The sequence below is a fragment of the Scytonema sp. NUACC21 genome (assembly GCF_054684315.1).
On sequence record NZ_BAAFZH010000108.1, the window covers coordinates 1 to 115,343 of the forward strand.

Genomic DNA, 115,343 nt, shown 5'->3' on the forward strand with positions numbered 1-115,343 from the left:
GCTATTCGCTCTCTTGAGGACGAACGAGATGATTTACTTCTTAACAAGGAAAAAAATAAGCAAAAAATTGAAAATCTTGAAAAGGCTATTGAATATTTGAAGAACGCATTAAAGAGAAACCAAGACTTACTATAACCAATTTCTCCATTTGTTTATGTCCGCTCTAATTAATTGGGATAATGAATTTTCAGAAGCCTCTCAAAAAATCACCGATATTCATACAAGTTTTGATAGGCTTCGTAAAGCTCAACAACAAGAGTCAGACGAACTCCTAAAATTGCAAGAAGAGGTAATTAGTTTAGCTAAAGCAATAGAAGTTTCTGAAGAATCGGTAGAAAAAATATTAAATGCTAGTAGACAAACATCTTCCCAACCGAATAAATTACAATGGGATGATGAATTTTTCTTGAAATACAATCCCTCGGTTATTGAAACTAGAGTTAAGGAAGAAGTCTTTAGAAATCCAGACACTATACCTACTTTATCTAGCTTGGATTATGCAATTGTTGGTATAGCTGGTTTAGTTGCTACTCTTCTTGATTTTTTAGTCGTAAAAATTCCTAAAGACATTAACTATTTAGGAATATACCAGCAAGAGGGAAGTAACTTTACCAAGTGGTTAAAAACATTCGGAATTGATGAAAAAGGAGAATTATCTCAATTCTTAAAGTGGTGTGAAGATACTTGCAAAGTTTCTTACGACCAAAGTCTTAATTCCAATATTAAAGGATTTAACCCTAGAAGTCATAGGCTATTAAGTCTTGGTCACGATCCGCTATTTGGTCTTATATTTGGTACTTTGGACATTCTTAATGGCACAATGACTGCTTTTGACATCAATGGTAAACTTCATATTTTCAAGACATTTGATATGCCGTTGGCAGATAAGGCTTTTGCTCCTTTCATCTGGCTAGGACATATAGTTTCCGATATGTGTACTAAAATGGGCGTTCCTATACCAGGCTGGGCATTTCTTCAGCTTATACAATTTGGCTCTTTTGGGTCGGATAAGAAAACTATTGCGGATATATCTAGATGGATGTATCTCAATGGTTATGATTTAAGGCACTTTGTTACAATGTCTCTTCCTGTAGCTGTCATCGAATTTCTTGTGAGAACTTATCATTATTTATCATCGTTAGACAAACCAGAACAGCTTCAAAGCTCTCTTTACACTTCTGTTGCAGAAAAGGAACTGGCTCAAATTAAATCAAATCTCAAACTTCGTAAAATGTTGCTTTTAGCTCATGCTACGGCAGCAAGCGGAAATGCTTTAAAAGTGTTTGCTAACTCAGGTAATCCTTTAGCAATTAATCTGAGTCAATGGATTTTTTTAATAAAAGAAAGCGTAAGAATGATACAGGCAGTTACCAGAGATACAACACCGGAAAAGATTATTCGTAACCGGGAAAAAATCAATGGGATTTGGCAGGAAATTACCAAGATTAATCTTGAGCAAATTAATATTTAACTCAGCTTTTCCAAGCTATATTGATTTTTGGGAAATAGCCAAATACTCTAGTATGCGTTCCTGTTAAATTTGTGAAATTTAATTATCGCCTAAAAACTCTACGATGTGAATTTTGCTTTTTGTATCAGTAGCATTAGCTCACCCTTGTGCTGTATCGTTGGTCACGGTCATTGGTTATTAGCTATTAGTGGTTAGTTGTTAGTTATCACTGGGAGAGGTTCCCCAGTGTTTTTACTACACAATTAGTACATTAAGCAGCTGCCTGCTGTGCTAACGACTCCTCAACCCTCCTTGCCACAGTTTGGGGCAACCATTCCAGATCCGAGGTGTCGCCCGAATCGCTGCAAAACTTGGTAATGATTGCGGGCAAGTTCTCTACAAACTTGGTTTTGGTCTTGTTATCTGCGCCTTTCGCCATTTCCCGCAAGATTTCAGCCTTTGTGCTAGGGGTATAACCTTGCAGCACAGCCCGGATTTGCGCCCAAGTCTTGAAATTGTAGAGTTCTCGTGCCGTCTCTTGGATTTTGGAGTAGGGGACATCACTGACAGGGATGACTTTCTGTACTGGTTCATCCAAACGACTTAAAATCGCTTCTACTTGCTCTTTAAGATAGGTAGGGATGCTGTAAAGGTCTTTCATGTACGCTTTACCATTCGCGTTGATGAATGTTGCAATCTGACCGGGTAACCTAGTAGCCAAGCTTTCATCTCGCCGGAGCGCTTCTACCAAAGCTTCTGGGTTTGTCAGGGCGAGCGATCTCATCTCATTCCAAGTCCGGCACTGTAGGATTTGCTCTTGTTTGTCAGTGGGGAGGATGGATGCGGGTGCTTCTGACTCAGTGATTTCCGGTTCCTCCGAACCCCACTCCTCATCCTCTACGTTCTCTACTAGATTGACCCATTGACCGACACCCACAGCTTGTACCAATGCTTGTGATACCTCATCCTCAACATCGGCATCAAATTTGGTTGCGGCTTCGCGCAGGCGTGCGATTGCCTGTACTGCTTCTTCTAACTGAGCTTCGAGGGTGCGGTAGGAGTTGAGTTGTTCGGTTAGTTGTTGGATTTGGGATTCGATGGATTGAACTTTTTGTGCAAACATTGGTTGTACTCCTTTATCAATAAATCACAGTTGGTTTTGGGGAAGAGACGCTGCTGCTGTGGTAGGTTGGCAGCGCCTTTTAAGATGACAGAAGAGAAAATTGGCTCTAGGGTTTAAAACCGTCTTACGCTGTCTTACGCTGTCTGCCACGCTTTTTGGGTGCTACTGTCTGTACTGCTGTCTGTACTTTTTTGGATTTACCTTGGCTCTTGGGTTGAAAAGCTGGTTTAGCGGGTGGCAGTAACAACAAGGTGGGTAGTGGCAGTGGTGCAATGCTATCGATTGGAGCAAACGTAGTTTCTAGCTCCCAAGGGTCAGACAAAGGTGCATAGTTGAGTCCTGCATCCCAAGGTGCATCGAAAAATTCATCCAAATCTTGCTCGCTCAATTCGTAGCTTGTATCAATAATTGGCTCTTGCTCATCTTCGGTAGCAGGAACTGTCGCAACCGCAGTGGAGGTATGGAGGGGTGCAAAAAACTCTTCTAGTTCGTCTAGTACCCGCTGTTGTTCGCTTGTGGGTGTTAACTCAGGGCGAGCCATGATTTCGCCAAGGGTGTACTTGCGTGGTGGTGCTGGTGGTACTGGTGGTGCTGGGGGCTTTGGAGTAGCTAGGGCGATTAATCCAAGAATGAAATCTGCAATCATTAGGGCAAAGAATGCGGTGGGAATGGCGATGGTAGCGATGTTGAGTAAGTCTTGCATGGAAAGAAAATCCTATGTAGTGTAGTGGGCTTGAGGCGAGCGCCCTATGTCTTACGCTTTTGTTTTACATTATAAGGTTTTGTCTTACAAAATCACAAGGGGGTTGTAAAACAGAATTTCTTATGTGCCTTCCGCTCTTGTAATACGCTTTGTTTATCTGTCTTACGTCCCTCTCTCGCCGTAAGATAATGTAGTCTTACAGTAAGACGAAAGAGGTAAGACTATGGCTAATAAACTGCTAAATTTCCGGTGTCCTGACGAGTTGCTTGCCGCCATTGATGAAGTGGGGAAACAACGATACCCCAACTCAAACAGTGATAACGGGTACGATCGCACAAAAACCATACTCGATTTACTGCAAGCGGGCATCCAAGCTTTGAGCGATGGGACAGTGTTCGTGACCATCAGTAAGACAGAGAGTAAGACGGCTGATAAGACAGTGGACTCGCAACAATTGAAAGCTGAACTGATGACAGAGGTAAGACAATTGTTGGACGACGTAAGACAAGAATTTGATGAAAAATTACTAAGAGCGTTGGGGGAGTTGCTAGCCTGAGGGAGAATCCCCAATCTCACGGGCAGCCTAGGGAGGAATTAGAGGGGACGAGCGATAAGCAATCGCTTTTTGCCGTGCGTGAGCGCGTACTCAAGAACTGGCGGGTAGCAAAGCGAGCCGAATCTAGAGAGCGTATAGCAGAAGCGCTAGACAAGTTTATTGCTGAAATTTCTACACAAGAACTATGACCTTGTTCAGTGGCTGAAACAGAATTTGCAGGAGTAATGCTTGTGGCAGTGGTTTACTCTCCCAATTTTTCAGAATTTTGAGAGAGTAACAGCCCAGGCGTTGTAAGAACCCTCTGGTAATCAGTTGCCCAAGAAGTACTTTTGCACGGCTTTGACTTGTTGGCAGTAGGCGCTATCCCTCTGCTGTTGGTAACAAGCTACTTGGGTAAAGCTGGTTGCAAGGTAAGCCAGGGTTCCAAAAAGGATGATTTGTATCACTCCCTCGCCTATAACACCGAGGTTTCGCTGTCTGCGTCGTTCGGCTAACCGGGCTTGGGCAAGCTCTTCTTTGTGCAGCTGCTCGAAGATTGCCAGGGCAGTGAGTGTGTCCTCGGTTGGTTTGCCGGACATCGCGTCCTGGTACAGTTTGGCTCTTAAACCTGCTACGCGAGCATCATTGCTAATGAACCCATTGGTTACAAGCTCGCTCTCACGCTTTAACAACAATTGTTCGTGCTCCCTCTCCTCCTTTGCCCACTGCCCACGGCTGAATTTATAAGCATCCACAAAGCCTTCAACAGCGTCACTGGTGAAGGTTCCCAGGTTGCGGAAAAGAGTTACGAGGTTAACTTTAGTGTTCTTAGACATGGTTAAATCCTAGGTAGTTGATTTTTGATTGTCTAGTCCCAGAGATTGGGGCTTTTTAAGAATTTGTGTGAACGTTGTTTGTATGAGTGCATTGAGCTTGTAAAGCAGCCAGCAGCGATTCAGTCTCCTCAACGGATATGCCTTGCAGGTTTTTTACCACCTCTTCAATCTTTAGATCTGGGCAAAAACTTTGTTCTGAATCAAAAAGGGCGTCTTCTAGGCTGTGCTCTTCTCCTACCAAGTCCTTGCCTAATAGGTAGTGGCTGAGGATTACCCGTATTTTCAACGTCTGAGAACGATTCAACTCTAACTGATTAAGATTTAATCTCATAACCTAAATTTTCGCTACCGTTCAACTTTCCACCTTCTACGAGTGAGTTCAAAGCTTCTCGCAACTGTGTAACACTCGGGTTCTTTTCCCACTTTCGGCTCTTTCTGATTGCTTCAAACTTTATAGGCTTTGAGATTGCAGAGCCTACAATCTCCACAATTTTCTCCAGGTCAGATTCATCAAGTGGTTCCTCTTTTATAGGCTCAGGCTCAGCGACTTCTTGCTTAAAAGCACTTTCAAGTTGTGAGATAACATCTTTGGGTGCAAGTTTTTCGCCCAGGGGAATGGTAGGTGTTGGGGGTGGAGGTGCAGAAGCTGTGTGATGCTTATAAAGTTCCGGGAACAGCTTAAGCAGTGTCCTAGCTGGGTCTGGCTGCCCGTTATCCGGGTTCAATTCTGTTTTTAGCCAAGTGGGTATAGCGCCTAATTCACCCCCTTTAATTGGTGTTCCAAAGTTGTCAGGATTGGCTTTGAAATATTCGCCACTAGCAACGTTAATCTTTCGCAAACCAGAAGCGTTTACTGATTGAGCAACGCATCCAATAAAACTGACTGATTGTTTAAAGGTGTCCGCCAGCCCCGCCGTGGCTTTACCCACAACCGATGTTAAGTTAGACCCGTGTAGAACAATAATGAGCGTCCCGCCACACTTGGCAAAACGAGTAAGCAAGTATTGAATTGCCCAAGTGCGCTCGCCTTCCTGAAGCAGTGACAAAAGCCGCATAGCTTCATCGATGACTAGGAGTAAGTTCTTGTGACTGTAGGGTAGTGAGCCTTCCAACCCCTTAAGAAAGTGAAGCAAATCTTCTGCCACACGCCCATCTGCCGTATCTGCATCTTTGCTTGGGAATTTTAAAGCGCTGGTGAGGTTGCTTGCAAAAGGGTAAACGTCAACGCCCGCCGTAAAGTACTGCGTGTTTAAGCTAGGGTCAAGAGCTTTAGATAGTGTTGCCAGTATAGCTGCCAAAGTGCCCTTCCCACCCCTTTGGGTACCAGATATTGCAATCACTTGTGAGCTCATCATTTCATCAATTTTGAAACCACTTGCCCGCAAAGCTTCTATTACAGCGTTAGCTCGTTCGCTCAAAGGCATTGCGGCTAATGCTTGCGGTGAGATCTCGTTAGCTGTGTTGGCTGGGTTTAGGGCAGGCTGGTTTTGTGCGTGGGGTAGGTCTACAAGGTTGGGTTTTGGCAAGTCCACAAAGCGAGGGACTACAGTCTGTTGAATTGCTCGAACCTCCTCAACTTTCACCCTACTGTCAATGGTGACGGTTTGTAGGTGGGTGTTTAGTTGGTCTTTTTTGGGGAGACTTCGCCCAGAGAATTTCTCAAACCAACCCAACAGCCAGCGATAAGCATAGAAGCGCTTTCCTGGTTCTACCTGTGTTAGGTAATCAATTACCGTCTCAAAGTAGTCACTGTAAAGAAAGACGTACTCTTGGGCACTCTGCCGTGGCAGAAATTTGATTGTTTCGGCTAAGTGGTTGATTCTGTAATCCTGTCTTGCGTCGTAATCTCCAACACGGGAGAGAGCATCCAAAAAGTTACCTCTTACAAAAGGCAGCGGTGCAATTTCTTTGGTGCGGTTGTAATGCTCCACAACAAACCACAACCATGCTGCACCTCCAATCATCCCACCAACCAGCATGAACGGATTGACGGCATAACAGACAGTACCAACACCAGCAGCAAGCAGTCCCAGCACACGAGCTGCATCCGCTTCGTTTTCTGCGGCTTGTGCCTGTTCTAATAGCTGGTCCTTCCTCTCCTGCAACCATTCTGCTACCCTTCCGGCTTCAAGATGACTCAGGGAAGGGTAAAAACTACGTAAATGTTCGGTTTCTCGTGTAGTAATTTTGGGGATATTATTTTCCATGATTTCCAAGTCTGAATTCCTTGCAGTTGAGTATCCCCTTGGGGTTGTTTCCTTGGGGTGCTGTTTTTAGTCTTTGGTCAATCGCCAGACTGCATAACCAATCTCACCAGCTAGCATTGTACCGATGTTAAATAAGATGCACAGAATAATTGTTGTTGGCTCAGTATAAGCAAAAGGGTTTCTGGCTGCAAAAGTTGTTACCATGTCGAACACCCAGACTGCCAAACTGATAAAGCCCGTGGAGTTGCGATCGCGCATACCTGCTGTTTTGTAGTCCTTCCAGAGCTCCCCCACAAGGTCAATCTTTCCACTGGGCTTGCTTTCCAAGTCATAAACCATGTGGTCTTGAAGTTCTCTCCGTGCTGAGTCTGGGTTCTTTCCCCGCAAAGCGTATGCTTCCACTACCTGCAACCCTACTGCTATCAAGAAAGCTAGGTAGAAGAAGGGATTGAATACTGCTAATGGAACATTTGTCCATGTCCAACTAGGTTCAAACCAGCGGAAAAGGGGGCGCTGTTGAAACACTGTTTGCCAGATGCTATCAGCACTGATAGCAGAACCTAAAATGAACAATAGCCCACCTACAACCGCTCGCCCAACACCACCATTGCCAACAAACTGAGCAACGATTGCAGCTGCAAACCTAATGGGCATTCCTATAATCAAGACAATCAGTTTGGCGAAAAAATCAATGATTTGCCCTATTGACCGCTTGGGGGGTTGTTTGTCGCCTTTGCTAGAACTACCTTTTGAATCCGAACTAAAAGCCATTATTTTTCTCCTTATTTGTTATTGGTCTGGTCTACTTTCACAGGCATTAGGATATTTATGCTTCCATAGCCAATAATTGCCTTCTATACGTCCGATGCAGACGCTAGCACTGTCGTACACGTAAACAACTGCATCGGCACTGTACCCGGTTGTATCTGGCTTGGGGTCTCGTTGTGGGTTGTCCAAGTATCGCCGTACTCGCAGTCTTGTAGCATTTGGGGCAATGCCTGCCTTGTACAATTCCTCAGCGGTCTTGGCACGTTGGGCGATGCGCTCTCGCTCTAACTCTTCCTGAGATTGCAGCTTCTGTGCAAGCAATTCCATCTCTGCTCTAGTTCGTTGAGCCTCTGCATATGCTCCTACTTTGGGGACTAGGGACACAATCAAAGGCATTGCACACACCCCAAGACCGACAAGTCCCAATCCTATTTGCTTTTGGTATACCATCGCTATCGCCTTTAATGTTGCAATGCCCCATAGTTGGAATGGGGCTTTGTTGTTAGAGCATATTTTTCAATTGGGACTTAAGCTGATTAGTGATTGCGTCCATCAGGGACAGCTTTTCGCCAGCCGAAAGCTCAAGACATATGCGACTCATGGCATTCTCAACCTCTTCACTAACTCCCTCTGCTTCCGCGTCGTGGAACCACAAGTGGTATCCGATCCGGTACAATAACCAACACTTTTCCGTTGGGGTCATGTTGCCGAATGTTGAACCGAAGAAATCGATCATCTCTTCAATGAGTCCGCTATCAGATGCGGCGTAGTATCCTACAGGCTTGGTCATTCGGTAAATCCTTTTTTATGCAGTCTTCATGTCTTGCTCAAGTCGTTCCTGTACTGCCTTCTCCAGTACTTTTCGCAACCAGTAAGCTGGTGTTTGACCATCCTGGTCTGCAAGCATTCTGATTGTTGGGGCTAGCTCTTTGGGTATGTCCCAGTTAAGCCGCTTGTTCAAGTTCTGCATTGGTAATCTCCTTTTGTTCGGTTACGTAAAGTCTTTTCAGTTCTGCCAAAGCAACCATTCCAGGGTCGGGAGCTTCGATTAAATGCTCTGGCGGTATGCCTTGGCGTAGCATTTGGTCACGAATCAAGTGCTGTGCGGGCTTGATGGCGAATCCTCCACCACACAAAACAACCGGATATCTACGAGCGCTCGTGCCTAGTGACTCAAGAGCGAAAGTAAGCGGACTGTCCACAATCCAGTTTTTGATAGCGGCTTCTAGTGCAAGCCCGATGTCACGTCCATCTGGGGCAATAGCCGATACTTTCCCATCCTCAAACTTGGCTGTCTCCAGTACTTCCCGTAGCTGGCTGGGCTTGATAACCTTGGCAGAATCAGTATTTGCAACTGCTTTGGCAAATTCCTTGATTAACTGCGATACTCCACCACCACCATTTGGCTCGTGGGCAACACGCTTGGGCAGTTTGCCAAGGTTGCTGTATTCACTCACACAGGCTGTTCCATAGCCAATGTCAAAAGTAAATAATGTAGGGGGTTCTAATTTGGTACTTTGTCCGTACAGTGCAGCCCCATAACCCTCTGGGTAATTAAGAGTGTCTTTAGAGAAGGAAAGCCGATACTTAATCCCGTCTACAACCATCCACTTGCATTGGCTGATTGCTTTTTTGAGCGTTAAAGGATTGGCAAGCGAGAGAGTCACCAAGCGGATGGTCAATGCTCTGTTTTTCTCGTTGGTTCCGGTGGAGTATTGGTACAGGTTGGGTAGTGATGCGATTGCACCAAGGGCAAGGATTGGGAAATAGCGTACTTTGTTGTCGTCGTCATCTGACATCGCTATCCATTCAGCACCTTGGAGTTTGGCTGAGCGACCAACCACCCAATGTTCAACCTTATCTTTTAGCTTGCCTTCTACCTCTACCTTTTCCCGACTCATGCTAAAGGCTCCCATCTCCCCAAAGGGTGGGGAATCGACCTCACACACAATCGAGTCCAGCACGATAGAAGATGCAGCTACGCCGTTAACAATGGACATAGCCTTAATACGAGAGCGCCCACAGTCCATCACAATGATGATTTCTTGTTTGGGGATGCTCATACGCGGCTTTCTGGTCTTGACTGGGTTCTCCGTGTCCTCAGTGTTTTCTGTGTCTGCTGTAATCTGTGCTGCTTCAACTGTCACATCGCTTTCTGGGGGGTCTTGTACTTCTGTGGTCGTTGGTGTCGCTGTATCGTCCTTTTTTCGTGGCATTGACTTGACTCCTTATTAAAAATTCTCGGAACTGTCACACAGGACAGGCTCAGTAGATGTGTTCTAGGCACTACATAGCTTTCTGATTGGTTTTAGCTTGTTCCTAAAATTGGTGACAATTAAAAATCTGCCCGTTCCGGAGTGTTCCAGAGTGCTGGAACAGTGATGGAACGGTTGGAACAGTGGAACTCTAACAGGTGTGGAACGGTTTCGGAACAGGGTTTGGAACAGAGTTTGTCACGGGGCAGGAACAAGTAAAAAGCGTGACTAGGAATTTTGGCTGCCCGTGTTTTGGGCTGTGGCAGTTTCGATAGATTTTTGCTTCTCAATGGTCTTCAGAAGAATGTAATTGACTACTTCGCCGTCGTCTTGGATGCCCAACTCAAGAGCAAGAGCCTTGATAAAAGGGTGCAATGGCTGTCTGATTGTTACTCGCATAATCCCTGTGAATGTAGATGAAGTAAATAAACCCCACTACCGCCCGCAGTTGTCCACGTTTGCAATGTCGTTTCTATCGTTCCGTTTACCCGTATTCTGCTGGATCAATAACGATGTGGGTGATTCAATTTTCGTGGTGAGCGTGGTGTGACAACAAAAAGTTGTCACATATAAATGCAACTAAAAAAAGTAGTGAGAAATTTAGTTTGTGGACAGACGCTTGACCGAACATTGCAATCAACTGGATAACTTTGCGTTTTATGCCTGTTGTGGTCGTTTGTGCCTGACACTTGCTAGTATAGACAACAGTGTTCTCTAGTGTCAACACCTGTGCCACGGTGATGGGAAAAATGTTTCCAGTGTCATAATATGGGGACAAAGTGGTAACAGGTGAACATGACTACTAGGCGACCGCGAGTAGCATTTATATGCGATGAAGAAGTTAAGGAAATTCTTTATGAGTGGGCAACAGACGAAAACAGAACCGTGAGCAATTTAGTTGAGTCCATTGTCTTGGATGCGATTAAGCGCACAGGACGCGATCGCAAGGGAAATAAAAAGGAGAAAAACGAATGACCAACACCCCAGAACAACCCCCATCTATCGCTGAACGCCTAGACCGCCTAGAAGCAATCTTTGCTGACATGGCTGACGTAGTCCTTTCCCAAAGTGAAATTGTTTCTCGTCACGATGCAGTGCTAACCAGACTGGAGGAACAAACTGCCAGGAATGCAGCTGCAATCGAAGCGTTAACAGCAGAAGCAGCCCAAGACAGGCAGCTTGCAGCAATTGACCGCCAAACTTTTCAAACCGAAATTAGGCGAATTTGGGAATATCTGCGCGACCGTAATGGTGACAGCAGTCCACCCCAATAAAGTGGGAGCTTTCGCTACTATTTGCTATGGCGTAAAAAATTTATTCTCTCGCTTCCACGCAAACCTTAGCAGTGATATGGTTTTGGCACATCGGCTAGTTGTGGTATTCGCGTACTACAGATGCGGACTTTTCCCACTCTTGAGCCAGAGTCTATATGCAGAAAATCAGATTTCTGTCAACAGAGCAGCATCAGAAGAACTACTTATTTTCTACGAATTTGTTCTGATTTTTTGCCAGAAAAAATAAGAAGTTTGTTAGATGTCTTTTTCTACACTAAGGGCATAGTATGGATCAACTAAAAGGTAGAAGCTTACTTAAATCAGGAGGTGAGTGTTATGAAATACCGCAAACAAAAAACCCAGCTGCGACAGCCACCTTTCACAAAAGGTGGCTCTTTGGCTGGTATGATCTTGATTACAAGTAAATCAAGAACCGGGCGTTCAATTTTCTTCTGTTACCCAATCAGTTGTGAGCCGTCCAAAGCAACTACTGTTAGGGTTTTCGACGAAGTAAGCTGAATCCCGTAATCTTGGGGCGGGTGCCCAATGAGTCGGTTGTTGACCCGAGAGCTTTGCCTTGCGGGTTACTCTTTGGGGTCGTCTATTGACTATCTTACAAGGTTCTGTCAATCTTGTTGCTTTCGGCTGCCATTTTTTTGGGAGAGAAAGGGATAAATTTTTGAGCACACCTTTTCATTTAGTTGAAAAATCGCAACTTGTGGAAGAAATGAGCGCTCGCAGGCAATCTTGCAGTAGATAAGAGTTTTTGACGCACAAACCCGCTCCAAATCCAGAAAACAAGGAATGGAGCAAAAGGATGAATTCTTTACCAGACAATTCAAGAAACTCTCCCCACTTTAAGAAGCAGCAATTCTGGCAAACACAAATAGCTGAATTGCGGATGCTGTATAAGAAGAAGTGGGTTACGGCAACTGGCTATCTGTACGGGCTCATCAAAATTTTGCGTCAAGATGGCTGGTGGTTGCGATTTGACACTAAAGAGTTTGCCCAACAGTACGGATTTACTAAAACCAGCCTTTATAGAGCTATGACTGCCCTCGCTGCTGACCCTGATATTAATTTTGAATGGTCAGCTAAAGAAATCAGGGTGCGGTTTGGCGCGACCAAGCCGTCAAATTCGACCTCAAGCGCTGAAACTATTGAAAATCCGTTAGTTTATTCTCAACAAGGCTCGCTTGTTCCACATTTGTCACAGAATTCCCAAACTTGGAACACAGGAACCAAACTTGGAACACAGGAACCAAACTTGGAACAGCCGCAGCCCGAAGCGCCCACACAGCAAGGTGTCGAGCTTTCTTCCAGATATTTAACAGATATTAAACAAACACATACAGATAGCGCCCTTGCTGACGCAACCCCGCTACCCCACCCGGAAGATGTGTGTTTTAAAAATAATGAGGAAGAAAACAGCCCGAACCAATTCCCTTGTCTTGGTTCGGGCACCAATGGAAACCAATTCCCAAATCCTGGAATCACCCCCAAAGCAAATGACCAACCCTCAGGGGCTAACAAAATTAATTCTGAAGACCAAAGTTCCGCCGCGCCGTCTGAGAATAATTCTCAATCGGGATGGGAATGCCCAAATCCGAGGATGCGGCGTGAGTTCATGGCTTGGCTAGCTCAAAGCACCCCATTTATCCAGTCCTCGGCTCACGCGGCTAACTGGTGCCATAAAAACCCAGAAGACGCCAATCTGCGCTGGGATGACTTCATGCGTGAGAAGAAAAAGACTACCGATTTACACGCTGCCTTTGCTGGTTGGGTAAGCGAGCAGCATGAGATGCTGGTTAGGCAGTACAAGTCCCTTAAAGAGGACTCCCAATGGCGGTTGGAAAATTTTATAGCTCGGAACGCTGCTTGGGTGACTTGGGTTAATAACAATCACCCTGAATGGTTGGCGGATGGCGCATAATATTTCCACTTGGCGGAACCATCGAGATTGGCTATGGTATAGTCACTACACATAGTTCTGCTCAACGGAACCATTCATGATACGAAACAAAATAAAACAGTTCGTTGACGCTCGCGGACTGACACCTTATCGATTTTGGAAAGACACCAAGCTCGGTAAAGCTACTGCATATGAGCTTTATAACGATTCAGAGCGCGTTCCTGACAACGAAACGATACGTCGTATTCGTACTGCCTACAACTGTAAAACATCAGACTTAATTGAGGTTATTGACGATGACTAGTACTGACGATTTCCAATTTTCATCTATTGACCGCTTGCCACCCCAGGCTGTTGACGTTGAAGAAGCTATTCTAGGGGGTATTCTGTTTGACCCTAACGCTTACGAGCGAGTAGCTCCCAGGTTGAAGCCCGAAATGTTTTACATCACTGCTCACAAGGACATTTACAGGGCATTCCAGGCACTTGTTGAAGATGGCTTGCCTACAGATATGTTGTCCACCATCAATTGGTTGAGCGATCGCAATTTGCTAGACCGTATCGGTGGCAGAAACAAGCTTGCGACTCTGCTAGACCGTACAGTAGCTGCTATCAATATTGATGCCTTGGCTCAATTGGTTGTTGAGAAGTACATCCGACGCGAACTGATTCGGGCAGGTAACCGAGTTGTAGAGCTTGGGTACCAAACCGAGACCGATTTAGCGACAGTGGTAGACCGGGCTGAGACTGCGGTTCTTGACCTCACAGGTGATTTATTTGGTACTCATGAGCCCGAAGCGCTAGGCTCTATTATGCCAACTATTTTTCAGAAGATAGAGGAACGCCATAATGGTGCTACGCGAACGGGCATACCTTGTGGGTTTTATGACCTGGATGCCATGTTAGGCGGTTTTAAACCGGGCAAGCTTTACGTAGTGGCTGCCCGTCCTGGATGTGGCAAGTCTGCTTTTTTAGGCAACTTGGCAGTGAACATGGCTGCTTCTCAGGATCTGCCCTCACTGATTTTTAGTTTGGAGATGGACAAGGAAGAGTGGGGTGAACGGCTTTTAGCTGGCGAAGCACTTATTGATAGCGGGTACCTGCAATCTGGCAAGATATCAAACACTCAATGGGAACCCCTAGGAAGGGCTATTGGTAGATTGACCGATATGCCCATCTATATTGATGATGACCCCTACACCACTTTTTCCAGTGTTCGGCACAAGCTTAAGCGACTCATCGCCCAGACCCAAGCAGAGTCCCGGCAAAGGTTTGGGATTGTGGGTATTGACTATTTAGGATTGATGGCTGATGTCGATCAGGAAGGTTCTGCAAACCTGGCTTACTCAATTGGCAAAGTGACTAGGGCACTAAAGCAACTGGCTCGTGAATGTCAGGTACCGATTGTTCTCCTAGCTCAACTTAACAGAGGGGTAGAAGGTAGACAGAACAAGCGCCCAGTATTGTCTGACCTACGTGACTCAGGCAGGATTGAGGAAGATGCGGACGTGGTTTTGATGCTTTACCGGGACGAGTTGTATAACCCCGACTCTACCGAAACTGGTATTGTGGAGGTAATTGTCACAAAAAACCGTGGTGGTGCCCAGGATACAGTGAAGCTACTGTTTGATGCTCAGTTTACTAAGTTTAAGAACTTGCAACGCTCCTACCTTTAATACGCAGCAGCAACGCATCGGTGTTGCTCGTGATGGTGAGCGATCTACGGTCTTTAAGGGCATTCACCCTAAACCAGTTGCAGCGAAGCGACGACTGCTCGCTTTTAAGTCGTGTGATTCTACAAAAATCGTGTAGCGAGCAGGCGGCAACTGGTGCAGCGGGGGAGTCCTGAGGGGGCGGCTTGGAGCCCCCTCGCGCCACTAGTGGGCTGACTCAAAGTCGTGTGGTAGGTCAGTATTTGGGGAAGTTCCAAGTGTGGCTGGGTGTTCCCCTATTGACCTGGGATTCCACCTTTGAGGGTGAACTGCTTTGCCCATTTCCCAAATATGGGGGATGTATCTAGTAGGTAAAGATGGCGCTCGTTCTCCCTACCCGTGCAAGTTGCACAGTAATTGTCAAGTTGAATTGCTGGAATTGATAACGTTTATCTGGAATAATAGTTTGTACATTTGTATATCTGTACAAGTACTATTTCTATATCGCCATCTCTGTAAAAGCTATGCACGTTCTTAACGAAAAGTGCATAAGCTGGTTCTGCTTGCACCTATGAGAATATAGGTTTGTACATTTGTCATTTTGTGCAAATAATATTTATATCCATTATCATGTAGCGCCAATTATCAAATCATGAAATGTGATGCGGGTGCAACATGGAAAACCGTGTAGATAACTACCTGAAGCAAAAACAAAGAGGCTTAGAGGCGATTCTAGAGGGCGTATTTCCCAAAACCTTTGTTGCTACAGATTCCTTAATGTGCGGTGGATTTAGGTAGGATGTCGTGAAAGTGAAAATGATTTGCAACCGGAATCAATCTTTCGCCTGCTGTAGAATATGGTAATTATTTTTGTGTAAGAAAGCAAATTGCTGGTCAATTGTCACTAGGTTTGAAAAATGAGCTTATCCGGACAGCAGCGCAAGGAAATACAATCCGCTTTAGTGAGTGCTTTCCCGACGAAATCATCATTAGAGCAAATGCTGTCGTATGAATTAGATAAGAACCTGGAAGAAATCGCGGGATCAGGAACTTTACAGGAAATTATCTTCAGAACAATAAAAACAGCAGAAGCAGAGGAATGGATTGAAGACTTAATCCGTGCAGCGTGTCGAACAAACCCCGAAAATCCAAAATTACAAGCTATTGCCCAAATACTTGCGTCGCCTCCGCAAGAATTATGTAATATACCATACCCACGTAAACCGCTTTTTACAAGACGTAAAACTGTTTTACCAGAAATGCGTAATGTCTTGTTAGCGAGGAAGTTAACCTCATTGAGCCGATTGGGTGATATTGGGGCTATGCTGGTTTTTAGTGTGTTGGTTACTGGTTTAGTAATGGGGGTGCGCTGGTTAGGAATCCCACAAGTAGAGCAATTGGAACTGATGTTTTTTGACCAATTAATGCGCTCGCGTCCATCGGAAGCTCCAGATTCTCGTCTACTTATTGTTAAAATTACAGATCAAGACCTTAGTAAGTATGGTCGTTATCCACTAGAAGATTCTATTGTTGCTCAACTAATTAGGCGTTTGGAACAGTACAATCCAAGAGTTATTGGTTTAGATATACATCGAAATAAGCCGAGAGGTAAAGGTCGTCAAGAATTAATTTCTCTTTTTCAAAAAAATAAGAATCTTTTTGCAGTCTGTTCTTTCGGCATTTCAAATAACAATTCAGACTATGCTCCTCCTCAAGAATTGACAGAAGAACAGAAAATTAATCAACTTGGCTTTAGTGATGTTTTCCCTGACCAAAATACCAATTTTATTCGTCGTCAGCTGTTATCTTATGAACCCAGTTTTTTCCCATCTCCTTGTAAGACGCCTTACAGTTTTAGTTTTCAATTAGCATTTCAGTTCTTATCTTTTGAAGGCATCAAACCATTAGAACTTAATCATAATTATGAATGGCAGTTTGGTAAAGTTCTTCTAAAACCAATGGGAAATCGCACTGGGGCTTATCAGAATTTGGGAGAAAGTGACCAAATATTGATTAATTACCGTTCAGACGAACTGGCACAATTTGTCACTCTAGAAAAGGTTTTAGAAGGAAAAATAGATAATAGCCTTGTCAAGGGGCGAGTAGTTTTAATTGGTTATGCGGATTCTATGTCCAAAGATTGGTTTGATACTCCTTACGGTAAACAACCAGGAGTATACATTCATGGTCATATGGTCAGTCAAATTATTAGTGCTGTAATGGATCAACGGCCTTTACTAGCGATCTTACCTCACTGGAAGGGGGTTCAATGGGGTGATGGGATCTGTGTTTTTATTTGCTCTTTTGCAGGAGGATTATTAGCTTTACTTTTACGAAAGTTATTACATCTAGTATTTGCAATTTGTATTGCATCGCTCATCTTATATCAAATTTGTCTAATTATCTTTATTCAAGGGTACTGGTTACCATTTTTACCATTGATAGTCTCTTTGTTAGTAACAGGGTTCTGCGCTCAGAAGGTAACAAAAAAAACCTTTGAACCAAAGACATGAGTTTTGAGCAATTTATTTTTGTGACGATTCTTTATATTTAGACTTATTTACAAATGGGAGCACTTTGGTATAATCGTTATTATAATATTTGAAGACGAAGTTGTTACCCCTTACGGTTTTGTGTTTTTATCACTATTCACTTTCAAGATTAACCATTAATTCAGGTTAGCATCTTCCATGAAACTTCAACGATTATTTATACCACTATTTTGCACTACTAACTTGATAGTTATTAGTGACTACATTTATCTAACATCCGTGCGATCACAAGTTACTATCGTCAGTCGGTCTTCATTAAATACTTCATCAAAACCCCCAAACGTACAACTTCATGTACGAAAAACCTCACCAAAACCACCTCCCTGGATAAAAAGCAGAGAAGGATTTACAGGAAGATCAGCGGGTGGAGGAGGAAGATAAAGGAACTTACATTATTGATATGTTCCTATACCCCCACACTCCGTAATAAGTTTCCAAGTAGCGAGGCTATACTCACTACTTAATCTGTCGTTGTTGCGATCACAAAGCTTGCGCTTTTGGCGCTCACACTCTTCTATGAGTGGTTCCATGTGATACCTCGTTTAGCAGTGTTCTATTTACTTACTACCACGCGGTCTCTGTTCTAAATTCCACAATTGAAGTAAAACTATTATAGTTATCGTTTCAACTTATAAGTAATTCAGAACGACATAAGGGCATTTTCGTGTAATGTACAGCATTGGCTTCCAGAATACCCGTAGTGTCTGCTTGCCCCTGTTAAGCCACTTGAAGCGAAGCGGTGACTGAGCGCCGTGACAATCTGGGCTGCTAACCCATGGTCTTGGTTCGGCGCGAGGTCAGCAAGTGGCACCGGGGGGAGTCCTGAGGGGGCGGCTTGGAGCCCCCTCGTGCCACTAGTGGGCTAACCCAAAGTCGTGTGGTAGGTCAGTATTTGGGGAAGTTCCAAGTGTGGCTGGGTGTTCCCCTATTGACCTGGGATTCCACCTTTTCGAGCTGTTTGACATAATATGAAGCTCCTTCTTTTAAAAGAGGAGTGTTTTCCGATACTGAGTTGTAATTCTGACGGGCGAATTCGATAGCTTTCCTGAGATGCTGTAACCCCGATTCCTTATCTGTGAGGTTCTTGGTGCGACTCCACCGCTTGAGTTGGATTTCTGCCAATCTTGTATGAGCAGTAGCAGAGTTGGGATTGATTGCCAGAATCTGCTTGTAGATGGCTTCTGCTTCAGCACGATTGCGACCATCTTTATTTCCAGCAATTCGGAGCAGTTCGCCCTCTGCCCGTGAGCGTGTCTTCTCGTTAGAGGATTGTATATTTTGCCACAGCCTTTGTTCTTGGGCAAGTTGCTCCTGTGGGGCTTCGTAGAAAGAACCCATAATCAATCCACCAATGCAAGCACCAAATAAGAGTTTGCGTATCATACTTGTAATATTGTTTCTAATGGTACAAATCTGTCGGCTAGATTTGGATAAGTCTTGGGTGTAACCGTTACTCTTGCTGGGGATGAACCATCAGCAATCACCAAATATCCCTCTAAGGGAGGAAGATTTTGCAGTTCGGATGGCAACACGGCTGCTGTCTCCCGAATCTGTTCTGATTGACTTAACCCACCGTCATCTCTGCCGTAATTCTTTGATACAGTGACATCCACCCGTTCCTGGGTACCAATCATCTTGCTGAATTGTTCTGCTGTTGCTCCATCTCGAATGTTGAGGATGAGTTTGGTAGCCACACCTTGGAGGATAATCCTGCTGCCCCTTTCCCCGTAGATTTCTTCCATCTGGGCTGTGGTCTGGGTTCCAATGAAAGCACTGCCCCCAAACTTACGGCTTTCTGATAGCAGCCGGGGCAAACTCTTCAACTGGCTCAAAGCTCCCAATTCATCAATCACCAGTGCTGTCTTGAGTCGTCGGTTCTCGTTACTGAGCAAGCCCCTCAACATCAGTTCAAAGCAAGTGGTCACTAGCGGTTTGAACATTTCTGCGTCATCTTCAAACAAAGGAAGGAATATCCACCGAGAGTCATCCTCTCTACCCCACTTGCTGAAACTGAATTCTGCTGGTGCAATTGATTTGGCTAGTGCTTGGTAGAATCTCACCTGATTTACAGATGTTGCCAGGACTGACCCTGCGGTGTTGCCCGATTCACCCTCAAAGTACCTCATGGATACGGTGCCAGCCAAAAAGTCCTTCAGCTGCTCCAAACTAAAGCGAGTGAGGACTTCCCATACTTCAGCATTGGAATAAGTGCGTTCGTATATATCGGTTATGAGGTTTTTGGCTGCATCGCTGAAGAACCGCTCCTTGGGGTCATCTGGTATCAGCCCTGCTGCAATGGTGCTGAACTGCGCTCCTTCCGAACGATGGCTCCACCCAACACTACGAGCATCCCTAGGATTGAACATGAGGTCGCCTTCTTTGTAAAGTTTCTCCATCAACTCACCATTCCTGTCAAGTACTATCACCCTCCAATCATCCCTTTGACGTAGTGTATGTAGTACTTGTAGGATTGATTGGGACTTACCCGAACCGGGAGCACCAAAGAACCCGAATGATAAGTTCTCCAAATAGTTGGGGAGAACGATTCCACCAATCTCCAATTTGGGTGTGATGGGTTCTTTCCCGTGCTGTTTGAGGAGTTTAGATTCCTTCTTGACTAGTTCCCGTTGTAGTTCCTTGGCTGTGGCTAGTGCAGTCCCTCGGAGTATCTTGCCCGTGAGGATGCTGGGTACAAGCACGAAGCCGATACCCACTATTAGGTTTAACCGCCACAATCCACCCCATCCATAGAGTAAAGCCAATAGGAGAAAGATAGCTGTTACTATACCAGCCGTTTTGATTGGGAAATTCTTACCATGCTGCAACGACCACAAGCCAAATAGTAGCAGGGGGAATAGTGGACCAAACGACTTGGCTAACCCATAAGCCATGACTCCCAAAGCCAAACCAATACCAATGGTTATCAAACCAATACTGTTAAACGATTCTGCTGACTTGTCAAACATTATCTACTCCTTTCTTGATACTGCTGCCGCTGTCTTTCTCCTGAGTTTGGTTGGGTGATGCCGTAAGTTTCGCGAATTGCCGTTAGTCGTTCAGTTAGTGATAGCTGCGACCAATCCGGCTGCTGTTGTGCTGATAGTTCTTGTCCTTGGAGCCGATAGTTGATATTGCCAGCTGCCAGTAATTTGCTGCCATCAGACTGGCGTTCGCCCAATAGGTCTACTGCCAACTTGGTGGTTGCTTCCAATCCCGCACCTACCAACTCTCTAGTGGTGTCTTTGAGGTAGTCGATTCCTCCCCTGATTGCTTCTCCAATCTCCTGCACCGTGTTGGAAAATCCTTCCTTAATGCCATCAATCCATTGGCTGAGTCGGTTCTCTCGTGGTTGTGGAACTTGTTCGAGTCGTTCTGCCTGCTGTTGCTGCATCTGTTGTAACTGCTTTTGGATGTCGGCAATCTGCTGTTGCATTTGGGAAATTGTTTCCACGAGTTGTTGATTGGTTGTTGTGGGGTCACTCGGAGTGATCGCCTGCGCTTGGATGTCGATTGCTGGTTGTTCAAGTCCTGGTGGCAGTTGTGGTAGTTCTGCTGTTCCCTCCAGTACTGGCTGTTGTATTGCCTTCTGCTGTTCATACTTGTCAGCAAAGTACTGCCAATCTAATCCCATTTGGCTCATCAGATAAACGCCATTGGGAGTGAACTGTTTCGCCCATTCCCCAAATATGGATGATGCATCCTTAAGGTAATAGTCAGTACTCAAATAACCAAAATCCTTATCCAAGTAAATTTGGTTATTGGTTTGTTGGTTGACTTCCTCGGTAATGCCAATTTCTGGTTGTGATTGTTGGTCAAGTTGCTGGTCTTGTTGTTGGGGAAGAAGTTGTGCTTCTAGTGGGTCAGTTTCTGACTCATAACTGCGTTGGTTGGCTGGTCGTTTTTTGATAGTGACATTGCCGTTCTCGTAGCGGAATACTTCTTCCTTTGCTGGTGTATAGAGCGCAATTTCTACTGTCCCTTTGGCTGATTCCAAACCGTTAACTGCTGCTTCTAATTTTTCCAATTCCTCTGGTTTGATGCGGTCAATGTTTGGTTTATCATCTATACCTTGGCGATACACAATTTTTGTACCCACTTTGACAGTCAATCCTTTCTGGTCGGGGGTTCTTTCACTATCAAAGTCATTGATGATTCGGTTGAATCGTTCTTGCTGTTCATCATTTAAATAACGTGACATAGTTTAATTCCTCGCTTGGGATAAACTGTTGGCAATTGTTGTGACAGTCACTTGTGGTAAAGGGAGTTGCACGCCACCAAGTTTGTTGAGGATAGTTTGTCCTTCCAATTCGATGTACTTACATACCCCATCTATCCACACCTGAATCACTTGGGACTGTCCCACATCAGTTGGCAAGTTAATGTACTTGACTTGGTTGTTCTCATAATAAATATGTGGGCTATCGGCTTTATCTGCATAGTAGATTTCGATGTACTGGGGGGTGTAATTTGATGGCAGTGGAGTATCATCCCAACAGTCAGCCGCATTCCATATCGCTGTGGGATATTTTTGTCGCAATTGTGCCAACTGTGGTGGTAGCTTGCTAACAATTAGCACCACTTCTTCTGGTAATAGTTCATTCATCTCTCGATTCCTCTTGACCTGCGTTTTTGTGATTGTTCAAGTTGTTGCTGTACTTGCTGTTGTTGCAGCCATCTTTCTAGCATCTGTTGGGCTAAAGTCGGATTGTTCACCAATTGTTGGATGCGTGGGTCGTCGCGTTCTGGTTCGTACTCTGTTTTTTGGGATAACGCTTTGAACGTATATCCCGCTCCCAAGTGAGTGCCACTGAACGCTTGCCCCTGCATCTGAAATGAGATTCCTTTTGACTTACCAGTACGGGTGAATCCTGCCCTTACCTCAATCCCCATTAACTGCAATCGGGCGATCGCCAACGGCATGGGTGGATGGTCTTGAGTTGCTTCATCGATGGCTTGCTGGAGTTGAGTTTTGATGGGCAGTTCTGGGGGAATCTCTCGCTTGCCCCGAGAGTACTCCCCTTGCTCTCGCCGTATGCGCCTGATTTGTCCCGTGCTGGGGGTACGAGCTTGTTTCTCACGACTGCTTTGTACTTGCACGAGTCCGTACTCTTTTTCGAGTTCTCTGAGTACTTTCTCGGAGCGTACATAATCCCAGCCGTCATGTACTACCTTCCCGGTGTCAAGCCTGATGCGACTAGCCACAATATGGATGTGGTCGTCATCCGTGTTGGTGTGCTTGTAGATGGCGAACTGGTTGCAGTCAAAGCCCAGGAGCTCTACGTACTTTTGGGCTAACTCGCACCACTGGTCGTCATCCAATTCGTCATCTTTGGCTGCTGACAAACTGACGTGGTAAACTGCCCGCTCGACTTCTGGGTTAAGTTGGCGCGACAGTTTGAATTCTCTTGCCAATTCAAGAGCATTCCTACCGCTCATATTTCCACCAATCAGCCGTGCTCCAGGACTGGATTCGAGGTAGTCCAACAATCCCCGAAATCCCTTACCCTTCTTTTGCTTCCCAATCATCCAAAAGTTCCTCCTCCTCTGAATCGTCATCACCGTCGCCGTCATCCACTTGAGCTAGTTGTCGCCTGCACTGGTGCAACAGTTCTAGAAGTTCCTCTAGTAGCTTTGGTTCTGCTGGTGGTGGATAACCCATCTTGATTGCAGTATTTGCAGCTTTGGCTAGTTGGTTGAGGTTGTTGCCGATTCTGCCCAACTCCTGGTATGTGGCAAGCTCAATCTTGCTGAGTCGTTTGGGCAGTGGACGCATGAGTGCATTACGCCTAAATAACTCTGCACAAGTTAACCCTGCATCCAGTGCTCGCAACCGAATCATTTCCAGTTCAAGTTTGTTAACTCGAACCGGGAAATTGAGCGTTCTTGTCAGGTGTTTGTTGGGCTTACCTCTTTTGCGTTTGATTGGGGAATCAGGTGTACTTTCTCTTGGACTGGGATTGGTCATACTGGGTGACTGGGATTGGTCATAGTAAGAGAGGTCATCACGCAACCGGGATGGGGGGTCGGTGCAACAGGGGGGCGGTAGCCCCTGCGTTGCCCAGCCTGCCGTCCGAACGCACCGCGTGAGGTACGACGCACGTCGTAAGGCATGGCTGGCTCTTAACCCACCACAACTGGGACGAGAAAACGGGGGGCGACTCCAACGTGGGGGCTACAGGAGGAGACGAGGACTACTCCAACGTGGGGTCAAGATGAGAGGACGGGGGGCGACTCCAACGTGGAAGCTACAGCACAAGCTGGCAGCTTCCCACGACGGGGGAGCTACACCACTTGCTGGGGATACTCCAACGTGGGGTCAAGGTGAGGGGACTGGGGCTATCCTCAACAGTGGTGGGGATGAGCCAACGGGGGGGATTGTCCGTGAGGGGGAATGGGGAGGACTGGGACTATCTCAAAAGAAAGCGAAGTAAAGAGGATTACCTCTATTAAGAACAGATGTAGATACATAGTTAGGTACTGGGGCAGTCTTCATGAAATCTTTAAGGAGAATCACTCGTACTCAGCAGCCAAATTTTTGGCACTAGTATTATTCTAAAAATAAAAGAAAATACTTAAATCGGCAAATGGTTATGAAGCGTTGGAGATGACACCACCACAAGATAGCGAACGAATCAGCAAAGACAAAATTTCAGGGGCGATAGAAGCGCTACGGGGGCTAGATGCCAAGGAACTGCCAGATGTACCAGCCAAGGTTGCCATCCGCAAGATGAGGAGGCAGATTGAGCGGGTGCTGAAGCTTGGCTATACGTATGACGAAGTGTCAGAGGTATTGGCTGGCTTGGATATCAACATCAGTGGAAACCGAATCAAGTATTTGTTGGGAGAAGTCCGTAAAGAAACTAGGTCTAGAAAAAAGAAGGCAGATAGTGAGACTGGTGGTGGTGAGGCTGTCGCTGACCTGGAGGATTCTTCTGAATCTCAAGAACCGAGTGGGAATGGGGAAAAGCCACAGTCCAAACCACAGTCACAAAGTCAATCAAAACCACAATCACAAACTCAATCCAAACCACAAACTCAATCCAAACCACAGTCACAAACTCAATCCAAACCACAGTCACAATCTTCAACTGTGGATACTGACGATTACCAACCAATGACGCTGAGAAGGAGATAGAGAAGGAGATAGAAGATATGCCGGATATTCATGGTGTAGGTGGCGAGAAGGGTGGCGTGGGAAAGTCCACCTGCTGCAAGCGCCTGTTGGAATACTTTATTGAGAATGACATACCCTTTATTGCGTTTGACACTGATAGGTCTGCCCCTGACTTGAGGAAGGCTTACTTGAAGCAGGGAATTGATATTAGGGAGGCGTATTTTTCAGAGGCAATCCACGCACAGGATGCAGCATCTGTGATTGTGGATGTGGCTGATGAAGCCAACGTGCTTTTTAACTTGTCGGCGGCATCATTTGAAGCGGTGAGCCACTGGTTGAAACAGAACGAAATACTGGAAGCGATTGAGGGGGAGAATGAGTTCTACCTTTGGTTTGTTACTGATGGGAGTGTAGAATCGGTGGCTTCGTTATATCGTTCCCTAGCCACTTATGGAAAGCAAATACACCATATCCTGGTCAAGAACGAAGGGATTAACTTATCGAAGGATTGGAGGTTGATTGATTCTGACCAACGACTGCAAACACTAATGAAGCAGTGTCGTGTACGAGAGATGGTCTTACCAGAGTTTTTTGGAATTGAAACATTCCGCATCATTCGGGATAACAGCCTGGGCTATACCGAAGCATTGGACAAAGCATCTGAATTGGGATTTGGTAAGGTCGATAAGCAGCGAATCAAAAGGTTCCTCAGAGAGAGTGGTGAGGCTATCGATGGGTTAGGAATCTTCAAGAAATTGGTTGCAAAGGAGTAAGCGCATATGGAAGTGAAAAAGGAGTACCAAAGAGCGAAACACAATCTAGCTAAAGCATTGGAGAACGAATCGGCGGAACATAGAGCTAACGTGCTGCAATTTGTGTTGGATTGGAATATCCATCCTGATGAAGAATTCTTCTTGATATTTGCAGCGATTGGGCATCTCAAGATATTGATTGAGCAAGCCCCAGAAGATATCAGACAGTTGTTTAGATCGGTGTTGCAGGAGTTGGATGAATGGAGTCGGATAACAACAGAGAAACTTCAGATAGACAGCCAACATATCAAAGTGACAGAAAGCTTAGCGACTTCCAGCAAAGCGCTTGGGACAGCCTTGAACAGTCTAGACGTGACCTCGACTCAGCTTTTGGAGCAATTGAAGAACTTGCCAGAACTCTTGAGGCTTTTGAAAGTCGTCGCCGAAAACGCTCCCAACATGAGCTTGCGGTTGGAGAAACTGAATCAATCCCTAGAACAGAGGAAGTTTCTGAAAATCGAATTGACGGAAGAACAATTACTCCAGTTAAATTCGTTGATGTCACAGGACAAAGGAGAAATCGAACTGCTAAGGACAAAAATACACACAACCCAAACGATGATAACGGGGGTGGGTCGGAAGATACAAGAGAGGATAGACTTGATGGAAGAAAAGCAGATGGAGTTGATATCCCAGATATCTCGCCTACAGAACAAGCCAAACCTACTAGGATTGTTCGCCAACAAAGGGGGCTTGAACTATAAGCTGTTGGGTGTGTTTGGGGGGATTTTGGTGAGTGCTTGTACTGCCACTGCGGTGATGACGAGGGCTGTGTTTGAGATGTCTCCTGCTCCATTGCCAGTGGCTGAAAGTGAAAAGATACAATATACTCGCGAGCAAACTGGCTACACGAATGTGAAGTTGCAACGGGTTGAGAAGAAACTGGGTACTGACCCAAGGCAAAAACAACGATAGCAGGTTTGATTTTTCGTTGCATGGTGCGGGTTTGGCAGTGTCCCCCTAAATGCCCCCAAAATATCTCAGTAGTCAAAAAAAGTATATTAAATTATACTTGACACGGGATGAGTACTTAGGGGCTACTTGCTTTTTGATTGGGATTGGGGGTGGATATGCCAAAGAGTTACTACAAGCGCTATCCGAAAAACTGGAAGGATATCGCTTTTATTGTGAAGCAATCTGTGGAGTGGAAATGTAGCAAATGTGGTTTGCAATGCATTCGCCCTGGCGAGAGTACACTCGGTCTTTCTCGCTCCCAAAGAATGGCTTTAACGCTAACCGTCCATCACCAAAATTTTGTGCCGGAAGACAATCGCTTTGAGAATTTGCGAGCCGTTTGCAGCGCTTGCCATCTTCTGTATCACACAAGAAGAAAGGGGAATGTTTCACCAGGGCAGTTGTCTTTATTTTGATGGGTTGATTGTGAGTATCAGTCTAAAAGCTTGAACTTGAGGCGACGCGGCTCACTTGTGCAGAATTGGTACTGGCACAATGTTAACCACGGCAGCGGGGTGGAATCGTGCTACAACTTCAACGAAAAATAAGCGCTGTGCGGTGTAGTGTTGGGCTACAACTGTCACAATACTTAATGTTTTGTTACGGGGTGTGGGAGTGCGATAGCTTCGCTCCTGCCCAAGGGGCAGATCGCTCAAGCAAACACTCTAAGCTAATTGCGACTCTCCCTGATTCTCAGATGATTCTGGCGGTAAACCAAGTTTGGCGCGGAATTCCTCACTGTACTTTGCTTTCTCCCAATTTTCTGCTTTCTTAACTTGCTCAGGAGTTAGGTTTTTGGCATCGCTGAGGTCGGCATCGCTGAGGTCGGCACTAATGAGTAAGGCATCGCTGAGGTTGGCATCGCTGAGGTTGGCACGGCTGAGGTTGGCTTTGTAGAAGTTGGCTTTGTAGAGGTTGGCTCCCATGGGGTAGGCACCTTCGAGGTTGGCTCCTATGAGGTAGGCACTGCTGAGGTCGGCACTGCCGAGGTAGGCACTGCTGAGGTTGGCTTTTATGAGGTTGGCTCCCATGAGGTTGACATAGCTGAGGTTGGCTTTTATGAGGTTGGCATCTTCGAGGTCGGCACCTTCGAGGTTGGCTTTTAAGAAGTCGGCTTTTATGAGGTTGGCACCTTCGAGGTTAGCTTTTAAGAGGTCGGCTTTTATGAGGTTGGCACCTTCGAGGTTGGCAGCTTTGAGGTTGGCAGCTTCGAGGTTGGCAGCTCTGAGGTTGGTGTCTATGAGAAAAGCACTGTTGAGGTCGGCACTGCCGATGTTGGCACTGCTGAGGTCGGCACTGCTGAGGTTGGCACTGCTGAGGTTGGCTCTAGAAAGGTCACTTTTACTGAGATCGAGACGATTTTCCTCACCCTGTCCATAGCTTTTTGCGCGTCTGCTGATTACGGTTAAAACTGCTTGAATATCTGTTCCAATAGGGGGAATATCCTGAAGATCATCTGTTGTGCTAGGCGAGTTGTCTTTTTTATGGATGCTTAGTACACTTTCCCAAAGTGGCTTGTTATCTGCTTTATCTCTAGGTGGGTAAGGGGATGTCTCACGCACGTAAGCAGTTAGAATTTCCATGACCTGCCAGTAATCTTTGTCAGAATCCTTAGAAATTCGTTCAAGCGCATAGATTGCTCCGAGCCGGACGTGAATATTTGCGTTGCCCAACTGTTCAATCGCCTTAGCAAACCGTTCTGTGACTTGCTTTTCTTCAGCTACAGTGACGTTACGCCGGGTCTCTCGGTAGTTAAGGAATGCGACAAAAGCTGTTAGAAAAACAAAGGAACCGCCTACACCTTGAACAATGACAGTACGAGCAGCGTTTTCAGTATCAACACGTAATTTTTCAAGTGTGGCTAGGTCTTTAAAGTCTATACTTTGAGTGCTTAAACTTCTAAGGAGATCGATTTGCTCTTTCAAAGATGCAACTTGCATCTGTGGAATCTTCCAAACAGCGACTCCTAACAATATAATAGACACAATTGCTACCAAGATGTAGCCCAAAAGGCGACGGTTAGCTTGAGTTATGAAAGAGGGCATAACAGAAAACGCTTCATATCATTAGCTATAGAGTCGATAACATCTAACAGAGAGACCAAAATTATCGAATTATCCTAAATTTTGGTCTCTCTGTTAACAGTTTAATTTATGATTGGGCAACTCCAGAATGTTTTTATGAATTAATAGGATTGGTTCGGGTGTTATGTAGAATCAGAAATAAATATATTTTGCACAGGCAATATCCCCTACAAGTGCCGTTGATTGGAGAAGTTCCACAGGATTTACTAGAAGGGATTGCAAAAATTTACAAATGCACGCTCAACAAAGGAGGAACCAAGAGGGAATAGAGAAGATTTTGTATTCTCTTTGGATTGTCTTTCTTGGTGACGAGCGGCTACATCAAAATGCTGTTACCTCTCCCGTTGGAATTATGCAAAAATAAAACTACTACTTACTGATTGCAGTAATGCAGTAATGAAAAGTATACTATTCAAAATCTTCTAAAGCCTCTTCTAGTATAGCTCTTACGATTTCTACTTTCTTCTTTCCGGCACGTAAAGCTAGTTCTGATAGCTTCCTGTGGAGGGATATAGGCATATCAACAGTAAACCGAACTGTGGCTTCTTTGGTTGACGGTTCCAATAATTCTTCGACCACTTTACTTTTAGGTTTGGGCTTGTTTTCCGCTTTTTTATTAGTGTCCTGTTTTTTATGAGTAGACTTTTGAGGTTGGGGTGTGGCAGGTGAAGCGTCCATCTCTCCACTTATAAACTTTTTCGCCATTTCGTCCATGCCTTTGCGTTTATCTGGAGTCATTTTAGTAACCTCATAATTTCCTTAAAAGCTGATTCAAATTCTTCAATAGCTTCAGAAACACCCTTGCCCTTCATATCAAAAACTGTGACGTTCTGTCCAAAGGCATCCGCCACAACTTGTTTTTGGTGGATAATAGTTTTTAAAGCTACTAAATCTGGAATTTGATTGATTAAAGCAATAGCTTCCTTTTCTAGTCGAGTTCCCCTCTTCGCATTGCTAATTAAAAAAGCAGCTTTGGGCAGTTCTCCTTCTTTCTTTCTGACTGTTCGAGCTTGTCTGACCAATCGTACTGTGTCCGCAGCCGCATCCATATCTAGGGGTGATGGTACGCAAGGTATTACGGCTAAATCAGCACAATATAAAATCGTCCGTGCTATCTCCGAAGTACTAGGTGGCGAATCAATTACCAAAAAATCAACTTGTTCTGCTAGTTCGGGGACTTGTTCGAGCAGGTCGTCAGCTGTCGTTAGCTCTGTAACGGGGAAAGGATTTTCTAGTAAATTTGTCCATTTCGTACTGGAGCGTTGCGGATCGGCATCCACAAGATGGACGGATTTCCGCTTTTTGGCTGCCAACCAGTAGGCGAGGTGGATTGCGATCGTACTCTTGGTACTGCCACCCTTCTGATTAGTAATAGCAATTATTGCCATAATGCAGTAAGTAATGCAGTAAACAAATACTACAGTAAAAGCAGATAGAATTATAGTGTATCTCCTAAGATGCACATTTTATAACCCCGGTACAGCAAGGCTTTCAGAAAATGAAAAAAATGTGCGTCTTTCATATATTAACTAGGGGCGATTTTCGCCCCTAGTCGGAGGCTCAGATCTTGCACCTCTCAGTACAAACCTAGATAATGTAAAAATATCCGCGACAAGGATACTTAATTTTTGCGAATTGATAACCCAAAAATGATGTTTACTACCAAGGTTTTGTATTGGCGTGAAACAACTTCCATATTAAAATCCATATTTACCTTTGAGTCAGCTTTGCTTTGAATTCATCTGAAGCAATATACGCCAACAGCATCCGGTGGAAAAAGACATAGCCACCCCCAATTTTTTTCATCAATAGACGCTTTGAAACAAAGTCAAGGAATTTTGCATAATTACCGGGAATACGACCTTTTTGATAAAGTATCTGACGCAAATTTAAATGTTCAATACAGACTAATCCACCGTATTTCAGTCCAAAAATCAGCCACAAACTCAGCCCAAAAACTAGCCCAGATCTCGGTTCAAAAATTAGCCCATAAATCAGTCCAGAAATCAGCCCAGAAATCAGTCCAAAAATCAGCCCTTTTTTCAGAGAACGATAAATGCCACAATTTGGAACTGGTTTCTGTGCATCAATCAGCCAAATTATCTCAAAAATCAGCCAAAAAAACAGCCTAGAAATCAGCCATATCAGTGCATTAATTAGCTTATCAATCAGCTTATCAATTAGTTCATTCAGTCCAAAAATCAGCCAAAAAATCAGCCTAAAAATCAGCCATTGACATAACAAACGGAGGTTCTTGAATAGCACTATTTCTTTTGGTGAACCAAAAATCAGCCCATAAATCAGCCCTAAAGTCACCCCCAAAATCACAGAAATCAGCCCCACAGTCACCCCAAAATTCGGCTCAAAAATCAGCGCCAAAGTCGCTCCAAAAATTAGCCCAAAAGTCAATCCAAAGATCAGCCCATCAATTAGCCCATCAATTAGCCTAGAAATTAGCTTAGAAATTAGCTTAGAAATTAGCCCAAAAATCAGCCCACAAATCAGCCCACAAATTACAAAAATTAGCACAGAAATTACAAAAACTAGCCCAGAAACTAGCCCAAAAACTAGCCCAGAACTCAGCCCAGAACTCAGTCCTGAACTCAATCCAGAACTCAGTCCAAAAGTTATCCCCAAAATCAGTATCAGACTTATTGAGTATTTTATTTTATACTCTTGGAGTTCACTTTGATTCTGTAACCAACTGGACTCAATTTTCTCAATCAAGAAGATTGTTTGCTTTTCCTGCACCATCCAGATCGCTAAACAGTTCAACCAAAACAGCACATCCTTCTTGTCATATTCTGAAGTAGTGCCTCTTTCTAGCCGCTGCTCAATATAGGTATCAAATAAATGTTGGTTTCGCGTCTTCTTTGAATAAAGTTCATCCATCAACTTTTTCACTGACCACCCCTGGTATGCCACACTCATAAAGTTCAAAATCATGGGATTTTGAGCAAATTGCTCTAATTTTGCATCTCTTTTTAAGAGTGTTTTTAAGCCTGCCAACGATCCACCAACGCTATCTAAAAACTGATACACCTGCATCGAGGACAGGGGCTGAAGACAAATGGCACTGCTGATTTGTAAGCGTTCTATCAGATCTTCATAGTCTCGTACCCGACTACACACTGCCACCTCTGTCTGGGAAAACAGACCCATAAATTTATTTAAGGCACGAACGCAATCGTTTCGATAGTATTCGTTGACTTCATCCAGCCCATCCAGCAGGAGGATAAGCCGCTGTTGAGTAATCCAGGTTTCACTCAATGATTGAAGCACTTGATATTTTTCTCGCAGTTCATCAACCAACCAATCTGCGATTGATTTTCGATTTTTTGCCCAGGAAGAAAGATTCAACACAATTGGTATTGGTAAGCTCAAATTCTTTTCACTGCGTTCTATCAGGCGTTGTGCCAGTCGCAGGAGGGCGATTGTTTTCCCTGCTCCTGGATCTCCCAAAATTAGCAGCGTCCGACCTTGCCCCATTTCCTTATAGATGCGCGTTGTACTTAATTCGTCAAATGAGTCATCTAATTCCACAGAACAAGCTTCAATCCCCTCGGAGAGATCGGAGATCGCATCAGGACGAGCTTTCATGTCAAGGCTAAGGTCAGTATCACCCTGAAAGATAGGCTCAAGAAATCCCTCGATCCAAAACGATTTCACATTACTTAATAAAATCTTGCGCTGTGCATTCTCAAATTTGGTGATAGAAGCTGCATTTTGAACCGAAAAACGCCCAAAATTGTCATAGACTGCTCTCGCTTGATCTTTGTATTCCTTCCGTTCAATTTCTTGTCGAATGACTTCTTGAAATTCCAGCAACAGATTGGGCGATGCTAATGAAGGCGGAATTTTTTGAGCTAAATTAATCTTTGTCGCCCCCTCAAGCAGCATACTCTTCTTTAACAGAACTGGCTTTAAATGTTCTGACAGATTAGGTTGTACGGGTTGTGTAACTTCTCCAGCGTATTCAGCCTTGCGATTTTGAGTAGATTGTAAATTTTTTTCACTCCAGATTAGAATCTGATTACAACCCATTTGATACGCTGTTTCGATAGTTTTTCCGGCTGCTAACCCTGTATAAAAGCCTATTGAAAACTGATGAGCAGCTTGATCGAGGATGCGCTGACTCATCCCAACCACATAATCAATATGCTCAACGATTACTTTTGCTTGGCAATCGCTATCGCAAGCATTCAGCACGATACACTTAATATCCTCTGAAAAAGTTTTAAATATTTGAGCCAGTACCTTCGTGCTAACAAATTCTTCTCGTCCATCCTCATCCTGGAAAACTAATCCTTTTTCCCCAGCTCCATGCCCGCAAAAGTGAACGAACTTTGGACTATGTTCTGCAAGTAATGCCTGTAGCTCTTGAGAACTAACAAGGAAACAATACTCCATTTCAAACTTTCCCAAACGTTGTACCAGCCCTTTCAAATCTTTAGCTTCTCTATCAAGATTCAAATCTCCTCTTGGATTAGAGGAGAGAATAAGTATCTTTGGCATTGGTTTTCGCTTTATTATAATAAAATACGGTTCAGTTAAGGCTGAATGGTAGGAATTTTAGACTTGTAGAGACGCGAAATTTGAGCCAGCGCCCTCAGGAGGGTCTCCCGACCTAGGCGACTGGCGTCGCGTCTCTACACAGGTTGACGGTTGGTAAATTCTCTTAACTGAACCGTATTGTATTATAGTAAAGTATCAATATTTATCCATTCGTGACAAGTTAAAATAACGTTGCTTTTGTCAATTAGAAATTTTGACGAGATTTTGGTAATAAATAAGGCATTAATATAAGCTTTATACTGACATTTTGGCGCGAAGATAAATCATAAGTACAAAGATTACGCAATTGATAACCCAAAAATGATGTTTACTACCAAGGTTTTTGGCATTATTTTCATTCACTAGGTATATTGACAAATGCATCACAACCTTAACTTGTCACCAATAATATTTATCTGATATCTACTAGCGTAGTAAAACTTGCTAGAGGTATCTTGGAATTGTAGAAAACTCGTTTGAGATTGTCTTCTTAACGAACACAATTAAGACTTTAATCTAGACTCTCAAGTTAGTTTTACCGTTCTAGGATATCTATGGGCTATCTGATCTCAGAATAGGCTGATTAATCAGCTCGCGCTTGATGGTGAATTGAATTTGCTTCGTCACCCATTCAGCATTGGGATCTGGTTCGTAAACCGCAGCACGAGTTAACTGTGGTGAAACATCTGCATCTTCACCGATAGCTGCTAACAACTTCCCAAACGGGCTGATATTGCGGTAAGTACCCTTTGAGGCTTTTGTTTCAAATTCCTGATCTAATGCTGGTAGTTTTAACCAACGAAAGTCAGCATATCCGCGAGTGGCAAACAGTTTGAGCATTTCTTGCACTTGCTCATATCCTTTGTCTTTTGGTATTTTAAAACGAATTGGATTGTCTTCCACCTGATTTGGTACAAGTTGAAAGAAGGGAGCATCAAGTCCCTGAATTCGATACTGGGAGATTTCCCAGGTTGATTCTAAATTCAATACTGCTATATTCAAGGGTTGAGCAGAAGTATTTTTAACCCGTAGATATGCAAGTTCGCCATTTTTAAAAACTATATTGCTTGAATCAGGGAATGGTTGTTTTTTCTGGTCTAGTAACACAAATTCAAGAGCATTAATCAGTGCAGAATCTGGATTGTCCAGTTCTTGAACAACTTGATACTTGGCTAGATGAACCAACCGTTTGACGACTTCCTGAGTCGCTTCTGAATCACCAATCATCAAAGGAGGGTTCAAGTTTTTAATCGGCATCCCGATGCAAATTTCGTATTCGCCATTTTTACCAATTGCTACTTGATAATGGGCTTCTTCATCTTCCTGTACTTCAATGATCCAGCCATTTTCTGCTAAAGCCTGCCGAACGGCATTCAGCGCATCTTTTTGTTTGTCAACTAAATTCTGAATTGGTAATTCATCTTCCGCATCACCAAGCTTTTTTTGGTCAAATAGACGGACTCGACGCACTAGATCCGGTGGTGCAGATAACATGAAAGCGGGCGCACCTTGCTCTATCTGTCCCTTAACTCCCATACCACCGTCTGCCTCTTCTAAAACTTTAGCAGATGCGCTGGATGCCTCAACCTCTGTCACCTCCACGATTGCCAGTTGATTCTGTTTATTTGTGAAGTCAGATGTATTGAGCGGATAGATAGCAAACCTTGTACCGTTGCTTAAGCCATTTGCAAAGCCTGCATTCAGCTTCACTTGTTTTTGACTGGCATCAACATCCAACACAGTTACAGTATATTGAGTGGAGACAAGATTACTACCGAATACGGAGCGATCGCCTTCGCCCAACAACATCGGTAATTGGCTGGGAAACTTGCTCTGAATTTTGGCATTAATGCGATCGTGCAGGGTTTTATAGCTGAGTGTTCCAAGAACGGTTTTCAAGGTGTCAATCATCCAATAGGTCAGCGCCCCATGCCTTTCCTTCCCATTCACGGCATACTCATAGGCATATTCTGTGGGACGACAAGCTGCTAGTAACACATAGTCTCGTGGTTCTGGCATCCAGGAAATATAATTTGTTTTTTCAGTTTGCGATCGCCAATTTCTGATTAATTCTTCCCGTGAGGCTACCAGACTCTCTCTGGAACGGATCACAGTATCCTCTTGATTTGAACCTCGAATATCACAGTCACCACGAGTTGCACCACCAGAGTGACAGCTATCCAGGATGATGGTAACAACCAATCCTTTGTCTGTCATGCGTTTGAGCAAAGTATTTAGCTCAACATCGCGCAGATATTGCCCATCCTGTTCACCGATATCTGTTGGGACAATTCCCTCATCATTCTGCCCATCCCCTTTTAGTTCTGAGTAAATTGTGATGGCGCGTCCACCATGACCAGAGTAATGGATATATACTTGGTTTCCAGTGGATGCTGTTTCAGTTATCTCTTGGAAAGCATTGACAATATTCTCATAAGTTGGCTCTTGCTCCTGAACAGATGTGACCTCTAAAAGCGCCGTATCTTTTGGATTGGGAGAGGTTAGCTTTCGGATTCGTTCTGCAGGGATATTGAGTGTTGTTTTGAGATAGGCATCTACAAGGTTAATGTCGCGGACACAACCTCGGAGGTTTTTGTAAAGCCGATTGGGTCTGTAATAATCAATGCCAATTAATAAAGCGTGTAAGTCAGAACCTTTTTCTCGTTCAGTTACTGCTGGCTCAACCCTAGCTTCTTGCATATATTTTCTTAGATACCTCTATAATCTCACTGAATTCGTTAACTATAACAGGTTTTTACAAACATCCTGGCTTAATACCAATATGAACTATTGGATGTTTTTTCACCCATAACAGATTGCTCCGCGCAATCATTTTGATTTCCAACGTTTTACTAAAACTTCTCCAGAACTCCTATCGGGACTTACGTGTAAATATTTTGAAGTTGTATCTAGGCTAGTATGCCCAAGTACAGATTTCACCAAATGCACCGGAACTCCTTCATCAAGAGCGTGTGTTGCATGGCTGTGGCGGAACCAGTGAGCTGACACATTTTCGGCATTTTCCAGTCCTGCTGCTGCCGCCGCTCTCTTCACCACCCGATCGATATGAGAAGGTGCTAGCGGTCTAAGAGTAGCAGAAGCAAACACAGGGCTATCCTTTAATGCATCACCTTTCCATTCCATTAATTCCTGCCATAGCTCCTGGGGAACGTGAACTCGGCGAGTGCGCCCACCCTTGCCGTAAACGTTAATTTGCCCACCTCCCCCACGATTCGCGATCGCATCTTTCCATCGCAGCCCGCATAACTCAGAAACCCGGATTCCACATAAATATAAGGTTTTGAGGATGAGTTTGTTCCTGCTATCGCAAGTGATATCAATCATGGCATCAACATCCTCTGGGGACAGGATGCGCTCAACCAAAGTATCTTTGGGTTTTGGCAGCTTAAATTGTTTGGGGATGGGGCTGCGTGAGATTGGCGGATTTTCCAAACTGGTGACATAAGAAAAGAACGCCTTCAAAATATTAAGGTGCTTAACTTTTGTGGTATCCGCTTCTTGCAGCGAATCCAACCATTCGCGGACATGGCGGATTTGGATGGAGGCTAGAGCATCCACAGAGGTAAAACTTAGAAACTTGTGAATGGTATTTTGGTAAGAAGCACGAGTTTTACCATGATGAACGTCCAACCACTCAGTTACCAGTTCCGCCAGTGTCTTCATATCATGCCTACAGTGTGTGATGAGTAGAAAGCTACTAATACACACCATTGTCGCCGGAAAGCACCATTTTTCGTGCAGTCAACACGACAATTAAGTTTTACTTATCATTAGCTCGCCCAAAAGTCATTATTAGGTCTCGATTGATAAGTCTTGCTTAATTCCCAGTCGGTGACAGCACTGGCTCTCTTGCTTCCCAATCTATACCCATGCTGTACATCTATCTTTACAATACTTCTATCTAGACTTGTACAGATTGGATTCTAGAAAAATGGCTGACAAGGACAAGTCTTGTTAATACCAAAAATTTATTTAGTTATGGGACGAATTCTAAATACTCGCCAAGGTCATCTCGATGTTTTTCAAAATTTAATAGGAATCAAGTCAGGACTTGCTTTAAAAAATAACGAGTCTATTGAGATTCTTGAACTAACACATAAAGCGATTGAAAAAACAGGAATAGTATTAGGTGGAGCTATTAAATGGTGGCAAGGAAATAGCCAAGAGCTAATTTCTGTTAGAGTGGAAAACTTACAAAAAAATCTAATTCATATATTACATTCTCTAGGTGCAATTAGTAATCTTGATGAGCCAAGAGACATATTGAATAAATTTTTGGACAGAGAACTAGGTAGAGATTTTAGAAAAAAAACATGGGAGTTTATAGAAATATTTAGTTTTGTTCAAATATGTTTGAACATTAGTACATTTTTCCCGGAAATGCTACCAATACCAGATGTTCCTAGTAAAATTGAAACTCTTGTAGAAAAATTTAAGAATTCGCAAGAGTTTGGAGAATATTGTCGGAGAAATTTAATGGGTCGTCACTTACCTATACGAAGAGAATGGAATGGGTTGCTTCTACTTTCCGATTTGTTTAACAGTGAAGAGCCACCTATTAATACAATAGCAGGACAATATTTTGACCAAAGATACATTGATTATTTAAATGTACAACCAGAAAAAATCCAAAACATTCAATGGCGTCAGTTCGAGTACTTAACTGCTGAGTATTTTCAACGTAATGGCTATCAAGTAGAAGTTTGTCAAGGTAGAAAAGATGGTGGTAAAGATGTAATTCTAAGAAAAGAAATAGGAACTGTAGGACCAGAGCTTATTATAGTTCAGTGTAAGCGTTATGCCGAATCTAACCCAGTTGATATTGATACTGTTAAGGCATTCTGGACAACTGTGAATGAGTCAGGGGCAACAAGAGGTTTAATTATAACTACCAGCAGGTTGACTAGTGGTGCTAAAACTTTTTGTGAAGCTCACAAATATAGACTTACACCAGCAGAAAGTGATACTGTTCGATTGTGGCTCCAAAATCTTGCTTCGCCTAAAACCTAGCAAATAAAAAAAATTCGCCGTTCCTTCTTGGCTAAATATTGTTAGATTCGGCATTCTTGTAATAGTCCCCAGTAAGCCCTTCATTTTGACGTGGGCATCCAAGATAAAATTTTCTCGCTTGGTCTACTGTTGTATGAATACTTTGAGGTTTTAACCTTCTTTATTGATACTTGACTGGGCTGCTTGATTCCTCGCTCGCAAGCATGATATTATGTCTAGTCAAAAAACGTGTGGTCAGGTGCAACCAAAGTAAAAACCCTCAGTGGCGAGTACTGGGGGTTTTGCTTTGAGAGATCTGGGCGTTGCGATGTCCTTCTGGGGGCGGGGGGAGGGTCATGCAAAAAAGCTCCTACGGGCAAGTAGGGGCAAAACTGTCAATGCATTGGTAATTGTTAGCTGTCGGTGAAGCGTGAATTCGTCCGGATCATCTTTTTCTTCCACTTCCATTACTAATATCCGCATAAATGCTGATGTATCTGTATAGAAAATATTTTATTTTATAAGTATTATATTTGGATACCCAAGTTTTAAAACAAGTACTTAATAGCAGTTGGGACTATCTATATTAGATATTATTTATTGACTTTGGGAGTATTAAGCAATGAAAGAGTTTGGATTAACTCTAGAACAAACCAGAATAATGTTTAGCTACCAGTATCATTTAGTATTAGCAGATATTGAATATGAAGTGAATTCTGCAACTAAGTCGCTAAAGAAGCAATGGTTAGCCAAGTGGAAAGAATCAACAGAGCTTTTTATAAAAGGTCAAGTTAATCAAGATAAGAATAGTCATTTTGATTTTCACTTAATTACCGATTTTGAATTGCTAAAGAAGCTGGTTGTCCCAATCAAGGATAATAAAGGTAATCAATTAACTTTATATTTAATCATTTTAGAAGTTATTCTTTTTAAACCGTATTATACCCTCGGTAATGCTAGTGATGAACAGTTCAAAAATTTGAAAATAACTGATGAAGAAAAACTGACTAGCAAACTGAAGGTCTTAGCTAGAACACTAGATATATCCCCAGATATTGTTACACGTTTTAAGTCTAACTATAACGAAGCAGTTAATGGGATTAAAGGTGGTTTGAATCCTTGGTTAGTAGGTGTCTTTGGGGCGATTGTACTAGCAGTAGCAGCTGCATTTTTCACTCCTGCTATAGCAGCTTTATTAGCACCAATACTAGCACCCGGTCTTTCCGGCGCAGCAGCAGTTTCAGCCGTTTTAGCTGCTCTTGGGGGCGGTGCGATCGCAGCAGGTGGATTAGGAATGGCTGGTGGTTTTGCAGTCATTGTTGCTGGTGGTGCGATTCTTGGCGCTGGTGCTGGTGCTGGCGTTGGTGCTTTATTTGCTCAATCTCCTGACTCGGCTCTAACCCAAGCCGCCAAACTGGAAGTAGTCATGAAAGAGATTGTACATATTCAAAAAGATATTCGTTTAGCTCAAGAAATTATTAAAGAGCAAAGACAAGCTATTCGCTCTCTTGAGGTGAACCAGAACCTTGGGTAAAAGATTTTTGGGTTTGTTTGGCACTAAGAGATTTGGGTGAAGACATTCAAATTTACTTTTGGGATAATGCCTCTCAGACTGAGAAGCAGCACCCATCTTTTGCCCCGATTGGTGCTGGAATGGTACTACAGAGAGCGGCAGCCATACATTACAAAAATAGCATTTTGGGAGATGTAACTAGATTGGGTTTTGATAGAACAGGTCGGAGTTTACAATCAGGAGGTGATTGCGACATCAACCTAACACTGCTAGGGGCAGGTTGGGGAGTGGCTTATTTTCCCCAACTCCAGCTTACACACTTTATATCTGCGAATCGTTTGACAAAAGACTACCTTGCTCGATTGAGTTTTGCTTCATCGCGTTCTTGGATTTGGGTTTTGAAGACTCACGATATTCTACCTTGGAAGGAGATTCCGCGTTGGAGTGTTTTACCTAGGAAGATAAAAGCATTTTTTAAGTACCAACCCTGGAAAAACCCTGTTTCTTACGTGCGTTGGTGGGGAGCATGTGGCACGTTTGAAGGTTTGGCTACACTCTTGGAGTAAGCAAAAACAAGTTTATTTGTATCGCAGTTTTTATTTCTGAAATAGCTCTTTATTATAATTTGAGATTTTCAATTAAGTTATTTTTCTAACAAATCAGACGGAATTATGAAGGTAGCAACACACTTAAAAAATCGTCTACAAATATTAGATCAAAAGGTAACTCAGAGCCGCTTGAAAAATCATAAATTCACCATTATATCCAACAACTGTTGGGGAGGAGAAGTTTATCGAGCTTTAAATCTCCGTTACGAAAGTCCATTTGTAGGTTTATTTATGTTTGCTCCATGCTATATCAACTTAGTTAAAGAAATAACCAAAAAAATAGATACGAGGTTAAATTTTGTTAATGTCTCACGTTATGAACTAGCTAATGACTATAGAGAGCAAGGAGTTTGGGAACTATATCCTATAGGGCTACTAAATGATGAAATAGAAATTCATTTTATGCATTATGAGAATGAAATAGAAGCAAGAGAAAAATGGTTGCGAAGAACTCAACGAATTGATTGGAATAATGAAAATAATATTTTTTTTAAATTTTGCGATAGTGGTTTATGTACAAAAGAATTAATAGAAGAATTTCATACTTTAGAAGCCAAGCATAAGATTTGCTTTACTAGTAAAAACTATCCTAATTTTGCCTCCAATATTTGGATAGAAGAGTGTCAAAAAGACGACAGTGTTATGGATGGAAGAAAATTGTACAAATTTTGTCATAAATACTTTGATTTACTGGATTGGCTAAACGGAGGAAGTGGAAAAATTAATCCCGTAAAAAAGCTCGTAAATAATTGGTTGTACAATAATTAATGAAAGATTGGATATAAATTTTAAATATGAATTTATCAATAAAACAAAGACAATTGAGATACTTAATAAAGCGGTTATCTCTGGGAATAATATTTTATCATCTGTATTACGTCCCAAAAAGATTTCTACAACAATGTTATGATAAGGGTTTAATAACTGTAGCAGCTAATTTTCAAGCACAACAGCAAATGAAAAAAGCTGCATATCGCTTGCCATCTCTACTCATAAACGAAGCGGCTACCCCTCTAGAAGTTCACTTTTTAACAGGAAAAAAATTTTGGTATCAAACTTGTTTTTGTGCCTATTCAATGTCTCAGTATACAGATGTTCCTCTGCGTCCAATAATTTATGACGATGGTTCATTATCAAAGAGATACCAAAATGAAATTCAAAGAATTTTTCCTTACGCCAAAATTTTTCTAAAACAAGAAATTGAGGAACGTCTTGATGAATTCTTACCAGCAAATAAGTTTCCTTATCTTAGAGAACGCCGCCGCTATTACCCCAATATGCGGAAATTAACTGATATTCACGTTGGGTCAAAAGGTTGGAAATTAGTCCTAGATTCCGATATGTTGTTTTTTCGGAAACCTGATTTTTTATTTGACTGGCTTAAGTCTCCACAACAGCCGTGTTATATGGTTGATGTAGAAACATCATATGGTTATTCTGAAACACTAATGGTATCTTTGGCACAAGCAGCAATACCAGAACGCTTGAATGTTGGAATTTGCGGTTTGAAAAGTGATGACATTGATTGGGAGCAGTTAGAACATTGGTGTAAAACTATGATTGAAGAGCAAGGGGTATCTTATTATCAAGAGCAAGCACTTAGTGCCATGCTAATGGCAGGTAAAACTTGTTTAGTTGCCGCAGCAAACGACTATATAGTTATGCCTAGTTGGGAGGAATCCATCAATCCTAAAGCAGTTTTACATCACTATGTGGCAGACTCCAAACCTTGGTATTTCAGTTACGGTTGGAAGCATATTGTGCAAAGAGATCTCCGAACCAATAGAACGAGGTAGGCATTATGAAACCCTTAGTTTCTATTTTAATTCCTTGTTACAACGCTGACCCTTGGTTAGCTGAAACATTGCAATCAGCTTTGGCTCAGACTTGGCAATACAAAGAGATTATTTTTGTTGACGATGGCTCGACGGATCGAAGTTTAGCGATCGCAAAAGAATTTGAAAACACAAGAATAAAGGTTATTTGTCAAAATAACCGAGGGGCTAGTGCTGCTAGAAATCGAGCATTGCAAGAGGCTCAAGGTGATTTTATCCAATATTTAGATGCAGATGATTTACTAGCTCCGGATAAAATTGAGTGTCAATTGCAACTTTATCAGCAAACCAAAAGCGAGTATTTATTATCTGGAGAATGGGCACGGTTTTACAACTCACCTACAGAGGCAAAATTTATTCCAGAACCTGTTTGGAATGATATGTCACCAGTTGACTGGTTAGTCTGTTCTTGGGAGGGTGGAGGAATGATGCATCCTGCAGCTTGGTTAGTTCCCCGTACAATTGTAGAGAAGGCGGGCTTATGGAATGAAAATTTAGATTTAAATGATGATGGAGAATATTTTAGCCGTGTAGTGCTAGCTAGTCAAAGTGTAAAGTTTTGCCTTGGAGCTAAAAGTTACTATCGTTCCGGTATTTTAGGTAGCCTTAGTGGTAGAACATCAAGGGAAAGTTGGGAATCTGGGTTTCTTGCCTTGAAACTTTGTACTAGTCAACTTCTTGCTAAGGAAGATAGCTGGCGTACTCGTCATGCCTGTGCAACAGCTTTCCAACGCTTTATTTATTCGGTTTATCCAGATGCTTTAGATCTTGTACAAAGAGCAGAAGCAGAAGTTCAATTTCTAGGTGGTTCAGATTTGAAACCATTAGGTGGTCGTTTTTTCCAAATCTTGAGCAGATTTGTGGGTTGGAAATTCACAAAACGAACCCAAAAAATTGCTCAACGTATCTTGTCTATAAAATGAGTACACTTATAACAGTGATTGATTTTCTTATAATTCTGAATTTATTTTGCTGTTATTAGAAAAAACCGAAAAAATAAAAAAGCGAATTCTTATAAAATAATTCAAGGAATATTTAAATGGCAGTAAAACCTCTTAACCTATTTTATGAAGAACCAGAAAAAGATCGCTGGCTACCGCTAGATCGATATCCCAGACAAGTTGTTCGACGAATTATTAGAGGTAAGAGACAACCTGGTGGGATGGAAAGATATTTTCTCAATCTATGTGCTGGTTTGGAAAGAATTGGAATTCCTTATCGTATAAATAACTATCGCTATATTCAGCAGCATCCAGATGAAGTCGCTTGCATTGTTGGTAAGCCTCATCTTCTAAATAAAATTCAGTGGAAAAACCCAATTCTGTTTGGACCTGCAGTTTATTCTCATCCTTGTGACGATCCATTATTACTAGAGCGATTACCTATAAGGCAGGTACTTGTATCTTGTGAATGGTTTAGAGCAATGTATGCATCTAGTTTTGGGAACAAGGTAACAGTTTGGGCTTCAGGGATTAATACTTATAAATGGGTACCAGGATCTTTTATTAATAAAGACATAGATATATTACTTTATGACAAAGTTAGATGGCATTATAATTATTATGAAAAAGAATTAATTACTCCAATTAAATCTTACTTGCAAAAACGAGGATTGAAAGTAGAAGTCATACGCTATGGATTTTATAGAGAAGAAAACTTTCAATCGCTTTTAAGTAGAAGCAAAGGTATGATATTTATCTGTGAACATGAAACACAGGGCTTTGCTTATTTGCAAACTCTCGCTGCGGGAGTTCCTATACTAGCTTGGGATCGGGGCGGTTATTGGCAAGATCCTGTATATTTTCCTGAAAAAGTTAAATTTTCTCCTGTTACTTCAGTTCCATATTGGAATGAGCAATGCGGAATCAAATTCAAAGATATTGATGATTTTTATGTGAAATTAGATGAGTTTTTAGATAAAATGGACTTGCAGCAATTTGTACCTCGTAACTATATTTTAGAAAACCTTTCTCTAGAAAAATGTGCTCGTCATTATCTAGAAATTTTGAATCAATTGTAAGAAAGGTTAAGTGAAGATGGCAAAAATTCTCATTCTGATTGGTGCTCATCTTTGTACAGCTCCTCGCCCTCAAAAAGAAGCGGAAACTCTGGCAAATAGTGGTCATGATGTTACAGTACTTGGTTTTTGGTTTGATCCAGACTTGGTAAAGCGCGATCGTCTCCTAGTGGCTAACAAAAAATGGCGGTTTGAACCAATAATTGACTTTCAACCAATTCACCGTTGCAAAAATTTAGGAATTAGGTTCCAAAACCGGATTACGAAGGAAACATTTAAACGGTTTGGCACTTTTTCGCCAGCCTTATTAGGGTACGGTGCAAAAGCTATGCTTAAAGTTGCGCGTCAAGTTGGTGCTGACTTGACAATCGTTCATTCAGAAGCAGGGCTGTGGGTAGGGAATTCTCTACTAAATGAAGGTTTCCGTCTAGGAGTAGACTTTGAAGATTGGTTTTCTGAAGACCTTTTACCGAATGCTCGTACTTTTCGACCAATCTCCCAATTGAAAGTATTTGAGAGCCGCCTTGCTCGTAGCTGCACCTACTGTTTAACAACTTCCCATGCTTTAGCTGAAGCTTTATCAGAAGCTTATCAAGCTCCAAAACCAACTGTTATTTATAATACATTTCCTTGGGCTGAGCGATCGCAAATGGATGGCACGCAGCGAGATCGTTGCAATTTCAACTTACCATCTATTCATTGGTTTTCTCAAACTATTGGACCAGGAAGAGGACTAGAAATATTATTCCAATCTTTACCTTACCTAAATGTGCCGTGTGAAATTCATTTACGTGGTCATTATCCTGAAAGTTCGCAACAATGGTTAAACCCCCTGATTCCAAAGCAGTGGTACGATCGCCTGTTCATTCACTCCACTGTCTCAAATGCTGAGTTACTATCCCGTATTGCTGAACATGACATTGGTCTAGCTTTAGAAATTCCCTATTGTTACAACAAGCAATTTACAACAAGTAACAAACTTTTTCAGTATATGCAAGCAGGTCTAGCGGTGATTGCTACTGACACTGCTGGTCAAAGAGAGGTTTTCAATCAGTACCCTGGAATGGGTAAATTAATCCCCAATAATGATTCTATAGCACTAGCTCAAGCTCTAAATGATTTTCTACAAAATCCTGAAAAACTAATTGCTGCTAAATCAGCTGCCTTGCAAGCTGCCAAAGACAAATATAACTGGGAAAGCCAAGTAGAGATTCTCTTGAGACTAACAGAACAAGCAGTCAGTAAATGAAATCAACCTATGCTTTTAAGAGTTATAAGAGCAAGCAATTCTATGACTATATAAATCTTCACACGTTTTTCCAATCATTTTTCAGAAGTTAACTATGTCTATTAAACTATCAATTCGGAAATATCTGGGAAGAAAATTGGGCTTGCCCGAAATACCTTTTGCCCTTGAAAGATTATCTGATTTAGGATTTCAACCTCAGAGCATTTTTGATATTGGAGCCTACCGAGGCGATTTTGCTTTGTCTTGTTTACATATTTGGCAAAACTCAAAAATAGCTTGTTTTGAAGCATTGGAACATAAGGTAACTCAACTTTTGCATTTGGCATCTCATAACTCATCTATTTCCGTATTTCCAACGCTTGTAGGTGCAGAGGCGTGTGATAGAGTTCCACTGTACGAAGCGGAAACAGCGTCTTCTATCTTGGCTGAACACATTTCCCAAAGCTTTCCAGTTAAATTTTATCCAATGACAACTGTGGATCGAGTTGTTCAAGAAGATTTTTATGGAAGTAGTCCAGATTTGCTTAAGCTTGATGTTCAAGGTTATGAATTAGAAGTGTTGAAGGGAGCCGAAAAATCCTTACCGCAAATGCAAGTGATTTTGGCAGAGGTAAATTTTCTGGATATTCATAAAGGTGTGGCTTTAGTAGCAGAGGTCATCACATGGCTTAATGAGAGAGATTGGGTTGCTTATGATATATGTGGTTTAACTCGCCGTCCTATAGACAAAGCTCTTTGGCAAGCAGATTTGCTTTTTGTACCACGCAACAGTCCTTTGCGAGCAGATAAGCGCTGGGCAGCTTAAATAAGTACTTACGCACTATGAAAATTCTTTTAACAGCCGATCCAGAACTACCAGTACCACCACTGCTATACGGTGGAATTGAGCGTATAGTTGACCTTATGGTTACTGAACTACAAAATCGCGGTCATACTGTGGGACTCGTTGCTCATCCTGACTCGACCTCACCTGCAAGTCAGTTTTTCCCTTGGGCAGGAAGGCGATCGCAAAATAAATTTGACGCAATCAAGAATACTATTACCTTATGGTCGGCTGTTCAAACATTTAAACCCGACCTAATTCACAGTTTTTCTCGCATCTTCTACCTAACGCCCCTGCTGCGTTCTCGGCTTCCTAAAGTGATGTCATACCAACGCTATCCCAGCCATCGTACTACAAGTTGGGGTATTCAGCTTGCAAAAGGTTCTCTTACCTTTACAGGTTGTAGCGATTATATCTGCAAAATTGGACAAGCTTCTGGAGGAATTTGGCATACCATTCACAATTGCATAGCACTAGAGAAGTATACTTTTCAGCCAACAGTTCCTACTGATGCACCATTGGTATTTTTGAGCCGAGTCGAAAGAATTAAAGGAGCTCATAAAGCGATTGCAGCAGCTTTAAAAGCTGGACGTAGTTTAATCATTGCTGGTAATCATGGAATAACTGGAGAAGAAGGACGATATTGGCAAGAAGAAATTGTTCCTTACTTAGGAAAGAATGGAATTGAGTATATTGGACCTGTAAATGATACTCAGAAAAATCAGCTACTAGGGCGAGCTGCCGCTATGATTGTGCCAGTTGAGTGGGAAGAACCGTTTGGTATTGTTTTTGCTGAAGCTCTAGCTTGCGGCACTCCTGTTATTTCCTGTTCAAGAGGAGCATTGCCAGAGATAGTACGTCACGGTATTGATGGCTATTTGGTTCAAAATGATGAAGAAGCTGTTGCAGCTATTCAGCAATTACCAAATATTAACCGTTCTAATTGTCGTCAACGCGTTGAAAAGACTTTTTCATCTTCTGTAATTGTAGATAAATACGAAAACCTCTATCAAAACCTTGTCTAGCAATTTATTTAACCTTCACAAAAAAGTTTTACTTTGCCTACTTTTAAACCCAATTTTCGCATTTTATATTTGGTCTTATGATAGCTCATACATCTATTGATATTAGTCCAATATATTCCGTAGTTATGACTGCCTGTATTAATCCTGGTGGTGAAAATGTATATCGTTCCAAACCAGAAGTACGTCTGAAAGATTACGAAAATAGCCTTAGATTTTGGTTGGAACTTAAAGAATCACGAATTAAAAATATTATATTCATAGAAAATTCTGGATATCCACTAGAAAAGTTAATAGAAATTTCTCAAAGTTATAATCCTTGGAATAGAGAATGCGAATTTATTTCTTTAAATTGTAATGAAATACCATCTGGTCTACATTATGGTTATGCTGAATTTAAACTTTTGGATGTAGGGTTACTAGAAAGTAAAATTTTTGTCAAAAGTGATTATCTAATAAAGGCAACAGGAAGATATAAATTTCCAGCAATATCTCGACTCCTTAATTGTTTGCCGAAAGAATATAAACTGGCTGCTGATACCAGAAATGTTTCTCGATTTGTTCCTTATCCACGACAAAATGTAACAGTTGCTTTAATTTTATTTTCTCGTGATTTTTATCATAATCATTTGCGTGAAATTTATAAAGAAATGCAGTTATTACCCAGAAAAAGTTTTATTGAAGATATCCTTTACGATAAGCTAATGCCTATATACGAAGAACCCGGTATCATTCTCCGCTGGCCTTGTAATTGCGAACCACAGGGTATTGGTGGAAATGGTCAATCATATACTTCTCTAAAGAAAAGAAGCATTGCAGTTTGTCGAGCAGTTGGAAGAATTATGTTACCTAATTGGTGGTTTTAAGCATGGATTTACTTAGAAAAACATCAAATAAATTAAGTTTTATACCTAGTTTACGCAATCCAGTTCTTTGGACTGAAGAAAATTGGCGTTCTTTCTTATTCAATTTTAGACAGAACGAGCGTGGTATTGCAAAGCATGAGTTTCAGAAATGCCAAACATTAGAGAGCTATTATGAATTTTCATGCAAATATATAGGAATGCATCAAATTAAGAGTGAAATCTTGCAATTACTAGAATTTTTGGTACCTTTAAAACCACAATTAATTTGTGAAATTGGCACGGCTGATGGAGGTACAAATTTTCTTTTAAGTCAGGCTTTACCAAATGTAGAACTCATGATTGGTGTTGATTTGTTTGTCAGAAACCAATTTCAGCTAAAATACTTCTCCAAACCCGGTCAACACTTAGCATATCTTCATGGTTCTTCCTACGCTCCACCCACTGTTCAAAATGTTCTGTCAGTGCTAGGCGATCGCAAGCTCGATCTTTTATTTATTGATGGTGACCATAACTATGAAGGTGTAAAAAAGGATTTTATCATGTACCGAAATATGGTAAAAGAAGGCGGAGTCATCGCTTTCCATGACATTATTCCAGATTACAAAACTCGATATGGCAAAGATACTTTGCGCTGGGCAGGTGGGGTTCCTATCCTTTGGCAGGAATTAAGGCAGATGTACTCAAGTTTTGAATTTATTGAAAATCCAGAGCAAGACAGCTATGGCATTGGTGCAATTTACTATTCTGAATCTGTCCGTTTACCAGCTAATTGGTAATTTATTTTTCTGTGCAATGACTTGGAGTATACTACTTTGGCTTATCGCGTTCTAATTGTCAGTCCTCACTTTCCACCAATTAATGCCCCAGATCATCAACGAATTCGTACTTCCCTACCGTATATGCACGAGTTTGGGTGGGAACCCTGGGTGTTGGCAGTCAGCCCTGAATATGTCCAAGCTACAATAGACCCCTGGCTTGAGAAGACTATCCCTGCAAATATACCCACCATATATACACCAGCATTGCCAGTGCAGTATACACGCTATCTTGGCATGGGTAGCCTTGGTCTACGTTGTATTCTTCATATGGTTCAGGCAGGCGATCGCCTCCTCAAGCAAAATAAGTTCGATTTAGTCTACTTCTCAACCACTGTATTTACTGCAATGGCTCTAGGTCTTAGATGGTACAAACGTTTTGGTATTCCTTACGTCCTAGACTTCCAAGACCCTTGGCTAAGTAATTACTACAAGCAGCCAGGGAACTCATCGCCACCAGGTGGACGTTTGAAGTATGAATTTTCGCAATTTCAGGCAAAACTGTTGGAACCTAAAGCGCTGAGTCAAGCCAGCCACGTAATTAGTGTTTCACCGGCATACCCAAAAACTCTACAACAGCGCTATCCCCACCTGCATCCAGAACAGTTTACAGTTCTGCCTTTTGGGGCACCTGAAGCTGATTTCAAGCAGCTACCATCTTTTAACATTCAGCAAACAATTTTTGACCCCAACGATGGTAAGCGTCACTGGGTTTACGTGGGGAGAGGTGGCAATGATATGGCATTAGCACTGAAAAGTTTATTTCTAAGTATACAATCAGAACGTCAACGAGATCCCGAACAATGGCAAGCAGTTCAGTTACACTTTGTTGGCACCAGCTATGCGCCAAGAGACCGCGCTTTAAAAACCGTAGAACCAATAGCCCAAGAGTTAGGAGTTGCCGATTTAGTCACAGAGCATACTCAGCGAATTCCCTATTTTGAAGCGCTGCAAGTACTCGTTGATAGCGATGCTATCTTGCTCATTGGTTCTAACGACTCCGGATATACAGCTTCTAAGCTTTACCCATGCATTTTAGCCCGAAAACCAATTTTGGCAATTTTTCACAGAGAGAGTTCTGTTGTAGACATTTTACACTGCTGTCAGGCAGGTCAGGCAATAACTTTTGCTTCAGAAAACCAGCCCAATGATTTACTAGCTGAGGTGAGCCTTCAACTCCGCGAACTTCTGTCTTTACCGAAAGGTTACCAACCACAAACTAACTGGGAAGCATTTCAACCTTATACAGCTAGAGAGACGGCTCGTCAGCAGTGTGCCATATTTGATGGATGTCTTTCCGCTAAAATTCACAGTCAATCATTATGACTCATTCTTTAGGCTCCACTTTCCAAGAGTTAGCTTTATTACCTGCACGCGCACGCCAGGAACGGCAACAACTCCTAAAAGTCTTTTGGCTGATTGCTTTGGGGCTATTTATATTTGAATGTTTGTGGGTTGAGAGCAGTTCCTTTGCGGCTAATTTTGGAGCTATTTTAATCACTGGTGCAGCTCTGTTACCAAGTTATTTGTGGTGCTCCGGTCATGCTTTGGGAATACCAATTTTTCCTTTATTTGCTCTGACCTTTGTTTGGACTCATGCTTTACCTCTAATCAGTCACCATCCTGTTGTCATTACTTACTCTCCTGAAAGCCATCTATTTGCCAGTTTTACAGTAGCAGGTTTTTTAGGACTTGGAACTTTTATCTGGTTTCAATTTGTGAAATCTGCTCCTTTGCCACCTCCATCCTACCGCGCTATAAATAGTCAGAAGGGTGATGCATTTTTCTTATGTGTTTTGGCAACTGGCGTTCTATACAATATGAATTTTGTTGCCGGTTGGTTTGTCCTTGATGCAGGTATATTTTCTATTGTTCGTGGCCTAATTCTAGGATTAACTACTCTAGCTATCTTTGTGCTTGCTTACAATTTAGGGAATCAAAAGCTATCTAAAGGTCAAGCACGATTGTTTATCATTGTACTAACCGCTTATCTAGTATCCAGTGTAGCCAGCTTGTTGCTAATATCAGCAGCTTCTACATTTTTGGTGGCTACAGTTGCCTTTATTATTGGACGTAAAAAAGTACCTGTCTTGCCTATTGTAATTATCCTGATTTGTTTGTCGCTATTGCACTCTGGCAAAAATGAGATGCGAGCTAAATACTGGGGTCAAATTTCTATTCAACCTTGGGAGTACCCCGCTTGGTTTACTGAGTGGGTTGGTTATTCATTGGAAAGTTTCAACAAGCAGAATAATTTACCTCAATCGCAAGAAGCTTCATTTTTAGAACGTTCTAGTGTTATTCATATGCTACTTCTTACCCAAGATAAAAGCCCTGATAGAGTCCCTTTTTTAAATGGAAAAACCTACGAAATCTTGCCACAAGTTATAGTTCCTCGCATTTTTAATGCTAATAAAATCTGGTCTCATGAAGGAACGTACCTATTAAATATTGAATATGGGCTGCAAACACGTGAAGCAACTTACACCACTACCATTGGCTGGGGTCTACTAGCTGAGTCCTATGCTAATTTTGGTCTATTAGGCTGTGCGGGACTTGCTATTGTTTTTGGAGTCGTTTATGGGCAATCAACTCGTTGTAGTCTCAATACACCAATTCTTTCAGCACGCTCTTTATTTACTATACTGATGATGACCTTTGCCTTTCAATCGGAATGGACAGCAGGGGTATATGTCGCCGCTCTATTTCAGTCTACTGTAGCATTAAGTGGCATTATAGTGTTTCTCATGAAAACCTATAAGATGCCAAGTCCTTCAGTTTAAGCTAATAAAGCATAACTTAAGTGCTGTTATGAAAAAACTGGCGATTATTACCTCCCATCCCATTCAGTACTACGCACCTTGGTTTCGATATCTGGCTACTCATGCAGAGTTTGCCATTCAAGTATTTTATCTTTGGGATTTTGGTGTCACACAGCAAGTTGATAAGGGGTTTCAACATTCTTTACTGTGGGATATTCCCTTACTAACAGGCTACAATTACGAGTTTGTTCCTAATATTAGTTCCAACCCAGGTACACATCATTTTTGGGGTCTAAAAAATCCTGCACTATTATCACAAGTCAACTCATATAACCCAGATGCAGTGTTACTTATGATTTACAACTATGCTAGCATCTATCAATTTATTTTAAGCTGGAATAGTCATCAGGCTCCCTTGTTATTTCGAGGAGATTCCCATAAGTTATTACGATCAACTGGAATTAAAGCATGGGCGCGTCGGCAATTTATTTCTCTCATATATCGGCGTTTTGCTGCCTGCCTTTATGTTGGTAAGGCAAACTATAATTACTTCCTATATCATGGCGTTCCTGGTAATCATCTTTTTTTCTCACCCCATGCTGTAGATAACGATCGCTTCTTTGCCCAAACCGAGACTGCAATCCACCAAGCTGTTGCTTGGAAAAAGGAATTAGGTATTCCTGAAAGTGATGCAGTCATACTATTTGTTGGTAAGTTTGAAGAAAAAAAACGACCTTTAGATTTACTTCGAGCTTTTTTGCAGGCAAAACTTTCCCAGGTGTCACTGTTATTTGTTGGTGCAGGACTTTTAGAACACAATCTAAAATCAGAAGCCGCAGGTCATAAAAATATATATTTTGCTCCCTTTCAAAACCAAAGTTTGATGCCACGCACTTATGCAGCTGCAGACCTAGTGGTGCTACCTAGTTATGGTATTCACGAAACTTGGGGCTTAGTTATTAATGAAGCCATGTGCCTTGGTCGCCCAGTTATAACTAGTACCCATGTAGGATGCTCTCAAGACCTTGTGCATACCTATCACAATGGTTTGACTTTTTCTGCCGATGACATACCTGCCCTAGCTCGTAGTCTGCAAGAGGCATTTTCCGATCGACAACGCCTACAGCAATGGGGAGAAAACAGCCGCAAAATCATATCTCAGTACAGCTATACCCAAGCCACTCAAGGGCTCAGCCAAGCCCTGAAATCTATCATCTAAAAACACCAATCTTGAATAATGGCAAGTCATCTTAATTCAATGCTGTTTCATCTTTTGTTTCCCAATCTGTTTGGCTATAAGGGTGGTATACAAGTATACTCTGCTTTTTTCTTACGCGCTCTGCAAAGTCTTTATCCTCAGAGTCAGTATGATGTTTTTCTTAAACATGATGTCCAAACTTCACCTCACATTCCGTGTTTACCTCACACTCAATTTCATTTTGCTGGAGCATGGGCATTAAAGATACGCACACCTATCTTTGCCGCTCAAATTATCAGCAAATGCCTTCAAAAACGCCCAAACTTGATAATTACAACGCACTTAAATTTTACCCTTGCTGCCTACTGCCTTAAACGTCTGACTGGCATTCCCTACTGGACAGTTGCCCACGGTATAGAAGCTTGGAATATTAAAAACTCTGCTATAAAAACTGCTTTACGTCATGCAGACCTGATTCTGGCTGTTAGCAGCTACACCCGCGATCGCTTACTGGCAGAACAAAACCTCGACCCCAATAAAGTCACTATATTATTTAATACGTTTGATCCTTACCGTTTCCAAACAGCATCGAAACCGACTTATTTACTAAAACAACATCGACTTAAACCAGAACAACCAGTCATATTAACTGTTGCAAGACTGGCTGAAGTTGAGCGGTACAAGGGTTATGACCAGATTTTAAAAGCACTTCCTAAGATTCGTCAGACCATTCCTAATGTTCGCTATATTATCGTTGGAAAGGGAAGCGATCGCGCTAGGATTGAGCAGTTAATCGAACAACTTAGTTTGCAAGATTGCGTTACCTTGGCTGGGTTCGTACCAGATGAGCAATTATGTGATTACTATAACCTCTGTGATGTTTTTGCCATGCCTAGTAAAAGAGAAGGTTTTGGCATTGTCTACTTAGAAGCATTGGCTTGTGGCAAACCTGTTTTAGCAGGCAATCAAGATGGGGCTATTGATGCTCTTTGTCACGGTAAACTAGGCGCACTAGTGAACCCTGATGATGTTGAAGCAATTGCTCAAACAATAGTTCAAATTCTACAAGGTACTTATCCAAATACTTTGATGTATCAGCCTGAAAGTTTACGGCAAAAAGTGATTGATACATTTGGCTTTGACCGATTCAAACAAACCCTAGCAAGCCTCGTGGATAAGACGATTGGTTGCTAGCAAGGAAATAATTTTTATGTGTGGTATTGCAGGAATTCCTACAGTTAACCAATATCAAGATAGTTTAGACACAATCATTCGACGCATACAGATTGCAATACAACATTGTGGTCTGTTTTATTTTTAGTCTTAATTTAATTACTATTTTAGTATTATTTATTGTGAATAAACTTGTTCAGCATATTCGTGTTTGCCAGGTAGTAGCTAGCATAAATGAGAACATTGGTGGACCTGCTTACTCTGTAAGCAACTTAGCACAAGCTCTGTCGCAGCAGCAGATTTGTTCTCACCTATTTACTCTTGATTACGAAAATCATGGCAAACAAATCCCCATTACAAATGTCATCCTTCATAACTACCCTGCAACATTCTTAACAAGAAATTTGCGAGGGTTTCAACCTAAAGCCAGACTAGCACTACAGAAATTAGCTTCTACAAAACTAGACATAATTCACAGTCACGGATTATGGATGTTCCCTAATCTTTATGCTCGCCAAGTGGCTATTAGCAATCACTTACCACTCCTCATTTCTCCTAGAGGTATGCTAGAAGCTTGGTCATTAAGAAACAGTTGGTTCAAAAAATTGCCAGCTTGGTTTTTGTATGAAAACCAGAACTTGAAGAGCGCAACTGCTTTCCACGCCACTTCTTATGAAGAAGCAGAGTCTCTCCGCAATCTCCATTTTCGTCAGCCCATTGCCGTCATACCCAACGGAGTTAACCTTCCTGATTTAAGTAATCTGCCAAGTCGCCAAGTTTTAATCAATACTTTTCCTGAGCTTACAGAAAAAAAATGGCTTTTGTTTTTATCTAGGATTCATCCCAAGAAAGGTTTAGATAATTTACTTTATTCTTGGCAATTCCTAGCAAATCAATTTCCTGATTGGCATCTGATTATTGCTGGTTCTGACTTAATTGGCTATCAAGCGAAGTTAGAACTACTGACAGCAGAACTAAAACTCAAACAACAAGTGACTTTTACTGGAATGCTAACAGGTCAGCAGAAAGCCTCTGCGCTTGGAAATGCTGATTTATTTGTCTTGCCAACTCACTCAGAGAACTTTGGAATTGCAATTGCAGAGTCGCTAGCTTACGGAGTGCCTGTTATTACGACCAAAGAAGCTCCGTGGCAGGATTTGGATCGCTGTGAATGCGGTTGGTGGATTGAAGATAACCAACAAGCGCTAACAGTTGCTTTGGCTGAAGCAATCAGTTTGTCGTCCGAACAACGACAAGCAATGGGTTTAAGAGGAAGAAATTTAGTGGAAAGTAAATATTCTTGGAATTCCATTGCCAGTCAAATGGCAAACGTCTATCAGTGGATTCTCGGTGGTAACCAGCCCCCTAACTGCGTTAAATTTTACGAATCAAACTGAGGTAGGTCTGTGATTATTTCCATAGCAACAGGTCCGTGGCTACCCGTTCCTGCCGTACAGGGGGGCGCTATTCCCAGACTTTGGCAAGGTATAGCAGAAGAATTCGCTGCTAAAGGTCATGAAGTTAGAATTCTTTGTCGTGCCTATCAAGGGCAACCTCCAACAGAAGTTATAAATGGCGTTCAGTACATCCGCAAAGGAGGTTTTTTTCAAAGTACCAATATTAAGCTGGATTTACTTAAAGACTTCGTCTACGGACTGTTGGTTTTTCCTACCTTACCATCAGCCGATATTTTAGTCATCAATGATTTTTGGCTACCTGTATTTGCAGCCTTACGTCCAAAAGCTGGAAAGGTTGTGATAAATGCAAATCGGTTTCCTAAGAAACAGTATTGGTTATACAGAGGAACTACCTTCTTTGCAGTTGCATCTCGAGCTATTGAGAAAGCCATTGCTAATGAATATCCTGCTGCCCTATCGCGAATGCGAGTAATCCCAAACCCAATTGATACCCGAGTATTTTTTCCAGCTACTGAAGTGAGCACACAACGGCAAGAGAAAATTATCTTATACGTAGGCAGAATTCATCCAGAAAAAGGAATTCATCTCTTGTTAGATGCTTTCTCGATTGTGTCGCAAGAAATTTCTGGGGTAAAGCTTAGAATTATTGGTCCATGGCAGGAAAATCAAGGTGGTGGTGGTAAGCAGTATTTACAAACTCTCTACACTAAATTTGTAGGACTTAATATTGAATTGTTAGATCCTATTTTTGATGTAAATAAGCTGGCTGAAGCTTACCGCGAAGCAGATTTGTTTTGCTATCCTTCCTTAGCAGAAAGAGGAGAGTCTTTTGGTGTCGCTCCCCTAGAAGCAATGGCATCAGGTCTCATTCCTGTTGTTTCTAATTTAGATTGTTTTCGAGATTTTATTGATAATGAGTACACGGGTTTTTTCTTCAATCACCGAAGTCCTGAAGCTGTCATAAATCTTGCCAAAATTTTAGTATCAGTACTTTTGAATTGGAAAGAAAACTTTAAAGTTAGACAAGCAGCTATCAAAAAATCAATGGAATACAGTTATGTAAAAATTGCAGAAGATTATTTACAATGTTTTGAAAATATAGTGTTAAAAAATAAAAAACCGCATCATAAATTTACTATGTATGATAAGCAATATAACTCCACTAATACTTACATTTAATGAAGCTCCAAACATTGAACGCACGCTCCAGCGTCTTATTTGGGCACAAAGAATTGTTGTTATTGATAGTTATAGTACTGACGAAACATTAGAAATTCTTAATTCTTATTCCCAGGTAAGAGTCTTTCAAAGAAAATTTGACTCTTTTGCTAATCAATGTAATTACGGGTTATCAAAAATTACTTCTAAATGGGTACTTTCTCTAGATGCAGATTACATACTATCTGAAGAATTGATTGCTGAAATGAAAGCCTTACCAGACAATTCCGAAAATGATGGCTACTTCGTTAGATTTAAGTATTGTGTCTTCGGCAAACCTCTACACGGTACTTTACTACCACCACGTCAAGTTCTTTTCAAACGAGATAAAGCAGCCTACACAGATGATGGTCATGCCCATCAAGTTATTGTGGAAGGAGTTTCTAAAGTACTTTCCTCTTATATCCACCACGATGACCGCAAGTCTCTCACTCGTTGGCTGTGGGCGCAAGATCGCTACATGGTAATTGAAGCCAAAAAGCTTACAGAGGCTTCTGCTAGTGAACTCAGCTTGGGCGATCGCATTCGTAAGCAAAAGATACTAGCACCTTTTGTGATTCTGTTCTATTGTCTTATCCTTAAAGGAGCTATTCTTGATGGATGGCATGGCTGGTATTATACCTTTCAGCGCGTCTTTGCAGAAATCTTATTGTCTATTCGCTTAATTGAATATGAAAAACAACACAAACAAGATAGCTATAATATTAGTAGTAACTCAGTTGATGCGATAACACTCAGCCAGTAGTAAGGGTATTCATGGTTTAACTAATTTCTAAGTCTCCCTCCAGTTGTGTGCATAAAACACGAAGCGGGCTTACTATATTACAATAGTGACAAAAGCTGCATTTCTGGCAATTCGTTAAAGAATGAAATTTGTGAAGCTTGATAACAGAACAAATTTATGAAAGTCTTAGTGGGGGAGTTATACCGCTATTTCAAAAAATATTGGATTTTTGCTCTCGCAGGGTTGATTATCATCCTTTTAAGCATCATTCCCTTACGTTTGGCGATCGCCTCCTATCAAGTCCCCCACCCACAAGCAATTCTTACTCTTGGTGGTGGTGCAGACAGAGAAAAATTCGCTGCTAAGCTAGCTCAAGACAACCCCTCTCTGGACATCTGGGTTTCCTCTGGCACAACTCCAGAGAAAGCCCACCTCATCTTTCAAAATCTGGGTATTCCAGACTCCCGTCTTCACCTCGACTACCGCGCTGTTGACACTGTGACCAACTTCACCTCTCTTGTGCCTGATTTCAAACTGCATCAAATTAAGCATCTTTACTTAATTACCTCCGACTTCCATATGCCAAGGGCAAAAGTCATAGGCACCCTCATTCTTGGCAGCCAAGGTATTACCTTCACCCCAGTGTCCGTTCCTTCTAAAGAACCTAAAGAATCACTTCCCCATATCCTTCGTGACAGTGCTCGATCGATCCTTTGGATTGTTACGGGTCGTACTGGAGCCAGTTTGAATCCTCGTATTGCTCGCTCATCATATGCGTCTAAATAACTATACCGCAGGAACTTATACCCCTGGCGCTCCTTTATGGAAACAACTGTTGTGGTACTTTGTTGGAGCACCTCTGGTACAGAGTCATTTACTTCCTACATCATGGTTTAAGGTTTGGGTTCTTCGCTTATTTGGTGCAACAATTGGTCAACAAGTCCGCATCAAACCCGGAGTTCGGGTAAAGTTTCCTTGGCGCTTAACTATAGGCGATTATGTTTGGATTGGTGAAGATGCTTGGCTCGATAATCTTGCGCCGATTACTATTGAAAGTCATGCGTGTTTATCTCAGGGTGTCTACCTGTGTACGGGAAATCATGACTGGAATCACATTGACTTTAAGTTGATTCCTGCACCAATCCGTATAGAAGAAAGTAGTTGGATTGCAGCCAAAGCAGTCATTGGTCCTGGAGTCACAGTAGGAAGGGGAGCAGTGCTGACATTAGGTGGCGTAACTGGACTTTCTTTAGAACCAATGACAATATACGTAGGCAATCCAGCCCAACCTGTCAAGAAGAGGAGAATTGGGGAAGAAGGGGAGAGATTTTTATCTGCAGCGCCGAATGAAAGTTTATGTCTGCCTGATTTGAAGTAAGTATTATTAGGAACAAGTAAGAAACTACCTTAGCACCCTCCCCTTGTCCTCCTAAATCCGACCGTTACTTGCAATTACCGACTTGCGGAATTGCCCTACACTCTGAGCAAACTTGTCTGCTAGGATTTGCCGATACACTGCTTCATAACCATCAGTCATTGCCTGGTAGCTAAAACGCTTGAAGACATATTCTCGACAAGTCTTGCGGTCTAGTTCTATCACCTGATTAACAGCAGCCACACATTCATCAACACTGTCGCAGAGGAACCCTGTCTTTCCGTGAGCAATCACCTCTTGCGTAGACCCCAATCGCATTGCAATCACTGGCGTGCCAGACGCCATTGATTCAATCATCACTAACCCAAACGGTTCTCTCCAAGTGATGGGGAACAAAGTTGCAACTGCGCCACCCATTAATACATTCTTTTGCTCGTGGTTGGCTTCACCCAAGTACTGAATTTGCTTGCCGTCGATCAAAGGTTTAATTTCCCTTTCATAATACTCTACATCAACAACATCTACCTTACCTGCCATCTTCAAGCGCCAACCCGTTCTTTTGGCAATTTCTATTGCATGATGCGGTCCTTTTTCTGGGGATATACGACCTAAAAAGGCTAAATAAGGTTCTTCATCAGGTTGGGGATAGAACTTATAGCTGCTGACATCAATACCGTTGTAAACCGTTGCAGTATAGTTCAATCCCAGCCTTGGTTCCCTCTGTGCATCAGAAATACTGACGTATGGTTGTTTTCTACCATACTTGTACATCTTTTCATTATCAGGGGTAAAAATGCCGTGTAATGTATGGACAGTCGGTGTTTTCACTAAATTGGCATAGGGTATGACGCCATAGCCCATGTGGGAATGAATAATATCAAATTCTTCTGCCATCTCGTACACTTGGCTAAGTTGAAGTGTCTCATAGACATTGCACTCTTTCACGCTCTTATCAAGTCGTAGGGCGCGGGGATGAACCGACACGAGCTTTGCTAAACTAATCGAGTCTCCCGATGCAAATAGGGTTACTTCGTGTCCGCGCCGGACCAATTCATCGGTCAGCAAACCCACTACTAACTCTACACCACCATAAGCTGGCGGTGGTACTCTTTCCCATAATGGAGCGACCTGAGCAATCCGCACAAATAACCTCCTAAAAAGTTGAATGATAAAAGTGCAGACTTTCTTACTAATAAATCATTGAAGCTACCCAGTCTGCATAGGAGCTCGGTGAAAAGAAAAACTTGAGTAAGAACTACATAAAAACTGTATAGGCTTATCTCGATATTTTCTGTCTATCCTAGGTTAGGAAATTATTGTCTACCCAATCAGATACAAAGTCTCTATTTATTAATATTAATATTTCATTTGTTTATTTCTCTAGGACGTTTACAAATTAATAAAAATATGTAATTTTAAAGTTTATATATTTAAAAATATGACTTTAGAGGTAGAAGATTATAGATGAATATTAATATTCCTAGATTTGTCAATACCCCTAATACGGATAAATCTAAGGTTCATATTATTAAAATAATTAAAGCCTTACCACCCTCGGAAATACTGCTACTGTTGCTACAAGAATTTTAGTTGTCTAAGGGATTTTGTTGAATCACTTAGACTTAAAAGCTTTAATGCCTAAAGGTATTGGTTTATTTTTAAACCAAGTTCATCATTCATGTAAATTAGCGATCGCTTAGATTTTTCGTCAAAGATAATTCAAAAATGTAGGGATAAAACATATCGTCCCATGCAGAATCTATTGTCCTTAGATTGGGTTGACAAAACCAACCCAACCCAGTCAGTAAGTAGGTTGGCAGGAATAAAAGCAGTTATCTTAAGGAATATAAGAATTGCTCTAACCGTTACAAATGACAAAAACGAGCTTAAAGGGCTAACTTTATTTGTACCAACCAGCTTAAAATGTTAAGTTTCACTGTCGTTTTATGTTGTCTTTACTTGTGTCTTTGTCTGTATTTTAATAGAGAGGTCATACCAAAAGCACCAACGGTCAACAAACCCAACATCGATCCTGGTTCGGGAACTAGGGTAGTGTTAGGAGAAGTCACACTCAACTTCACATCGTCAAGTAACATTCCAATATTATCGTTGCCAGTTCCTTCAAAAACCAATTTTCCATTGCTTGCTGAAGTAATGGTAACATTTCTTGTAAAGCTTTGAAAGCCTTGGGATGCTGGCAGCGAAAATGTTTCTGTAAACAAGCTACCCAAAGATACAATCACCGAGTTGTTTTTGTTGTCTATTCTTTGGGTTCCAGCAAGCTTAAATGACAGGTTAATAATTTCACCTGGATTAAAGATGAAGGTTGTTTTAGATTCTAGCTTACCAGCTTTATAAGTCGAACCGTCCATATCTACATACAGCCCATTGCTGGGAAGAAAGTCAAAAGAGGTTGACGACAAACCCTTTCCAATCAAATCAACACTACCATTGACTACGTTCCAATTAGCAAAATTTCCATAATTTAATTGAGGAATACCAGTACCTTCTGTGTCAAAATTATCTTGTAGGTAAATAGTTGCAGCGGTAGCAAAAGACGACAATATTAGTTCGATTGTAGAAAAGGTTATTAACATTAAACCCATCTTAGCTAAGTTTTTCATCAAAGTTTTAGTGACCATATAATTTTAAAAAAAAGACAATAGTTTCCAAGCATATCACTCTTGATTGCACACGCAATTAAGGAGAAAAAATTGCAAATAATGCCTAATTACAACAGGTAAGAAATTAACCTGTCGTAATTAGCTGGCATCTTGCACCTTCTTTGTGGGGGATCGTGGGCAGTGCTCAACCTACGAAACAATAAGCTTTTTGGGCTGTGATTTTTGCAATAAGACGATGGTGCGAAATATGAGTTAGGGAAGATACGAAAATTTTTTAAATGTTAAGTAGGTAGGCAAGAATACAAGCAGCTATAAAATAACTGAAATCCTTACCCATTCCTAATGGCGAGCCTGACTAGTTAACGCTATTTGTAACGACCTACTTAAAGGCTTTGAGTTTCTTAATTTTTCTCTTCAATATCGCAATAAAATATTCCTACGTATTTTCTTTGCTGGTATATATACGTAAGTTACTCGGTTATTTCTTTTTTTGCTAGGGTATTTATTGAATTTTATATAAAAATTACATTGATAAATCTAACAAAAAAGTAGTTATAAGTTACTTATTACAAGGCTTTTGAACACAAAACAAAATAACTTGGCAGATTTAACTTCATAAAATTACGTTTTTTCTTTAAAATATATTTATTTATAACCGTAATTACACGTAAATTTCATTGCGAGTAATTAAGAGACTTTCATGTAAAAAAATCCTAAAAATCTGGTATCAGTACTAAGCAAAATGATTTATATATTAGAGTGACTGATTTACAAGGATTTCAGGTGCTTTGAAGGGGTAATTCTAGACGTTCTCAGTTGCATGCAGTACAAAGACACAGAGACGCTTTAAACACGGCGTCTCTACACGGCTCGTAGTAATTCAAAGGGTGGGAGCATCAAACCTTTGTAGCACTTACACTGTAAGTAGCTGTCTTACTTTGAGTAGCATTAATCGCCACACCTAAAACGTGTTGACCTGCTTTTTCCAGCAAATCTTTAGATAATTCGATATTAGTAGAATCCGCTACTCCTGGTCGAACAACGAATAAGACACCATTAGAAATCTTGCCTAGGATAGTCGCATCTGCTGCTACGGTTAACGGAGGAGTATCGATAATCACAAAATCATAAGTTTGTGCAACCTGCCCTACCAATACAGCCATTTGACTGGAATCAAGTAGGGCAACAGGATTGCGAGTTGCAACACCTGCGGTTAGCACCTGCAAATTCGGTTGAACCTCCGTGAGAGACTCTTCTAAACAAGACTCACTAGTGAGAACACTGCTTAAACCACGCTCATTCGGAATTTCCCAGATTTTATGCTGGCTGGGATGACGCAAATCTCCATCTATCAGCAACACTCTACGACCTAACTGAGACATAGCAACAGCCAAATTCACAGCAACAGTGGACTTGCCTTCTTTAGGTACAGAACTTGCAACAACTATGATTTTAACTGGTCTATCTGAATTAAAAAACCTTAGATTGGTTTGCAGCATTTGAAAAGCTTCGCTGACAGGAGAATCTGGGTTATTTCTAACAATAATCTCTGGAACAGCATGAATAAGATTGCGATGGGGAATTGGAGGAATGATAGCTAGGACAGGATAAGAATCTAACAAGTCTCTAGCTGATTTAGAAGTTTTAACAGTACCGTCAATTTTTTCCAACAACCAAGCAGCAGCGCCACCTAAGAAAATTCCACCAATCAAACCTTGTAGTAAGTTCATATACTGACGGCTTTTAATTGGTTGTCCTGGAACTAAAGCAGGTGTAATAATTCGAGCATTACCCACCTGCTGATTTTCTGCTACCTGAAGTTCCTGATGTCTATCCAAAAGATTTTTATAGCTTGTTTCTGTGGCAGCTATTTCACGTTCTAGCTGTCTTTGTTGAAGTTCTAGTTGGGGTAAAGTGTTAGCTCGTTGTCTGTAGGACTCAATAACTCCAGCCAAAGCTTTTAACCGCACCTGCAAACTTAACCTTTCTGCTTCAGCATTGGCGTAGGTACTCAAGATTCCTTGCTGCAAACCTTGACCTCTAAGCTGCACAATCTTTTCCGGGTCATTGATTTGGTTAAAGCGTCCAGCTTTACCGATAAAGCTTTGTTCTATCCGTCGTTTGAGTTCTCGATTAAGAATACTGACTTGTTCCTTAAGGTTAATCACTGTTGGATGGACATCTGTTAAGCGCAGTCTTGAAACTTCAAGCTTTTGTTGAGCCTCTTGTAACTGTCCGAGAACCCCAATAGTTGTTGGAGATTCACCTACAAAACCTGCAATGACAGCTTCTTGGGAACTTACACCAAAAAAGCTTTTGATTGATTGCATACGCGCAGTTTGAGCTGCAAAGTCAGATCGTGTAGCAGCCACTTGCTTATCCAAGTCGCTAAGAATCTGTACGCTTGATGCTGCTTCTGCTTTGAGATCTAAAACTCTATTTCGCTGTTTGAATTTTTGAAGCGTTTCTTCAGCTGTTTGTAATGCTGCTTTTCTTATAGGTAGTTGTTGCGCGATAAAATCCCTTGCAGACCGAGTTTCAGCACGGTTTGCGCTTATATCATTTTCTATATAAATCCTCATTAAGGTATTGACAATTGATGCAGCCTTTTTTGGATCTGTACTCTTATAAGATAATTCCAGAATATCAGTTCCCTTAACATTTGTAACTTGCAATTCTCGTAACACTGTGTGAGGATGTTGAGAGAGCTTTAAAGTAGCTATCGCTCTTTCCGCTAAAGGCAGAGAACGCAAAATTGCTGCCTCATTTTCTAAAGGATTACCACTGACTGACGTTTCTAGCTGACCCAGTTGGCTTCCAACTCCTGTCAGTGAAGAAGTTGTATTCTTTTTAAATAAAAGTTGACCAGATGCTTGGTAAATAGGTGTATCCTGCATCGTTTTCACGGCGCTTAAGAGTAATACAGCCAAAAAGACGATAGAAGCTGGCAACCATCGTCGTCTCAGAATAAACCAAATTTGTAAGTAATCTTCCATGAGTGTTGTTGTGGGGAAAAGTCGGTTTTACTTAATTTAATTTAAAAATTAGTAAAATACACCCTTATTAGACCAAAGCCCAAGTTTTGAAAAAACCAGTTAGATTTATGTTCGGGCTTGTGTCTTATTTGATAACGTTAAATTAGTTATGGTTAATAAAACTCTCTAAAGTATAAAAGCCTTGACTAGAAATGCTAATGGCAGAATTACGGAAAAATCTTACCGTCTCCACTGAGATTTTGCAGCTTTCTCCGAGTAATTACAGTTGACAGTTTGCAGTAAAGGATATAGAAAGGTGTTTTTCAAGTGCTACATTCACTGAGAAGCGAGGCTTAAAGGCTGTCTTCTTCTGCCGATCGCCTAATCAACAATATATCAAAGCTCCCTGACCAACAACTCTAGTTCTTCTAGGCACTTACGATCGAATTTAGATAACTTCCATCCCATCTTTTTTTTAACATGAGGAATGGAAAATTGTTTAGTTATGGCATCAAGTCTTTCCTTAGAAAGTAAAAGCCCTTCCTTTGTTTGGATGTGGAAAAAGAATGCTTTAAGCCAGTCTTGAAGTTCGCCAGGATAAAGAGTTTTCCAAGCTCTGACAAACTTACACCCGGTCAATGCATCTTTAAGATTTGTTGCCCGCCCAATGGTGAATACGCCATTGTTTTCTACTATATAGACATAGGGATAAAGCTTGGGGTTTAAAAATGTAGATGGAATATAGAGTGTAGCCATTGTTCATTGTGAATATAATAAAGATGTAATGCTCCCTGATTTTTTATCCAATTTTCTAGCTACCTGACAGTAAGCTATTACTTGGGCAAAGAGTTTGTAATAATTTTACTTAAAAACATTGGGTTGATTGCTTTAAGCTTTCCGAAACATTTATTTGTTAAATCCACTAGTTTTTGCCCCAGAGATTTTCTCTCAATTCCTAAAGCACGCTCGCAGCTAGCGTAAGCCTCCTTGTAATGACCAAGACCGTGCAGAGCAGCGCCTCGAATAACTAAAGTTTCCTCGTCATCTGGTTGAAATTCTAGTGCTTTGTTGCAGTCTTCCAAAGCTTCTGCATAACGACCAAGAAAAATTAGAACTGCACTTCGGGAAACTAAGGTTCTACAACAATTGGGTCTTAACTTCAAAGCTTGCTCGAAACTAAAAAGTGCTTTCTGATAGCACCCAAGATTTGCACAAATATCACCTCTTTTATACCAAAAATCTACTTCATCAACACAATCAGGTGTATAAAATATCTCGTCAATTTGGCTAAAGCTATACATTCTTCTTAAATCTCCGTAGCTTGCAATCAAAGTACTCAATCGCTTGTTATAAAGTTACAATCGCTTTTTTTATATAATAAATAAACGTCAAAAGCACCGAACTTTTTCCTTGGTGTCTTTCACGATATCTGCCGATAACTTATAGTGAGTATTCTCTAAGTGACTGACAATGCTGTTTCCGTATTTACAAGGAAACGGTGTTGTTGGGCTATTCAGTAATAAAACTGAATGTACTGATATGAACAAGTTGGATTGACCCGCCTGAGTCCATGCGATCGCTAATCTGCCATTCCTTACCAGACTGCTGAAAGTACTTTGTTAGCAATGCCTTTGTTAGCCCCCGGTTGATTTCCAGCGAGCCATCACGTTGATGTTGGGTTTCGTTTCTCAAACGCCATTTGCTTCAATGGGGGGAACCCCCACAACGCAGTAGCTCCCCAACCTACGGTCTTCTCTTGTTGTAGGAAAAAGGTTTAATTAATTTATATAATTGACGGGAATTGTGACGGTAAATGTCGTTCCTTTTCCGATTTCACTTTCCACCGTAATTTGCCCGCCATGTAAGTCTACACAACGTTTAACAATGGCTAGACCTAGCCCAGTACCGGGGATTTTTCCGACATTTTTGGCGCGATGGAAAGGAGTAAACAAATTGTCTTGACAGGCGGCTGGAATACCAATACCTTCATCTTGAACTCGAAAAATAACTTGTAAATTTTTATACATGAGTTCTACACGAACAGTGCCACCTTCTGGAGAGTATTTAATGGCATTAGACATTAAATTTGTGAGAATGTGATATATTAATCTTTCATCCATCATCACAGTGACATTGTTGTCTTGAGCAATAAAAGAAACCTTGTGATTGGTTTGAGTTGTTTGGTGCAGATTTTCTACTAGCTGGTGACAATACTCAACTATATATATTGCTGTAGGGTTACAAGTTAGCGTTCCAGACTCAGCAGAGCCAATTGTCAGAACATCTTCCAATAATTGGGTCATGACACCAACGGCAATTTTAATGTTATCAATTTGTTGAAGTTTCTTCTCGTCACTCAACTTGGCATTATAATGCCTTAGCAATTCAGAAGACATTAAGATAATGCTGAGAGGATTGCGAAATTCATGGGATACCATTGAGACATACTGAGATTGGCGATCGCTTTCCTCTTGGGCTTGTTTTTTTAATTCTGCTTCTTTTTCTAAATTGGCACGAATTTTTTCCTCTACCTCATACCGCTTTAGAGCAATTTCAATAGTTGTATGTAATTCTTGAGATTTAAACGGTTTCACTAAATAACCAAAAGGTTCGCTAGATTTACTACGTTCTAATGTTTTTTGGTCGGCATAAGCCGTTACAAAGATAACTGGAATATGAAGTTGTTCCCGGACTTGGCAAGCTGCTTCTATGCCGTCGATTTTACCTTGCAACATAATATCCATAAGCACCAAATCTGGTAGGGTGTTTCTAACTGTTTCAACAACTTTTTCTCCCACTGGGACAATACCAACAACCACATATCCTAAATCTCTTAAGGTATCTGCAGTGTCCTCAGCAATAACAAATTCATCTTCAACTATAAGTATCTTTTTTGCAGTCATATTTTTAAATTCTTTGTGTATAGTGTAATTCAGAAAATTTTAATTTAAAGGTAGTACCATAGCTCCTATCTAGTTCGAGCGAACCTTGTAGCTGATTGCTCCAAATCTTCACTAGCCTCAAGCCCAATGATGTAGTATTGCTCAAGGTGATATGTTCCGGTAAACCAATGCCATCATCACTTACTGTTAATAAAAACTGTTCATTGACTTGATGTAATTTGATACAAATTTTTCCTTGTTGCCCTTGAGGAAAGGCGTGTTTTAAAGCATTAGAAACTAATTCATTGATAAACAATCCACAAGGAATGGCTGTTTCCAGGTTGAGCGTTACATCAGCTATATCAAGCTTGAGTCTAATTTCATTCAGATTGACGGTATAAGAATAAAGTAAATTCTTAGCTAAGTTGTGGATATAATCACTAAAATCAATCCGGGATAAATCCTCAGATTGATACAGTTTTTCATGAATAAGAGCCATAGATTTTACTCTGTTTTGGCTTTCCTTCAAAATGTTGAGAGTTTGCGGATCTTCCGTATAGCGAGACTGTAACTGGAGTAAACTGCAAATAACCTGCAAGTTGTTCTTGACTCTATGGTGAATTTCTTTGAGTAACACCTCTTTTTCTTCAAGTGAAGCTTTGATTCTCTGCTCTGTTTCTCGACGTTCAGTTATATCCTCTGCAATCCCAGCAATACGATAAACTTCCCCAAGTTCGTTGCGGATGGGGAAGGCGCGATCGCGTATCCAGCGTTCTTGACCATCAGGACGTATTATTCGATACTCATGGTCGAATTCTCCGTGAGAAGAGCGTTTGAGAGAATCAAGAATGCGATCGCGGTCTTCAGGATGAACATAATCAAGATAAGAAGATGGTCGATCGTAAACTCTCTCGCGGCTGCGACCCCAAATCTGCTCGTAAGCCCGACTCAAGTAGAGATTTTTACTCTTTTGAGCATTTGTCATCCAAAAGACTTGAGTGATATTGTCTGCTAACTGACGGAAGTGTTCCTCGCTTTCTCGCAGCGCTTCAATAGCCAATTGACGTTCTGTGATATCGCGACAGACACAAATAAGCCCTCCACCTTCAATAGAGGTTAGGGAAAGTTCTTCGGAAAATGTAGTACCATCACGTTTTTTGGCAATAGCTTCTCCCTGCCAATGACCGTTTTGCAGTAATACGGGGAAAATAACTTGCTCTATCCTACTCATTTCGTCGGAATAGTACAGCGCCCTCCAAGTCGTACCAATGAGTTCGCTAGCATTTTCATATCCAAACATGGTGACGTGAGCGTTGTTGACATAAGTGTATTTCCCGTTCGGATCGACAATAGCAATGCCATCTCCTGCCGCCTCAATAGCCGCTAACTGCTTCTGCAATTGCTTATTAAGTTCCCTTAATTCAACCGTCCTCTCCTCCACTCGCATTTCCAACTCCGTTGCAAACTGTTGTAATGCCTTGGTCGCCAGCTGCCGTTCGAGTTCGGCTGCTGCTCTTGCTGCAAAGATACGGAGGATTGCTTCGGCTCGGGGTTCATCTACAAGAATGTTGTTGTCTATAATACAAAGACAACCTATAACCTGACCCAATGAATCAGTCAAAGCGACTCCCAAGTAACTCTCAGCATTGAGTATGGTTAGGGCTGGGGCTTGTGGAAAACACTGTTGTACCTTCTCAGAACATCTGTATATCCCCCGATTAACAGCCAATTCGCACGGTGTCCCGATGATGCTGTACGTGATATCTGGTTGCAATTGGTCATTTGACCAGAAACCAAGGGTATGGAGTTCGTCGCCGATTTTCTGTGCCACAAGCGCATGACGGACATCAAGGGCTGACACGAGATGGCGAACCAGTACTGGGAAAAAATCTTCCCCCGTGACAGAGGCTGTTCCCGACACCAAACTTTGCAGTGCTTGCTCTGCCTGCTTGCGGTTTGTGATGTCTCTACCTTCTGGAATTAGCAGGGTGACTTGCCCCATGTCGTCAAAGACTGGTTTGAGTGAAAAGTCAAATGTCGTTAATTTGCCCTTAGCATCCGGTACAGTGACTTCATTACGGATAAATTTACCTTGGGCGGCTTCAGCGATCGCAGCTTTCACAGCTTGCTGAATTTCTTGGGAACAAGCCCAAGACTGTACTTCCCAAAATGGCATACCTACCAATTCTTTCTCATTGAGACCACAAAAGTCCTGAGCTGCCTGATTGACTAACAAAAACGTGCCGTCAGGTTTCAGCAGCCCGCTCAACTGGAATGCATTGTTAAAAATAGCTTGAAATCTTTGCTCGCTCTCACGCTGTGCCTGTTCTGCTATCTTGCGCTCCGTAATATCGCGCTGTACTGAAACCCAGTGACTATACCAACCGTTTTCATTCGCAATTGGCACAATGTTGACTTCTACCCAAAAGTCAGAACCATCTTTTCGGTAATTAATCAACTCAATTCTGATTGGCTGCCACTTAGAGAGTGCGGCGCGAATTTTATCAAGTTGAGCGCGGTCGGTTTTTGGACCTTGAAGGATGCGTGGTGACTGACCCATCACTTCTTCGGGAGCATACCCGGTCTGACGGGTAAATTCTTCGTTCACATAGAGGATGCGCGGTCCTGGATGACTAATTGGTTCAGCCTCTGTCACCACAATTGCATCGTTGGCGTTGATAACAACTGACCCCCACAAACGGAGTTGTTCGTTTGCCTTGAACAATGCAGCCGTGCGTTCTTCAACTAACTCCTCTAGCTGATTTCGATACTGTGCTAATTCCTCCTCTACTCGCAGGCGTTCCTTCACCTCTGCCAGTGCTTGGTCTCGCATGGTTCGGTAATCCTGAACCCGTTGAGTCAGCTCGGTTACATCCTGAATAGATAACATAGCATAAAAGCCTGCTTCCTCATTGCCTGCAGGTATAGCAGTTACAGTAGTATGCTGAATACGCAATTGCCCGTCTGGCAGGGGTGCCGGAATGAAATGTTTGTGGAGTTGGGAAGAAAAAATGGTGGGCGGTCCACCTAAAAAAATTTGCTGCAGTCGGCTAGCATATTTCGACTGACTTAAGTGGGGAAAATGCTCGTAGATTGTGGTACCCACAATCCGGTCACTAGGCAATTGTGTCCAGTTCTCCATACAACTATTCCAAAACAGCACAACAAAATCTTCGCGCAGCACGCAAACGCCGATTGGCATCTGCTGAAGAACGCTAAATTTTTCTGCTGCTTTCTCTAGGTCTTTCATCTTTACCGTGCCACACTTTCAGCTTTCTTATTGGTACTTAAACTGATTAACCAGAGCTTGCAATTCTAATGCTAATGCTGCAAGTTCCTTGATTGACATCTTGCACCTTCTTTGTGGGAGGGCTGGTGGGCTTTAGCCCTACCTACGCAAGAATAAGTTTTTTGGGTTGTGATTTTTGCAATAAGACCCACTTCTTGGCTCACTCGAACAAGTTTGTTGGTGAAACTTTTGTTTAAACTCATGAAATCATCCACATATAAGAAAGGTTTTCGCTGAAATTCTTGTCAGGGAGCTTGTTCAAGCAAGCCAGCCTTTAGGGCAATACGAAGCGCATCTAAGATAAGGACGACTTTTCCGTCTCCAAGAATTGTGGAACCCGCAAAACAGGGAATCTCCTTCAGTAGTTTCCCCAAGGGCTTGACAACAATTTCCTGAGTATGGTCAATCGCATCCACTACTAAGCCAAAAGTCATGGTATCCGCCTGAAGAACAACTATGCTTAGGGTTTGTTCTTTCCCGTGCTGTATCCCCGTGTCCCCCACTTCTTCAACTTGGAGTTGGCGATTCAAATACACGAGAGGTAAAAGCTTACCACGCAGGCGATACACAGGAGCATTGTGAATTTGTTCAATGCTACAACGGGCTTTTTCACCTTCTAAACGCACTAACTCTAGGAGGCTCATTTGAGGAATGGCGTATTGTTCTCCAGCACTTGTCACGATTAAAGCTGGAATAATTGCTAGAGTTAAGGGAATTTTCAACTTAAATGTTGTACCTTTCCCTACCTGAGTATGTACATCTACCGCACCTCCCACCTTTTCGATATTACTTTTCACCACATCCATGCCAATGCCCCGCCCGGAAAAGTGAGTGATTTTTTGAGAGGTAGAGAATCCTGGTAGGAAAATCAATTTTACGGCATCAATGTCGTTTAGGCGATCGCATCGTTCTGGAGTCATCAACCCTAAAGCAACTGCTTTTTGCTTGAGGTGTTCTGGGTTAATACCAGTGCCATCATCAGTAATGTCAATATTCACATAACCACTTTCATGGAACGCTTTGAGATGCAGGCGTCCTTGAGCAGGCTTACCATAAATCTTTCTTACATCTGGCGATTCTATTCCATGATCGATGCAATTCCGTACTAAGTGGGTGAGGGGGTCTTTAATCGCCTCAATGATGGTTTTGTCTAGCTCGGTATCTTCCCCTTCCATCTCTAACCGCACTTGCTTTCCCAAGGCAACTGCTATGTCACGAACTACACGGGGCAGTTTACTCCAAATAGTGCTAATGGGTTGCATTCGGGTTTTCATCACCCCCCCTTGCAACTGCGTAGTAACCCAGTTTAAATGTTGAGACATGGCTGCAAAAGCTGTTTCCTCCCTAGCTGGTTGAAACTGTAGAATCTGATTGCGTACTAGCGCCAGTTCTCCTACCAGGTTCATGAGCTTATCCAGTAAGTGGATGTCCACCCGAATGGATTGCATTGTTGTTGAAGCTTGAAGAAGCGGATCGCCATTTTCCTGCCAAGCAAGGGTGTGCTCATCAGTCTTTGGAAACAGAGGCAGGGAGGACAAAGAGCAACCATCTTCTGCCTTCGTCTCTCCTTGTCTTTGGTCTTCTTGCAGCAAGGGCTTTGAAAGGTCATTCAATTTTTGTATCAGTGCCGAGTAATCTACTGTCTCCTCTTTTCCTGTGGTTTCAATTTGGGCGCAAATTTGCTGGATGTTATCTACTAGTTCTAACAAGGCGCTGGCGATTTTAGAATTCATGACTAATTCTCCATCATGTAGGCGACTCAGCAAGTTTTCACCGCTATGGGTAATTGCTTCCAAGTTGCCAAAAGCCAGGAAACCACTGTTACCTTTGAGAGTATGTAAGGAATGATAAATACGGATTAGCAGTTCCTGATTGGCAGGGTTTTGTTCTAACGCCACGAGATCGCGTTCAATTTGGTCAAGATTTTCGTAACTGTCTACCAGGAATGCTTGAATATCCTCGTCCATATAAACTTACAGCTGGTTCTCAAAAAATGATTTAGGTAGGTAGGTACAAATAAAGTTAACTATCTAGTCTTTTCTTTTGTTATTTGTCATCAGCAACTATTCTTAGTTAAAGGATAAATGACGAAGGAAAATTATGTATAACTCTGCTTGCTTACTTATTTCTACCCACCTACTTATCATTTTATCCTCCATCTATTAAGAATTTGATACAATCATTTATTTATGGTTTTTTTTACAATCTATTATATTTCTCAATTGAAAGAATCAGTAAAATTACTGAAGTCTTAATTTCAATAGATCGGTATATATGCCAAAGTCAAAATGCTGGTAAACAATTATATTAAACTAACAATAACTTCAAAAATAAAGCCAAAATATATAATTTTAAATTTAAGTAGTTTGATTGAAAGAATGACTTATTTTGAGGAATATAAAATGCCTTTGAATCTTATAAAAAATGATAAACAATAGAATAATTTTTTAAGGAGTTAATTTTACTTTTAACGATATACCTATGAATATTTTAAATTAAAATGTTAAGCGCAATTAAAGTATTAGCAATTGGAAAAAAGGTTAAATAAAAAAGAATAATGTATTACGGAGGAGTGAATGGCATTAATTTTGATAGTCGATGACGCAGCATTTACGCGCCGGATGATTCGCAAATCTCTAGTAGCTGCAGGTTATGAAATTTTGGAAGCCAGTAACGGACAAGAAGGTCTGGAGATGGCAGCTGTTCACAATCCAGACTGTATGTTGATTGACCTGTTGATGCCCGGTATGGATGGTTTTGCTGTACTTGAAGCGTTACGCGATCTCCAATCTACAATTCCAGTAATTGTGATTTCAGCAGATATTCAGGAAAATGTGAAACAGCGCTGTCTGGAATTGGGAGCTGCAGGCTTTATCAATAAGCCACCTAAAGAGGAAGAATTGCGCCAAATTCTCGAACAAGTTTTGAGATAAGACTAGGAGATGAAATCGTGAATTTGACAGCAGATCAGATTGATGCAATACAGGAACTGGTGAACATTGGCGTAGGTCGAGCTGCTTCGGTATTCAACGAAATGCTAGACGCTTATATTCGCTTGCAAGTTCCTTATATCAATGTAGGTTTACCACTGGAATTGCAATCAGAATTAGAAGCCACCTTTGGGAAGGAAAGGGTAGCTGCAGTACGCCAAGATTTTTCAGGCTCTTTTTCTGGTATTGCTGAATTAGTTTTCCCAACTACAAGTGCTTCTACTTTAGTAGCAATGCTGACGGGGGAGGAACCAGGAACACCTGATTTAGATGCTGTAACAATTGGTACCTTGAGTGAGGTAGGCAATATTTTGATTAATAGCGTTATTGGTTCGATTAGCAATTTGCTCCGTCAACGCCTAGACTACTCCCTTCCTACTTATATTGAAGATACTGTTGAGCACTTAATTATCTCTAGTAACATTAATAGCAACAAAACTATCCTAGTAGCTCAAACTCAATTTACTATTGAACAGCTACAGATTCGCGGCGACATTATTCTAATTTTTGAAGTAGGTGCTTTTGACGTATTACTTCAAGCAATTGCCCTAGAGGCAGGAGACTAGTTTGAAAAAAACCTGTACAATAGAGTATCGGTACTGAGATTATTTTTACACTTTAGAACAGACAGATACTTTTCTTAAGCGCCCTTACTTAGTCTTTCTTGGCTGTATCAAAAAACTTAGTATTTCTACTATCAATTACAAATTATTTAGATATCTGTTTCCGCACAAGGCTCATTTCATTGCTATTAAATATTCCCCTAAAGGCGGCACAGTTAAATCTAAAATTGATTGTGTTGATGGAGTTACTCTGAAGAAAAGTACTTTAATACCCTTATGTTGGTATCTTCATCTACTTGGTGCTCAAAATACTGGCATTAATTTTATGGAATTCCACTTCCATCGAAATCTGTTTAACTTAATAAGTTTACCTTACCAAAATTAATGAAACTTTTTTCACTCATTCCATATTTTTTAAAGATAAAGATTTCGGATATAAAGTTGAGTCACTTATCTTTCTGGGTGGTTATAACAAACAATGCTTCATTCGAGAAATCATGGATCATCAAAGAATAGTTTTTGAGAAAAGATCTACTATTTTCTTAGGGGAAGAAGTCGAAAGCATTCCGTCTTTGCAAGAAATTTCATAAATCTTTACGCCGCTTGAATTTCAGACTTTTTCTTACATCGAGCTTGAGTTAGAGATTTTATTTAGTTAATCCAATTCATTTTCTGCATTATCTTTGATTCGACTGTCTTTTGGAATGGTGACTGTAAAAGTTGTTCCTATGCCAACTTCGCTATGAAGGGTAATTTTACCTTTGTGTAATTCAACTGCTTTTTTGACAATCGCTAGCCCCAATCCAGTCCCGGAGATTTTGCCAACATTATTAGCTCGATAAAATCCCTCAAATAGGTGTTTTTGGTCTTCCTGAGGAACACCGATACCCTTATCTTCAATTTGGAAGATGACGTCCTTTTTTAAAAAAATTAATGAAAAATTGACATCACCTTTCAGGGGTGAATACTTGATGGCATTTGAGAGTAAATTATTAAGAATATGGGTGAGAAGTTTTTCATCTAAATAAGCATCCGTTGCTTCGCCTGTGATAGTCAAAACAATTTTATGTTCACCTTTAGCCGTTAATTGGAATTCTTCTAAAAGAGATTTACAAAAATTTACTAAATTTATCCAGATAGGATTAAAATCCCATTTTCCTGCTTCTACTTTACCAAGCAGCAACACATCATCTAACATCTGAGTCATGCGATTGACTGCAGTGTGAATGCGATCGAAATAAATAAGTTTTTTATCTTCATTCCATTGTTGGCTGTAGTGTTTGAGTAATTCGGTCGTACCCATAATCGTTGTCAAGGGAGTTCGAAACTCATGAGAAGTCATGGAAACAAAGCGAGATTTGAGTTGATTGAGTTCTTTTTCTTTTTCTAGAGCTTTACGAAGTTCTTGTTCCGCATGCTTCCGCTTTGTAATGTCGTTTAAAGTACCAGAAGTACCGATAATTGTCCCGTTAGCATCTCGTATCAGTCGCGCAAAGACGTCAATCCAGCGAAAATCGCCATCTTTAGTAAGATAGCGGACTTCATAACGACAGTAATCTTTTTGGCTATTTATTAATGTTTGGAAAAGTTCTACAACCCGTTGCTTGTCCTCAGGGTGGATGTAATTTAAGAAGTTTGTGCCAAGGCTTTCTTCTAAAGTAAATCCCGTAATTTCTGTCCAAGCAGGATTTAAAAACGTCCAAAATCCATCTTTATCTCTTTGGAAAATAATTTCTTTAACGGTATCAACAACAGACCTATACTTTTGTTCGCTCTCTCTAAGTGCTATCTCTGATATATGGCGCTCAATAGCAATTCCTGCTAAACGGGAACACGTTATCAGCAGTTTTTTCTCTTGTTCATTGGGAAAGCGTGATACCCGATAATACATATTTAAGGTGCCTACGACGTCTCCTTTGCTAGTAAAAATGGGTATAGACCAACAGGCTCGGAGTTTGTAGGACAATGCTAAAGCACGAAAATCAGGGTAATCATCCCATAAAGGGTCTTTCTCAATGTCATAGACAATGACAGTTTTTTGGCGATAGGCCGCTGTACCGCAACTGGCACCAGTAGGTATAATAGGGATACCTTCATCAAGTGCCTGTAAGTAAGTTTGCGGTAAGTTGGGAGCTACAGGAAAACGCAGCTTATTGCTTTTTTTATCGACTTGCAGGATACAACAAATTCCCTCATGAGACTGTTCTTCAATCAGCAAAGCAAGGCAAGATAGCGCTTCTAATAATGGGGTTTCCGTAGCAACCATCTCTAAAAAATGGTTTTGCCCACTCAAGAGTCCTTGGTTGTACCTACTTTCAGCAAGCAAGCGATCGCGTTCTGCCTCTATCTGCTTGCGTTCGGTTATGTCTCGCGCCACACAAATGAAGTTGCCATCTTCAATCATAGTGAGGGACACTTCTCCAGCAAAGGTGTTGCCATCTCTTTTTTTGCCAATGGTTTCTCCCTGCCAGTAACCCTTTTGTTTAAGAGTAGGGAGGATATCCCGCTGAAATTGACTGTTCCCCCCTACGTAGTAGGCTTCACTCCAAGTTTTACCGCAGAGTTCAAAAGCGCTATTGTAACCAAAGAGTTGAACGTAAGCTTTGTTTAGGTAGCTATATTGACTATCTCCATCAAGAATTGCAATTCCATCACTCGCAGCTTCCACTGCAGCTAACTGTCGTTGCAATTGTTTTTCTGTGTGCTTGCTATCGGTAATATCAATGCCAATGAAAACAGCAGCCGTTCGCTGCCCGTACTTCTGAGCAACAATGAAGTAGTTTCTTTGCGAACCTTCAATTTGTACAGTCATTTCATGAGTGGCTGTATCGCTAGAACTAGCAAAAAAGTTGCTAGCAAACTCATGAAACTCTAAACTGTGTTGCAGAAAACCAAAGGGTTTACCAACAAAATCTTCTGCGTGTTTATTGAAGGCTTTTGCCAAATGCCTGTTAACACCCAGATATTTTAAATCTGAACTAATCCAAGAAACAAATGCAGGCACCGCATCTAAAACAACTTGGAGTTGGTCTTTTGCTTTTTGCAGCTCTGCTTCGGCACTTAAAGCTTCTTGTGGGTACAAATAAACCGATTCGGGTGGTTTTGTTGTCCGTGCTGTTACTTCCATCTCCAGGTTGCGGCTTTGCACTAGACCAGCTTTGTCAGATTCTAGTCGAGCGGCTGTAGGCTGCATCGGAATGCTGCTTAATAGCTTGGCAGTATAGAGTGTCTGTAGCAAATGAGCCAGAGCGATCGTGCCTAGCAATTCCCCTCCCTCGCCACACACTACCAACTGGCGTACCTGCTTTGACAGCATTTGCTGGTGAGCTGTCCATAAAGAATCCTCAGGGCTCAAACACAACAAAGGTGAACTCCCAATTGAGGGACTGAGCGTTAAATCCATTCCCCGCGCCAGAAGATGCACAATATCTCGTTCAGTAACAATACCCACTGGCACAACTTGATTCTCCGTAGTTTCTTCAGCAATGACTATGCTCCCGACTCGGTATTTCACCATCAACCGGGCTAATTCGAGCACGGACACTGTTGGTTTGCAATGAACGACTTCTGTGGACATCACCTCTGTCACTCTTTGCAACTTGAATATATCAGTTGGTTGTAAACTACGATGGATACTATCTGGCGTTACAATTCCAACCAACTGACCATCATCAGTGACGATTGGTACGTGAGAAATACCATGCTTGCGGGAAAAGTTGGCTACTGTTAAAACATCCTGAAAATCGGAATGACGCAGAGTTATCAAACTTTGCGCGATCGCATCAGTAACTTTGAGTCTCGTTAAATTCAAATCTAAGGCTACACATCTGACAATATCCCGCTCGGTGACCACCCCTACTAGCTGTTGTGCTTCTTCCATGACCACCACACAATTAACTAGATTGTCATCCTTTGTAGATAAGGAATCTGGGCTCTTTACTGCTAATGGATTCAATACAGGCAGTTGAAAACTAAAACCCATCTGACCCAATAGAGGTATAATATCTACCAAGGGTGTTTCCGGCTTAACAATTGACAGACAAGATGCAATAATGGGAGCCTCTAAAGCGAAAGTGGACATATCAGGTTATTAGAAGGTGGCATAGTAAAATAGAACTATTCTTATTCAAGGAAGCAAGCGCTTATCTTCTGAGTCCTTGTGTTTTATGTATGAGTAAAAATATTTTACTGCTCTAATAATGCCTTCCTAGTATTGATTGTACATCGTGGTATATCCGGGAAAAATCTGGAGCTATTACGGAAATTTTTCGTATATTTACGGTAAGTGGATCGGGGTATATGTTACTTGGAAAAATGAGTATACGCGATCGTTACTGAATGTTTTTTTAATGAATTCTTCTGAAAAGGGAGTTTTAAAAATTGGCTATTTTCAACGAAGATTTAGTTTTGAGAAACAAGTATATTATTTAACAAGCTTCTGGCTTTACATATTACCTATTTAAATAAAAAACATGACTGGCTTTCTTTCCAAATCAGATCGTTTTGTCAACCAGTTTCTTAACAATCTTCACCCAGATGTAGCAGACACTTTTACCGAAGCTCAGTTAGAAGCAATTAAAAGAGCATTTGACCTGCGTACTGGTAATAACGAGCCTTTAAATCTAGATTTTTCCAACCTTATTCCAAAAAATGAACTTTCTTCAGTTGCATTGCCAACTCAAAAAGACGGAATAGATGGTAATAAAGCAGTCGGCTCTGATAAGAGTTTATACCTTGAGACAAGTACAAAAAAAAATCAAAATTTGACTAAAAAAATCACGATTGCAGCACTCATTATTCTTGCCGTTACCTCTAGTATTGCAATGCTAGTCATGATTAAGAGAAGAATGAATATTAATCTTTTTCCAAATTTTGATTTTCCGGATGAAGTTGTTGAAAATACCCTTTGTCCTTCACAAAGAAGAACTTTTTAAACAAAATAAGTAAGTCGGTAAGGGTCGTCCTTAGTCATTTGTCATCGCTCGTTAGCAAGGGTTTCAGATGCATTTACATTTTGTAACGTATTTCTGTTTATTGACACCGACTTACTCATAACGCTCCAGCGTAGGTTGGGGAGCCACTGCGTTGTGGGGGTTCCCCCCATTGAAGCAAGTGGCGTTTGAGGAACGAAACCCTCAATGAGGTAGGATGCAAAAGCCCATCAAAAACGGTCAATAAATCGCTCGTTAAATTGGGTACTTTTTTGCACAATTTCCTGTGAATCTGATTGCATAAGGGTTAATTGGGCATCAATTTTGGGGGAAAAATTTAGTACACTTGAACGCGTTGAAAGGGCTGGCGGTGCCCACCCTACGATGGCTTGCAGTTAGCGGGAGAGTTGTTAAATTTGATAATGGTGGGCGGTGCCAGCCTACAAAATTCAATTTCATCAAAATGTTGTGGGGTGGGCATCTTTGCCTGTTCTAGTATGCAAATTAAAACAATGTAGAGACGTTATACCTAACGTCTCTACAAATAGAAATAATACAAATAATACTTGATTATCAATTTCACTGATTCAATTTATTGGCTCAACAGCGGCTTTCAAACCATTATTGTTAAATATTTGAATCATGCTATCAGCGTTATAGCGAGTGCTGAAGATGCCTGCTTGCATAACATCTCGCCCCCGCCAAACCGTGCGAAAAGAACCAGGTGCAAGAAACTTCACTAATTCTTGTTCCCTGCTATTCTGTACTTCAACGATAACTCGGTAACGTAAATTGATTCCTTCCTGGGCTGGTAATGGTGATGAACTTGCGCTGTAAACTGTCGGTGCGGATCTTTGGGGTGGTGCTTGTCTCGTTCTACGACTATTTCCCATAGGAATCTTGGATTCAGGGACGGGTAGAAGTGCTGAGTCACCTACGGGGGCTGTTTCTAAACCGCGCATTGAACTTGTTTGATACCTCGGTCTTGGCATGGGTGCAGGTGCGATCGCCCCTGTTGGTTCTGAGATGGTACCGTTTGCAACTTGGGGGGCTACAAACTCAATAGTATCGGGAGATAGCCGTGTATATGTAGACTGTGACGTACCAGAAGAATTACTGACTGGTAGTTGATTGGTTCTGGCTCTTAAAACTGCTGGTTGACCTATGATTGTTCTAGGTAATGGTTGTCCGCCATACCCTGTTTGGGGGTTGGGCGCTGGTATACTAGTAGTTCTGGATACGGGTTGCCGTTGACTAACAGGAGTTGCCGAAAGGGGAGAATTGGCTGGCAATAATGGCAACAGTCGATTGTTTGTTTGTCTGGAATTACTGCGGGAAGAAGGGGAGACAGGAAGAGGCGGTGACGCGGGGACAGAGGAAATAGCTCTTAGATCGGAATAGCTTGCTTCTCCGCCCAGTCCCCTTGTTCTCGTGTCTGCGATGGCAACAGTACCAGCAAAATCAACATTACCAGCGATGCGGTTTTGAGCTAATTTGTTACCAGCTGCTGGAAAGAGTTGTTTAGCGGCACTGGCATTAATGTCATAGCGAGCGTTGTTGCGAAACTCATTTCCCCCAGGCTCAGAAGCGCTACCCAAGTTTGGCACGGCTTGGGCAAGAGCGACCAACCCATCTTCTTTGCTGCCCTGAATCAAATTATTCCGCAATACCGGGCGAGCATTTGCTTGTACAACAATGCCGCTTCTATTATATTGAATTTGATTACCAACTATGATAGGTTGGGCGTTTTGAGCAATGTTAATGCCAAAACCCGTTTGTTGAAACACGTTTTCTCGTACCTGGGGTCGAGAGGTACCGGAAATTGTGATTCCATTCGCGCCATTTTCATAAAAGAAATTATTACGAACAGTAGGTGAACTGTTGCCAGCAACAGCTATCCCATCTTGAGTACTGCCAGTAAATGTATTGTCTGTAATTAACGCACTGCCAGATTCTACCCACAAACCATAACCACGGGGATTGCGATTGGTTACCGTGACTCCAGTCAAGCCTGATTCATTTGCACCCACGATACTGACGTTTTGACCTCCAAAGGTACGGCTGAGGTAGTTACCTCCTCCAGTAATTACGATACCACGACCTTTGTTGCGGGCGTCCCCTTGAATAGATACATTGGCTTTGAGAATGAGAGGAAATTGCTCTCCCGTTTCGGCACTGTAGGTACCTTGTGAGAGCATAATAACTGTATTGGGACCCGCGACTTGCAGTGCCTGAGTGATTGTTTTAAAAGGAGTGCTTTCACCCCCATTTCCTGCACTGTCATCTCCGACACTTGGGTTGACAAATAGTACATTTACCTGAGACATTGTTTTGACACCAAGTTGCCCTCCGTTTTTGTCGGTGGGCATCTGAGCAATGGCGGCATCAAGGGTTGTGCCCAGCAACGTCGCAAATGCCACTCCCATGCTAATGGTGAAAAACAAAACTGAAGAGCGAAACACCGAAATCATTGATACATGAATAAAAGAGTGTGGCTTGTGACTCTTGGCAACCAGCTTTGCTGGCGGGACATATGTCCAACAAGATTTGGTTAGAACGTGGGGGTAATTCACTTTTACTGCGCTCCTTCTACTAACTAGCACTTTCTATACTTCTTTAGACGTAGATATGACGATAATGTTACTCGTATGTTGACCAAATGGGAATTTTTGATACAAAGTAATTTAGTAAAGAATCTATTGCAATCCAGAGAATCTTACGAATATGAAAGAGGCTGGCTGTTACGATGAAAGCACTAATGGGGTTGTTGTAATGGTCGAGCCATACAGCCAAAAACAGCATATTCAGCAGGTGGTTTACCGGATCTTGGACGCCAACTTGGATCGCGCTCGTGAGGGCTTGCGTATCATTGAGGAATGGTGTCGCTTTGGGTTAAATAATGGCCAACTGGTTGGGGAATGTAAAAAAGAACGACAGGAACTGGCAAGTTGGCATACTGCTGAGTTGAGGGCGGCACGAAACACTCCAGAAGACCCCGGAACTGAACTGACTCATCCTCAAGAAGAACAACGCACTGATATTAAAGCTTTGTTACAAGCAAATTTTTGCCGGGTACAGGAAGCTTTGCGAGTTATTGAGGAGTACAGTAAGCTTTACAACCCAAATATGGGGAAAGCATTTAAGCAGATGCGCTATCGCATTTATACCCTGGAAAGTCAACTTATGGGTTATCAACGGCAGCAACTGCTATTGCGATCGCATTTGTATCTTGTCACCTCCCCGAGTGAAAAGTTACTGGAAACGGTGGAAGCTGCCCTTAAAGGAGGATTAACTCTAGTACAGTATCGCGACAAGACCGCTGATGATACCAAACGCCTGGAGCTAGTCAAGAAATTGCGGCAGCTGTGCAGCACCTATGGTGCCATTTTTATCATCAATGACCGAGTGGATTTGGCGTTAGCTGTAGATGCTGATGGAGTCCATTTAGGACAACAAGATTTGCCCATTGCTGTAGCCCGACAATTGCTCGGTCCTCACCGCTTGATAGGTCGTTCTACCACAAATTTACAAGAAATGCAAGCAGCTATTTCCGATGGCGCGGATTACATTGGTGTCGGACCCGTGTATGAAACTCCAACAAAGGAGGGTAGACCCGCAGCTGGTTTGGAATACGTCAGTTACGCCGCTAAAAATTGTCCCATACCTTGGTTTGCTATAGGCGGAATTGATACAAGCAATATCAATGATGTTATTGACGCAGGAGCAAGTCGCGTAGCTGTGGTACGCAGTCTTATGCAAGCCGAACAACCCACCCTAGTGACACAATTTTTTATCTCTCAATTGACAAATCGTGTGAGACCAGAACATGGTAGACCCTATGTCTGAGCGGATTATTTCACTTCAGGTTAATGGCGAAACCCGCAGTTGCTCGCCCCAAACTCTTTTACCAGACTTACTCCAACAATTGGGGTTTAATCCTCGTTTGGTAGCGGTTGAATATAACGGCGAAATTTTACACCGACAGTTCTGGTCGGAAACGACAATCAAACAAGGCGATCGCCTAGAGGTGGTCACGATAGTTGGTGGCGGCTAAGTTAACAAACACGAACTGTGGGACTCAGGAATGTAGAGCGAACGGTAGAGAGTTTTGTGACTCGCTAATTGTTTCCCTCTGCGACCTAGTTTTTCACGCAATTTTTGGTCTTGACAAAGGCGCTTAAAAGCTTGAAAAACGTCACAGCCGGAATTGGGATCGACGAGTATGCCATTCTCCTCATGGTGAATTATGTCTCTTGCACTTCCCCAAGGCGAAGCGATCGCTGGCTTCCCAAAGTAACCAGCTTCCAAACAAACAATGCCGACACCTGACAGACATGGTAATCTACTATTATCGCACAGATTCAGCATTGCAAAGATGTCGCAAGCTGCATAATAGCCCGATAATTCTCGATCCGAGACATACCCAGCAAAATGAACCCGCCCCTGAACCCGCAAGCGATGTGCTAAAGATTTCAGTTCCGCCTCAAAAGGACCGCGCCCACACACAATGTAGTGAACGTCAATCCCATAAGTCAGCAGGAGTGTTAAATTTTCAATAACTCTGTCAAAGCCTTTACGCTTTGTCAACTGACCTACCGAAAGAATTACAACTGCTGTTTCTGGAATTCTGTAACCAGTTCGCACGCGGGCACGTAAATCATCAATATCATCTGGAGTGACTCCCACACCAAACTTCTCTCCTCGCACCCCTGGTTTGATGACATGGGTAGGTGTATTCACTTGAAAATGGCTGGTAAGGAAATCCCGTGTAAAGGAACTGCTACACACAATTCCCTGGACTCGGTTTAACGTCAGTTCAAACAGAGGGCGCAATACGGGATGACGCCATAGACTCAGAACATCTTTCCCATGTAGATAGATAAGACAGCGAACGGGAAGAAGGTAGCTTAAGAGCAACAGCGAAAGGAAATGGTAACCGTGACCCCACTCAATATAGCGGTAGTGATAGCGGAAATAGAGTTTGATTGCCAGCACAAATGACCAAACTATATTGAGGAAAGCTTGTAACATACTCCCCAAATAACTACCGCGCCATCGATTGAACATAGGCCATCGATATATGGGAAACCGTTGAACTTTGTCAAAGGAGCGATCCCCAAGACAACTGGCTGCTAAAACGATGACTCGTTCTGGATCTTGCAGACAACGACTGTAAATGTACTCTTCAATTCCTCCTTCTTGCGGTTGAAAGGTACGAGACATGACTAATATGTCCGGGTAGGATGCAGCTTTGTCTCTGGTTGGGGCACTGATTCGTGTAATATTTTCCATCAGACATCCGATCGCTCAACGTCAGGGCAGCAGAAAAACTACATATTTATTAACGAGAAAATATAAATTTCTTAGCTTCTTGGGTAACGTTTAGCTCAAACCAACCAACAGTCTAGTAGTTTCCTGCATGAATGCTATTCCATCTAAAGGATTAGATTGAGACTGCATACGTTATCCCTTCACCTTCAGTTGACTTTGACGCTTAACTACTATATAGCTGCTTGCAGGGCTATGAACGCAATATTTAGCCAGAACTGTAAAATATACAGGAGTTAAGACTCCTGTTGAAATTACCATGTTTAGCTACTGCTTTTAGAATATCTAAATACATATAATATGTTATGCCAAAATGCCAAAAAGCTACCTTTCTTAATTATCTTTTTTTAAGATGTTAGAAATTCTTCCTTATCTTTATACAATGGAATAACCTTTGTTAAGAGAGATACCAATAATAGGTAGTTATATTAATTCAATTAAAGAATAATATAGAGATTTTAAATAGTTATTTAGGTAGAGCAACCAGATTCAACGTAAAACGCTTGTTGTCAGTCACCAAATTTCTATGTTTTGAGTAAGTGGACAGAAATCAATAAAACTGTGTTACAAAATGTAAACAGACCAAAATCTTTACCAATGACCAAGGACTAAGGACTAGGGACTAACAAAATTTTGCCAACATTAAAAAATAAGTAAAAAAAATAACTGAAAGAGAAGAAGTATTTGTATAATCTACCACCGTAGGTATAAACGCGGTTTATTGTGGGTTCTTACTTCGGAAGTTCGGTTATCTACTCCAGAAATCCCCCCAAAGCTCACTGCGTGGTTGAGATGGAAGACGATACATTGGATATGTACTCTGTTATCAAACCAACGACTCCCAAGGGCTATAGGCTGGCGTCACCCACAGACCTCCACGATCATTACATTGGTAGATAAAGATAACCAATACTCTTTTGCAAGCGACTGTCTTATGCGTAAAAAACTACAACAAGCTATCAAACCCGTTTTAAAATCCCTCTTCCTCCTGACCCTTGTGTTCTCATTGGCATTCGGTCATGTGAATGGGGCGCTAGCCGCAAGCGGAGGTAGAATTGGCGGTGGTTCTTTCAGAGTTCCTTCAAGTCGTCCTTACTCATCTCCCCGGACTTATGCACCTCCAGGAGGAGGATATTATGCACCTTATCCCTATCCGGGTGGTGGTTTTGGCTTTCCTTTCCTGATTCCCTTTTTTGGTTTTGGGGGTGGGTTAGGCACTCTATTTAGCGTTTTGATCTTTCTGGCGATCGCAAACTTCCTTGTACAAACCTTCCGGCGCGTGGCTACTGGTGAAACACAAGAAGTTGGTAGCAACCCACCTGTTTCCGTAACTCGTTTGCAAGTCGGTTTACTAGCAAGCGCTCGTGGCTTACAAGACGAACTCAACCACATTGCCGAAACTGCTGATACCAACTCTCCTGAAGGTAGAGCAGAAATTCTGCAAGAAGCAAGCTTAGCACTGTTACGCCATCCAGAATACTGGGTTTATGCTGGTGCTGGCACACAACAAGCCCGTTTGAATGCTGCTGAAACACAGTTTAACCGTTTGTCACTGGCAGAACGGAGCAAGTTTAGCGAAGAAACTCTTTCTAACGTCAATAACCAGCTCAGAGAAGCTAGAACAAGAGATGCTTTACCTGGTGCAGGTAGTGAACTTGACAATCCTACCCGCCTGATTACAGAAGGACCTGGAGAATACATTATCGTTACCTTACTGGCTGCAACACTGGGTAAATTCCAACTTCCAGAAGTTAATAGCACCGATGACTTGCGTCAAGCTTTACGTGCCGTTGGTAGCATCCCCGGTGAGCAATTGCTGGCAGTAGAAGTGCTTTGGACTCCACAAGCCCCTGGCGATACTCTCACCTCTGATGACGTCTTGGCTGAATATCCAGATTTAAAACTGGTGTAAAAACCTCGCACGGTTACATTATCAATCTCCTGGGTGGGCATATTGCTCACCTTTTTTGTTTAACGGTATGGATTTTAGAAAGCGAGCTCGAAAATCTGTTGGGCGGTCAAGTTGAATTGGGGGAAAGTTGGGGAAATAATAGGAGTGTCTCCTGTAAAGGGAGTCATTTGATATTCTCCATCAACCAAGTGACAAACAAAAATTGTGGGTTGTTTGGGATAGCCGATGAACTTTCTTCCCCCCAGCGCTGCATAATCGAGAATCCAATATTCTTCAATACCCATTTCCTCATAATCTCGAAATTTATCGTAGTAATCGTCACGCCAATTAGTTGAAACAACCTCAACGATTAATTTAACCGAATCAGGATTTTGGATAATCGATTCACTTTCCCACCGGGGTTCTGCCTCAAGAACTTCCTTGTTCAAAACAACGATATCAGGTTCATACCCTGATTTTTGTCGTTTGGGTTTGACAATCGATTCTCGGGGAATAGTCCAGATTCCACCACAGCCCATTTGCCTGATAATTATCAATAGCTGTTCGATCAGGGAACCTGTTAAATTTGAATGTTTTCCCGTTGGCTTGGGCATTTCGATAATGACTCCATCATGCAGTTCGTACCGAAAGGGCGAATGTTCGGGATACCAACTTATAAATTCATTGAAGCTATATAGTTTGGGTTCGACTTGGGCTTGAGTCATAAGTAATTTTGCGATTACATTTGAGTTTTATAATTTTTGAGTTTCAAATGGGAGGGCATTGGATGTTGTTGCTAACTATATCTTAAGAGTAAAAGAGAACGGGAAATAGGGCACCACTCGTGGAGCACACGCCCCTTAGAGCAAAGTATCCAAAACAACGCGAAAGCTACAGTTCCAATGTCCTCCCGATTCATTTTTACTACGATTTGCGCTGCGACATTATGCCGGATGGTCGTACCAAGAACCACCGCAAACTACCCAGAGCGATCGCTATCTCCCCCAACTTCCCACACACGTTAAAAGCTGCTACTGAGAAGCAATGATGATATCTGCATCAATATTTTTACGGTCGGCTATCGGGTATTCCTTAAGGGTAGGCATCCTTGCCCACCCTACAATAAACATCTCCAACAAACAATGTAGACGTGCTGACCTACCAACTTGTTACAACTCGAAAACCGCAAATCCTCAACCCGCCATCTGGTTCGTTCCAACTGCGGCTGGCGCTGCGACAAAGGTCGGGGCTAAAACTCCAAGAACCACCACGTAGAACCCGGCGATGTTCATCTCCGCCAACTTCCCAGACGCTTCCATCTGTAGGTGCATCTTCATAATTTTTGTGCCAAGGGTCAGCACACCATTCCCAAACAAGCCCGTGCATATCGTACAATCCAAAGCTGTTGGCTACCTGAAAGTTGCCTACAGTTGTTGTTTCCTTACGGGACTTAATTTTTTCCGAAGTATTAGAATCGCTCCCGTTACAGTTTGCAAACTCAGCACTCAGCGTTTCACCAAAGTGAAAGGGTGTTGTTGTTCCCGCACGACAAGCATATTCCCACTCGGCTTCGCTGGGTAAACGATATTGCCGCCCGGTTCTTTGGTTGAGTCTTGCACAAAATTCTACAGCTTCGTGCCACGAGACATTTTCAATAGGTCGATTTGCCCCTCTAAATTTGGATGGATTGGGATTTAAAGATTGTTTGACTTTTGGCAAAGCTGCAACTGCTTTCCACTGTATTTGAGTGACGGGAAACTTTCCCATGAAAAAAGGTTTGATAGTGACTTCGTGTTGCGGGCGTTCGTCAGCATCTCCTTCATTATCTGGAGAACCCATCATAAAACAACCACCTGGAATGATTACCATTTCCATGATGATTCCTTGACCTAAATCTTCTACAAAAAACTTTGAGGTTCGGCGATCGCGATGAATCTTATTTCCCTCTTTATCTATTGTGATGACATCAAATTCATAAGTTTTGAGGTCGGAGAATTCTGAGAAACTTTCTAATTCAGGATTGACCATTGTTGCTTGCTGTTCGTGAGGCGGTAATTCTAATTGCGGTAGTATTAACAGTGGTTGTGTTGCTTGAGATTTTAGAGCATTCAAATCTTCCAGAACTTCTGTAGCTGATTGATATCTATCTCTTGCCAAATGTCTCAGCAATTTGTCCAGAATTTGCCCTAGCTCATCACTTATACTAATTCCTTTTTCCTCTATGTGTTCTCGCCACAACCATTTCCCGTTCATCGGGTCGTAAAGGGTATCTTCTATTTGTCCGTAGGCATCTTGTATGGGTAAGCACCGAGTGAGAAGCCGCACGCAAGTCACTCCCAAAGAGTATAAATCGCTGGCATGACAGGCAAATCCAGCCATTTGTTCGCTAGGTGCATAACCAATTGTATAAAGCACTGTTGCTTGCCGGGATAAACTGGTTTGGGTGACCTGTTTGGCACCACCAAAGTCAATTAATACAAGTCTCCCATCTGTTTGACGGCGAATGATATTTTCTGGTTTGATATCCCGATGGATGACATATCGTTCGTGGATGAATTGGAGAACTGGCAATAAATCAGCTAGAAGTTCTCGAATTTCTTCTTCCCTAAAGGAGTTTTGCTGAAGTTCTTGTAAGAGAGTTTGCCCTTGGATAAATTCTTGCACGAGATACAAGCTCGAACCTTGTTCAAAGTAAGCAAGCAATCTGGGAATTTGGATGTGATTTTCTCCAAGTTCGTACAGTCGTTTTGCTTCTTGCTTGAACAATTCTGCTGCTTTAGTACGTTCCGACGTTCCCTGGACTTGTGGGAAGAATTGCTTAATAACGCAAGGCGCATCCAGGCGATCGGCATCTTCAGCTGCATATGTTCTGCTAAACCCGCCTTCGCCTAGTAGTTTCAATACGCGGTAGCGGTTCCTGAGGAAGTTGCCAAAGTTGCTTTGTCCGCAACTGTTGCAAAATCTATTACTATCAGGGTTGAATGGATTTGAGCAATGGGGGTTTTGGCAAATTTGCATAGTGAGCCATGTATCGCATATTGTCCTAAATTGGCTCTAACTGAGCGAGGTTCAATACAAAATATGTATCTCTGCATACAGATTTTTTTACTTGAATAGCACCTTCTATTTTGGTGGGCACAAATAAAGAAATCTTTTGTCTTTGTTTATCTACTGTTAAAAATTTATAAATCAGGAATTTATAAGCATTTAGTCAAGAAATTCAGTCAATGATGTGCAGATGCGAACACAAGAATTTCCGTTCTAAAAAGAATAATATGTTTAAGATGTCATGCTGTCAAGTACTTTAAAACGAGCATGGTAAACAGTTACCAGCTAACAGTTAATCGGTAGGCGGCTGGGAATAAAAACAAATATGTTAAAAATGTACAAATGATGGCAAGTCCTACCAATGACAAATGACAAATGACAAAGGACGACCCTCATTAGTTAACTTTATTTGTGTCAACCTACTTAACTCATACTTTTTTCTCCCCGGAAGCGCGAATTGATTCAGCGACTAAAGCAATAAAAGCAGAGACGACAATCAAAATAACACTGAGAGCATTTATATCAGGTTTGACTCCTGTTCTGATGCGGCTGAATATTTCCATTGGCAGGGTGTTAGAACCGCTACCAGCAGTAAAGCTAGCGATGAGAAAATCATCTAAGCTGAGAATAAAAGCTAGCAGACAGCCAGCAATAATACCGGGCATCAATTGGGGCAATAACACTTTTATAAAGGCTTGAAATGGTGTAGCACCTAAATCCAGTGCTGCTTCTTCTAAGTGCGGATCTAAGTTAGTCAGTCGAGAAGAGACGACAAGACTAATATACGCAAGACAAAACACTACATGAGACGCAACAATTGTCCAGATACTGAGAGGGATAGCAAACGCGGCTAGGAAGACTAGGGTTGCTACAGCGATCGCAATATCAGGGATAATCAAAGGCAGATAAGAAATACCGCGATAGAGACTTTTACCTAGAAATCGATAACGCCCCAAGCCGACTGCCATCAAAGTTCCCAATACTGCAGAAATACCTACAGCACTGCATGCGACTATCAAACTGTTTTTTAAAGCGGACAAAATACGCTCGTCGTTGAATAGCTTATTGTACCAATCTAAAGTAAAACCTTGCCAGGTTGCACTGTAGGGAGACTGATTGAAGCTGTAGAAAGCCAGTACCAGTATCGGCAGGTACATGAAAACGAACATGAGCAATGAGAAAACCGCCTGCCAATGAAAGACACGCGGCTTTTTACGGGATGGAGTTATATTCACGTTTATTATTTTAGGCTATTTTTTACTTATGGCGTAAAACGATAACATATGTCAGTATTACAGTCAAGGGTCATTAACTATATTTGGGGATGTAAGGCATTGCAGTCTATGAGGAGAACAAGTTTAACTAAGGTGCTACTGGCACAATAAATTCTACAACTACACAACGCCTCAGCCATTGAGGTTGAGTTGTATCAATTCCCAGTGGTAAATTTGTCATACCCAAAACCCTAAGACGTTTGGGGTTAACACCTTGATTCATCAATGCTTGCTGTACAGCTTTTGCACGTGCAAGTGCTAATGGTTGATATGTACTGTAACCAAGAATTTGTAAATGCTTATTTGGATGCTGATTGAGATAAATCTTTACTTGCTGAAGTTTGTATTCCAAATCCTTTGGTTGTAAACTAGCTGAATTTGGTTCAAAGTAAAACCGAATATCAATTTTTTGTTGTTTTAATTGTAGGGTAGTCGATACCAACGTTACACCAGGAATTTGCTCAAATCCACGATTAATGGTCACTGCATCACCATTCCGGCTAATAGTACCTTCAACAGTCACTTTACCCCTAATATATTGAGTTGAAATAGCAATACCATCTATCTGATTTAAAACTTTAGTAACTCGTTTGACTTCAGCAGCAGCTAAGACAGGATCGGCTGGTACTTCCACTGATAATATTTGATTGTCAATTAACCAATCGGGAACATTTTCTTTTGCTATTTGTTCGGCGCGAAAGCGAAGAACGGTATTGGGAACGCGTCCTGTTAACTGAAGTTTACCTTGACTTTCCCGAACATTTAACCGATAAACAGCTAATTCCGGTGCAAAAGCTAAAGCTAACACAGCTTTATTTTCTGCTGTACGAATGACTGTACTGCGGTATTGCCAAAGACCCCAAGGAATTAAAATCAAACTGAGAAGTGTTAAGCTTAATATGATTATAGAATAAGGTTTATTACTGTGCTTTGATGTATTTTGGTAATTATCCCTCAAATTTTCTAGTAATGTATGTAATTGTGTGGGAATTGTAGTCGAGTCACCATCAAACGCTTCAATCAAGTTGCCGTAATGTCTAACTATTTTGCTGAGAATTTGCCTCATTTCACAGATAAAATTTTTGGTAGGTTCTCCTTGTATAACAATTGCTAAATAACAGTATCCTGCAACTTCTAAAATAATTTTGAATGTACCGTAATCAATCGCGTCTAGTTCTGAAACAGTGTTAGATTGGTTAATACAATCGTTAGCAAAACTCCGAATAGCAGTCAGCATTCCTGCTAACAAATCAGACTCCAACTGCTGTGTATCTGGACGTTGAATGTCTGAAATGACCAAGCCAGATACTTTATGAATTAAAAAAATGGCTTTGACAGTAAATGGTAGCGCTTCTTTAAGGATTAACTCTGCTTCAGAAATACCTTGTAACTTGGCACGAATTTTGCGTTTTATACCTTCTACACTGAGAGTTTCTTCAACTTGTTGGTTAATGGCGCGGATTGTCTCAGCCATGTATTTAGCGATTGTACTACCAATGATGGGATACAGGGCATCAACAATTTTATCTTGTTCAATTTCAACCTGTTTTTTAATTGCTTCTCCCATTGTAGGAGCAATTGCTGCTGCAACTTCTTCTGGAGCATTAAGAAGTTGTTGGGTAATAGCAGGAGGAATTGCTGAAGCTAACGCAATTCCCATACTGTCTCTATCTTGCTCAACACGAGTTTGAATAGCGCGATCGACGATAGGAGAAATAACTTCTACTAGTTCTTCTTTTGAATCATAAATTTTTAATCTTATCAATTCTGTAAGAGAGGGCAGTAGTAAATTAACTAATTCTTTTGGTTCGTAAATTTGATGTTCTAGTTTCTTAATACTTTGTTGGATACACTCTGCAATAGTTTGTAATTCTGTTAACTCATTACCTACTAAAATTTCCTGTAGTTTTTGTAGCGGAGAGGTTGTATCTTCAGCATTATCTAGATTAGATTCTTCTGATGGTTTGCTGATTAACTCAGTAGGAATAACTAGTTCTTCTTGTTCCTCTTCAGGCTTTGGTATGAAAGCAGGTAGAATATTTATATGAGTCGGAGGAGATTCTAGATAAGCTTGATAAACTAGTAATTCAACGGGTACTGCTTCACCTAATTCAATTTCTTCTAAAGAATCCTTTTCCAAGAAGTGGGTTTCAACAGTTGGTACAGAAGAGACTCCCTCGACTGGCTCAAGAATTTTGAGTTCGACAAGCAAGTTAAAAAAATTATCAAGCTGTAGTTGTACAGCTTGTTCCCCGTTCAATTCCAACTCTTGAGAGAACGAATCTTCCTCCTGAGCCATGTTAGTAAATCATAATAGTGAATGTTAGTAGTTAGTCGTTAGTAGTCATTAGTGGTTTTAAAAACTAATGACTCATCAAAAGTTATCAGCGGATTTCTGTCCCATTAGAATGCATGAACACTTTTGATAACTTTGTAGTTTCTAAAAGTGGAACAGAAGCGTACTTACTGCTTTCATCAGCAGCTTCCCGCAACTGTGGAATAAATTCTTTCCCTTTGATTCGCATTCCCAGTGCAAACAAGCTTTCTGCGATATCGTCACGAGAAACCTTAGTGTCTTTTAAATCTGCGAATCGTCGTTCTAGCTCTTCTAAGACTAAATCTCGTAACGCCATAACATCGTCTTGGAGCTGGTTTTTAGTTTTGCAAAGCTCTTCTCGCATTGAGTTGGTTTGAGTATCTAACGCTTCATCAAGTGTTTGAACTTGACCGGAGAACTTTCGATTGAGGCGGTCAACTTGTTGACGCAGATCGGTAGCTTCTTCTTGAGTAGTGAGACTGAGTGACTTGAATTTTTTCTCTAGAGCTTCAACCGCAGCCTTTAGCTCTGTGGTAAGGTTAGCTTTAAGTTGTTCGACATGGGTACGCATTTCCTGCTGCAATAGCGAGATATCTGATTCGAGCTTGCTAAACCGATTATCATACTCTCTCAACTGCGCCCCGAAAATAATGTCCCGGATTTGGTCGATATTACCAAGCCGTTCGCGCACATCTTCTCTACTCATCTGACTCATTGGGGATACCTCAACATTGCTGTTCTAATATACTGGGAACACTTACAGGGGACACATTTGCAAAGCTTCTTTGAATGAAGACTTCCAGTATAGAAACCTACTAATCTGCTTAACCTGTGTGCAAGTGCATTAATGTCATTGTTCCCAAGTTTTTCAGGTTTCTATCAGTCCTTACCCCAAGGAATTATCAGTACCAGGTATGTATATATTTATTAAATTTTAAATGTTTAATACTTAAATATGCTGCAAAATGAGAGCCACTCCCATAGAACGGGCGAGGACGCCCAGACCACAGTCCCAAAAAATAGATAATTTATTTCTTGGACATCCCAAAAGACTTTTAAGAAATTACCTTACCTGTACTTAAGGAATATGTCTGTAGTCTAATTTGGGAAATTCTCACCATATTCAGCTTTTCATTGTTACATAAAACTTTTTCTCTAAGTAAATGGGTAAGAGTCAATAAACTTTGCTGGGAGTCATTAGTCATCAGTCAAAAGCCCTTTGCTCAAAACCGATCGCTTATGATAAAGGATAACTCTCGCCTGATTTGAACCGATTTACTAAAAGGGGATTAGTGAGATTAATTAGAAAGTCTTACTGACGAAAGATCTATTCAAGATTTTAATTGTCTAGAGTAAACTTAGAGATTTTAAAGTTATGTAATTACGGGATAGAATCATGAGCGAACAAACAGATAAGGAAATCAGACAACCAGTTAGCCAAGATTGGCACGCTCAAGAAGAGCCCACAGCTAAGGAAAGAAACTTAACTGTGAATCCAGGAGATATAATTCCCGATAAGGACCAGACAGTTGAAGAAAAAGCTCAGCAAGTCGCTGTAGATTCACCAGATATTACAGGCGACCACATTAAAGTTCCTACTTACTTTGTTGTTGATGAGCCAGATGGTGAAAAGAAAGCACTCCACCACGTGAAGGATGCGGACGAAATTTCTGATGTTATCCGACAAGCACGAACTGATGAAAACGGAAATCGAGTTTGGTGGTAGTCATCCCTCGTAGGCGGTGGTTAGCTATAAAAAATGAGGCTTGCCAAGTTGATGAAAATTCATTTGTCATCAGGTAATGTGCATATAAGTTGCAGATTTTTTGGTGACAGCGGAAGTCATGGGGCGTTATGCTAGGGAGACAGAGAGTTAGATTCATTCTCAAACATGAGACCGTTTGCCCTGACAGTACAAGATATGAATTTCAGGAATTCAGAACAATTCAGGTGAATTTAAAAACAGAGTGCATATGTACGATCTGTTGACACCGATAAGAAATATAGCAAGGTCAGAGTAAATACCCTGACCTTTGTTTTCTGAAAAGCTCACATTTTGAACTTACAGGGTAAAGTAAGGCTATGCTGGTCAATATCTATGGCATGGTTAATCGATATCGTAATCTAATCGTTCCCTTAGAAAGGACAACTTTAACACTCGACACCAGAGGAACATTACACTTGCAAAGTAAATTTGATGGGATTTACGTGTTTGGTGATAGTCTCTGCGATGTAGGCAATGCTTTCGATGCCACAACAAAGGCTACGGGTGAGGGAAGCCCACCATCACCTCCTTACTTTGAAGGACGTTTTTCCAATGGTTGGGTATGGGTAGAGTATCTCGCACTACTTCTAGGATTAACTTCTCACAGAAGCACTAATTTTGCTGTGGGTGGTGCGACTTCAGGAAGCATGAATACTTTCATTCCTGATAACCCACTAAACTTACCTGGATTGCAGCAGCAAATTAACAGCTTTGTTGCATCCTTAAAGGAAACAAGTCAGGTTGCTAACTCTCAAGCTCTCTACATTGTCTGGGCGGGTGCTAACGATTATTTGGGTGGTGGGGTGACGAACCCTGCCATGCCTATTGAAAATCTGTTGCATGCTGTCACTTCACTTGCTACGGTTGGCGCTCAAAATTGCTTGGTTATTAATTTACCGGATTTAGGAGTTCTGCCAGCAACCCGTAAAGACAGCCAGCAGTCTCTTTTACTAACCGAGTTAACAAAAGCTCATAATATTAGTTTGGCTGAATCTCTCAATGCCTTGCAATCGTCTCTTGGTTCGAGTGTGAATATCATCTTGTTCGATCTTAATTCAGTCTTTAATCAAATTCTTAGCAACCCGACAACATTCGGATTCACGAATGTTACTGATGCTGAACTCGATCGCATAGTTCAATCTCAACCAGGTACTGAAAAGTTCTTTTTTTGGGATGGCATACACCCGACGACTGCTTCCCATATAATATTGGCAAAATCAGTTTTTTCGTTGCTCTTTCCTACTAGCGTGACTGAACCTTATACTGAAAACTGTACCCAGGCTTAAGCAGGGCGGCTGCCAAGGTACTATGATGTCAATAGAAAAACCCACCAGCACAGGGTGGGAATCGTGATGGCACTGGTACTATTGTACCATTAATATGTAGAAAGTTTGAAAAAGTTTTCTACATACACAATTGCAGTTAAGTAGGTCGGTAAGAAAAAACGTCACTGGTTAGGGTCGTCCTTAGTCATTTGTCATTGGTCTTTAGTAAGGCTTGCTGACAGATTTACATTTTGTAACTCCTGTCTGTTTATTTACGCCGACTTACTTACTTAGGTGTTTTTCACTACCACTTTAGGTAGCGATTAAAATCTAACTTCAGGATTAGTGGCATTAAGGAACAATCTGGTTAATATATTAACTATTGTAAAAACCGTAGCTTATTTGCTTTTTGACCACAGATGAACATGGATTAGCGTAGATTTTGTCTCAGTGTTTGTTCGTCTTTATCTGTGGTCTTCTCTCATGAAAATCAACTTCTACAATAATTAGGAAAAAGCTGTCAATTCTACCCAGAATATTGTTATGTTGATTGCTACGGCAATAGCAGAAGAAGCGATCGCTGCTAACCTCAAGCAGTTTCTTTTAGTACTGACAGTGTCTTTAGCAGTAGCGACACTATCGCAGACAGTAAATTGGTTTCGTCAAATACCCTACACCTTACTACTGGTGATAGTAGGCTTGGGTTTAGCCTATGCTGATGTCCGTCTGGTCAGTCTCTCTCACGAACTCATTTTATTGATTTTTCTGCCACCCTTGCTGTTTGAAGCCGCATGGACTTTAAAATGGTCTGAACTCAAGCGGAATTTACTACCAATTTGTCTGTATGCAGTACTGGGGGTCGTGATTTCAATCCTAGGAGTCGCAATCGGTCTAAATCAAATCGCCGGACTGTCAATAACTACAGCATTACTTATTGGAGCAAGCCTTTCTGCCACCGATCCAGTTTCAGTGACTGCATTATTTCGGGAATTGGGTGTTCCGAGTCGTCTGGTGACACTCATGGAAGGAGAAAGCCTATTCAACGATGGTATGGCGGTAGTCGCCTTTAGTTTTTTAGTTGCACTGCCTTTAGGAACAGTTGAATTAGCACTGCAACCAATACTAGTAGAACTGGTAACAGTCGTAGGTATTGGTGTAGGAGTAGGAGCATTGATAGGGTTTGGTATCTCCTACCTCACCCAACGGTTTGATTTGCCACTGGTGGAACAATCTTTAACATTCGTTTCAGCCTACGGGACATACTTAATTGTTGAAGACTTAGGTGGATCTGGAGTGATTGGGGTTGTCACCACAGGCTTAATATTAGGTAACTATGGTTCTCGCATTGGCATGAACCCCCGCACTCGGGTAACCGTCTCCCAATTCTGGGAATTTTTAGCGTTCTTTGTCAACTCAATTGTGTTCCTCCTGATTGGGGACCAGATACGCTTTGCCAGTTTGAGTGAAAATTTTACAATCATTGCGATTACAGTGGGAGCAATGATTTTGATGCGGGCTGTTGCCATCTTATCGCTCTCTCAGTTAAGCAATCTTTTGCAAGTCCCAAACATTCCCTTAGCCGACCAAACTGTATTGTGGTGGAGTGGGCTGCGCGGTTCGGTATCTATTGCCCTAGCACTGAGTGTTCCTACCACTCTCCCAGAAAGAGAACAAGTCATTCCCACTGTCTTTGGTGTAGTATTATTTACATTACTAGTGCAGGGATTAACGACCAAACCATTACTGCAAACACTCAAACTTTTAGGTGACCAACCCTTACGCGAACGGTATTCGGAGTTGCTTGCACGGGCTGTGGCACTCAAACGCGTTTTCCAGCATTTGAATCAAGACTCAAGACCGGGCGTTGAGCCTGAGTTTTACCGCTATCAGCAAACTCTTGTTAAAGGCGAGATAGAAAATATAGAAGCAGAAATCGACCGACTCCAAGATGAGTATTCCAATCTTCGTAACTTCACAACCGAACAACTGCGTGGAGAACTTTTGGCGATCGAGGCAGACACCTACGCTGAATTTCTGCGGATGGGGCGGCTAAATAAAGAACTTTCACCCCTGCTGCAACAAGTCCTGCAAGAAGGCGATGAAAAACACGGATAAAAGCAAAAGATAAAGAAGATAATTCTCAAACCTTGTCTCATCCAAAGTAAGTGTTAAAAACCCGGTTTTTTCCAAACAACCGGGTTTGAGCGGATGCTACTCTTTCTAGCATGAAATTACCATGTAGGGTAGGCATTGCCCACCACAATTTATATAGATATCTGTTTAGGAGTGGTCAGAAAATTCACTCCCCTGCTGACACTATCTCCCTTCCTAAGGGCGATTATAAAGGTATTGCGACAATTTCAAATTATTACGAATTATTTAGAATTGGTATAGAATGAGAAAGGCATAAATTTAAATATATTCTCATATTCATTTCGATTTTAATAAAGATTATAATAATAAAAAATTTATAGCATACACATATTAAAAATTTTATTTTTTCTTTACATTACTCTCCATACACTGAGACTTTCACAAGTTTATCTTCATATGAAAATCTCATTTTTTGCATTCACTTCACAATAAAATTCAGTTGTTTTCCCGAGTTCACAAGAGTTTTGCTAGTGTTAGCTTTTATTCACGTCGAGATGCCTCAACTAAAAACTCTTTGATAAATAGGACGTGAAAAATGATTAAGCATACATTAGCTAGATGTTTAATGCCTTCACTAGCAGGTACTGTTATTGGATTAGCAACAATTATCTCAACAATTGGTAGCTCCGTTGCTGCTGTACAGTCTGTAACTATCAATGCTCCCGATAAATATTCAATATCACACGTTGTCTTGTTCTTACAAGATTCTTCTGGGAAAATTAGCACAGTAAAAATTGATAAATTTGCTGGTGGGATTATGAGCTACGATCCCACAAAGGTTTTGAGTTTATACCCCAATTCTCAGCTAGTAGCTTACTCAGTCAAAGCAGGGAATAATCAAGTTGATGGGACGAGCGACGCACTGCCAGTCATAATTGACAGTAGTGTAACGATGAGCCAGCTAAACATCAATCAGAAACCGATTGAAGAATACCTGTACAACAAATATCCCACTGGTAGCACCACTATAGTTGCTCAAACCCCACCCAGTAGCGACACTACAACAGGTACTCAAACCCCACCTAGTAGCGACACTACAACAGGTACTCAAACCCCACCCAGTAGCGACATTACAACAGGTACTCAAACCCCACCCACTGATAACAGCTATGTAGAGCCCAGCCAGCCAAGTAGTAATATTCCTAATGCTCCCAAGACAACTCAAGTTCCCGAACCGGGTACTATGGCTGCTCTTGCTCTCTTTGGTTTGGGTGGCTTGCTTGCAAAGAAAAAAGTCAAATCATAAGTTGCGTGATTCAAAATATTGGCATTAGGGTAAGCATTTATCTTTACCAGTTACTTGTCAGAAGCAAGACTTGCATTCTAGACTGGAAAACTCAAATACCCTTTTTAAAACTGGTAAATGCATCGATTATCAACTGTCATCAAATTCCCCTTACGCAAATTTCTCGTGAGGGGAAACTTATTTTATGGTTACACATCATATCTGGTTGATTATTTGCGATACCCTGATTTGACTCCTACCCTTGGTAAGGAGAGGGTACCGTCAGGCGAGTAGGGTAAAATTTTTTGATATAAAGTATAATTTCTAAGGTCAAAACTATGTCTGCAGTTACCGTTACCGTTAAATTATTCGCAGCTTACCAAGAGGCATATGGTGTATCAGAATTAGTACTGGAATTTCCTGAAAGTACACCTGTTGTAGCGGTGCGCGATCGCCTCATTGCCGAACATCCCGAACTTGCCAAATTAAAGGATATTACTCGCTTTGGGCTGAATCTCGAATTTGTGGAACCGGAAACTATTTTGAACAACGGTGACGAAGTGGTGTTAATTCCCCCTGTAAGTGGTGGGTAGATAATTCTCTTTTCAAGCAACTTCCAATCCTCAGGCTTTTAATGAGTGGGTAAACGATAAAACCAATTGCCAGTGCCTCTGCAATTGAATAAGTCAGGGGCATACTTAGAATAACACCGCCAGCAAAAACAAAACTGCTACTACCACAGATGTAAAGCCACTTCGCCCCCCTTCAGAGATTCTTGAGGCAGATTCAAGATAGGTGGTACATGGAGAAGTACCGCAAAAGATTTTGGATGACATGGTGTTGGATGAGAAAAGCTTTACGAACTATTGATGATGGGTTATACAGGTATGATATTCAACAAATAAGTAACAATGTTTACTAAAAATAAAAAACATCGCATTGGTGGTTATCGTCCGGGGAAAAAATCTGAAAACGCCCATTTCCATAAAGCAGAGCGTTTTGGTCGTAACCAGTTACCACCCAAGGTAGATCTCCGTAAATACATGACCGATGTAGAAGAACAGGTCGGTAATAGCTGTGTAGCAAATGCATTTGTAGGTGCTTATGAATACCTGGCTCAACGAACTTTAGGGGAATCTGGAGATGTAAGCCGTTTGTTTGTGTACTATAACGCTCGGAGCCTTGATGGTAGCGAAAACGAAGATGGAGGCACACAAATGGAATATGCGATCGAGGTTCTCACTCATTATGGAGCTTGCTCTGAGGAAATTTGGCCCAATGATGAGGAACTACTTTTTGAGGAACCGGATGATAGTGCCTACGAACATGCTGCCAACTTCACAATTGAGGAAGCGGAGTTTATTGAAACCGACCTTGACCTATGGCGACATACTCTGGCAGAAGGTTATCCCATTGCCTTTGCTCTCAACACATTTGAGTCTTTTGATGATGCCACAAAAAATCGGGGACGTGTACCTATCCCCAAAAAGTCCGATAATGTCCGTTCTACTCATGGATGGCATGCAATGCTCTGTGTTGGCTACTCTGATAAAGACCGTATATTTATCGTGCGTAACTCATGGGGTTCGGAATGGGGAGACCGGGGATATTGTTACATTCCCTACAACTATGTCATGCATCCGGATTACAATGGTCACGACTCATGGATTATTAAATCTGTCAGCGATCTTGACTTCAGTGCAGAGGTCTGGGAAGAAGACGAATCATTCTTTGCGGATGAAGGTTCTCTGTTGCTCTTCGACTTTTATGTAAGTACGTACTACCCAGATGATTTTGTTGAAGCTTTAGATAATCTCTGTCTGAGTTATGTAGAAAGCGAGGAAGAGTATTACTTTGATTACGAATACGAAGAACAGGAGGATGAAAGTTTTATCGTTAATATCCTCAATTTTGACCTCACAATTGATGATGATAGCGAATTTCTGGAAGAGCTAAATGCACTGTGTGAGGAATATGCTATTGATGAGGATTATGATTACAGTCAATCGAAGTATGAAGAATAAAGTATAAAGTATGAAGTATAAAGGATAAAGTATAAAGTAAACACTATCAATATCCATAAATGAATGGGCAAGTATCTATCTACTCATATCTTGCACCATCGTCTTATTGCAAAAATCAAAGCCCAAAAAGCTTATTGTTTCGTAGGTAGGGCTAAAGCCCACCAGCCCTCCCAATCGAAGGTGCAAGATGTCAGTCTATAAACCTACTTTTTATCCTTTATCCTTCATCCTTACTATCTATAAACCTACCTTTTATCCTTTATCCTTCATCTTTGTTGAGATCCTGCTTAACTGCTACAATATTGTAATGAATTATACATAAAAGCTGTTGATATAGTAGAATTGAGAACAAGAACAAATTTACGTAATCTCGGGATCGGGAATGAAAATTCTGGTAGTAGAGGATGATAAACCAACCTCTGCAGCCCTGACAGAAACGTTAACGGCTCATAACTACGTCGTTACTACTGTGGCTGATGGTTCAACAGGTCTGCAACTGGCACAGCAATTTGAATATGACCTCGCTGTATTAGACGTTATGTTGCCAACCATTGATGGCATCAGCCTTTGTCGTCAACTGCGTTCTCAAAACTGTCAAATGCCAATCATGCTACTAACTGCAAAAGATAGCAGCATTGATAAGGTCATGGGATTAAACGCAGGTGCTGATGATTACATGGTCAAGCCCTATAATTTATCAGAGCTCATCGCTCGAATTCGTGCTTTACTACGACGAAGTAGAACTGCTGTTGTAACTTCGGTGCTGGCTTGGGGAAAACTGCAACTTGACACTAACAACCGCACAGCCACATATGATGGAAAGCCTTTGCATTTAACAGCAAAAGAACATCAGTTACTAGAGCTTTTTCTGCGAAATCCACATAGAATTTTTAACAAAAGTGCAATTTTAGAACATCTGTGGTCTCACCCGGAATATCCAGGAGAGGATGCTGTTAAAACCCATATTAAGGGGCTGAGGCAGAAATTAAAAGCAGGTGGAGTGACTGCAAATTTAGTCGAGACAGTTTACGGCTTGGGATATCGGCTCAAATGCCTGCTTGAAGATGAGGAACAGACATTTGCAACCTCTGGATCGCAATCAACAGAAACAAACAGGCAGCAAGCCGAAGCTATGGTCGTTGCGTCAGTTGCAAAACTATGGGAACGGTTTAAAGATAGCTTTATTGATGAAGTGGCATTGTTACTACGGGCGGTGAATGCTTTACAAGCCAATGTTCTTGAAGTTGAGGAACAGCAACAAGCAAAGCAGGTGGCACACAAATTAGTCGGGGGATTGGGGTCTTTCGGCTTGATTGAAGGTTCAAGATTGGCACAAGAAATTGAGAAATTGCTCCAAATCAAACATTTAAAACAGTTTCAAGCACAACAGTTATTGGAACTGGTTGGATTGTTGCAACTGGAATTGGAGAAACCCCTGCCAGCAAAGACTCCTGCTTTATCTGGTGAAGTTGAACCCGCTTTCATATTGTTGATTGATGATGATGTGGCTTTGATAGAACGAATGAAGTTGGAAGCAACTGCACGAGGTTTTCAAATAGATGCAGTAACCTGCTTGACTGATGCTAGAGAGGCGATCGCAAACAATCCTCCCAATGCGATTCTACTCGATTTGACCTTTGCCGATACCAATGAGAGTGGATTGGATTTCTTAGCGGAACTCAGAGAGCAAAATCCAAATATTCCAGTCATAGTTTTAACTGGCACAAGTAACTTGTCAAACAGGTTGGAAGTTGCCCGCCTCGGAGGTCGTGCCTTTATACACAAATCAGTTTCTTGTAATGAAATACTCAATGTAGTTTATCAAATACTCAGTCAAACTCAGCCACCAAAAGCCAGAGTGATGATTGTAGATGATGACCCAAAAGTACTAGCTACTGTGTCCGGTTTATTACACACCTGGGGGCTTCATGTCATAACCCTAGCGGATGCACAACAATTTTGGCAGGTTCTGGAAACCTCGGTTCCAGATCTCCTTATTTTAGATATAAAGATGCCTGACTTTGACGGGATTGAACTTTGTCAGGTAGTACGTAACGATCCCCAATGGAGTCAACTGCCCATACTGTTTTTGTCTGCGTGTTACGATATGGAAACAGTTAATCAGGCATTTACAGCAGGTGCAGATGATTACCTTCAAAAACCGATTTTAGGAGCGCAACTTATTGCCCGTGTTTTTAATCGGCTAGAGCGAACAAAAATCCTTCCCAGTACAGGCAACTTTCTTTGGAGGACTGACAAATCTTTGCTATAAAAATCGGAGGGTAAAGAACGGAGAACAAGATTATCATGAAGCCCTGGCTTCAACGCAAAGTCATTATTGGTGGTCTCGGGTTGGCATTCCTAACGCTTTTAAGTTTTGTATGGAACCGCTACATACAATCGGGATTTTTTTTAACTATTGAGCTATCCGCCTTTCAATATCGCACCGTTTCGCTCATTGCGTTAGTTGGCTACAGCCTGAATTTTGGGCTGTTGTGTTTCATGTACTATCTGTTGAATCGCCAGATAATTGAGCGTCAGCAGGTGAAACAGGCATTACGGGAAAGCGAGCAGCGGTTCCGCAGTGCCTTTGAGAATGCTGCTATTGGTATGTCTTTGGTATCTCCTGATGGACGTTGGCTGCGGGTTAATCGTTCTTTGTGCGAAATTGTGGGCTATTCAGAATCTGAACTGCTAGCGACAACTTTCCAAGCAATTACTCATCCTGATGACTTAGATACCGATTTGGACTATGTGCGCCAAATGCTCCGTGATGAGATTCGTTACTACGAGATGGAAAAGCGATATCTTCATAAACAAGGGCACATAGTCTGGATTTTGTTAAGTGGCTCCCTTGTACGCGATTCAGATGGTCAACCGCTTTACTTTATTGCACAAATTCAAGACATCACTCGACGCAAACAGGTCGAAGAAGCGCTGCGGGAAAGTGAAGAACGCTGGCAATTGGCCCTGCGAGGTAACAATGATGGAATTTGGGATTGGAACGTTAAAACAAACGAAGTTTTTTTCTCATCCCGGTGGAAAGAAATGTTGGGGTATGAAGACAACGAAATTTCCAACCATCTTGATGAATGGGCAAAACGCGTTCATCCTGATGACTTGCCTTGGGTTAGCCAGGTCATCCAAGACCACTTTGCTAAAAGAACCCCTTTTTATATTAGCGAACACCGGGTATTATGCAAAGATGGAACATATAAGTGGATTCTAGATCGGGGACAAGCGCTTTGGGATGAAGCGGGCAATGCAGTAAGAATGGCAGGTTCCCATACTGATATTACCGAACGCAAACAAGCAGAGCAAGCATTGCGAGAGAGCGAAAGACGATTTCGAGCTATCTTCGACCAAACTTTTCAATTCGTCGGTTTACTCAAGCCGGATGGTACTCTTTTAGAAGCAAATCAGACCGCTTTGGATTTTGGTGGTATAACTCACGCAGATACGGTTGGTCTCCCTTTTTGGGAAGCGCGATGGTGGACGATTTCAACTGAAACTCAAAATCAATTAAAAGATGCGATCGCCCGTGCTGCTAGAGGTGAATTTGTGCGTTATGAAGTAGATGTACTCGGGGCAAAAGATACAGTGGCGACCATTGACTTTTCCCTCAAACCATTTCTGGACGAAACAGGAGAAATTGTTCTGTTGATTCCAGAGGGTCGGGATATCAGCCAACGCAAGCGAGTTGAGGATGCATTACGGCAAAGCGAAGCCTTGTTTCGCTCCTTAAGCGAGTCATCCCCTGTAGGGATTTTTAGAACTGATGCTCGAGGAAATTGCATTTACACGAATCCCCGATGTCAGGCAATTTGTGGTTTTACCTACGGGGAAGCTTTGGGAGAAGGTTGGAAACCTTTTGTTCATCCCAAAGATTTAGAGCCATTTTTGTCTGACTGGGCTAAGGCGGCTGTAGCTAAAAAAGAGTTTTTTACAGATATAAGATGTTGTCATCGCGACGGTACCATCCGATTTTGTCGCTTCCAAGCAGTTCCTATTCTTTCAACAGAACAGCAGTTAAGCGGTTATGTCGGTACGGTAGAAGACATCACTGATGCTAGAGCCATAGAAAAAATGAAGAACGAGTTTATCTCAATCGTCAGCCATGAGTTGCGAACACCACTGGCTTCCATTCAAGGGTCTTTAGGGTTACTGACCTCTGGACGGCTCAACAGCCAACCTGAGAAGGTGCAGCGAATGTTAGAAATTGCAAAGGCGGAAACCGAACGTTTAACCCGTTTGGTGAGTGACATTTTGGATTTAGAACGATTGGAATCCGGCAAAATAGCTATCGAGAAAAACTTATGTGACACTGCAACCATCATGTTACAATCTGTGGAATCTGTAAGAACCCTTGCGGAAAAATCTCAAATCGGGCTTAAGGTATCTCCCCTATCGGTTCAAGTATGGGCTGATTCTGACCGCATTATTCAGACTCTTGTCAATTTACTAAGTAACTCTATTAAATTTTCGCCACCAGGAAGTACTGTTTGGTTGAGTGCAGAACTCTCTCAAAACCCATCACTCAACACCCCTCAAGTCTTATTTAAAGTACAAGACTGGGGTAGGGGTATTCCATCTGATAAGCTAGACAGCATTTTTAGGCGGTTTCAGCAAGTTGATGCAACAGATTCTCGTACTAAGGGAGGAACGGGGTTAGGATTAGCTATTTGCCGCAGTATTGTGCAGCAGCATGGTGGACAAATCTGGGCTGAAAGCGTTTTAGGACAAGGAAGCATTTTTTACTTTACCTTGCCACTGCCACCAAAGTCGAAGTAAATTATTATGCTGAGTACAAATGCTGAAAACCCTGTTTCACTCATGGCAAGGCGAATTCTACTAATAGATGATGAGGAACGTCTCCGGGAGGTAATTCAAACATGTTTGGAAGTTATGGGCGACTGGGAAGTCATAACCGCAGGAACAGCTGCTGAAGGGTTGCTCAAAGCGGAAACTGAACGACCCGACGCCATTTTACTAGATGTGATGATGCCTGAAATGGATGGTATCACTCTATTTGGTTATCTACAACAGAACCCTGCAACTCAATCTATTCCCGTGATTTTGCTCACCGCTAAAATGCAACCCGTCGATCGCCTTCAATTCGAGAAACTAGGTGTAGCAGGAGTTATAGCCAAACCTTTTGATGCTGTGACACTAGCAGATCGAGTAGCTGAATTGCTTAATTTTAGTTAGCAACTGAGCAAAAAATAATTAATTTCTAGAAAATTTACTGGTTTTTCTACAAGGGCGATACCAACCTCTTGCTTAACTTTCAAACTCAGTTTACTGTAGTAATTTGACCTTGTTAAATCTCCTTGGTAAAAATATGCCTCTGCTAAAGATTGCAGGCAATGAGCTTCTTCCAAGCGATGCCGAAACTGACGAGCCATTCTCAAACTCTCGTGGCAAGTTTGGATAGCTTCCTCAATCAAGAATCTATCCATATAAAGTTTTGCCAACTTCCTCATATTTTGGATCTCTAGCTTGCCTGCACCTATTTCCCTTGCAATATCCCAACTTTTATTGTAATATTTTGCTGCTTCAGTCTTGGCATTTATAGCTTGATAATGGATTCCCTGCTGATGCAAAGCATGGGCTTCCAAAGATTGCAAACCTAAGTTTTTAGCAACGACTAAATATTGCCCTGTTGTCTCTATAGCTCGGGCATATTCACCCATAAAAGAGTAAGATGAGAGCATTTGATAAAGAACTGTCACCTCGCTATATTTAGCAGATGTTTTTAGGAATATGGCTTGAGCCTGCTTGTAGTATTCTAGTGCTTGAGGAAAACCATCTTCATAATAAAAAGTGTCTCCTATCAGTGCAAGGGCATTCCCTTCTCCCTGGCGATCGCCAAACATTCGGAAAATGTCTATGGCTTGATTGTAAAACTCTCTAGCTTCGGAAAGTTTCCTCATCTCTAGATAAATATTTCCGAGGGTAAATTTTGATGTTATTCCTTTTAGAGGTTTTTCGGCATATATACCTAATAACTGACGAGCCAGACCTATTAAACCATTGCAACCCTCTATGTCTTCTCCTTTCGCTTTGAGAACAGATGCTTTCTGTAGGATTGCCTGTATCAAATCAGCATCAATCAAAGTTTGGTTGCATTTTATAATATCGCATCTTGCACTATTGGAATTTATTAATAGCATATCTATCAATTTTATATAAGAAATATGTCGTTTTTGATGCATTATGAACATCGATAATTTATCCATAAAATGTAATATTTTAATTCTTAAAAAGCTCTACTTGAAATTTATTGAAAAAAAGTGAGGAAATGGTGAGTAATTTGTAAATTTTTTCTCTGCCTTTGTCAAATTTTTGTTGACTTAGCCCTAATTTGTTAGCTAAGATTCACCGTTACCTCACTTTTTAATGAAAGAATTATAATGCATACCTCTTGTATCATTGAATTTACCAATGCATACTCATCAACTGGGGTTATTATCCATAACCCAAATTTTGCCCTCAGTTTTGGTTTATCGACAAGTGGTTCAAACTCAGTATAAAAATTGGGGAGTGGCAACATGACCACCAAGCGCATTTTGGTTGTTGACGATCAAGATTCTGTTCGAGAAGTCGTGCAACTTTGTTTTGAGGACTTGGCAGGATGGAAAGTCTTGACAGCTTGTTCGGGTTACGAGGGTTTGGCTTTAGCAGCGGTGGAAAAGCCAGATGCTATCGTTCTTGACGTAATGATGCCAGGAATGGATGGAATCACCTTTCTGCAACATCTCAAAGCCGAACCAACAACCCAGTTCATTCCTGTTGTCCTGCTGACCGCTCAATTCGAGTTGACGCAACCAAAGTACATAGAGCATTTGGACGTAGTAGGAGTCATTTCTAAACCCTTTGACCCTTTTTCACTAGCTGATAGTGTTGCTGAAGCACTTGGTTGGACTACCGGGGTTAAGGTAAAAGAAGGAAAACAGTAAAAATTCCTACTTCACCTGTCCTCTAAAGCGAATGTGTCCAAAAGAACTAGCAGGTGTACCGGAACCAGTGGCATTTGGTAGATCGCCCAAGTTCACCACAATGGCACCATTGGTGTTGGGACCACCACAAGAGATTTTGGGGTAAACGGTTGTGGGGTCAGCACCAGGAGGAAAATATTGCCCAGCATCACCATCAGACACGTTTGTCAGAGAGACTGTAGTGCCATTCTGGTAAAGAGCAATACCCCTGTCAGCACCAGTACCACTGTTAAAAGCAGTCGGGAGAAAGTTGGTGTTTTCCGGAACGCGATCGCACAAAAGCACTTTGGGAGCAGTTGCATTTCCCGTAGAAAGGAAGTAGATTGTGTATTCAATTTCATCACCGGGACGGACAGCCCCGCCGTTGATGCGTCCAAGCAAGTAACCGGGCAGCCAATTGGGATTGTTATCGTTAGCATCATGGGGAGGCGGTACGTAATTCGGGGAACTGCTGTCGTTGACCCCATCAATCAGGTCGCTAAAGGTTGTAGTATTGACAGCAGTAATCCGCTTCACCAACACCACATTGGCATTGGCAATAAATTTCACAAATCCAAAATTTTGTCCGGTAACCGAACTCCCGGAGACAGTGACAGCAAGGTGGTTTGGTGTAGTCAGGGTAAATCCAGCTGGGATATCGCTATCGGTTGTATCGACCTGAATTTTATAGCTACCATTGGTAACCGACGTGAAAGTGTAATTCCCATTGGCGTCGGTGACCTTGCTGTCAACTTCTTCTCCTGGGTCAATAATATTGTTATTGTTAGCGTCGTTGTAGAGTTTGACCGTAATGTTTGCCCCAAGACGGGGGTCTGTGCCATTGTCAAAAGAGTTGTTAGCATTACTGTCTTGATATAAAGTACCGGATATTGTGGCAGTTGCGATCGCTGTGGTATCGGTGCTGCTATTGTTGGAGTTATCGGAGTCAACAAATCCGGTTGGTGGAAAAACTCGCGCTGTATTGGTAATCGTTCCAGTTGCGTCAGGAGAGACAGTACCGCTTACAGTTAAAGTGATGCTTTGACCCGAAGCAAGATTTACCCCAGTCCAATTGCCAGTGTTTTTGTCATAAACACCAGTGCTGGGAGTATATTGTGTGTTTTGAATCGAGGCTGGTAGACCATCGGTAACAGTCAAGCTTGTGACAGGGACAGGACCGTTGTTTTTCACAGTAATTGTGTAAGTGATGGGACTACCCGGTTTGGTTTGGGTTTGACCATCGGTTTTGCTAATTGCCAGGTCGGTAAATTGAACCGAACCGAGGGCAAAAATACCACCACCTGCCATCAAATCCATACCACCCGTACTATCTGATGGAGTATCCTTAGGGAAATTACTCAGACCAACGAGGTCATTGCTTGTAGTGACATCTGGTGGGAAGAGTGCATACCCATAAAAAGTTTGATTGCCTGTTATACCCAGAGCGTCAAAGCTGAAAAAGGCAGCACCAATGGGTTGGAGCGTTCCAATAGAAGTTGTGTATCTTAAGTTAGCATCACCGGGGTCTTTCCGCATGACTTCAGTGATGACACTCTGATTGGTTTTTCCCATTTGTGACACATTCACGGTAATTAGCTTGCCAAACTTGCTTGGCTTACCCCCGGCATCAAGTTCTGTAATAGCAGCAATTTTGAAGTTGTCGTTTCCACCCCGCTCCAGAATCAAGAAACCAATATCTTTTAAGTTAGCCCCAGGAGCAGATAATCCCTTCGGCTCTATAAAGTCAACCCGCTCAATGTTATTGTTATTGCCCGCGACATTGCCTTGATTCCCAAAAATGTTGTCAGTCCCTCGATTAATCAAATCGGAAAGGAGTGCTTCTTCCATTGTCTTAACTGCGGTGGGTTTGACATTAAGGTTGTTCTGATTCAGAGAAAAGTTAGGACCGCGTTCGTAGAAGACAATTTCTCTGGAACCTACTATTGGTACTCCATTTTGATCGACAGTATCAACCCGATTCAGTTTGATTTGGCTAACAAGTCTCACGAATTGAAAATCACTATTTAACAATGTAAATGAATTGACCTTCAGATTATTATCCAAACCATCGTTAAAATTATGGTTTAAAACCCTGGTTCCGTTGACTTCCTTAATAGTATAGTTACCACTTGTGCCACCCGTTCCAGTTATATATGTGGCATTGAGTTGTTCCACTGCTGTCTGTGCGGGGGTACTTTGAGCGGAAAGACCCCACACCAAAGCAGCTGTCGGTATTGCCAAAAATGGCAGAACTTTCAATCTCTTCATATTTTTCTCTTCTGCATCTGTGCCAATGCTTTTTTGAGCTTGTTGACAACGGCTTGGGTGGAGGATTCTTGCTGTTGGCGAGGAGCGACTTTTTGCAATCCAAATCCGTCAAATAATTCATTTAGCTTGAGTGTTAAAGCCAAGTAGGGTCCTCCCCCACTCCGAGTCCCGGAAAAATCCCGGTCATCTACATTCCCAAACACGTAGCCGGCTCCCAAGCGCAGGTTGGGGCTGAGGTAATAACCGGCTTCGATAACAAAGCCGGTTTCCGTATAATCGCTTTGATGAATCCAACGTGCCTCACCTACCAAATCCATACTGTATCCCAAACGATAAGTTGCTCGTAGCTGTGCCAGATTTGTCATAGTTGTACCCACGAGGTCCTGGGCTAGGTAAGAAGTGCTGTTGCGAAGGGCATACTTGCCATAAAATTCCCATCTCCAGTTGGGCGCGTAAATTGCTTCTGCACCAAAGGTGTGGTCTTCGGTTCCGGTACCGCTACCTAAAAGAACTGTGTCGGGAATGGTGGATGGGTTTAGGCGATATTCATAACGCAACAAGGCATTAAACTTGTCGTTGTTGGGGTCGCGGTAGGCTAACCCGAATCGCAGATTGGCTGTATCTCCCAATTGAGTTAGTTTTTGATTGGCGGAACTGGCTTGTTGGTAGCGTAACAAAGCTGTCAGGGCAGGGGAAATCTTACCTGCGGCGGCAGCTGAAATCACGGTATTGGAACCACTTGAGGAGGTGCGATGCTCGTAACGGGCGCTGGCTTGGAATTTGGGATTGGCGGTATATTCCAAGCCCGCACTGTAACTATCGCCGCTTTCCAAGCCCAAAGCAAAAGCACTTTGACCGACTGCAAAGGGTTGGGCGTACTGCACTCCTGTCCCATTGCGACCAAAGAAGTTACCAAAGACGTGTTCGTAAGCAAGGTTGAGCCGCAATCCAGGAGCAATCGCCCATCGATGATTCAGTCCAACCGCACCCTGCATGGTCACTTCATTAGCCCCACCCAATATGGAGTAACGCCCCGTGATGGTGGTATCTTTCCAAAGTTTGTGTTCGCCGTTAATACTGAGGTTGGTGATAGAATTTCCGTCAAACTGACCTCTGGTGTAAAACTGTTGTGTTAAGCTCACATTGACGCCGGGAGTCACAGCCCAGTTTAACCCCAAGATAGTGCGGTCTGGATACACTGTATCGGTTTGGGATGATAGGGTCAGTTCGTTCTGGGCTAAAAAAGTCAGGTTGCGTGCTAGGGGTAGGGTCAGACGCGATCGCAACTGGTCGGAAGTTGTATTCTGGTTGCTAGTAGCCAAACGGTCAATGCGATCGCGATGCAACCAGTCCACATCTACAGTAGCTTTGCCTATGCGTTGCTGAATCCCCGCAGAAATGGTTGTGAGGGAATTATCCACCTGAGTTCCTGGTAGTGCTTCCGTTCTTGGGGAGAAGAGTTCCTCAAAAGTATCTAAAGGTTGAGGAGCAATGCCAAAGTTATCCTCATGGTCGTAAGTAACTCGCAAATTGGTAGTTTGGGAAACGGAGCCTGTCAGTTGTGCGCCGTATCGAGTTTGACCGGGGACAAAGCTCGTGGTGGCGTTATTGGAAAATCCCGCGTCAGCAAAACGATAATAAGCGCGACCAAAAAGACGCTTGGTAAGAAGCCCGGTAACTTCTACACGTGCCGCAGAACCACTGACAATTCCATTGGTGTTGGCTTCGTTGGTAGAATGAGCGTATTCTGCAATCAACTTGCCTTGAGTGCCCAGAGCAATTTGGGCATCCGCACCATAAAGTTCAAAATCCCTCGTCCCCTGGTTTTCCCTGAGATAGCTCGTTCCCAACCAACTTTCAGTATTGGGTTGGCGAGATAAATTGTATTGTACCCGTCCTGCAAAGATGTTGCTCTTACTATCCTTGCTATCGTATTGATAGGTGACAACAATCCGCCGGACGAGGACTTGCCCGGTGCTGTCTACATCTGTGCGTAAAACGGGTTGGCGGAATAATAAGGTTCCACGGTCGTAGTCGATTTCGTAGTCCGGGCCGCGAGAAAGCTGTTTGCGCTCTTTGACCGTACCGGGGCGGTTGAGTTCTTCTAACTCGATAAAGACATTTTCGCTACCCGGAAGTAGCAATCTTCTGGAGAGGAAGTAATAGCCGCTTGTGCCGTCGGGAGGAATGGTATCTCGTTGAAAGGCTTCTACGTTATTTCCGTAGAAACCCGTAACTTGGACATCCCCTATGTTATAATTGGCTTTGAAACCGTGCATCTGACGCGTAACGGCAGTAAACTGTTGGGAAGAACGGGCAAACTCTTCGGTGTTGTAGTCCCCCCACATCGCGTAGTCCGGGCTGGCGTTGGGGATGCTTGGCGAGCGCTCAAACCGCAGGTAAACGCTATCAATCGACGGCGTCATGACATCAACTTTGGAGCTGTCACCGTAAACTGGATAGGCTTGCTCGCTAAATTGATATGTTCTAAACAGGCGGTTGTCGCAATTGCAGTCTTCATTGAGAGCGCGATCGCTGTTGTATGCCCCTGTAAACAACCATTCTCCAACCGCCCCAGTGGCAAACACTGCGGAACGAACACTCAGTTGCGTACCGTTATCCCTGTCAGGAGGTAGAAAATCACGGAAACTGCCGTAATAATCCGTACCCCTTGCACCCAAACGCACGTCTATAACCCCAGTCGCGATGGAAGGACGCAGGGCTGTCTCAAATTGCAGTTGGGTATAGGCTTCTAACTGCCCGGTTGTCCCGAGTATTTGTACCGTCTGTGCTTCTAATCCAGATTTGAGGGTAGCAATAAACTCCCCGCCCCTCGCCTGTACCTGAAATCCCGGTTGGTCGGGTTTGCCATCGGCACCAACAAACTCACCCCCCGTTGGAATCAATGTGACAATGGCATCCCGGTTAGAAAGGTTACCACTTGCATCCAGCAGACGACCCCGAATTGTTGCCGTGGAACGTCTATCGGCAGGAATGCGGGATTCAACAGACTCCAATTGTAACTGAGTTGGGGCTCCTTTGACCTGTACGTATACAGTGGCGGGAGGCTCTGTTGACCCGATTGCAGTTGCCGTGATGGTATTGAGCCCTTCTTTCAAAGAAACACCGTACCAGGTTTGGGTGACTTGATTGGTATTTGCATCGGTTTCTGTACGACCTATTAAGGCAGGGTCTACTAACTCACCATTGACTCGCAATTCTACAGCCTCACCCACTTGAAACTGCAAAATGATTGTTGTCGCCGGTACATCAAGAACAGCATTGGGAGTGGGAGTGAGGATTTTCACCACTGATGTTGAAGCAGATATCACAGATGGTCTATCTGTGGGTTGTACATCTGTGGATTGCACGGAGAACTCAGGAGTTACATCTACATCTGTGATTTCATGGGTTGTCACATCACCTGTTGTCGCTTTTGTCATGGAGGGGCACAACACTACACTCAATGCCCCTGCCATCATACCCATCAGTTTTAAATTTGGAATATTAATGCAACGCAGCCGTTTGTTCATTTTTGCACCTCCTGTTGGAAGGTAGGGGTGACTGCGAAATTCATGCGTGCCATGCCACCGGGTTCTAAACGCACCAGGCGAGATTGGCTGTTACGTTCGCGGAAATAAAGATTGGGGGCTAAGGTATAACCAGAAAGGCTGGTCAGGTCTAGAACTCCGGTGTGGTTTCCGGGTAGAACATTAGCTACAGAAAACAAACCATTTACATCCGTGGTTATACGGTTGCCATCCTCCATGAAGATGACGGCATTGGGGATTCCAGGCTCTCCAGTTTGCTGTTCGCCATCAAAGTTTTTATCAACAAAGACGCGACCAATAATGGTGCCGCAGTCAGAGACAATCCCCCGTCGGATTTTTAATTGATGGGTAGCGGGTCCGTCTTTAACTGCAAAATTGTTGTCAGCGCGTTGAGCGTTGATGATGGCTGAATTTCGAGCGGAACCACGGACGGAATCTGGTGTGAGTTGGGCAGCATAGGCTATATTGAGCACTTTCCCGGAAGGAATCGGTACTGATGTTCGGAAGATAACTGTTGCTCCCTTTTCTTCTACTGTGATGGCAACTGCTTGACCTTCTAACTCACCTCGAATCGACTTGGATGCAAAGTCAAAGCCTAGAGGGAAGGTATCGGTTACTACCAGGTTGTTGAGACTGATATCGCTCTTATTTTTGATAGAGAGGCGGTAGATAACAGTATCTCCCGGTTCTGCAGTTGCGCGATCGCTCGTTTTAATAATTTGGACTTGTTGGCTTTGACACAACCCGACATCAAACTCAAAGGCAAATAAATTGAGCCCTACAAGTTCGGCATTGGGGACAATAACAACAGTTCCTTGAATATTGGTTTCCCCTGAGATACTAATAGGTTGACCATCTAAAGAAGTCGCCCTATACCGAAGGACATTATCTCCAATACTCTCAAGAATTGAAATTTTAATTCGCCGTTGGGAGTAAATCGAGTTTTGTGGAGGAGTCACCACCAAAATATAAGTTTTTCCAGGAGTCACTTGACCCTTGCTTGGATCTAATAAAAAGTTGTATTCACCCCCTCCAGAACTCGTTAAGGAAAAAGGATTGCTGTTGGCGGTATTTGGTCTTACCCCTCCAGAAACACCATTGTTAGGAAGATCGGGAAATTCCGTAGGTGTCAGAGAAACCAATCTTCCTAATTCCGTTCCCGATGGGTCATTGGGGCTAGATTCATACAAACCAACAGAAAAGCCGTTGTAATCAGCTAAAAGTTGTCCACCGCAACCTAAAATCTGTCCTTTTGGGTCAATAAGTGGGGTGGGTTTAACATCTATTTGACTGGAAGTTCCTTGAAATTGATATTCGCTATTAGAATCTGTATAAGTATATGTTGCTTGGTTAATAATTGTTGGGCGAGCAATTTGGTTTTCAACTTGGGCAAATGCAGAAGTGGGGCTGTGCAATACACCTCCCACCAAAACCGTTACCGCAAACCGCCCAAACCAGTTTTTCTTTAAATTTATATCGTGTCGCCAACTGCCATTAATTGTAGAGACGCGCCATAACGCGTCTGTACCTAGATCGTCGCTCATTGGTTTTAACCCAAACTATAAAATCCAAAATCACCTCAACGCACTTG

97 protein-coding genes and 1 pseudogene (1 of these 98 running past the window's edge) are annotated in these 115,343 nt (G+C 42.1%); 52 read left to right on the forward strand and 46 right to left on the reverse strand.

What is annotated here, in order from left to right; all coding sequences use genetic code 11:
- The first annotated feature begins 154 nt into the window (after window positions 1-154).
- Window positions 155-1,471 carry a hypothetical protein gene (locus ACYRY3_RS40535; RefSeq protein ID WP_460207492.1) on the forward strand — a complete coding sequence of 439 codons (1,317 nt, stop codon included), beginning with the start codon at window positions 155-157 and terminating at the stop codon, window positions 1,469-1,471.
- A gap of 250 nt (window positions 1,472-1,721) precedes the next feature.
- On the opposite strand, the gene ACYRY3_RS40540 is transcribed toward ACYRY3_RS40535, so the two are convergent.
- Entirely contained in the window at window positions 1,722-2,573 is an 852-nt protein-coding gene (locus ACYRY3_RS40540) for a hypothetical protein (RefSeq protein WP_460207493.1), read from the reverse strand.
- A 124-nt stretch (window positions 2,574-2,697) separates the two neighbouring features.
- Entirely contained in the window at window positions 2,698-3,276 is a 579-nt protein-coding gene (locus ACYRY3_RS40545) for a hypothetical protein (RefSeq protein ID WP_460207494.1), read from the reverse strand.
- A gap of 223 nt (window positions 3,277-3,499) precedes the next feature.
- Between ACYRY3_RS40545 and ACYRY3_RS40550 the strand changes: the two genes are divergently transcribed.
- Window positions 3,500-3,832, forward strand: coding sequence for a hypothetical protein (locus ACYRY3_RS40550; protein ID WP_460207495.1), 333 nt, complete (start codon window positions 3,500-3,502; stop codon window positions 3,830-3,832).
- 308 nt (window positions 3,833-4,140) lie between these two features.
- Here the strand turns inward: ACYRY3_RS40550 and ACYRY3_RS40555 are convergent, their stop codons facing one another.
- The 9 genes from ACYRY3_RS40555 to ACYRY3_RS40595 all read right to left on the reverse strand — a co-directional run bounded on the left by ACYRY3_RS40555 (window position 4,141) and on the right by ACYRY3_RS40595 (window position 10,276).
- The gene (locus ACYRY3_RS40555) at window positions 4,141-4,647 is read right to left on the reverse strand and encodes a hypothetical protein (protein WP_460207496.1); all 507 of its coding nucleotides are present in this window, start codon (window positions 4,645-4,647) and stop codon (window positions 4,141-4,143) included.
- Window positions 4,648-4,702: 55 nt separating this feature from the next.
- On the reverse strand, window positions 4,703-4,978 hold the full coding sequence (locus ACYRY3_RS40560; RefSeq protein WP_460207497.1) for a hypothetical protein: 276 nt from the start codon (window positions 4,976-4,978) through the stop codon (window positions 4,703-4,705).
- On the reverse strand, window positions 4,962-6,854 hold the full coding sequence (locus ACYRY3_RS40565) for a hypothetical protein (RefSeq protein ID WP_460207498.1): 1,893 nt from the start codon (window positions 6,852-6,854) through the stop codon (window positions 4,962-4,964). Before ACYRY3_RS40565 ends, ACYRY3_RS40560 begins: the two co-directional genes overlap by 17 nt.
- 66 nt (window positions 6,855-6,920) lie before the next feature.
- Window positions 6,921-7,625, reverse strand: coding sequence for a hypothetical protein (locus ACYRY3_RS40570; protein ID WP_460207499.1), 705 nt, complete (start codon window positions 7,623-7,625; stop codon window positions 6,921-6,923).
- 18 nt (window positions 7,626-7,643) lie between these two features.
- Window positions 7,644-8,072 (reverse strand): hypothetical protein, encoded by a 429-nt coding sequence (locus ACYRY3_RS40575; protein WP_460207500.1) that lies wholly within the window; start codon window positions 8,070-8,072, stop codon window positions 7,644-7,646.
- Between the two features lie 52 nt (window positions 8,073-8,124).
- Window positions 8,125-8,412, reverse strand: coding sequence for a hypothetical protein (locus ACYRY3_RS40580; protein ID WP_460207501.1), 288 nt, complete (start codon window positions 8,410-8,412; stop codon window positions 8,125-8,127).
- A 15-nt stretch (window positions 8,413-8,427) separates the two neighbouring features.
- The gene (locus ACYRY3_RS40585) at window positions 8,428-8,592 is read right to left on the reverse strand and encodes a hypothetical protein (RefSeq protein WP_460207502.1); all 165 of its coding nucleotides are present in this window, start codon (window positions 8,590-8,592) and stop codon (window positions 8,428-8,430) included.
- The gene (locus tag ACYRY3_RS40590; RefSeq protein ID WP_460207503.1) at window positions 8,567-9,838 is read right to left on the reverse strand and encodes a ParM/StbA family protein; all 1,272 of its coding nucleotides are present in this window, start codon (window positions 9,836-9,838) and stop codon (window positions 8,567-8,569) included. Before ACYRY3_RS40590 ends, ACYRY3_RS40585 begins: the two co-directional genes overlap by 26 nt.
- 267 nt (window positions 9,839-10,105) lie before the next feature.
- Window positions 10,106-10,276, reverse strand: a complete 171-nt coding sequence (locus ACYRY3_RS40595) for a hypothetical protein (protein ID WP_460207504.1) — start codon at window positions 10,274-10,276, stop codon at window positions 10,106-10,108.
- 396 nt (window positions 10,277-10,672) lie between these two features.
- Here ACYRY3_RS40595 and ACYRY3_RS40600 point away from each other — a divergent pair, with 396 nt between their 5' ends.
- From ACYRY3_RS40600 to ACYRY3_RS40625, 6 genes are all read left to right on the forward strand, one after another.
- A complete protein-coding gene (locus ACYRY3_RS40600) occupies window positions 10,673-10,852 on the forward strand; it encodes a ribbon-helix-helix domain-containing protein (RefSeq protein ID WP_460207505.1) in 180 nt (59 codons plus the stop codon).
- The gene (locus ACYRY3_RS40605; RefSeq protein ID WP_460207506.1) at window positions 10,849-11,151 is read left to right on the forward strand and encodes a hypothetical protein; all 303 of its coding nucleotides are present in this window, start codon (window positions 10,849-10,851) and stop codon (window positions 11,149-11,151) included. Before ACYRY3_RS40600 ends, ACYRY3_RS40605 begins: the two co-directional genes overlap by 4 nt.
- Before the next feature lie 817 nt (window positions 11,152-11,968).
- Complete coding sequence (locus ACYRY3_RS40610; RefSeq protein ID WP_460207507.1) at window positions 11,969-13,084, forward strand: hypothetical protein; 1,116 nt, start codon at window positions 11,969-11,971, stop codon at window positions 13,082-13,084.
- A gap of 76 nt (window positions 13,085-13,160) precedes the next feature.
- Window positions 13,161-13,367 (forward strand): helix-turn-helix domain-containing protein, encoded by a 207-nt coding sequence (locus tag ACYRY3_RS40615; RefSeq protein WP_460207508.1) that lies wholly within the window; start codon window positions 13,161-13,163, stop codon window positions 13,365-13,367.
- Complete coding sequence (dnaB, locus tag ACYRY3_RS40620) at window positions 13,360-14,739, forward strand: replicative DNA helicase (protein ID WP_460207509.1); 1,380 nt, start codon at window positions 13,360-13,362, stop codon at window positions 14,737-14,739. The genes ACYRY3_RS40615 and dnaB overlap by 8 nt, the downstream gene beginning before the upstream one ends.
- Before the next feature lie 893 nt (window positions 14,740-15,632).
- A complete protein-coding gene (locus ACYRY3_RS40625; RefSeq protein WP_460207510.1) occupies window positions 15,633-17,228 on the forward strand; it encodes a CHASE2 domain-containing protein in 1,596 nt (531 codons plus the stop codon).
- A 924-nt stretch (window positions 17,229-18,152) separates the two neighbouring features.
- On the opposite strand, the gene ACYRY3_RS40630 is transcribed toward ACYRY3_RS40625, so the two are convergent.
- Genes ACYRY3_RS40630 through ACYRY3_RS40655 form a run of 6 tightly spaced genes read right to left on the reverse strand, consistent with a single transcriptional unit; the run spans window position 18,153 to window position 23,232 of the window.
- Window positions 18,153-18,650, reverse strand: a complete 498-nt coding sequence (locus tag ACYRY3_RS40630) for a hypothetical protein (protein WP_460207511.1) — start codon at window positions 18,648-18,650, stop codon at window positions 18,153-18,155.
- Window positions 18,647-20,233, reverse strand: coding sequence for a type IV secretion system DNA-binding domain-containing protein (locus tag ACYRY3_RS40635; RefSeq protein WP_460207512.1), 1,587 nt, complete (start codon window positions 20,231-20,233; stop codon window positions 18,647-18,649). Before ACYRY3_RS40635 ends, ACYRY3_RS40630 begins: the two co-directional genes overlap by 4 nt.
- Window positions 20,233-21,465, reverse strand: a complete 1,233-nt coding sequence (locus ACYRY3_RS40640) for a hypothetical protein (protein WP_460207513.1) — start codon at window positions 21,463-21,465, stop codon at window positions 20,233-20,235. The genes ACYRY3_RS40635 and ACYRY3_RS40640 overlap by 1 nt, the downstream gene beginning before the upstream one ends.
- A gap of 3 nt (window positions 21,466-21,468) precedes the next feature.
- Window positions 21,469-21,870 carry a hypothetical protein gene (locus tag ACYRY3_RS40645; protein WP_460207514.1) on the reverse strand — a complete coding sequence of 134 codons (402 nt, stop codon included), beginning with the start codon at window positions 21,868-21,870 and terminating at the stop codon, window positions 21,469-21,471.
- The gene (locus ACYRY3_RS40650; protein ID WP_460207515.1) at window positions 21,867-22,793 is read right to left on the reverse strand and encodes a relaxase/mobilization nuclease domain-containing protein; all 927 of its coding nucleotides are present in this window, start codon (window positions 22,791-22,793) and stop codon (window positions 21,867-21,869) included. The genes ACYRY3_RS40645 and ACYRY3_RS40650 overlap by 4 nt, the downstream gene beginning before the upstream one ends.
- A complete protein-coding gene (locus tag ACYRY3_RS40655; protein WP_460207516.1) occupies window positions 22,768-23,232 on the reverse strand; it encodes a plasmid mobilization protein in 465 nt (154 codons plus the stop codon). The genes ACYRY3_RS40650 and ACYRY3_RS40655 overlap by 26 nt, the downstream gene beginning before the upstream one ends.
- Window positions 23,233-23,293: 61 nt before the next feature.
- Between ACYRY3_RS40655 and ACYRY3_RS40660 the strand changes: the two genes are divergently transcribed.
- The 5 genes from ACYRY3_RS40660 (at window position 23,294) to ACYRY3_RS40680 (ending at window position 26,563) form a co-directional block, all read left to right on the forward strand.
- Window positions 23,294-23,698, forward strand: coding sequence for a hypothetical protein (locus tag ACYRY3_RS40660; protein WP_460207517.1), 405 nt, complete (start codon window positions 23,294-23,296; stop codon window positions 23,696-23,698).
- Between the two features lie 173 nt (window positions 23,699-23,871).
- Entirely contained in the window at window positions 23,872-24,402 is a 531-nt protein-coding gene (locus ACYRY3_RS40665; RefSeq protein WP_460207518.1) for a hypothetical protein, read from the forward strand.
- Window positions 24,403-24,419: 17 nt separating this feature from the next.
- The gene (locus ACYRY3_RS40670) at window positions 24,420-25,154 is read left to right on the forward strand and encodes a P-loop NTPase family protein (protein WP_460207519.1); all 735 of its coding nucleotides are present in this window, start codon (window positions 24,420-24,422) and stop codon (window positions 25,152-25,154) included.
- A 6-nt stretch (window positions 25,155-25,160) separates the two neighbouring features.
- Window positions 25,161-26,108: a DUF6753 family protein gene (locus ACYRY3_RS40675; RefSeq protein ID WP_460207520.1), complete on the forward strand. Its 948-nt coding sequence runs from the start codon at window positions 25,161-25,163 to the stop codon at window positions 26,106-26,108.
- 155 nt (window positions 26,109-26,263) lie between these two features.
- Complete coding sequence (locus ACYRY3_RS40680; RefSeq protein WP_460207521.1) at window positions 26,264-26,563, forward strand: HNH endonuclease; 300 nt, start codon at window positions 26,264-26,266, stop codon at window positions 26,561-26,563.
- Between the two features lie 51 nt (window positions 26,564-26,614).
- Here the strand turns inward: ACYRY3_RS40680 and ACYRY3_RS40685 are convergent, their stop codons facing one another.
- The 7 genes from ACYRY3_RS40685 to ACYRY3_RS40715 all read right to left on the reverse strand — a co-directional run bounded on the left by ACYRY3_RS40685 (window position 26,615) and on the right by ACYRY3_RS40715 (window position 36,469).
- Window positions 26,615-26,803: a hypothetical protein gene (locus tag ACYRY3_RS40685; RefSeq protein ID WP_460207522.1), complete on the reverse strand. Its 189-nt coding sequence runs from the start codon at window positions 26,801-26,803 to the stop codon at window positions 26,615-26,617.
- A gap of 9 nt (window positions 26,804-26,812) precedes the next feature.
- On the reverse strand, window positions 26,813-28,192 hold the full coding sequence (locus ACYRY3_RS40690) for a pentapeptide repeat-containing protein (protein ID WP_460207523.1): 1,380 nt from the start codon (window positions 28,190-28,192) through the stop codon (window positions 26,813-26,815).
- A gap of 447 nt (window positions 28,193-28,639) precedes the next feature.
- Window positions 28,640-28,969 carry a hypothetical protein gene (locus tag ACYRY3_RS40695; protein ID WP_460207524.1) on the reverse strand — a complete coding sequence of 110 codons (330 nt, stop codon included), beginning with the start codon at window positions 28,967-28,969 and terminating at the stop codon, window positions 28,640-28,642.
- The gene (locus ACYRY3_RS40700; protein WP_460207525.1) at window positions 28,966-29,619 is read right to left on the reverse strand and encodes an AAA family ATPase; all 654 of its coding nucleotides are present in this window, start codon (window positions 29,617-29,619) and stop codon (window positions 28,966-28,968) included. Before ACYRY3_RS40700 ends, ACYRY3_RS40695 begins: the two co-directional genes overlap by 4 nt.
- A gap of 322 nt (window positions 29,620-29,941) precedes the next feature.
- Window positions 29,942-32,746 (reverse strand): NACHT domain-containing protein, encoded by a 2,805-nt coding sequence (locus ACYRY3_RS40705; RefSeq protein WP_460207526.1) that lies wholly within the window; start codon window positions 32,744-32,746, stop codon window positions 29,942-29,944.
- A gap of 591 nt (window positions 32,747-33,337) precedes the next feature.
- Window positions 33,338-35,485, reverse strand: coding sequence for a caspase family protein (locus tag ACYRY3_RS40710; protein ID WP_460207527.1), 2,148 nt, complete (start codon window positions 35,483-35,485; stop codon window positions 33,338-33,340).
- Between the two features lie 129 nt (window positions 35,486-35,614).
- The gene (locus ACYRY3_RS40715) at window positions 35,615-36,469 is read right to left on the reverse strand and encodes a tyrosine-type recombinase/integrase (RefSeq protein ID WP_460207528.1); all 855 of its coding nucleotides are present in this window, start codon (window positions 36,467-36,469) and stop codon (window positions 35,615-35,617) included.
- A gap of 288 nt (window positions 36,470-36,757) precedes the next feature.
- On the opposite strand from ACYRY3_RS40715, the gene ACYRY3_RS40720 reads away from it, so the two are divergent.
- The 21 genes from ACYRY3_RS40720 (at window position 36,758) to ACYRY3_RS40820 (ending at window position 58,414) form a co-directional block, all read left to right on the forward strand.
- Window positions 36,758-37,816, forward strand: coding sequence for a restriction endonuclease (locus ACYRY3_RS40720; RefSeq protein WP_460207529.1), 1,059 nt, complete (start codon window positions 36,758-36,760; stop codon window positions 37,814-37,816).
- Between the two features lie 601 nt (window positions 37,817-38,417).
- Entirely contained in the window at window positions 38,418-39,329 is a 912-nt protein-coding gene (locus ACYRY3_RS40725; RefSeq protein WP_460207530.1) for a hypothetical protein, read from the forward strand.
- A gap of 17 nt (window positions 39,330-39,346) precedes the next feature.
- Window positions 39,347-39,874, forward strand: coding sequence for a hypothetical protein (locus tag ACYRY3_RS40730; RefSeq protein ID WP_460207531.1), 528 nt, complete (start codon window positions 39,347-39,349; stop codon window positions 39,872-39,874).
- 105 nt (window positions 39,875-39,979) lie between these two features.
- Window positions 39,980-40,684 (forward strand): DUF1919 domain-containing protein, encoded by a 705-nt coding sequence (locus ACYRY3_RS40735; protein ID WP_460207532.1) that lies wholly within the window; start codon window positions 39,980-39,982, stop codon window positions 40,682-40,684.
- Between the two features lie 188 nt (window positions 40,685-40,872).
- Entirely contained in the window at window positions 40,873-41,712 is an 840-nt protein-coding gene (locus ACYRY3_RS40740) for a glycosyl transferase (RefSeq protein WP_460207533.1), read from the forward strand.
- A gap of 5 nt (window positions 41,713-41,717) precedes the next feature.
- Window positions 41,718-42,674 carry a glycosyltransferase family 2 protein gene (locus ACYRY3_RS40745; RefSeq protein ID WP_460207534.1) on the forward strand — a complete coding sequence of 319 codons (957 nt, stop codon included), beginning with the start codon at window positions 41,718-41,720 and terminating at the stop codon, window positions 42,672-42,674.
- A gap of 116 nt (window positions 42,675-42,790) precedes the next feature.
- The gene (locus tag ACYRY3_RS40750) at window positions 42,791-43,771 is read left to right on the forward strand and encodes a glycosyltransferase (RefSeq protein WP_460207535.1); all 981 of its coding nucleotides are present in this window, start codon (window positions 42,791-42,793) and stop codon (window positions 43,769-43,771) included.
- Window positions 43,772-43,787: 16 nt separating this feature from the next.
- The gene (locus tag ACYRY3_RS40755; RefSeq protein WP_460207536.1) at window positions 43,788-45,017 is read left to right on the forward strand and encodes a glycosyltransferase; all 1,230 of its coding nucleotides are present in this window, start codon (window positions 43,788-43,790) and stop codon (window positions 45,015-45,017) included.
- 94 nt (window positions 45,018-45,111) lie between these two features.
- Window positions 45,112-45,822 (forward strand): FkbM family methyltransferase, encoded by a 711-nt coding sequence (locus ACYRY3_RS40760; protein WP_460207537.1) that lies wholly within the window; start codon window positions 45,112-45,114, stop codon window positions 45,820-45,822.
- 17 nt (window positions 45,823-45,839) lie between these two features.
- Window positions 45,840-46,865, forward strand: a complete 1,026-nt coding sequence (locus ACYRY3_RS40765; protein WP_460207538.1) for a glycosyltransferase — start codon at window positions 45,840-45,842, stop codon at window positions 46,863-46,865.
- Between the two features lie 77 nt (window positions 46,866-46,942).
- A complete protein-coding gene (locus ACYRY3_RS40770; protein WP_460207539.1) occupies window positions 46,943-47,728 on the forward strand; it encodes a hypothetical protein in 786 nt (261 codons plus the stop codon).
- A gap of 2 nt (window positions 47,729-47,730) precedes the next feature.
- Window positions 47,731-48,504 (forward strand): class I SAM-dependent methyltransferase, encoded by a 774-nt coding sequence (locus tag ACYRY3_RS40775; protein ID WP_460207540.1) that lies wholly within the window; start codon window positions 47,731-47,733, stop codon window positions 48,502-48,504.
- A gap of 36 nt (window positions 48,505-48,540) precedes the next feature.
- A complete protein-coding gene (locus tag ACYRY3_RS40780; protein WP_460207541.1) occupies window positions 48,541-49,869 on the forward strand; it encodes a glycosyltransferase in 1,329 nt (442 codons plus the stop codon).
- Window positions 49,866-51,326, forward strand: coding sequence for a hypothetical protein (locus ACYRY3_RS40785; protein WP_460207542.1), 1,461 nt, complete (start codon window positions 49,866-49,868; stop codon window positions 51,324-51,326). Before ACYRY3_RS40780 ends, ACYRY3_RS40785 begins: the two co-directional genes overlap by 4 nt.
- Before the next feature lie 28 nt (window positions 51,327-51,354).
- Complete coding sequence (locus ACYRY3_RS40790) at window positions 51,355-52,524, forward strand: glycosyltransferase family 4 protein (protein WP_460207543.1); 1,170 nt, start codon at window positions 51,355-51,357, stop codon at window positions 52,522-52,524.
- Between the two features lie 18 nt (window positions 52,525-52,542).
- Window positions 52,543-53,697 (forward strand): glycosyltransferase, encoded by a 1,155-nt coding sequence (locus tag ACYRY3_RS40795; RefSeq protein WP_460207544.1) that lies wholly within the window; start codon window positions 52,543-52,545, stop codon window positions 53,695-53,697.
- A 161-nt stretch (window positions 53,698-53,858) separates the two neighbouring features.
- Window positions 53,859-55,073, forward strand: a complete 1,215-nt coding sequence (locus ACYRY3_RS40800) for a glycosyltransferase (RefSeq protein WP_460207545.1) — start codon at window positions 53,859-53,861, stop codon at window positions 55,071-55,073.
- Between the two features lie 9 nt (window positions 55,074-55,082).
- Window positions 55,083-56,273 (forward strand): glycosyltransferase family 4 protein, encoded by a 1,191-nt coding sequence (locus tag ACYRY3_RS40805; protein ID WP_460207546.1) that lies wholly within the window; start codon window positions 55,083-55,085, stop codon window positions 56,271-56,273.
- Window positions 56,236-57,057, forward strand: coding sequence for a glycosyltransferase family 2 protein (locus ACYRY3_RS40810; protein ID WP_460207547.1), 822 nt, complete (start codon window positions 56,236-56,238; stop codon window positions 57,055-57,057). Before ACYRY3_RS40805 ends, ACYRY3_RS40810 begins: the two co-directional genes overlap by 38 nt.
- A 156-nt stretch (window positions 57,058-57,213) precedes the next feature.
- On the forward strand, window positions 57,214-57,822 hold the full coding sequence (locus tag ACYRY3_RS40815) for a YdcF family protein (protein ID WP_460207548.1): 609 nt from the start codon (window positions 57,214-57,216) through the stop codon (window positions 57,820-57,822).
- On the forward strand, window positions 57,809-58,414 hold the full coding sequence (locus ACYRY3_RS40820; RefSeq protein ID WP_460207549.1) for a WcaF family extracellular polysaccharide biosynthesis acetyltransferase: 606 nt from the start codon (window positions 57,809-57,811) through the stop codon (window positions 58,412-58,414). The genes ACYRY3_RS40815 and ACYRY3_RS40820 overlap by 14 nt, the downstream gene beginning before the upstream one ends.
- 51 nt (window positions 58,415-58,465) lie before the next feature.
- Here the strand turns inward: ACYRY3_RS40820 and ACYRY3_RS40825 are convergent, their stop codons facing one another.
- The 9 genes from ACYRY3_RS40825 to ACYRY3_RS40865 all read right to left on the reverse strand — a co-directional run bounded on the left by ACYRY3_RS40825 (window position 58,466) and on the right by ACYRY3_RS40865 (window position 72,148).
- The gene (locus ACYRY3_RS40825) at window positions 58,466-59,554 is read right to left on the reverse strand and encodes a glycosyltransferase family 4 protein (RefSeq protein ID WP_460207550.1); all 1,089 of its coding nucleotides are present in this window, start codon (window positions 59,552-59,554) and stop codon (window positions 58,466-58,468) included.
- A gap of 812 nt (window positions 59,555-60,366) precedes the next feature.
- Window positions 60,367-60,975, reverse strand: a complete 609-nt coding sequence (locus ACYRY3_RS40830) for a PEP-CTERM sorting domain-containing protein (protein WP_460207551.1) — start codon at window positions 60,973-60,975, stop codon at window positions 60,367-60,369.
- Between the two features lie 956 nt (window positions 60,976-61,931).
- Window positions 61,932-64,031, reverse strand: coding sequence for a GumC family protein (locus ACYRY3_RS40835; RefSeq protein WP_460207552.1), 2,100 nt, complete (start codon window positions 64,029-64,031; stop codon window positions 61,932-61,934).
- A gap of 375 nt (window positions 64,032-64,406) precedes the next feature.
- Complete coding sequence (locus ACYRY3_RS40840) at window positions 64,407-64,766, reverse strand: hypothetical protein (RefSeq protein ID WP_460207553.1); 360 nt, start codon at window positions 64,764-64,766, stop codon at window positions 64,407-64,409.
- 77 nt (window positions 64,767-64,843) lie between these two features.
- Window positions 64,844-65,311 (reverse strand): tetratricopeptide repeat protein, encoded by a 468-nt coding sequence (locus ACYRY3_RS40845; protein ID WP_460207554.1) that lies wholly within the window; start codon window positions 65,309-65,311, stop codon window positions 64,844-64,846.
- A gap of 208 nt (window positions 65,312-65,519) precedes the next feature.
- A complete protein-coding gene (locus tag ACYRY3_RS40850; RefSeq protein ID WP_460207555.1) occupies window positions 65,520-65,702 on the reverse strand; it encodes a hypothetical protein in 183 nt (60 codons plus the stop codon).
- Between the two features lie 86 nt (window positions 65,703-65,788).
- On the reverse strand, window positions 65,789-66,913 hold the full coding sequence (locus ACYRY3_RS40855; RefSeq protein WP_460207556.1) for a hybrid sensor histidine kinase/response regulator: 1,125 nt from the start codon (window positions 66,911-66,913) through the stop codon (window positions 65,789-65,791).
- A gap of 4 nt (window positions 66,914-66,917) precedes the next feature.
- Window positions 66,918-70,142: a PAS domain S-box protein gene (locus ACYRY3_RS40860; RefSeq protein WP_460207557.1), complete on the reverse strand. Its 3,225-nt coding sequence runs from the start codon at window positions 70,140-70,142 to the stop codon at window positions 66,918-66,920.
- Window positions 70,143-70,426: 284 nt separating this feature from the next.
- Window positions 70,427-72,148, reverse strand: coding sequence for a chemotaxis protein CheA (locus ACYRY3_RS40865; protein WP_460207558.1), 1,722 nt, complete (start codon window positions 72,146-72,148; stop codon window positions 70,427-70,429).
- 609 nt (window positions 72,149-72,757) lie between these two features.
- Between ACYRY3_RS40865 and ACYRY3_RS40870 the strand changes: the two genes are divergently transcribed.
- The 3 genes and pseudogenes from ACYRY3_RS40870 to ACYRY3_RS40880 form a co-directional block, all read left to right on the forward strand.
- Complete coding sequence (locus tag ACYRY3_RS40870; protein ID WP_460207559.1) at window positions 72,758-73,114, forward strand: response regulator; 357 nt, start codon at window positions 72,758-72,760, stop codon at window positions 73,112-73,114.
- A 17-nt stretch (window positions 73,115-73,131) separates the two neighbouring features.
- Window positions 73,132-73,737: a chemotaxis protein CheC gene (locus ACYRY3_RS40875; RefSeq protein ID WP_460207560.1), complete on the forward strand. Its 606-nt coding sequence runs from the start codon at window positions 73,132-73,134 to the stop codon at window positions 73,735-73,737.
- A gap of 241 nt (window positions 73,738-73,978) precedes the next feature.
- Window positions 73,979-74,090: pseudogene (locus tag ACYRY3_RS40880) on the forward strand (IS982 family transposase); the annotation flags it as partial.
- Between the two features lie 299 nt (window positions 74,091-74,389).
- Here ACYRY3_RS40880 and ACYRY3_RS40885 read toward each other — a convergent pair.
- Window positions 74,390-77,815, reverse strand: coding sequence for a PAS domain S-box protein (locus ACYRY3_RS40885; protein WP_460207561.1), 3,426 nt, complete (start codon window positions 77,813-77,815; stop codon window positions 74,390-74,392).
- 391 nt (window positions 77,816-78,206) lie between these two features.
- Between ACYRY3_RS40885 and ACYRY3_RS40890 the strand changes: the two genes are divergently transcribed.
- Window positions 78,207-78,668, forward strand: a complete 462-nt coding sequence (locus tag ACYRY3_RS40890) for a hypothetical protein (protein WP_460207562.1) — start codon at window positions 78,207-78,209, stop codon at window positions 78,666-78,668.
- Window positions 78,669-79,252: 584 nt separating this feature from the next.
- Here the strand turns inward: ACYRY3_RS40890 and ACYRY3_RS40895 are convergent.
- Entirely contained in the window at window positions 79,253-81,136 is a 1,884-nt protein-coding gene (locus tag ACYRY3_RS40895) for a DUF1565 domain-containing protein (RefSeq protein WP_460207563.1), read from the reverse strand.
- A 253-nt stretch (window positions 81,137-81,389) separates the two neighbouring features.
- Between ACYRY3_RS40895 and ACYRY3_RS40900 the strand changes: the two genes are divergently transcribed.
- Together ACYRY3_RS40900 and thiS are read left to right on the forward strand one after the other, a co-directional pair.
- On the forward strand, window positions 81,390-82,511 hold the full coding sequence (locus ACYRY3_RS40900) for a thiamine phosphate synthase (RefSeq protein ID WP_460207564.1): 1,122 nt from the start codon (window positions 81,390-81,392) through the stop codon (window positions 82,509-82,511).
- Complete coding sequence (gene thiS / locus ACYRY3_RS40905; RefSeq protein WP_460207565.1) at window positions 82,504-82,719, forward strand: sulfur carrier protein ThiS; 216 nt, start codon at window positions 82,504-82,506, stop codon at window positions 82,717-82,719. The genes ACYRY3_RS40900 and thiS overlap by 8 nt, the downstream gene beginning before the upstream one ends.
- Here the strand turns inward: thiS and ACYRY3_RS40910 are convergent.
- Window positions 82,716-83,957 (reverse strand): glycosyltransferase family 4 protein, encoded by a 1,242-nt coding sequence (locus tag ACYRY3_RS40910; RefSeq protein WP_460207566.1) that lies wholly within the window; start codon window positions 83,955-83,957, stop codon window positions 82,716-82,718. The genes thiS and ACYRY3_RS40910 overlap by 4 nt on opposite strands.
- Before the next feature lie 970 nt (window positions 83,958-84,927).
- Here ACYRY3_RS40910 and ACYRY3_RS40915 point away from each other — a divergent pair.
- Window positions 84,928-85,905, forward strand: coding sequence for a DUF1517 domain-containing protein (locus ACYRY3_RS40915; protein WP_460207567.1), 978 nt, complete (start codon window positions 84,928-84,930; stop codon window positions 85,903-85,905).
- A 74-nt stretch (window positions 85,906-85,979) separates the two neighbouring features.
- On the opposite strand, the gene ACYRY3_RS40920 is transcribed toward ACYRY3_RS40915, so the two are convergent.
- Complete coding sequence (locus ACYRY3_RS40920) at window positions 85,980-86,609, reverse strand: Uma2 family endonuclease (protein WP_460207568.1); 630 nt, start codon at window positions 86,607-86,609, stop codon at window positions 85,980-85,982.
- Between the two features lie 119 nt (window positions 86,610-86,728).
- On the opposite strand from ACYRY3_RS40920, the gene ACYRY3_RS40925 reads away from it, so the two are divergent.
- Window positions 86,729-86,932 carry a hypothetical protein gene (locus ACYRY3_RS40925; RefSeq protein WP_460207569.1) on the forward strand — a complete coding sequence of 68 codons (204 nt, stop codon included), beginning with the start codon at window positions 86,729-86,731 and terminating at the stop codon, window positions 86,930-86,932.
- Between the two features lie 110 nt (window positions 86,933-87,042).
- On the opposite strand, the gene ACYRY3_RS40930 is transcribed toward ACYRY3_RS40925, so the two are convergent.
- From ACYRY3_RS40930 to ACYRY3_RS40945, 4 genes are all read right to left on the reverse strand, one after another.
- Complete coding sequence (locus ACYRY3_RS40930) at window positions 87,043-88,902, reverse strand: SUMF1/EgtB/PvdO family nonheme iron enzyme (RefSeq protein ID WP_460207570.1); 1,860 nt, start codon at window positions 88,900-88,902, stop codon at window positions 87,043-87,045.
- Between the two features lie 458 nt (window positions 88,903-89,360).
- Complete coding sequence (locus ACYRY3_RS40935; RefSeq protein ID WP_460207571.1) at window positions 89,361-90,167, reverse strand: ABC transporter permease; 807 nt, start codon at window positions 90,165-90,167, stop codon at window positions 89,361-89,363.
- 127 nt (window positions 90,168-90,294) lie between these two features.
- Window positions 90,295-92,505 carry an OmpA family protein gene (locus ACYRY3_RS40940; RefSeq protein ID WP_460207572.1) on the reverse strand — a complete coding sequence of 737 codons (2,211 nt, stop codon included), beginning with the start codon at window positions 92,503-92,505 and terminating at the stop codon, window positions 90,295-90,297.
- Window positions 92,506-92,590: 85 nt separating this feature from the next.
- Complete coding sequence (locus tag ACYRY3_RS40945; RefSeq protein ID WP_460207573.1) at window positions 92,591-93,238, reverse strand: hypothetical protein; 648 nt, start codon at window positions 93,236-93,238, stop codon at window positions 92,591-92,593.
- Between the two features lie 681 nt (window positions 93,239-93,919).
- Between ACYRY3_RS40945 and ACYRY3_RS40950 the strand changes: the two genes are divergently transcribed.
- From ACYRY3_RS40950 to ACYRY3_RS40990, 9 genes are all read left to right on the forward strand, one after another.
- Window positions 93,920-94,249, forward strand: coding sequence for a hypothetical protein (locus ACYRY3_RS40950; RefSeq protein ID WP_460207574.1), 330 nt, complete (start codon window positions 93,920-93,922; stop codon window positions 94,247-94,249).
- A 356-nt stretch (window positions 94,250-94,605) separates the two neighbouring features.
- Window positions 94,606-95,574: an SGNH/GDSL hydrolase family protein gene (locus ACYRY3_RS40955; RefSeq protein WP_460207575.1), complete on the forward strand. Its 969-nt coding sequence runs from the start codon at window positions 94,606-94,608 to the stop codon at window positions 95,572-95,574.
- Between the two features lie 522 nt (window positions 95,575-96,096).
- Window positions 96,097-97,668, forward strand: a complete 1,572-nt coding sequence (locus tag ACYRY3_RS40960; protein ID WP_460207576.1) for a cation:proton antiporter — start codon at window positions 96,097-96,099, stop codon at window positions 97,666-97,668.
- A 574-nt stretch (window positions 97,669-98,242) separates the two neighbouring features.
- Complete coding sequence (locus ACYRY3_RS40965) at window positions 98,243-98,953, forward strand: PEP-CTERM sorting domain-containing protein (RefSeq protein WP_460207577.1); 711 nt, start codon at window positions 98,243-98,245, stop codon at window positions 98,951-98,953.
- A 317-nt stretch (window positions 98,954-99,270) separates the two neighbouring features.
- Window positions 99,271-99,525, forward strand: a complete 255-nt coding sequence (locus ACYRY3_RS40970) for a MoaD/ThiS family protein (RefSeq protein WP_460207578.1) — start codon at window positions 99,271-99,273, stop codon at window positions 99,523-99,525.
- Between the two features lie 318 nt (window positions 99,526-99,843).
- Complete coding sequence (locus ACYRY3_RS40975) at window positions 99,844-100,956, forward strand: C1 family peptidase (RefSeq protein WP_460207579.1); 1,113 nt, start codon at window positions 99,844-99,846, stop codon at window positions 100,954-100,956.
- Window positions 100,957-101,338: 382 nt separating this feature from the next.
- Entirely contained in the window at window positions 101,339-103,228 is a 1,890-nt protein-coding gene (locus ACYRY3_RS40980; RefSeq protein ID WP_460207580.1) for a response regulator, read from the forward strand.
- Window positions 103,229-103,263: 35 nt separating this feature from the next.
- Window positions 103,264-105,747 (forward strand): PAS domain-containing sensor histidine kinase, encoded by a 2,484-nt coding sequence (locus ACYRY3_RS40985; protein WP_460207581.1) that lies wholly within the window; start codon window positions 103,264-103,266, stop codon window positions 105,745-105,747.
- A 6-nt stretch (window positions 105,748-105,753) separates the two neighbouring features.
- Window positions 105,754-106,164, forward strand: coding sequence for a response regulator (locus ACYRY3_RS40990; RefSeq protein ID WP_460207582.1), 411 nt, complete (start codon window positions 105,754-105,756; stop codon window positions 106,162-106,164).
- On the opposite strand, the gene ACYRY3_RS40995 is transcribed toward ACYRY3_RS40990, so the two are convergent.
- Window positions 106,161-107,129 carry a tetratricopeptide repeat protein gene (locus ACYRY3_RS40995; protein WP_460207583.1) on the reverse strand — a complete coding sequence of 323 codons (969 nt, stop codon included), beginning with the start codon at window positions 107,127-107,129 and terminating at the stop codon, window positions 106,161-106,163. The two genes, ACYRY3_RS40990 and ACYRY3_RS40995, sit on opposite strands and share 4 nt — an antisense overlap.
- Window positions 107,130-107,507: 378 nt before the next feature.
- On the opposite strand from ACYRY3_RS40995, the gene ACYRY3_RS41000 reads away from it, so the two are divergent.
- On the forward strand, window positions 107,508-107,915 hold the full coding sequence (locus ACYRY3_RS41000; RefSeq protein WP_460207584.1) for a response regulator: 408 nt from the start codon (window positions 107,508-107,510) through the stop codon (window positions 107,913-107,915).
- A 6-nt stretch (window positions 107,916-107,921) separates the two neighbouring features.
- On the opposite strand, the gene ACYRY3_RS41005 is transcribed toward ACYRY3_RS41000, so the two are convergent.
- The 4 genes in view from ACYRY3_RS41005 to ACYRY3_RS41020 are tightly spaced (at most 35 nt apart) and all read right to left on the reverse strand, a layout consistent with a single transcriptional unit that may run on beyond the window.
- Window positions 107,922-110,201, reverse strand: a complete 2,280-nt coding sequence (locus ACYRY3_RS41005; protein WP_460207585.1) for an SdrD B-like domain-containing protein — start codon at window positions 110,199-110,201, stop codon at window positions 107,922-107,924.
- On the reverse strand, window positions 110,198-113,734 hold the full coding sequence (locus ACYRY3_RS41010) for a TonB-dependent receptor (protein ID WP_460207586.1): 3,537 nt from the start codon (window positions 113,732-113,734) through the stop codon (window positions 110,198-110,200). The genes ACYRY3_RS41005 and ACYRY3_RS41010 overlap by 4 nt, the downstream gene beginning before the upstream one ends.
- Window positions 113,731-115,296 (reverse strand): hypothetical protein, encoded by a 1,566-nt coding sequence (locus ACYRY3_RS41015; protein WP_460207587.1) that lies wholly within the window; start codon window positions 115,294-115,296, stop codon window positions 113,731-113,733. Before ACYRY3_RS41015 ends, ACYRY3_RS41010 begins: the two co-directional genes overlap by 4 nt.
- Before the next feature lie 35 nt (window positions 115,297-115,331).
- Window positions 115,332-115,343, reverse strand: the 3' portion of a protein-coding gene (locus ACYRY3_RS41020; RefSeq protein ID WP_460207588.1) for a hypothetical protein. 561 nt of this gene lie beyond the right edge of the window; 12 of the gene's 573 nt are visible here — the last part of the coding sequence; the start codon falls outside the window, past its right edge — the gene reads right to left on this strand; its stop codon occupies window positions 115,332-115,334.

Excerpts from the sequence above, each read along its gene's own strand:
- ACYRY3_RS40575 (WP_460207500.1), bottom strand. The coding sequence starts at position 8,072 with ATGGTATACCAAAAGCAAATAGGATTGGGACTTGTCGGTCTTGGGGTG.
- ACYRY3_RS40690 (WP_460207523.1), bottom strand. The coding sequence starts at position 28,192 with ATGCCCTCTTTCATAACTCAAGCTAACCGTCGCCTTTTGGGCTACATC.
- ACYRY3_RS40545 (WP_460207494.1), bottom strand. The coding sequence starts at position 3,276 with ATGCAAGACTTACTCAACATCGCTACCATCGCCATTCCCACCGCATTC.
- ACYRY3_RS40990 (WP_460207582.1), top strand. The coding sequence starts at position 105,754 with ATGCTGAGTACAAATGCTGAAAACCCTGTTTCACTCATGGCAAGGCGA.
- ACYRY3_RS40615 (WP_460207508.1), top strand. The coding sequence starts at position 13,161 with ATGATACGAAACAAAATAAAACAGTTCGTTGACGCTCGCGGACTGACA.
- ACYRY3_RS40595 (WP_460207504.1), bottom strand. The coding sequence starts at position 10,276 with ATGCGAGTAACAATCAGACAGCCATTGCACCCTTTTATCAAGGCTCTT.
- ACYRY3_RS40735 (WP_460207532.1), top strand. The coding sequence starts at position 39,980 with ATGAAGGTAGCAACACACTTAAAAAATCGTCTACAAATATTAGATCAA.
- ACYRY3_RS40710 (WP_460207527.1), bottom strand. The coding sequence starts at position 35,485 with ATGCAAGAAGCTAGGGTTGAGCCAGCAGTAACTGAACGAGAAAAAGGT.
- thiS (WP_460207565.1), top strand. The coding sequence starts at position 82,504 with ATGTCTGAGCGGATTATTTCACTTCAGGTTAATGGCGAAACCCGCAGT.
- ACYRY3_RS40715 (WP_460207528.1), bottom strand. The coding sequence starts at position 36,469 with ATGAAGACACTGGCGGAACTGGTAACTGAGTGGTTGGACGTTCATCAT.
- ACYRY3_RS40725 (WP_460207530.1), top strand. The coding sequence starts at position 38,418 with ATGAAAGAGTTTGGATTAACTCTAGAACAAACCAGAATAATGTTTAGC.
- ACYRY3_RS40670 (WP_460207519.1), top strand. The coding sequence starts at position 24,420 with ATGCCGGATATTCATGGTGTAGGTGGCGAGAAGGGTGGCGTGGGAAAG.
- ACYRY3_RS40760 (WP_460207537.1), top strand. The coding sequence starts at position 45,112 with ATGTCTATTAAACTATCAATTCGGAAATATCTGGGAAGAAAATTGGGC.
- ACYRY3_RS40890 (WP_460207562.1), top strand. The coding sequence starts at position 78,207 with ATGACTGGCTTTCTTTCCAAATCAGATCGTTTTGTCAACCAGTTTCTT.
- ACYRY3_RS40630 (WP_460207511.1), bottom strand. The coding sequence starts at position 18,650 with ATGATACGCAAACTCTTATTTGGTGCTTGCATTGGTGGATTGATTATG.
- ACYRY3_RS40940 (WP_460207572.1), bottom strand. The coding sequence starts at position 92,505 with ATGGCTCAGGAGGAAGATTCGTTCTCTCAAGAGTTGGAATTGAACGGG.
- ACYRY3_RS40980 (WP_460207580.1), top strand. The coding sequence starts at position 101,339 with ATGAAAATTCTGGTAGTAGAGGATGATAAACCAACCTCTGCAGCCCTG.
- ACYRY3_RS40585 (WP_460207502.1), bottom strand. The coding sequence starts at position 8,592 with ATGCAGAACTTGAACAAGCGGCTTAACTGGGACATACCCAAAGAGCTA.
- ACYRY3_RS41010 (WP_460207586.1), bottom strand. The coding sequence starts at position 113,734 with ATGAACAAACGGCTGCGTTGCATTAATATTCCAAATTTAAAACTGATG.
- ACYRY3_RS40895 (WP_460207563.1), bottom strand. The coding sequence starts at position 81,136 with ATGATTTCGGTGTTTCGCTCTTCAGTTTTGTTTTTCACCATTAGCATG.
- ACYRY3_RS40560 (WP_460207497.1), bottom strand. The coding sequence starts at position 4,978 with ATGAGATTAAATCTTAATCAGTTAGAGTTGAATCGTTCTCAGACGTTG.
- ACYRY3_RS40985 (WP_460207581.1), top strand. The coding sequence starts at position 103,264 with ATGAAGCCCTGGCTTCAACGCAAAGTCATTATTGGTGGTCTCGGGTTG.
- ACYRY3_RS40790 (WP_460207543.1), top strand. The coding sequence starts at position 51,355 with ATGAAAAAACTGGCGATTATTACCTCCCATCCCATTCAGTACTACGCA.
- ACYRY3_RS40855 (WP_460207556.1), bottom strand. The coding sequence starts at position 66,913 with ATGACTGCAAAAAAGATACTTATAGTTGAAGATGAATTTGTTATTGCT.
- ACYRY3_RS40555 (WP_460207496.1), bottom strand. The coding sequence starts at position 4,647 with ATGTCTAAGAACACTAAAGTTAACCTCGTAACTCTTTTCCGCAACCTG.
- ACYRY3_RS40675 (WP_460207520.1), top strand. The coding sequence starts at position 25,161 with ATGGAAGTGAAAAAGGAGTACCAAAGAGCGAAACACAATCTAGCTAAA.
- ACYRY3_RS40700 (WP_460207525.1), bottom strand. The coding sequence starts at position 29,619 with ATGGCAATAATTGCTATTACTAATCAGAAGGGTGGCAGTACCAAGAGT.
- ACYRY3_RS40645 (WP_460207514.1), bottom strand. The coding sequence starts at position 21,870 with ATGAATGAACTATTACCAGAAGAAGTGGTGCTAATTGTTAGCAAGCTA.
- ACYRY3_RS40950 (WP_460207574.1), top strand. The coding sequence starts at position 93,920 with ATGAGCGAACAAACAGATAAGGAAATCAGACAACCAGTTAGCCAAGAT.
- ACYRY3_RS41005 (WP_460207585.1), bottom strand. The coding sequence starts at position 110,201 with ATGAAGAGATTGAAAGTTCTGCCATTTTTGGCAATACCGACAGCTGCT.
- ACYRY3_RS40695 (WP_460207524.1), bottom strand. The coding sequence starts at position 28,969 with ATGACTCCAGATAAACGCAAAGGCATGGACGAAATGGCGAAAAAGTTT.
- ACYRY3_RS40580 (WP_460207501.1), bottom strand. The coding sequence starts at position 8,412 with ATGACCAAGCCTGTAGGATACTACGCCGCATCTGATAGCGGACTCATT.
- ACYRY3_RS40605 (WP_460207506.1), top strand. The coding sequence starts at position 10,849 with ATGACCAACACCCCAGAACAACCCCCATCTATCGCTGAACGCCTAGAC.
- ACYRY3_RS40750 (WP_460207535.1), top strand. The coding sequence starts at position 42,791 with ATGGCAGTAAAACCTCTTAACCTATTTTATGAAGAACCAGAAAAAGAT.
- ACYRY3_RS41015 (WP_460207587.1), bottom strand. The coding sequence starts at position 115,296 with ATGAGCGACGATCTAGGTACAGACGCGTTATGGCGCGTCTCTACAATT.
- ACYRY3_RS40845 (WP_460207554.1), bottom strand. The coding sequence starts at position 65,311 with ATGTATAGCTTTAGCCAAATTGACGAGATATTTTATACACCTGATTGT.
- ACYRY3_RS40955 (WP_460207575.1), top strand. The coding sequence starts at position 94,606 with ATGCTGGTCAATATCTATGGCATGGTTAATCGATATCGTAATCTAATC.
- ACYRY3_RS40860 (WP_460207557.1), bottom strand. The coding sequence starts at position 70,142 with ATGAAAGACCTAGAGAAAGCAGCAGAAAAATTTAGCGTTCTTCAGCAG.
- ACYRY3_RS40625 (WP_460207510.1), top strand. The coding sequence starts at position 15,633 with ATGAGCTTATCCGGACAGCAGCGCAAGGAAATACAATCCGCTTTAGTG.
- ACYRY3_RS40550 (WP_460207495.1), top strand. The coding sequence starts at position 3,500 with ATGGCTAATAAACTGCTAAATTTCCGGTGTCCTGACGAGTTGCTTGCC.
- ACYRY3_RS40865 (WP_460207558.1), bottom strand. The coding sequence starts at position 72,148 with ATGGACGAGGATATTCAAGCATTCCTGGTAGACAGTTACGAAAATCTT.
- ACYRY3_RS40680 (WP_460207521.1), top strand. The coding sequence starts at position 26,264 with ATGCCAAAGAGTTACTACAAGCGCTATCCGAAAAACTGGAAGGATATC.
- ACYRY3_RS40650 (WP_460207515.1), bottom strand. The coding sequence starts at position 22,793 with ATGATTGGGAAGCAAAAGAAGGGTAAGGGATTTCGGGGATTGTTGGAC.
- ACYRY3_RS40870 (WP_460207559.1), top strand. The coding sequence starts at position 72,758 with ATGGCATTAATTTTGATAGTCGATGACGCAGCATTTACGCGCCGGATG.
- ACYRY3_RS40915 (WP_460207567.1), top strand. The coding sequence starts at position 84,928 with ATGCGTAAAAAACTACAACAAGCTATCAAACCCGTTTTAAAATCCCTC.
- ACYRY3_RS40995 (WP_460207583.1), bottom strand. The coding sequence starts at position 107,129 with ATGCTATTAATAAATTCCAATAGTGCAAGATGCGATATTATAAAATGC.
- ACYRY3_RS40600 (WP_460207505.1), top strand. The coding sequence starts at position 10,673 with ATGACTACTAGGCGACCGCGAGTAGCATTTATATGCGATGAAGAAGTT.
- ACYRY3_RS40975 (WP_460207579.1), top strand. The coding sequence starts at position 99,844 with ATGTTTACTAAAAATAAAAAACATCGCATTGGTGGTTATCGTCCGGGG.
- ACYRY3_RS40765 (WP_460207538.1), top strand. The coding sequence starts at position 45,840 with ATGAAAATTCTTTTAACAGCCGATCCAGAACTACCAGTACCACCACTG.
- ACYRY3_RS40885 (WP_460207561.1), bottom strand. The coding sequence starts at position 77,815 with ATGTCCACTTTCGCTTTAGAGGCTCCCATTATTGCATCTTGTCTGTCA.
- ACYRY3_RS40835 (WP_460207552.1), bottom strand. The coding sequence starts at position 64,031 with ATGGAAGATTACTTACAAATTTGGTTTATTCTGAGACGACGATGGTTG.
- ACYRY3_RS40640 (WP_460207513.1), bottom strand. The coding sequence starts at position 21,465 with ATGTCACGTTATTTAAATGATGAACAGCAAGAACGATTCAACCGAATC.
- ACYRY3_RS40540 (WP_460207493.1), bottom strand. The coding sequence starts at position 2,573 with ATGTTTGCACAAAAAGTTCAATCCATCGAATCCCAAATCCAACAACTA.
- ACYRY3_RS40945 (WP_460207573.1), bottom strand. The coding sequence starts at position 93,238 with ATGAGTCAGATGAGTAGAGAAGATGTGCGCGAACGGCTTGGTAATATC.
- ACYRY3_RS40770 (WP_460207539.1), top strand. The coding sequence starts at position 46,943 with ATGATAGCTCATACATCTATTGATATTAGTCCAATATATTCCGTAGTT.
- ACYRY3_RS40775 (WP_460207540.1), top strand. The coding sequence starts at position 47,731 with ATGGATTTACTTAGAAAAACATCAAATAAATTAAGTTTTATACCTAGT.
- ACYRY3_RS40705 (WP_460207526.1), bottom strand. The coding sequence starts at position 32,746 with ATGCCAAAGATACTTATTCTCTCCTCTAATCCAAGAGGAGATTTGAAT.
- ACYRY3_RS40810 (WP_460207547.1), top strand. The coding sequence starts at position 56,236 with ATGATAAGCAATATAACTCCACTAATACTTACATTTAATGAAGCTCCA.
- ACYRY3_RS40590 (WP_460207503.1), bottom strand. The coding sequence starts at position 9,838 with ATGCCACGAAAAAAGGACGATACAGCGACACCAACGACCACAGAAGTA.
- ACYRY3_RS40635 (WP_460207512.1), bottom strand. The coding sequence starts at position 20,233 with ATGTTTGACAAGTCAGCAGAATCGTTTAACAGTATTGGTTTGATAACC.
- ACYRY3_RS40795 (WP_460207544.1), top strand. The coding sequence starts at position 52,543 with ATGGCAAGTCATCTTAATTCAATGCTGTTTCATCTTTTGTTTCCCAAT.
- ACYRY3_RS40565 (WP_460207498.1), bottom strand. The coding sequence starts at position 6,854 with ATGGAAAATAATATCCCCAAAATTACTACACGAGAAACCGAACATTTA.
- ACYRY3_RS40535 (WP_460207492.1), top strand. The coding sequence starts at position 155 with ATGTCCGCTCTAATTAATTGGGATAATGAATTTTCAGAAGCCTCTCAA.
- ACYRY3_RS40610 (WP_460207507.1), top strand. The coding sequence starts at position 11,969 with ATGAATTCTTTACCAGACAATTCAAGAAACTCTCCCCACTTTAAGAAG.
- ACYRY3_RS40570 (WP_460207499.1), bottom strand. The coding sequence starts at position 7,625 with ATGGCTTTTAGTTCGGATTCAAAAGGTAGTTCTAGCAAAGGCGACAAA.
- ACYRY3_RS40920 (WP_460207568.1), bottom strand. The coding sequence starts at position 86,609 with ATGACTCAAGCCCAAGTCGAACCCAAACTATATAGCTTCAATGAATTT.
- ACYRY3_RS40755 (WP_460207536.1), top strand. The coding sequence starts at position 43,788 with ATGGCAAAAATTCTCATTCTGATTGGTGCTCATCTTTGTACAGCTCCT.
- ACYRY3_RS40665 (WP_460207518.1), top strand. The coding sequence starts at position 23,872 with ATGACACCACCACAAGATAGCGAACGAATCAGCAAAGACAAAATTTCA.
- ACYRY3_RS40900 (WP_460207564.1), top strand. The coding sequence starts at position 81,390 with ATGAAAGAGGCTGGCTGTTACGATGAAAGCACTAATGGGGTTGTTGTA.
- ACYRY3_RS40965 (WP_460207577.1), top strand. The coding sequence starts at position 98,243 with ATGATTAAGCATACATTAGCTAGATGTTTAATGCCTTCACTAGCAGGT.
- ACYRY3_RS40815 (WP_460207548.1), top strand. The coding sequence starts at position 57,214 with ATGAAAGTCTTAGTGGGGGAGTTATACCGCTATTTCAAAAAATATTGG.
- ACYRY3_RS40840 (WP_460207553.1), bottom strand. The coding sequence starts at position 64,766 with ATGGCTACACTCTATATTCCATCTACATTTTTAAACCCCAAGCTTTAT.
- ACYRY3_RS40745 (WP_460207534.1), top strand. The coding sequence starts at position 41,718 with ATGAAACCCTTAGTTTCTATTTTAATTCCTTGTTACAACGCTGACCCT.
- ACYRY3_RS40785 (WP_460207542.1), top strand. The coding sequence starts at position 49,866 with ATGACTCATTCTTTAGGCTCCACTTTCCAAGAGTTAGCTTTATTACCT.
- ACYRY3_RS40970 (WP_460207578.1), top strand. The coding sequence starts at position 99,271 with ATGTCTGCAGTTACCGTTACCGTTAAATTATTCGCAGCTTACCAAGAG.
- ACYRY3_RS40740 (WP_460207533.1), top strand. The coding sequence starts at position 40,873 with ATGAAAAAAGCTGCATATCGCTTGCCATCTCTACTCATAAACGAAGCG.
- ACYRY3_RS40910 (WP_460207566.1), bottom strand. The coding sequence starts at position 83,957 with ATGGAAAATATTACACGAATCAGTGCCCCAACCAGAGACAAAGCTGCA.
- ACYRY3_RS41000 (WP_460207584.1), top strand. The coding sequence starts at position 107,508 with ATGACCACCAAGCGCATTTTGGTTGTTGACGATCAAGATTCTGTTCGA.
- ACYRY3_RS40655 (WP_460207516.1), bottom strand. The coding sequence starts at position 23,232 with ATGACCAATCCCAGTCCAAGAGAAAGTACACCTGATTCCCCAATCAAA.
- dnaB (WP_460207509.1), top strand. The coding sequence starts at position 13,360 with ATGACTAGTACTGACGATTTCCAATTTTCATCTATTGACCGCTTGCCA.
- ACYRY3_RS40930 (WP_460207570.1), bottom strand. The coding sequence starts at position 88,902 with ATGCAAATTTGCCAAAACCCCCATTGCTCAAATCCATTCAACCCTGAT.
- ACYRY3_RS40960 (WP_460207576.1), top strand. The coding sequence starts at position 96,097 with ATGTTGATTGCTACGGCAATAGCAGAAGAAGCGATCGCTGCTAACCTC.
- ACYRY3_RS40820 (WP_460207549.1), top strand. The coding sequence starts at position 57,809 with ATGCGTCTAAATAACTATACCGCAGGAACTTATACCCCTGGCGCTCCT.